Source organism: Phycisphaerales bacterium (assembly GCA_029268515.1).
Classification (GTDB): Bacteria; Planctomycetota; Phycisphaerae; order Phycisphaerales; family SM1A02; genus JAQWNP01.
In genome coordinates, this window is the sequence record JAQWNP010000008.1 from 1 (window position 1) to 105839 (window position 105839).

The 105839-nt window shown below is 49.6% G+C and carries 90 protein-coding genes and 3 tRNA genes; 34 read left to right on the forward strand and 59 right to left on the reverse strand.

The annotated features are described in order from the left end of the window. A partial coding sequence (locus P8J86_05955) for a hypothetical protein (protein ID MDG2054234.1) occupies window positions 1-493 on the forward strand: 493 nt, incomplete at its 5' end. A gap of 196 nt (window positions 494-689) precedes the next feature. Here P8J86_05955 and P8J86_05960 read toward each other — a convergent pair. After that, window positions 690-761 (reverse strand) — tRNA-Gly (locus tag P8J86_05960). 99 nt (window positions 762-860) lie between these two features. On the opposite strand from P8J86_05960, the gene P8J86_05965 reads away from it, so the two are divergent. After that, window positions 861-1991: a lipase family protein gene (locus P8J86_05965; GenBank protein MDG2054235.1), complete on the forward strand. Its 1131-nt coding sequence runs from the start codon at window positions 861-863 to the stop codon at window positions 1989-1991. Between the two features lie 39 nt (window positions 1992-2030). Here the strand turns inward: P8J86_05965 and P8J86_05970 are convergent, their stop codons facing one another. The 3 genes from P8J86_05970 to P8J86_05980 all read right to left on the reverse strand — a co-directional run bounded on the left by P8J86_05970 (window position 2031) and on the right by P8J86_05980 (window position 6335). Further along, the gene (locus P8J86_05970) at window positions 2031-3326 is read right to left on the reverse strand and encodes a hypothetical protein (protein MDG2054236.1); all 1296 of its coding nucleotides are present in this window, start codon (window positions 3324-3326) and stop codon (window positions 2031-2033) included. Continuing rightward, window positions 3278-5317, reverse strand: coding sequence for a discoidin domain-containing protein (locus P8J86_05975; GenBank protein ID MDG2054237.1), 2040 nt, complete (start codon window positions 5315-5317; stop codon window positions 3278-3280). Before P8J86_05975 ends, P8J86_05970 begins: the two co-directional genes overlap by 49 nt. Window positions 5318-5384: 67 nt before the next feature. After that, a complete protein-coding gene (locus P8J86_05980) occupies window positions 5385-6335 on the reverse strand; it encodes an acyl-CoA desaturase (GenBank protein MDG2054238.1) in 951 nt (316 codons plus the stop codon). A 241-nt stretch (window positions 6336-6576) separates the two neighbouring features. Between P8J86_05980 and P8J86_05985 the strand changes: the two genes are divergently transcribed. The 3 genes from P8J86_05985 (at window position 6577) to P8J86_05995 (ending at window position 9659) form a co-directional block, all read left to right on the forward strand. Continuing rightward, window positions 6577-7818, forward strand: a complete 1242-nt coding sequence (locus P8J86_05985) for a hypothetical protein (protein ID MDG2054239.1) — start codon at window positions 6577-6579, stop codon at window positions 7816-7818. 408 nt (window positions 7819-8226) lie between these two features. Continuing rightward, complete coding sequence (locus P8J86_05990) at window positions 8227-8682, forward strand: hypothetical protein (GenBank protein ID MDG2054240.1); 456 nt, start codon at window positions 8227-8229, stop codon at window positions 8680-8682. A gap of 104 nt (window positions 8683-8786) precedes the next feature. Next, a complete protein-coding gene (locus tag P8J86_05995; protein ID MDG2054241.1) occupies window positions 8787-9659 on the forward strand; it encodes an MBL fold metallo-hydrolase in 873 nt (290 codons plus the stop codon). A 45-nt stretch (window positions 9660-9704) separates the two neighbouring features. Here the strand turns inward: P8J86_05995 and P8J86_06000 are convergent, their stop codons facing one another. Both P8J86_06000 and P8J86_06005 read right to left on the reverse strand, forming a co-directional pair. Beyond that, complete coding sequence (locus P8J86_06000; GenBank protein ID MDG2054242.1) at window positions 9705-10613, reverse strand: DUF3137 domain-containing protein; 909 nt, start codon at window positions 10611-10613, stop codon at window positions 9705-9707. Window positions 10614-10746: 133 nt separating this feature from the next. Beyond that, window positions 10747-11370 carry a LemA family protein gene (locus tag P8J86_06005; GenBank protein MDG2054243.1) on the reverse strand — a complete coding sequence of 208 codons (624 nt, stop codon included), beginning with the start codon at window positions 11368-11370 and terminating at the stop codon, window positions 10747-10749. A gap of 150 nt (window positions 11371-11520) precedes the next feature. Here P8J86_06005 and P8J86_06010 point away from each other — a divergent pair, with 150 nt between their 5' ends. Then, complete coding sequence (locus P8J86_06010) at window positions 11521-12411, forward strand: DMT family transporter (protein MDG2054244.1); 891 nt, start codon at window positions 11521-11523, stop codon at window positions 12409-12411. A gap of 26 nt (window positions 12412-12437) precedes the next feature. Here the strand turns inward: P8J86_06010 and P8J86_06015 are convergent, their stop codons facing one another. Genes P8J86_06015 through P8J86_06025 form a run of 3 tightly spaced genes read right to left on the reverse strand, consistent with a single transcriptional unit; the run spans window position 12438 to window position 15859 of the window. Next, window positions 12438-13001, reverse strand: a complete 564-nt coding sequence (locus P8J86_06015; protein MDG2054245.1) for a CrcB family protein — start codon at window positions 12999-13001, stop codon at window positions 12438-12440. Next, the gene (locus P8J86_06020) at window positions 12998-13438 is read right to left on the reverse strand and encodes a CrcB family protein (GenBank protein ID MDG2054246.1); all 441 of its coding nucleotides are present in this window, start codon (window positions 13436-13438) and stop codon (window positions 12998-13000) included. The genes P8J86_06015 and P8J86_06020 overlap by 4 nt, the downstream gene beginning before the upstream one ends. Before the next feature lie 33 nt (window positions 13439-13471). Next, entirely contained in the window at window positions 13472-15859 is a 2388-nt protein-coding gene (locus P8J86_06025) for a CehA/McbA family metallohydrolase (protein MDG2054247.1), read from the reverse strand. 181 nt (window positions 15860-16040) lie between these two features. Here P8J86_06025 and P8J86_06030 point away from each other — a divergent pair, with 181 nt between their 5' ends. Beyond that, window positions 16041-17156: an ABC transporter ATP-binding protein gene (locus P8J86_06030; GenBank protein MDG2054248.1), complete on the forward strand. Its 1116-nt coding sequence runs from the start codon at window positions 16041-16043 to the stop codon at window positions 17154-17156. Window positions 17157-17417: 261 nt separating this feature from the next. Here the strand turns inward: P8J86_06030 and P8J86_06035 are convergent, their stop codons facing one another. Beyond that, window positions 17418-19643 (reverse strand): M12 family metallo-peptidase, encoded by a 2226-nt coding sequence (locus tag P8J86_06035; protein ID MDG2054249.1) that lies wholly within the window; start codon window positions 19641-19643, stop codon window positions 17418-17420. Window positions 19644-20332: 689 nt separating this feature from the next. Here P8J86_06035 and corA point away from each other — a divergent pair. The 3 genes from corA to asnB are packed head-to-tail and all read left to right on the forward strand — an operon-like array spanning window position 20333 to window position 24650. After that, the gene (corA, locus tag P8J86_06040; protein ID MDG2054250.1) at window positions 20333-21499 is read left to right on the forward strand and encodes a magnesium/cobalt transporter CorA; all 1167 of its coding nucleotides are present in this window, start codon (window positions 20333-20335) and stop codon (window positions 21497-21499) included. Next, entirely contained in the window at window positions 21496-22731 is a 1236-nt protein-coding gene (locus P8J86_06045) for a glycosyltransferase family 4 protein (GenBank protein ID MDG2054251.1), read from the forward strand. Before corA ends, P8J86_06045 begins: the two co-directional genes overlap by 4 nt. Next, window positions 22731-24650, forward strand: coding sequence for an asparagine synthase (glutamine-hydrolyzing) (gene asnB / locus P8J86_06050; protein MDG2054252.1), 1920 nt, complete (start codon window positions 22731-22733; stop codon window positions 24648-24650). The genes P8J86_06045 and asnB overlap by 1 nt, the downstream gene beginning before the upstream one ends. 4 nt (window positions 24651-24654) lie before the next feature. Here asnB and P8J86_06055 read toward each other — a convergent pair whose 3' ends face one another. Both P8J86_06055 and P8J86_06060 read right to left on the reverse strand, forming a co-directional pair. Then, the gene (locus P8J86_06055; protein ID MDG2054253.1) at window positions 24655-26013 is read right to left on the reverse strand and encodes an MFS transporter; all 1359 of its coding nucleotides are present in this window, start codon (window positions 26011-26013) and stop codon (window positions 24655-24657) included. A 71-nt stretch (window positions 26014-26084) separates the two neighbouring features. Beyond that, window positions 26085-27410 (reverse strand): MFS transporter, encoded by a 1326-nt coding sequence (locus tag P8J86_06060; GenBank protein ID MDG2054254.1) that lies wholly within the window; start codon window positions 27408-27410, stop codon window positions 26085-26087. A 132-nt stretch (window positions 27411-27542) separates the two neighbouring features. Here P8J86_06060 and P8J86_06065 point away from each other — a divergent pair, with 132 nt between their 5' ends. Continuing rightward, entirely contained in the window at window positions 27543-29339 is a 1797-nt protein-coding gene (locus P8J86_06065) for a serine hydrolase (GenBank protein ID MDG2054255.1), read from the forward strand. A gap of 37 nt (window positions 29340-29376) precedes the next feature. On the opposite strand, the gene P8J86_06070 is transcribed toward P8J86_06065, so the two are convergent. Beyond that, window positions 29377-30861, reverse strand: a complete 1485-nt coding sequence (locus P8J86_06070) for a hypothetical protein (protein MDG2054256.1) — start codon at window positions 30859-30861, stop codon at window positions 29377-29379. 332 nt (window positions 30862-31193) lie between these two features. Here P8J86_06070 and P8J86_06075 point away from each other — a divergent pair. Next, a tRNA-Arg gene (locus P8J86_06075) sits at window positions 31194-31267 on the forward strand. A gap of 317 nt (window positions 31268-31584) precedes the next feature. Beyond that, window positions 31585-33003: a hypothetical protein gene (locus tag P8J86_06080; GenBank protein MDG2054257.1), complete on the forward strand. Its 1419-nt coding sequence runs from the start codon at window positions 31585-31587 to the stop codon at window positions 33001-33003. Window positions 33004-33021: 18 nt separating this feature from the next. Here P8J86_06080 and P8J86_06085 read toward each other — a convergent pair whose 3' ends face one another. From P8J86_06085 to P8J86_06110, 6 genes are all read right to left on the reverse strand, one after another. Further along, the gene (locus P8J86_06085; protein MDG2054258.1) at window positions 33022-33213 is read right to left on the reverse strand and encodes a hypothetical protein; all 192 of its coding nucleotides are present in this window, start codon (window positions 33211-33213) and stop codon (window positions 33022-33024) included. A 25-nt stretch (window positions 33214-33238) separates the two neighbouring features. Further along, the gene (locus P8J86_06090; GenBank protein MDG2054259.1) at window positions 33239-34951 is read right to left on the reverse strand and encodes a DUF885 family protein; all 1713 of its coding nucleotides are present in this window, start codon (window positions 34949-34951) and stop codon (window positions 33239-33241) included. A gap of 160 nt (window positions 34952-35111) precedes the next feature. Then, on the reverse strand, window positions 35112-35678 hold the full coding sequence (locus tag P8J86_06095) for a DUF308 domain-containing protein (GenBank protein MDG2054260.1): 567 nt from the start codon (window positions 35676-35678) through the stop codon (window positions 35112-35114). 410 nt (window positions 35679-36088) lie between these two features. Further along, entirely contained in the window at window positions 36089-36229 is a 141-nt protein-coding gene (locus P8J86_06100) for a hypothetical protein (GenBank protein ID MDG2054261.1), read from the reverse strand. 167 nt (window positions 36230-36396) lie between these two features. Next, window positions 36397-37983 (reverse strand): hypothetical protein, encoded by a 1587-nt coding sequence (locus tag P8J86_06105; protein ID MDG2054262.1) that lies wholly within the window; start codon window positions 37981-37983, stop codon window positions 36397-36399. Between the two features lie 202 nt (window positions 37984-38185). Then, window positions 38186-40351, reverse strand: a complete 2166-nt coding sequence (locus tag P8J86_06110; GenBank protein ID MDG2054263.1) for an amino acid permease — start codon at window positions 40349-40351, stop codon at window positions 38186-38188. Between the two features lie 237 nt (window positions 40352-40588). Between P8J86_06110 and paaN the strand changes: the two genes are divergently transcribed. Further along, window positions 40589-42304, forward strand: coding sequence for a phenylacetic acid degradation protein PaaN (gene paaN / locus P8J86_06115; protein ID MDG2054264.1), 1716 nt, complete (start codon window positions 40589-40591; stop codon window positions 42302-42304). Continuing rightward, window positions 42291-42899 (forward strand): hypothetical protein, encoded by a 609-nt coding sequence (locus tag P8J86_06120; protein ID MDG2054265.1) that lies wholly within the window; start codon window positions 42291-42293, stop codon window positions 42897-42899. Before paaN ends, P8J86_06120 begins: the two co-directional genes overlap by 14 nt. A gap of 3 nt (window positions 42900-42902) precedes the next feature. Here P8J86_06120 and P8J86_06125 read toward each other — a convergent pair whose 3' ends face one another. The 14 genes from P8J86_06125 to P8J86_06190 all read right to left on the reverse strand — a co-directional run bounded on the left by P8J86_06125 (window position 42903) and on the right by P8J86_06190 (window position 55774). Beyond that, window positions 42903-44306: an NAD(P)/FAD-dependent oxidoreductase gene (locus P8J86_06125; protein MDG2054266.1), complete on the reverse strand. Its 1404-nt coding sequence runs from the start codon at window positions 44304-44306 to the stop codon at window positions 42903-42905. Between the two features lie 15 nt (window positions 44307-44321). Beyond that, window positions 44322-45668 (reverse strand): dihydrolipoamide acetyltransferase family protein, encoded by a 1347-nt coding sequence (locus P8J86_06130; GenBank protein MDG2054267.1) that lies wholly within the window; start codon window positions 45666-45668, stop codon window positions 44322-44324. Between the two features lie 32 nt (window positions 45669-45700). After that, window positions 45701-46693 (reverse strand): alpha-ketoacid dehydrogenase subunit beta, encoded by a 993-nt coding sequence (locus P8J86_06135; protein ID MDG2054268.1) that lies wholly within the window; start codon window positions 46691-46693, stop codon window positions 45701-45703. Beyond that, window positions 46690-47892: a pyruvate dehydrogenase (acetyl-transferring) E1 component subunit alpha gene (pdhA, locus tag P8J86_06140; protein MDG2054269.1), complete on the reverse strand. Its 1203-nt coding sequence runs from the start codon at window positions 47890-47892 to the stop codon at window positions 46690-46692. Before pdhA ends, P8J86_06135 begins: the two co-directional genes overlap by 4 nt. A 100-nt stretch (window positions 47893-47992) precedes the next feature. Continuing rightward, window positions 47993-48499, reverse strand: coding sequence for a phenylacetate-CoA oxygenase subunit PaaJ (gene paaJ, locus P8J86_06145; GenBank protein ID MDG2054270.1), 507 nt, complete (start codon window positions 48497-48499; stop codon window positions 47993-47995). Then, entirely contained in the window at window positions 48493-49269 is a 777-nt protein-coding gene (gene paaC / locus P8J86_06150; GenBank protein MDG2054271.1) for a phenylacetate-CoA oxygenase subunit PaaC, read from the reverse strand. The genes paaJ and paaC overlap by 7 nt, the downstream gene beginning before the upstream one ends. Before the next feature lie 13 nt (window positions 49270-49282). After that, the gene (locus P8J86_06155) at window positions 49283-49900 is read right to left on the reverse strand and encodes a hypothetical protein (protein ID MDG2054272.1); all 618 of its coding nucleotides are present in this window, start codon (window positions 49898-49900) and stop codon (window positions 49283-49285) included. A 10-nt stretch (window positions 49901-49910) separates the two neighbouring features. Further along, window positions 49911-50906 (reverse strand): 1,2-phenylacetyl-CoA epoxidase subunit A, encoded by a 996-nt coding sequence (gene paaA / locus P8J86_06160; GenBank protein MDG2054273.1) that lies wholly within the window; start codon window positions 50904-50906, stop codon window positions 49911-49913. An 82-nt stretch (window positions 50907-50988) separates the two neighbouring features. Continuing rightward, a complete protein-coding gene (locus P8J86_06165; protein ID MDG2054274.1) occupies window positions 50989-52191 on the reverse strand; it encodes an acetyl-CoA C-acyltransferase in 1203 nt (400 codons plus the stop codon). Window positions 52192-52223: 32 nt separating this feature from the next. Further along, window positions 52224-52415, reverse strand: coding sequence for a hypothetical protein (locus P8J86_06170; GenBank protein MDG2054275.1), 192 nt, complete (start codon window positions 52413-52415; stop codon window positions 52224-52226). Beyond that, window positions 52415-53674, reverse strand: a complete 1260-nt coding sequence (locus P8J86_06175) for a 3-hydroxyacyl-CoA dehydrogenase NAD-binding domain-containing protein (GenBank protein MDG2054276.1) — start codon at window positions 53672-53674, stop codon at window positions 52415-52417. Before P8J86_06175 ends, P8J86_06170 begins: the two co-directional genes overlap by 1 nt. A gap of 27 nt (window positions 53675-53701) precedes the next feature. Beyond that, window positions 53702-54511 (reverse strand): enoyl-CoA hydratase-related protein, encoded by an 810-nt coding sequence (locus tag P8J86_06180; GenBank protein ID MDG2054277.1) that lies wholly within the window; start codon window positions 54509-54511, stop codon window positions 53702-53704. Window positions 54512-54566: 55 nt separating this feature from the next. Further along, window positions 54567-55343, reverse strand: coding sequence for an enoyl-CoA hydratase-related protein (locus P8J86_06185; GenBank protein MDG2054278.1), 777 nt, complete (start codon window positions 55341-55343; stop codon window positions 54567-54569). Next, complete coding sequence (locus P8J86_06190) at window positions 55340-55774, reverse strand: hypothetical protein (GenBank protein MDG2054279.1); 435 nt, start codon at window positions 55772-55774, stop codon at window positions 55340-55342. Before P8J86_06190 ends, P8J86_06185 begins: the two co-directional genes overlap by 4 nt. Before the next feature lie 56 nt (window positions 55775-55830). Here P8J86_06190 and P8J86_06195 point away from each other — a divergent pair, with 56 nt between their 5' ends. Beyond that, the gene (locus P8J86_06195; protein MDG2054280.1) at window positions 55831-56724 is read left to right on the forward strand and encodes an alpha/beta hydrolase; all 894 of its coding nucleotides are present in this window, start codon (window positions 55831-55833) and stop codon (window positions 56722-56724) included. A gap of 1 nt (window position 56725) precedes the next feature. Here P8J86_06195 and P8J86_06200 read toward each other — a convergent pair whose 3' ends face one another. Both P8J86_06200 and P8J86_06205 read right to left on the reverse strand, forming a co-directional pair. After that, entirely contained in the window at window positions 56726-57472 is a 747-nt protein-coding gene (locus P8J86_06200) for a Sir2 family NAD-dependent protein deacetylase (protein MDG2054281.1), read from the reverse strand. Further along, window positions 57469-59673 carry a hypothetical protein gene (locus tag P8J86_06205; GenBank protein MDG2054282.1) on the reverse strand — a complete coding sequence of 735 codons (2205 nt, stop codon included), beginning with the start codon at window positions 59671-59673 and terminating at the stop codon, window positions 57469-57471. The genes P8J86_06200 and P8J86_06205 overlap by 4 nt, the downstream gene beginning before the upstream one ends. A 187-nt stretch (window positions 59674-59860) precedes the next feature. Between P8J86_06205 and P8J86_06210 the strand changes: the two genes are divergently transcribed. Continuing rightward, window positions 59861-61306, forward strand: coding sequence for a tetratricopeptide repeat protein (locus P8J86_06210; GenBank protein MDG2054283.1), 1446 nt, complete (start codon window positions 59861-59863; stop codon window positions 61304-61306). A gap of 55 nt (window positions 61307-61361) precedes the next feature. Here P8J86_06210 and rpsR read toward each other — a convergent pair whose 3' ends face one another. After that, complete coding sequence (rpsR, locus tag P8J86_06215; protein ID MDG2054284.1) at window positions 61362-61604, reverse strand: 30S ribosomal protein S18; 243 nt, start codon at window positions 61602-61604, stop codon at window positions 61362-61364. Between the two features lie 147 nt (window positions 61605-61751). Here rpsR and P8J86_06220 point away from each other — a divergent pair, with 147 nt between their 5' ends. The 3 genes from P8J86_06220 to P8J86_06230 all read left to right on the forward strand — a co-directional run bounded on the left by P8J86_06220 (window position 61752) and on the right by P8J86_06230 (window position 64643). Next, window positions 61752-62426 carry a gamma-glutamyl-gamma-aminobutyrate hydrolase family protein gene (locus tag P8J86_06220; GenBank protein MDG2054285.1) on the forward strand — a complete coding sequence of 225 codons (675 nt, stop codon included), beginning with the start codon at window positions 61752-61754 and terminating at the stop codon, window positions 62424-62426. 87 nt (window positions 62427-62513) lie between these two features. After that, window positions 62514-63704, forward strand: coding sequence for a glycine cleavage T C-terminal barrel domain-containing protein (locus P8J86_06225; protein MDG2054286.1), 1191 nt, complete (start codon window positions 62514-62516; stop codon window positions 63702-63704). 78 nt (window positions 63705-63782) lie between these two features. After that, complete coding sequence (locus tag P8J86_06230; GenBank protein MDG2054287.1) at window positions 63783-64643, forward strand: hydroxymethylglutaryl-CoA lyase; 861 nt, start codon at window positions 63783-63785, stop codon at window positions 64641-64643. A gap of 25 nt (window positions 64644-64668) precedes the next feature. On the opposite strand, the gene P8J86_06235 is transcribed toward P8J86_06230, so the two are convergent. From P8J86_06235 to P8J86_06255, 5 genes are all read right to left on the reverse strand, one after another. Then, window positions 64669-65562 carry a metallophosphoesterase family protein gene (locus P8J86_06235; GenBank protein ID MDG2054288.1) on the reverse strand — a complete coding sequence of 298 codons (894 nt, stop codon included), beginning with the start codon at window positions 65560-65562 and terminating at the stop codon, window positions 64669-64671. Window positions 65563-65564: 2 nt separating this feature from the next. Then, complete coding sequence (locus P8J86_06240; protein ID MDG2054289.1) at window positions 65565-66980, reverse strand: diguanylate cyclase; 1416 nt, start codon at window positions 66978-66980, stop codon at window positions 65565-65567. Next, window positions 66977-67438, reverse strand: a complete 462-nt coding sequence (locus P8J86_06245; protein MDG2054290.1) for a hypothetical protein — start codon at window positions 67436-67438, stop codon at window positions 66977-66979. Before P8J86_06245 ends, P8J86_06240 begins: the two co-directional genes overlap by 4 nt. A gap of 195 nt (window positions 67439-67633) precedes the next feature. Beyond that, a complete protein-coding gene (locus tag P8J86_06250; GenBank protein ID MDG2054291.1) occupies window positions 67634-68794 on the reverse strand; it encodes a UDP-N-acetylglucosamine--N-acetylmuramyl-(pentapeptide) pyrophosphoryl-undecaprenol N-acetylglucosamine transferase in 1161 nt (386 codons plus the stop codon). 7 nt (window positions 68795-68801) lie between these two features. After that, entirely contained in the window at window positions 68802-69977 is a 1176-nt protein-coding gene (locus P8J86_06255) for an FtsW/RodA/SpoVE family cell cycle protein (GenBank protein MDG2054292.1), read from the reverse strand. A gap of 69 nt (window positions 69978-70046) precedes the next feature. On the opposite strand from P8J86_06255, the gene P8J86_06260 reads away from it, so the two are divergent. The 3 genes from P8J86_06260 (at window position 70047) to P8J86_06270 (ending at window position 73611) form a co-directional block, all read left to right on the forward strand. Continuing rightward, the gene (locus P8J86_06260) at window positions 70047-71654 is read left to right on the forward strand and encodes a MiaB/RimO family radical SAM methylthiotransferase (protein ID MDG2054293.1); all 1608 of its coding nucleotides are present in this window, start codon (window positions 70047-70049) and stop codon (window positions 71652-71654) included. A 353-nt stretch (window positions 71655-72007) separates the two neighbouring features. After that, window positions 72008-72736, forward strand: a complete 729-nt coding sequence (locus P8J86_06265) for a hypothetical protein (GenBank protein MDG2054294.1) — start codon at window positions 72008-72010, stop codon at window positions 72734-72736. Between the two features lie 242 nt (window positions 72737-72978). Beyond that, complete coding sequence (locus tag P8J86_06270) at window positions 72979-73611, forward strand: hypothetical protein (GenBank protein ID MDG2054295.1); 633 nt, start codon at window positions 72979-72981, stop codon at window positions 73609-73611. Between the two features lie 30 nt (window positions 73612-73641). Here P8J86_06270 and rho read toward each other — a convergent pair whose 3' ends face one another. From rho to P8J86_06285, 3 genes are all read right to left on the reverse strand, one after another. Further along, window positions 73642-74772, reverse strand: a complete 1131-nt coding sequence (gene rho / locus P8J86_06275) for a transcription termination factor Rho (protein MDG2054296.1) — start codon at window positions 74770-74772, stop codon at window positions 73642-73644. 317 nt (window positions 74773-75089) lie between these two features. Then, window positions 75090-76076: a pseudouridine-5'-phosphate glycosidase gene (locus tag P8J86_06280; GenBank protein MDG2054297.1), complete on the reverse strand. Its 987-nt coding sequence runs from the start codon at window positions 76074-76076 to the stop codon at window positions 75090-75092. 3 nt (window positions 76077-76079) lie between these two features. Further along, window positions 76080-77504 (reverse strand): DEAD/DEAH box helicase, encoded by a 1425-nt coding sequence (locus P8J86_06285; GenBank protein MDG2054298.1) that lies wholly within the window; start codon window positions 77502-77504, stop codon window positions 76080-76082. Window positions 77505-77774: 270 nt separating this feature from the next. On the opposite strand from P8J86_06285, the gene alr reads away from it, so the two are divergent. The 3 genes from alr (at window position 77775) to P8J86_06300 (ending at window position 81906) form a co-directional block, all read left to right on the forward strand. Further along, a complete protein-coding gene (gene alr, locus P8J86_06290; GenBank protein ID MDG2054299.1) occupies window positions 77775-79061 on the forward strand; it encodes an alanine racemase in 1287 nt (428 codons plus the stop codon). 313 nt (window positions 79062-79374) lie between these two features. Beyond that, entirely contained in the window at window positions 79375-80229 is an 855-nt protein-coding gene (locus tag P8J86_06295) for a menaquinone biosynthesis protein (protein MDG2054300.1), read from the forward strand. A gap of 30 nt (window positions 80230-80259) precedes the next feature. Further along, window positions 80260-81906, forward strand: a complete 1647-nt coding sequence (locus P8J86_06300; GenBank protein ID MDG2054301.1) for a hypothetical protein — start codon at window positions 80260-80262, stop codon at window positions 81904-81906. Between the two features lie 45 nt (window positions 81907-81951). Here P8J86_06300 and rpsI read toward each other — a convergent pair whose 3' ends face one another. After that, the gene (rpsI, locus tag P8J86_06305; GenBank protein ID MDG2054302.1) at window positions 81952-82371 is read right to left on the reverse strand and encodes a 30S ribosomal protein S9; all 420 of its coding nucleotides are present in this window, start codon (window positions 82369-82371) and stop codon (window positions 81952-81954) included. A gap of 199 nt (window positions 82372-82570) precedes the next feature. Beyond that, complete coding sequence (gene rplM / locus P8J86_06310) at window positions 82571-83011, reverse strand: 50S ribosomal protein L13 (protein ID MDG2054303.1); 441 nt, start codon at window positions 83009-83011, stop codon at window positions 82571-82573. Window positions 83012-83198: 187 nt separating this feature from the next. Here rplM and P8J86_06315 point away from each other — a divergent pair, with 187 nt between their 5' ends. After that, window positions 83199-84767, forward strand: coding sequence for a CPBP family intramembrane metalloprotease (locus P8J86_06315; GenBank protein MDG2054304.1), 1569 nt, complete (start codon window positions 83199-83201; stop codon window positions 84765-84767). Between the two features lie 2 nt (window positions 84768-84769). On the opposite strand, the gene P8J86_06320 is transcribed toward P8J86_06315, so the two are convergent. After that, window positions 84770-85561, reverse strand: a complete 792-nt coding sequence (locus P8J86_06320) for a hypothetical protein (GenBank protein MDG2054305.1) — start codon at window positions 85559-85561, stop codon at window positions 84770-84772. 193 nt (window positions 85562-85754) lie between these two features. Between P8J86_06320 and P8J86_06325 the strand changes: the two genes are divergently transcribed. Next, a complete protein-coding gene (locus P8J86_06325) occupies window positions 85755-86855 on the forward strand; it encodes an Mrp/NBP35 family ATP-binding protein (GenBank protein MDG2054306.1) in 1101 nt (366 codons plus the stop codon). Window positions 86856-86879: 24 nt separating this feature from the next. Here the strand turns inward: P8J86_06325 and P8J86_06330 are convergent, their stop codons facing one another. The 3 genes from P8J86_06330 to P8J86_06340 all read right to left on the reverse strand — a co-directional run bounded on the left by P8J86_06330 (window position 86880) and on the right by P8J86_06340 (window position 91112). Beyond that, entirely contained in the window at window positions 86880-88211 is a 1332-nt protein-coding gene (locus tag P8J86_06330) for a hypothetical protein (protein MDG2054307.1), read from the reverse strand. Window positions 88212-88284: 73 nt separating this feature from the next. After that, window positions 88285-89805, reverse strand: a complete 1521-nt coding sequence (locus P8J86_06335) for a hypothetical protein (protein ID MDG2054308.1) — start codon at window positions 89803-89805, stop codon at window positions 88285-88287. A gap of 146 nt (window positions 89806-89951) precedes the next feature. After that, the gene (locus P8J86_06340) at window positions 89952-91112 is read right to left on the reverse strand and encodes a glycosyltransferase (GenBank protein ID MDG2054309.1); all 1161 of its coding nucleotides are present in this window, start codon (window positions 91110-91112) and stop codon (window positions 89952-89954) included. Between the two features lie 198 nt (window positions 91113-91310). Between P8J86_06340 and sat the strand changes: the two genes are divergently transcribed. Both sat and cysC read left to right on the forward strand, forming a co-directional pair. Continuing rightward, the gene (gene sat / locus P8J86_06345) at window positions 91311-92504 is read left to right on the forward strand and encodes a sulfate adenylyltransferase (protein ID MDG2054310.1); all 1194 of its coding nucleotides are present in this window, start codon (window positions 91311-91313) and stop codon (window positions 92502-92504) included. An 81-nt stretch (window positions 92505-92585) separates the two neighbouring features. Further along, window positions 92586-93197 (forward strand): adenylyl-sulfate kinase, encoded by a 612-nt coding sequence (gene cysC / locus P8J86_06350; GenBank protein ID MDG2054311.1) that lies wholly within the window; start codon window positions 92586-92588, stop codon window positions 93195-93197. A 65-nt stretch (window positions 93198-93262) separates the two neighbouring features. On the opposite strand, the gene P8J86_06355 is transcribed toward cysC, so the two are convergent. Together P8J86_06355 and P8J86_06360 are read right to left on the reverse strand one after the other, a co-directional pair. Further along, window positions 93263-94285, reverse strand: coding sequence for a type II secretion system protein (locus P8J86_06355; GenBank protein ID MDG2054312.1), 1023 nt, complete (start codon window positions 94283-94285; stop codon window positions 93263-93265). After that, window positions 94260-95348: a prepilin-type N-terminal cleavage/methylation domain-containing protein gene (locus P8J86_06360; protein MDG2054313.1), complete on the reverse strand. Its 1089-nt coding sequence runs from the start codon at window positions 95346-95348 to the stop codon at window positions 94260-94262. Before P8J86_06360 ends, P8J86_06355 begins: the two co-directional genes overlap by 26 nt. Before the next feature lie 394 nt (window positions 95349-95742). Here P8J86_06360 and P8J86_06365 point away from each other — a divergent pair, with 394 nt between their 5' ends. Further along, complete coding sequence (locus P8J86_06365) at window positions 95743-95988, forward strand: RNA-binding protein (GenBank protein ID MDG2054314.1); 246 nt, start codon at window positions 95743-95745, stop codon at window positions 95986-95988. 88 nt (window positions 95989-96076) lie between these two features. Here P8J86_06365 and P8J86_06370 read toward each other — a convergent pair whose 3' ends face one another. The 6 genes from P8J86_06370 to P8J86_06395 form a co-directional block, all read right to left on the reverse strand. Then, on the reverse strand, window positions 96077-97015 hold the full coding sequence (locus P8J86_06370; protein ID MDG2054315.1) for a DUF1080 domain-containing protein: 939 nt from the start codon (window positions 97013-97015) through the stop codon (window positions 96077-96079). 594 nt (window positions 97016-97609) lie between these two features. Continuing rightward, window positions 97610-98695, reverse strand: a complete 1086-nt coding sequence (locus tag P8J86_06375) for a PCRF domain-containing protein (GenBank protein ID MDG2054316.1) — start codon at window positions 98693-98695, stop codon at window positions 97610-97612. A gap of 105 nt (window positions 98696-98800) precedes the next feature. Then, on the reverse strand, window positions 98801-99055 hold the full coding sequence (gene rpmE / locus P8J86_06380) for a 50S ribosomal protein L31 (GenBank protein MDG2054317.1): 255 nt from the start codon (window positions 99053-99055) through the stop codon (window positions 98801-98803). A gap of 216 nt (window positions 99056-99271) precedes the next feature. Then, window positions 99272-99344, reverse strand: a tRNA-Asn gene (locus P8J86_06385). A gap of 136 nt (window positions 99345-99480) precedes the next feature. Continuing rightward, complete coding sequence (locus tag P8J86_06390) at window positions 99481-101706, reverse strand: CotH kinase family protein (protein MDG2054318.1); 2226 nt, start codon at window positions 101704-101706, stop codon at window positions 99481-99483. A gap of 124 nt (window positions 101707-101830) precedes the next feature. Beyond that, window positions 101831-102277 carry a DoxX family protein gene (locus tag P8J86_06395; protein ID MDG2054319.1) on the reverse strand — a complete coding sequence of 149 codons (447 nt, stop codon included), beginning with the start codon at window positions 102275-102277 and terminating at the stop codon, window positions 101831-101833. Between the two features lie 165 nt (window positions 102278-102442). On the opposite strand from P8J86_06395, the gene P8J86_06400 reads away from it, so the two are divergent. Genes P8J86_06400 through P8J86_06410 form a run of 3 tightly spaced genes read left to right on the forward strand, consistent with a single transcriptional unit; the run spans window position 102443 to window position 105425 of the window. Further along, window positions 102443-102988, forward strand: coding sequence for a hypothetical protein (locus tag P8J86_06400; GenBank protein ID MDG2054320.1), 546 nt, complete (start codon window positions 102443-102445; stop codon window positions 102986-102988). Continuing rightward, window positions 102976-103737 (forward strand): NRDE family protein, encoded by a 762-nt coding sequence (locus P8J86_06405; protein MDG2054321.1) that lies wholly within the window; start codon window positions 102976-102978, stop codon window positions 103735-103737. Before P8J86_06400 ends, P8J86_06405 begins: the two co-directional genes overlap by 13 nt. A 2-nt stretch (window positions 103738-103739) precedes the next feature. Next, the gene (locus P8J86_06410) at window positions 103740-105425 is read left to right on the forward strand and encodes a VTT domain-containing protein (protein ID MDG2054322.1); all 1686 of its coding nucleotides are present in this window, start codon (window positions 103740-103742) and stop codon (window positions 105423-105425) included. Window positions 105426-105482: 57 nt separating this feature from the next. On the opposite strand, the gene P8J86_06415 is transcribed toward P8J86_06410, so the two are convergent. Continuing rightward, window positions 105483-105839: sulfite exporter TauE/SafE family protein (locus P8J86_06415; protein MDG2054323.1), on the reverse strand; the 357-nt coding region annotated here is incomplete at its 5' end.

The window sequence follows — 105839 nt, forward strand, 5'->3', positions numbered from 1 at the left end:
AGAAGTGCCAGGAAAATCTGACTATGAACGTCTGCTTTCCGAAAAGAATCAACATGATGCTGAAGAGCAAGTAAGAATAGAAGCAGTGCGTCGAGAGCGTGAAGAAATACAGGCTCGTGTAAACCAGTATCAAGAAGAACGTAGAAAAGAAAGTGAGCAACAATCTAGCAGTAAAGAAACAAAAGCGCTGAAGTGGCACGAGGAAATAAACAAGTGGATAGTAAGTAATCTATCTTTATTAAATGCTTATGCCTTTTTCATTATCTGGATATTCGGAACGATATTGTTCACGGCAACATATGCTCAGATGGGGGCGGAACCGTTTGTCGCTTTTCTGATTGGGTTTGGTATTTGTGCCTTGCTTGGGTTCATTTACTGCGGTGTATTTGCAATCATCTTGTCTATTTGTAAAGATTTGTCGCGTATTGCTGATTCTGCAGAAAAGCGATTGTTGTTTGACGCGGAAGGCGAAACGACTTCAGAGCGTCCGTGAGGTTTGAGCCACCTCGTAAGAAACGAATTCAACGAATAACCCCTCTGCACATCGCAGGGGGGTTGTTCTTTAGTTGCATCAACAGCGCACGAACTATCAACCGCCAAAACTTCGGGTAGTAAAATCGGGTAGTAAAGTAGGTATGCGTGGTTTCGACGAAGCGCGCATCGTCGTAACTAGTTGACACACAAAGCAAAGCGAGTGAAGGGGATCGAACCCTCGACATTCAGCTTGGGAAGCTGACGCTCTACCGCTGAGCTACACCCGCTTTCGAATCACACGGTCTAGCTTAGTCTAGCATTTGTCCATCTGAGAGGTGCCAGAGACGGCCCATGACGCGGCGCGGTCAGCGGTTAGAATATCGAGCATGAATAATACAAACCTTGCCGTCCTTAAACTGTTCGTCATTGTCTGCCTGTTTGCTGGTTCAACGCATTTGCTTTTCGCTGAAGCGGTGTCTACCTCAGCGTTCGATTCGGCAGCGCCTCCACCAGCGACTGACCTGATGAATGATCTCGTCAATAACTATGATCCCTGCGCTGGTAGTCCGGCGCCGGCAGTCTGCCGTTGCGCACTGGAATTTCCACCAGTGACCTATGACACAAAAGTTGACTTTGTACTCAATACCAACAGTGAAGGTCAGTATGACCTTGCCACTGGTCGCACACTGATGAACTTGGTTCGAGCAGTTGCTGTCGCATCAGCACCAGCGGCGCCAGCAAAGGGTGAGCCAGTGATCAAGCTCTACGCCAACCCACCAGCAACACCAGATGCCATGGGAAAACTTCAGAAAGTGGTGAAGAGCAATCCCAACTTCAGAGACGCCAAGCTCGTCAAAACGATGATGCTGCCACGAGACTTTGGTAGCGCGCCTGACCGACTCTTTGGGGGGCTCTGGTGGCTCGACAAAGAACAAATGCTGGTGGTGATCTACCGTGGAACCCAGACGCCGTTTGAGTGGTACCTTGATCTTCAAGGCGGTTCGTATCGTAAGATTTCGGATTCCTTTAATGTGGCCAATGGGTTTGGTGCTGCGTATCAATTCTGCCAAGGTGATTTGCTAGAGGCAATTGAGACTTACAAGCCAAAGAACGTGTTCATCGGAGGGCACTCACTTGGAGGTGCAGTTGCGGGTATGACGGCGCTCGATCTGCATCAGCGTTCGAAAGCGGCAGGTCATCCATACCAAGTTCATGCGATCACTTTTGGCCAGCCCCGTACCTTTGAGCCCAAGGCCGCTGATCTCGCTAACGCTGCTATTAAGTCAGGTGAGCTTGAGTTATGGCGGGTGGTGAATATGCCTGATCCAGTACCTGCTGTGCCGCCTGCAGCAGTCGGTGCAAAAAGCGCTAAATTCAAGCACACCCGTTGGCTTGTGATGTATGACGATGATGTCTCAGCCGAATCTGGCCGTAGTGTGGCATGGAACCATCACTATTACTACGACGGCTATTTCAAACCAGATGCCATTGGAATGGCTCATTGGCCAGCAGATTGAGTCGAGCATTCTCAAACAAATAAGACAGGAACGACTTGATTAATCATCGCTGTGAGGTGTGATGGAAATTGAGCCATGTGATTTCGTTCCGCCATCACTCCGGCAGGTGATTTTTAACTCAGGCTGCTGAACGCCTTGTGGCAGATTAATCACATAGACGTTCTTGTCGTTTTTTGTACCAGTGAAACCTGAATGCTGATCACGACCAACAAGTTGGCCAGTCTGACCATCAACCAACTGAACATCATTAATGCGCAATCCGTGCTGCCCTTTGGTCCACGAGAAAGTAACGTCCCACAGACCAGCAGGCATGTGGTCAGGCATGTCTTCGATGGTCCAAGTACTTCCTTGTTTTGTGCAGTGTTTGGGTTGCCAGCCAAAGAGTAAAGAAGGTGGTGCATAAAACTGAAGGTACCAGCGTTTGCCCGCATTGCCGGCAATGCCATCAGGATCAAGTTGCCAAGCTTGCTTAAATGCGGCAGCTGCTTTGGTGTCCGATCCCTCTGTTTTTCGGTGGACGGCGCCGATTGCAACTTGGAGCCACGCTCTTTGTGAATCGTTGTAGACGTCATCAGCCAGCATGGTGTGCAGTCGATCTAAGGCTTGTTGCGAGCGTCCTTCTTTGGCATCTTTCGTTGCCTGCGCAATAAGGTGATGCCATTGAGGCATCTCAAGCCTGCGACGGCGCCCTGAATCATCTTGAGAATCAATTTCAGCAAGGCGTTCAATGAACTTATTTTGCCTATCTAAAGGCAAATCAAAAACAGCGTAGATTGCTGTTGCCTCGCTATCTGGATCATTCTCACGTCGCGCCTCTTCGATGCGCTGTTGTAATACTTGGTACTGCGTTGCAGCTTGGGCAAGCTCCAGCAGCGCTGACTGTGCTTGTTCAGGGCGGCGCGGTAGGGTTTCGCCCTGACGAGCGCCAAGCACTTCGCCGTTGGGCGAAAAGGCAATGATTGCTGGGTAGGTAACGAGCCCTTGTTTTTTCCAGCCCTTATGTAACGCATCGAAGTTCGTTTGCTGCTGCTCTGTCGGTGCTTGCAGGACATCAATGTCAGTAAGCACCAAGTCAGAATGACGGAGCATGTCATCTGTCGCTGGCGTGGACCACATGTCGGCATTCAATTTTCGCCCAAGGCCATTCCAGTCGCTCCCATGTACATAGACAATAAAGGGTACCTGGCGTTGGGCTGCAGTGTCTGATGCTGCTGCATAACCAGCGACTCGTTGAGGACCAATACCATCAGCGATAAAAGCGAGCGCCGTAATGAGAATGGTTGTGATCAACTGGTACGCTTCCCATAGATAAGGACCCGTGGAAAGTGCATGCACTTTCCATCTCTTTCGACTCGAATAAAGCGTCCGCGAGGCTTGGTGTCAGATAGATCAACGCGATACCAAAGATGGGCACCTTCAAGCGTCGCGACTTGTTCCCATTCAATACCGTCACGACTCACGAGAATCCGAGCGTCTTTGGCCCGATGTTGCTGACCTCTCCGCCCCTCAAGAATAATGCCCTCGATCTCGCCAAAGTGGGGCAGTTCAATTTCGAACCAAGGCTGGTCACCAACTTGAGTATGAAACTGACCGCCACGTTCTTCGAGTACACCCCAGTGTTGCTCGGGAGAATCCCAACGGTTGCCAGGTTCCCAAATGCGTAGAGCACCACCTTGGCTCAGCAGTCTTCCTTGGAACGGTTCGATACCTGACTCAGCAAGGCTTGTTCGAGGTTCGTGAAGCCGAGATGCAGCTCGACCAATGCGCTGAAAGGTCTCTAAGTCGTTAGCTTCAGCAGCAGCTGGAAGCATTGTTCGTGCTAACTGACGAAGTGCGGCATCTTGCCCATCACCAGCGCTGTTGGCCTCACCAAGAAGCACACGTTCAAACATGGCGTTGCCATCGGGATCGTCTTTGAGCTTGTTCATCGCCCAAGCAATATACGGAGCGCCTAGATCAGGTGAGTCGATGAGGTTTCGCAGCGTCATTATTAGAAACTGCTGTTGCTCACGCGGATCTCCAGCGTTTTTCAACATCCAGTCGAGCGCGGGCTCAATGTTCCATCGCACTGGTCCCCAGTCTTGTACGTTGCGGAGGTATCTTCCAAGGTATGCAATACGCTTGTTCGCTGGCATGCCTTTGAAGAGCTCTGGATAGATATATTGTTTCGATAAAGCCCAGACAGGCTCAGGATGGGCTGGTAGCAGCTGGTTGTGAAGCTTTGTCATGGTTCGTTCCCACCAGCGTCGATCCATTTGGTGGTCAAGGCCGAATTGTAGATAGTCGCGCCAGAGCCCCTCATCAAGATGATTTCGGTCGAGCGCTCGTAGATAAGCTACTTCGGCTTGCTGCGTAGAACCTTGTTGATCATGCCAATGGGCAAGACGTTTTTGATCACTGGCTTGTTGATGGTTAGTTGTACGTTCGAATGCACGCTGTACAAGCACATGGCTCGCCCAGTTTGGGCGCTGTAGTGATGAATGGAGGGAACGCTTCCAACTTAGTGAATAGGCAGGTGTCCATTGGCCTGGTGCCGTTTGCACGGCATAGGCGCAGTGCCCAGGCTCGCCCATCGTGAATGCTGGTATTCCATTGGCGATTGCCGCGGAGGCGCCAGTGTTTGAAAGAGCGCCACAGACTCCACCAACCTCGATGGCCATTTCTGGATCACATCGAAAGGATTCACGAAAAGGGTGATAGTAAAGCCAGCCTTGAACGGTGTCGTCAAAGCAATTGAACCCACGGTATGGCGCTTGCCAGCAGGCGCGCACATATTCAGAACGAGGCCAGCAAATTCGTTCTCTGAGAAATTCGAGTGCCTCGACTGCTGTGTAAGAGGGGTATTGGGCGCCACGTGCGAGAAAGCGCCGCTCCCACGTTGCGAGGTCTGGGTAACAGTTATTGAGAAGCCCGTCCTTAAAGTGATCTCTGAAGTAGTGATATCGATCGCGCATCCAAGAATCATCAAGTCGGTCCTTGCGTAACTCTAAAGCGCAAGCGGTTGCCATAGAACGATCGACCGACCGATTGGCAAGATCTGGATCTTCATTCCAAAGTTGAGCCAAGAATGTCAGTGTGCGTGGGCCATTCTCAATAGGGCCGCTATCGAGCAACTCTCGCATCCACGCTTCATGAGCATAAAGCGTCTTTAAAAAATCAGCTAACTCTGGTCGGTTGGCAGCTTGCTCAAAAATTGATGGTCCCGCATGCTCTTGAATCTGCCAGACAAGCAGTTCATCTGGGTTGGGCGTGATAGCAGAAACAGACGCAGCTATATTCAGATAGAAAACAGTGAACGTTACATTGATGAGCTGCGTGAGTTTCATAGTGACCCTTTGGCATAGTCACTGATTATTGTTTCCGCACCCTAGATGATGCGCACTGAGTCACTCTTCATGATTTCTTTTTTGCCTTGGCTTTTACAATTCGATCAGCAGCGGGTGTTTTGAGATTGCTAGCAAGTCCAATATAAGACATTGACTTGATCAAAAGCCAAGTTGCATCAAACTGCCACCAAGCAAGACCATGCCGCGCTGACGTAGGAAATGCATGATGGTTATTATGCCAACCTTCACCGAATGAGAAGATACCAACCAGTGGATTGTTTCGACTGTGATCATGACTTTCAAAAGGCTGCGTTCCCCAGATGTGGCACACTGAATTGACTGACCAGGTCAGGTGATGCTCTACAAAGACACGAACCAGTCCACCCCACAAAAATCCAGTCAAAGCGCCGAGCCAGGTGCCCGTAATCACACCACCTAGCACAGTGGGAATCAGCATGCTTAAGAAAGCCCACACTGGAAACAGTCTTGAAACCATGCGTAGATCCGGATCTGCCTTGAGATCAGGGATGTAGCGAGGTTGATCAGGTTGCTCAAGTCGGAAAAGCCAACCGAAGTGTGAGTAGATAAAGCGACCTATCGGTCCACCTTTGCCAACATGTGGTGAGTGAGGATCATGTTCTAGATCACTATATTGGTGGTGTTGTCGATGCACTGCACACCACCAGAAAAGATCGCCTTGCACAGCCATCGATCCTGTAATACCAAGCGTGATCTTGAGCCAGCGTGGACAGTCAAAGGACTTATGTGTGAAGTAGCGATGAAAGCCGATTGTGATTCCTAGGCCAGTCAAGATATACATTCCGACCAAGAGTGAAAGATCGAGTACACCGAAACCATTGCCCCAGGCAAGCCACATCACCGCAATCAGCGCAAGTGGCGGCAGAATGACAGAGATCAGGACAATCGTTCTCGCGCCGCGCCGTACAGGTGCATGGGGTTGAGGTTCGGGGGCAGTTTTAGTGGCTGAAATCTGGTCGGTTGAAACAGAACTGGACATCGAAATCGGGCTCCAAGAAAGCTGGTATGTACCAATCGCAGCCGTGGGTTTGACACGGGTCACTTTTCGCAGCTGCAAGTAGGTAAATGCTAGCCATATCCGAGCGGTAATGTGGATCTTCTTACAAGATCTGAGGCAGAACCTGCGTCTCAGCGCTATTGGCTTGGCAGAGAATCCGAGTGGTGCTTTGGTGGCCTTATACTGGGCACCTCTTGAAACCTGTTTCTTAGGAGGCCCCCAAATGCCCATTAAGCTATTTATCGCTCTGAGCCTTATATTTTCATTGCTAGATCAAGTTCACGCGGCGGCGGACGATGTTTCTGGGCCATCCAAGTCGATCCGATCACTTCTAGGGCAGCCTAAAGGGGCGAGTGAGCTAGGGATTCTTTCGATTCCTGCGGATGCAAACCGTTTTCAAAAATTTGGCTTCACTAAATACACACAGATCTTTGCGCCCAATGGAAAACCCATTCGAATCATCGCTCAAGCTGATGTGCCAGATATTGCAGTGGCTCGGGCCAGAAATTTGCTTCAGTTCTTTCTGACTGATGTGCCAGGATCAAAATACGGGGCTGACAAGTCGATGGTTGCAAATGCCATGGCTGAGAATGAAGCCATGTTGATGATGCCAACTGGTGCGCATCAGGAGGGCCAAGAGCCAGACATTCCAGCTCAAGGACTTTTTGAAAGTGAAACTCCAATTGATGGCTCTCACTGGTATTTGACCAATGACTGGGCGCATCGTGATGCTGGCTTTGAAGAGATATTCCATCTGGTCCATGACACTGGCATTGGTACATACATGCCCGGTGCACTACCGGACTATCAAAGCGAACTAGATATTGAAGCAAGAAAATCCATTCGTGATGGTCGCTGGGGTATTCCCATCGATCCGAGCGTAGCTGAATGGCTTCAGGAGTTAGAAGAAGAAGGCTCTTTAGCTCAAGAGTACATCGCCTCAGTTATTGACACCTACTATGGCCTATGGGCCGCATGGGATGAATCACCTGGAGGTATGTGGGGTATTTACACCGCAAAGACACGAGAAGAATTGGCTACCAAGGATCCGCGAGGACAAGCGCTTGTTGAAGCCTTTCTGCCACCAATGATGAATGGCTACGAGGCCCTTATTGATCCGTCGTTTGAGGGTGAATTTAAGTTGAGCTTTGATCCAGCTCACACATATACACATAAATCTCGTTATTACGTCGATGCGACGCTAACGGGCGCTCTCAATAGCAATCTCACTGGAAACAAAGAGAATAATGTGCTGCGTGGTAATCATGGCAATAACGCGCTACGTGGTGGTCAAGGGACCGACGTTGCAGTATTCCAAGGGGCGCAGAATGAATACACGCTGACGCTGAGTGGCGAGATCTTGATCGTGATTGATCAGGTCGAAAATCGTGATGGGAAAGACCGACTTCTAGAAATAGAAGTACTTCGATTCTCAGATGGTGATATCAGTTGCCCTGAACTCTAGTGGGCTCATTTGGCCCATGCGAGGCTGAGCTGGTAGCGATAAAGCCTGCTTTGTACTGGCGAGGTATCGCACAAACTACCTAGATTGCCAGGGCTGCATGACCAGTGTAACCAGACTCAGGCGATCGTTTCTTGTCGTATTGCTCGATTGGCACTTGATCAGAAGGCCGAACAACCGACTTGTTTGAGCAGAGACGTGGTTTGAATTTGATACTTCATAACCCAGCCGCGTTTACGAGGAGTTCAGTGACAGCTTGGGTGACTTTTTGGAACACTGCGCGCAGGTATTTCGGATCTGGAATGGCTCTGGATAACCGCATGAAGCCGCAGCTGGGAGCATGCTACTCGCACGCAGTGTTGTTCAACAAAGTCAATGGGGGCATAAAGACTGCCGCTTGGAGAATTAGGAATGAGATTAGCCAAATGGAATGGAAATAGAGACGCTCATCTTCGAGCACTGCTTGGATCTCTGATTGCAATGCTTTTGTTGGTTGGCGCTACAAATCGGACATACGCGCAGACCGTAGAGCCACTTGCGTTAAAGCAAGACTCACTACTCATCGAAGCTTGCAGAAATCCGGAAGTTGATCCACGCATGGTTCTCGGTCTGCTGGCCCAGGGTGCAACAGCTACAATTCCCGATGAGACCGGTAAGACAGCTCTTGATTATGCGCGTTCCAACCGACGTTTGCGCAGTAGCCCCGCATACAAAAAACTAAGCGCTCAGGCGGTTGATGACTCTGTAGATCGTGTGGTTAGCATTATCGATTTTGAGCCGACCAACAACAATTGGGATCTCATTTTTGCAGTCAGCCTGAGTGGTTTTGTGATAGTGGTCGCGCTTCTTTCTTCTTGGAAGCGATAGAGACATACAGCACTTAGTAAACCCGGTTAGACTCTGCTTATGTTCAGAAATCTGAGACTGTCATCTGTCATTTCTTTTTCATGGTTTATGGGGTTTATATTAATATGACTTCGGCCATACGTATGGCAGTGCTCGGACGTGCGCAAGATGGTGGCGTTCCACATATTGGTTGTCATCGAAGATGTTGTAAACAGGCACGACTCGAAAATCATGTCGAGCTTCCAGCATGCCTTGGCATATGGAATCGTGTGACCGGTGCTCGCGTCTTGATTGAGGCAACGCCAGCAATCACTACGCAGGTTGCATTGCTCAATGGAATTGCCAATGTGCCATCCGATCAGTCAAACATTGTAGACGCCATATGTGTTACTCATGCTCATCTCGGTCATTACACCGGTTTGATGTATTTGGGGCGCGAAGCAATTGGCAGCAGTCAACTACCGGTTTATGTGACTCAAACAATGGCACAATTTCTTGCAGACAATGAACCGTGGGCTCAACTGATCGCAGGATCATTTATAACACCGAGAATCATTGAGCCCGAAAAATCATTTAGTCCGATTGATCAAGTGAATATTGAGGCGATCGTGGTGCCGCATAGAGATGAGTCAAGTGATACCGTTGCGTTTAAAATCAGTGGCCCTGATCGAACTTGTCTATTTTGCCCCGACATAGATTCTTGGCCGGTCGATAGCCGACTTATGCATCTTCTGTTTGATGATGTTGACATTGCCTATGTTGATGGGACGTTCTTTGATGACAAAGAACTGCCCGGACGTAATCTTGATCTAATTCCTCATCCAAGAATGATTCAAACCATGGATCAATTGAAGCATATTGCAATTTCGAAACCCGGGATGATTCGATTTATTCACTTAAATCACACCAACCCAGCGCTCCATGACCCGGTGACTGTGCGTGAGATTGAAGCTCGTGGTTTTAGCGTTGCTTATCCAGGGGAGAATCAGCTACTTTAGTATGGTGCTCGCGAACGTTTTCGGTGCTTGGGAATTACCCATTCATCAGTGATCGTACGGTTCATTAAAGAGCGAGGGTGAGCGCTCGTGAAGAATAGGCCCGAAGTCGTAGGGGGCGAGCAGATCATCGGGTACGACCTCGGCAAATCTGGCTGCGTACTGGATCAGTTTGATCTCTGGCTCTAAGCTCGCATCAGTCTTAGGATTGAGAAGGATCACCAGACCACCCTTGAACTCGATCGAGTGGTCGGTGTTGCCTTGCATAATGTATGAAAGGGTCTTCTGGCTCAGCCGATCGTAGGCTTCCTTAGGATTGTCCGCCCTAACCGTCCATTTATTGTTGAAGTCACTTGATTCGAAGTTGACTCTTTTCATGGTCCCAGGAATGGACAATCTGTCGGCCATGTGATGGGGGTGAATGACCATATCAGGACAGTCCACGCCCGTATCGAAAAAGAGGAACACACCCTGGTGATCTGCGCCCCCTCCATGGGAAGTTCTGTGGATGCATGCGCCGCGCTCGTCGACGCGGCGGGTCATGAATTCGGACTTTCGTGCCTGGTGCCAGTAAATAAAGGAGTGCTTGAGGTCGTCAGCGCTGTTGAGGTACTTGTGTAGATTGGGTTTTCGATGCTTGTAGGACCAGCCTCGCTTTTTCGCCCAGTGCTGCTTCTTCCAGCGCTCTATGTGGCTCATGTAACCAGCTAGGTAGCCCCATAAGCCTCCGATTGGAATGCCTATGATGCTCCCAAGCACAGTCAACCATGGCCTGCTCGTGTCGAAGACCCAATTCCCCATGCAAGAGTTTAAGAGGAGAGCTCCAATCACAGCGCCGATCACTGCCCACGGGATCAACTCAGGGTGAAAACTCGCTCCCTTGTTAAAGGGCCAGTCTGGGACTGCCTCGGCCACCGCTTTGGCAACAGATTTTTTTCGGGTGTTGTCTTCCGTCATATCTCATCCAGCGTTACTTCACATATCAGCCTTACGTGAACGAGCGAGAGCACTCTCGCTTTAACTGTGCTCACACGGCGAAAACTTTGAATTGCTGAGACATGCCTTGGTTTCTAGTACGAACATGCTTCAACTAAGCACCCGATGCTCCGAAGTCAACGTTAACGGGCTTAGAGGCGCCTTCTTCTGCTTTGAAGAACTCAAATTCATTACCCTTGAATGAGCCCATCGATGCAATGATGCTGCTTGGGAACATCTGCACACCGTTTTGGAAGTCACGTGTATTGGCGTTGTAGAATCGACGCGAGCGTGCAATCCGGGTTTCAGTTTCCGAAAGCTCGCCCTGCAACTGCAAGAAGTTTTGGTTCGCTTTTAGATCAGGATAAGCTTCCATCTTGGCAATGAGATTAGTAGATGCTTTGCCAAGTGCATCTTCAACCTTGGCGCGTTCAGCAGGGCTCTTGCTTTTGTCAGCAACGGCTTCGTTGCGAAGTCGCGTCACTTCTTCTAGCGTACTTTTTTCATGTTCCGCATAACCCTTCACTGTTTGGATGAGGTTGGGAATTAAGTCATGCCTTCGCTGTAGTTCAGTGTCAATATCTGACCATGATTCTTTGCAAGACTGACGGAGGCGGACGAGCTTGTTGTACATAATGATTGCCCAAAGTATGAGCAACAAGATGATCCCGGCACAAATAATTGCGACGATGACTCCGCCAGAAAGAGCAAGCACTGATGGGATAGATGAAGCAAGCATTGGCGCTCTCTCCTGTAAAAGAATTGACGCTGTGGAGGAATAAGTCTACTTCTAAAGATAAAGCTCTGTTAAGATTCTGCAAGCCTCACTATGCCATGCGCTAGATAAAAGAAGTTCTTAACTCCCAAGCCTGAGGCCGCAGAGACGTAAATGACACATTCACGTGCAGTTATATATATGTCGGTCGGAGCTCTGTTTTTTGCCCTTACGGGGGAGTTTGTCCATGGCTTAAGTGACTCGATTTCATGGCAAACCGCTCTACTTGCTCGAGGTGGATTTGGCTTAATGGTGGCCTTGGTCATAGCGCATCGAGAACTAAGGAATTTCCCGCTTTGGCATCGTGGATCGTGGCTGCGTAGTATTGGCGGCACTTTTTATCTGGCACTTCTGTATTACACAATACAGCACATGCCACCAGCAGAAGCTCTAGCTATTACAAATACGCGGCCGCTCTGGATTGCAATCTTGTCATTTGTGTTTCTAAGGCTTGCACTGAAATGGCAATTTTGGCCGGCAGTTCTGTCAGCATTTATTGGATCACTGCTCTTATCTGGCTTAACACTTAGTTCACAGATGGGCTTAGTCTGGATCGCGTTTGTTGCAGCAGGATGTGGTTCGTTGGGCTACTTTGCTATTGACTACTGTAGAGATATTTCGGCGCCTGTTGTCGTTGTGCATATGTCTTTGGGCTTGTTTATTGGTGGACTCATTTTAGTTCTTTGGGGTGGTATTGGAGTCCAGCTTTCGAAGGTTCATACACTCACTGATATCAGTCTATTGATTGGTCTTGGTGTTGTGGGCACGTTTTATCACTACTTTGTAACCATAGCGATTCAAGCGTTAGGCTCAGTATCAGGTTCAGTCGTTGGTCTACTGACAGCGATCTTTGCCTATGGTTTAGACTTCTTGCTGTGGAACTATGGCTTTGATATCTATCATATGATTGGGATCATCATGATCCTTATTCCTGCGTTTTATATTGCGACTGGTCACTCACTGGTTCGGCCTCGCAAGTTAAGCGCACGCAAACACGCGGAATAAATAGGTCGTTAAGAGTTTTTAGATCTCTAAACTTCGCTATCAGTGGCCTGACTGCCAGAACTATGCTGGTTATTGAGGTGTTTCTTCATAATAAAGATGCGACCACTGTGAAGGCCTAGATAGACAGCTACAAATCCAAGAACGACAGATCCAAGTGCATTAATGATCATCGCGACCCACTGTCCTTGTTGTACAAGGAATAGCGAGTGTAGGCTAAACAGAGAGAAGGTCGTAAAGGCGCCCATGAAACCTGTAATGAAGAGCCCAGATAGTAAATCTAGATACAGGCTGCGGCGGAAGAGATCTACAGCAGGTTGAGTCGAGTCACCATCTGGCCACCATGGCAGTTGATTTAGGTCGCCGGCTAGTCTTGCTTGACATAGACGGCTTCCGCCATCACGGCATAGATGGGCTTCAAGATAGAAAAAGCAAAGGCCTATGAGATAGCAGCCAGTAATGTTAATAATCATTACTGAAATCCAACTGGGTAGTCCAATGTAGAGATGCATTAAGTTTACACCGAGATGTCGGGTGACTGCTCCGAAAGCGCCACCGACGGCAATACAGATGACAACAAGAAGTACTTTCATACTGGAAGTACCCCCTGGCCCAAAGCCCAGCCAGCGAACACCGCGAAGTAACAGGCGACGAGTGAGCCAACAATATTAAAAGCCATTTGAGCATACTTGCCGTGAGTCAAGAAATAATTATCAAGGCTAAAAGTACTAAACGTCGTGAACGCGCCACAATATCCCACGGCAAAGAGTGCTAACCCAGCTTCTGGACGTTGGTATTTCAGATCCACTGCCAAATGAGTTAGCTCAGCGGCCTTATCAATCTCCATTTGGTTGGTAAGCCATGCGACGGCAAAGCCGATCAAAAAGCTTCCAACCACATTGATTAGAAAAATGGCAGTCCATCCAGGTAGTTTCGTCCAATGGCTAAAGAACATTTGTATAAGCCACCGCAGGAGCGCACCAATAGCTCCGCCAGCCATAATACAAAGAAGAGATATAAAAAAGACCACTGATAATCTGCCTGATCTGTTTTAGATGGCCACCTATTGGTGGGGTTCCTTCGCTTGCCATTGTAATTCATCGCTGACAATGCGCAAATAGAATCCGTAGCTTCCTGAAATATTGGCGACTTTGACGAGTATTCGATTCCAGCCTTCGTTTAAGTTCATCGCTCCCACATGTGCAACAGGATTAGCACCATGTGTACCGGTGTCGGTAAGGAGAAGTTGGTTGTTTAGAAAGAGTTGTGACGAATCGTCGCTTCCAAATGTGTAGTAAACGGTCATCGGTCTTGGTGCCTCTACCCATGTTTCGGCATAAGAGATGGCATTTTGGAAAGCTGGGGTTGTTGGGTCAAATTCAAGAAGTGAAACATACCCGTTGTCATCAGCAGTCAACTTTGTCCATTTTACTTCACCTTGCTTAACGGTCATGGTTTCTGTTCGATCTACTGAAGTTTCAGGCGCATGCACTGTTTCTGCGATGGCACTCGCATCTTGGGATGGAAAGTAACCAGCAACAAGGAATTCATCGATAAAAGTTCCAGGCAGGGCATCAGCCAGCTCATAGCTGTACAGTTTTAGGGGATCAGCCCCATGCATATTCAGATAGGTGGCCGCGTCTGATGCTTGTTTGTTTGGTTCGATAGCAACTAATGCGCGAAGTGCGGCGAGCGCAACGTAGGGTGTTGTGGTTTGAGCTTCTAGTAGGGCGCGGATCTGCGGTACAGAAGCTTTGTCTAGGCTCGCTTCCGCTGCGCGAAGTGCTGTCAGTCGAACCATTCTTGTTGAAGATGAGAGTCCCTCTTCAATTAAGGCAGAAGTAATTCGAGAATCTGTTGATGCTGCATTAAGCATAGCAATCTGTAATGCGGGTGAGCTTCGATTGAACGCAAGAATTGCATCTTCGATATTCCCGTTGAGTTGTCCGACTGCCATATGGCCTTGCTCACTAATGGGCGTAAATTCGCCATCACCATTCGCATCAATACGGATTGGATTCGTGAGCGCAACAGGCATGACTGCTCGATCTTTGAATTCCAGAATTGGCTCGAGCGGTTGATCACCTTCAACAGTGATGAGAACCCACGCATCTCTAAGAACAGGCAGTTGTATGGAATGTTGGTAGGAGAGAGGTCCTTTCTGTTTGGGCACTGGAAGCACCCGTATCTGATCGCCATTCATGATGACCTTAACTCGATCAACACTGACCCAGCTTGCAGCACGAATGTCAAAAGAAAGATCGACAGTTCCGTCACTGTCTGTGACTTGACTACCCATTGGTTGGTCGTTGATCGTAAACGTTGCAAATGGGCCAGTTGTTGTGACAAGTTGCCCAGACTTGACAGCCTTCACAATCTGCGTTGGATCAATTGTGCTGGGGTCATCGGTATCAGATGGCATATAGTTGCGTGGATATCCAGCATACGGTGTGCGAACCGTATGACTATCAGAGTTTCCTACTGCAGATGCACGATGGCCCCGATTGAGCAAGTTGTACCAATCTTGCACGACCGAATGACGATTAGATTTTACTTCTACATCATCAACATCAATGTCATACAAGCCCCACGATACGTTTTCATTGAAAACTTCTATCGAGTCAAAGGCATCACTTGCACCAGCGCCGGAGAATTGCCCAGTGACTGGATCCAGAGCAACTTGGCCGAAGTAATCAATACTGCCCCAGCGCGGATGGTTGACTTGAACAACCGGAATCACTCCAAAGTCATTGGGCTGCTCTCTTATGAGTGCAAACAGCGCATCTGCATCGCGTAATTGATGATCGGGTATTTCTGAGTCAGCTTTAAGAGGAAAAGCGTTCATGTGTCCAATGGGTGTAGAAACCTCATTGCCTATGACTGCAGTCATATGTTGTTGGGCGCCCAACTCGTCAATAGTCGGTTGATAATCAGTGTGGTAGTTGTGATCGGTTGCAACGGCAAAGTCAACGCCTTCTCCAACAAAGCTAATAATCCGTTCCGGCATGTTCGAGTCGCCATGTCCAGAGTAAGTGAGCGTATGTAAATGAAAATCACCACTGATCCACCCAGTCGTATCAACTTCTTGCTGTAGTGTTGCGGTCCATGAATGAGTCTGATTCGGATCAAGGCGGAATGTGTCACTGTCGATTGAGAACTCAAGCCCTCGGGATGCATATACGGTGTATTGTCCTGGCGGCAGTGTGATGGCGCCCTGGCCGCTGAGTGTATAGACAACGTTGTCACGGATCGCCAGTTCTTTTGGTGCGGCCTGCTCGTTTGGCAGTAGTTTGGTTTCCTGTTTTTCTTCAGGTACAAATGTAAAGCGGCCAGGTATTAAATCGCCATCAGAATTCTCGATGCGATATTCAAAAATACCAAAATGATCAATATCACCAGCAGTTGGGTATGGCAGCCTCGTATCCTGAGCGGCAAGCGGGCAAGTTAGCATCAGCGGCATCATTATCGTGAACGTTTTCATCGTACTCATCCCATATACAGTAAAAGAAGTAGCCAGACTATCTTACTAGGGACAGGTGTATCTGTGGCTGCGGGTTGTATTCATGGGGTCTGGGTCATAGGCTGAAAGCCAATTGAGGTAAAACGACGCGGTCGATCTTCCGGTGGCAAGCATGGTAAGTCTAGAGCTTCGTAGAATCAGTAAGTCGTTTGGTAGCACGCCTGTACTACAAGATGTTGACTTGGCTCTTGCGCAAGGCGACATTTGTGTCATTGTAGGGCCATCGGGTTGTGGCAAGACAACCATGCTTCGCATTGTGGCTGGCCTTGAGCGTGCATTTGACGGCGAGATCATTCTTGATGGTCAAGTGGCTAACAAAAGTTGGCCATCGCAGCGAGATCTTTCAATGGTGTTTCAGGGTGACTCGTTGTTTAGCCATTTGACTGGCTTTCAAAATATGGCCTACCCGTTGCGTGGGTGTGGGATTAAGCGTGAAGAAATTCGAAGACGTATCGAGAAGATAGCGGCACTGCTCAATGTCACGAACATCTTGCAGAGGCGACCTCAGGAAATGTCTGGTGGAGAACGTCAGCGCATTGCGATCGGGCGATCGTTAGCGAGGGGTCCTGGATGCTTATTACTCGATGAGCCGATGGCAAGTCTTGATCCTCACCTGCGCGGTCAACTCCGTGATCTATTGCGCAAGATTCACGAGACAAATGGGGGATCAATGTTGTTGGCAAGTCATGATCAGGCAGATGCTATGCAATTGGGTCACAAGGTTGCTGTCATGAACAAAGGTAGGATCGAGCAGTTTGGAACGCCAATGGATATCTTCCGGTTGCCGATCAATAGATTCGTAGCATCGTTCTTCGGCCAGGCAGGAATGAATTTTTTGGGTGGCACCATTAAAACGACTGATCGTGGACCTCAGTTATTGCTTGAGAATAATCAGCAGTTTGCAATCAAAGGCGAAGTTCAAAAGGAACAGCGTGTAGAGCTTGGGCTCCGCCCAGAGTCACTGTTGCCTGCCGCGATAGCACCAAAGCAATGGGCACATATACATGCAGCGTTCGAAAGTTGCCGGTTTAATGGCGGGCAACTAGAAGTAACTTTGCGGGTTACTGAAAGCAACGTCTTGCGTGCGGCACTGCCAATTTCGATGTCAGAATATATGCCCACGATGCATGAGCAGGTGACCTTTGCCTTTGATGCAAAGCAGGCACTCATTTTCTCTGATAATGAAATTGGGGCTCGCCTTGATATTGGTATCGGGGAAGGAGCCTAGGCGTGACTGAAAGTTGCGTCATCATAGGTGCCAAAACGAAAATCATCTCCAAGCCGGTGGGCTTGAAGATGATGGAAGAGAAGAGAAAGAAAGGCTACTCAATGAACCGAAGGCACATTTGCAGCTGCATCACCTTTTTAATCGTCATACTGGGCTGAGGTTCTTGAGTTTCGATGTCAGTGGGCGTGACATTAAAAGCCCTTGCCAGGCCTATGTTGTTCTCGCATAAGGACTAGTGATTTGTCTCAATTAAGACGGCATTCACTGTCCGAAGTTAATGAGTAGAAGACTGAAGTCTTCAAGATCGACAGCTCCATTGAGATCGAAGTCAGCAATGCACTCAACGTCGCTGGTGCAGTTCCCCCAATGAATCAAAAGGAGAGTGAAGTCATTCGTGTCAACTTGACCATCATTGTTGGCGTCACCTGGTGCTGGCGCGATTGGGTGGAACCAGTGTGTTTCGTTAATGACTTGATCTGTGAGCCCACCGCCAGAGAATGACACAACTAAGCCAGCATTTCCATAGCGTTCAAAGAACTCTACTCGAATCGCGTGGCGACCAGCGTTTAGCGCGATTTGACCACTGGCAACCTGCATGGCATGCAACCCATCGTTATCGACAACCAATTGATCGCCAATATAGAGCGCTGAGCCGTCATCTGATTCAGTGAAGAATGTGTAAGTATCTGAAACAGGTACATCGACATAGCCAGTATACAAAGCGCCGACAACATCAATCATGCCTGATCCACCGAAGGCATCAGGAGTGCCTGCAAGATTGATTGTGGGAACAACTTCTTGAGCAAAGGAGTTGAGTGTATCGAAGTCAGGTAAGACTTCAATCTCACCAACTTGGTAGTAAGAAGCAAGAACGCCTTGTTCAATATAAATCGGATTCTCTGGCATTCGAGGAACCAGAATATTCACATTGACAGTTGCTGTATCAGTGCTTCCATCATCAGCCATTAACGTGTACTGAAAACTATCGTTAGAGACAGTGGATTCAAATAATGGCCAATAGCGAAGGTGTGTTTCATCATCGACCGCGAGAGCGGTGATACTAGCCCCAGATGATGAAGTGTTATCAAAGTCTAGAATACTAACATCTGCGCAGTTCGCCCCATTGTCATTCGCAAGAACGTCAATAGTAATAGCGTCTACTTGGTTTGTTTGTACATAGTCATCATTCGCAGCGGTCTCAGAACCACCAATCAAACAAGAGTTTGTATCGAGACCATCAAGATAGGCTGTCATAGTGTTTTGTACGGTCGGATGGAACCGAAGCTGCATATTGCTAATGCCACCAGGGCAGATGTGACAGTAGCTCATGATTGTGCCATCACTGGCAGTATCGCAGTCACCATTCGCACAATTATCGATCTGAGGTGTGTAGTCATGCGTATGAGCTGTGCCGAGGTTATGGCCAGTTTCATGCGCATAAACCACAATGTCCCAATTTTCATTGTGGTTGTTTTCTACTGGCAGCGGGAAATACCCTGCAAGGTTGCCTGAGAGGGCAAACCCATACGTGTCATTACAGACTGTCCCCAGCCATGCGACGCCTCCACCTAAGTTGCGCGGACTTAGGAAATGAGCCAGGTGTGGGTGCTCATCTTCCATCTGAGAGGTCCAATGTGATTGGAACTCGGTCAACTGTGAGCCGGCCTCGCTTGCTGTCCAGATATCATCATCTGGCCAAAGTCTGAGGAACTCAATCTGAAACTCAACGTTGACATCGCGAGAGAAGATAAATGTCTTGGCAGCGGTCATTGTCATGACATAAGCGGTTGCTGCGCTGGGATCATTTGAAAAGAGGTCAGTGAATTCTGCATCGGTTTCAATAGCAAGGTCAACGGTGCGGCAAGATGCACCAGATGAGCGTGGTGTTGCTTTTGTAGTTGCCCGTTTGTTTGCGATCGTGGGGCGACCCGGAACGTCCAGGACAGTGCACGAGAAAGAGGACAAATCCAGAAGTTCTGGATCAGTCTTCGTCAGGTTAAAAATAATGGGGTTTGCATTGGCTTCCTGGTAGGGGCCACTTGAAATCACATAGACTTCTTGATCGAGCGCTATCCAACCATGGCAACCATATGGTGAAAGCCCGAGAAAAACGGAACTATCTGCTGCTCCGACTACACTGCCACCGAACGTCTGGCAATCTGGTTGTGGTTGTGGTGTTTGGTACCAATGGCCGTTTTCGTCTTGCTGATTGGTCACAATTTGGACAGTGTTTGACAGCGGACGAATTGCTGTCAGCGCCAAGTCCAGATTTCTTGTGTCAGAGAGCGGAAAGCCACGGATCAATATGTTCTGGTTGCCTCGAAGCTGCTCATAAAAAGCAAGGTCTAGTTTGAGCTGAGTACCGATTTCAGGTTGATCGGCTTGGGTATCAATCTGTAGTGGTGATAAGGCAGCAGGGCTACGAGAAATTCCTGAGGGCGCAGGCTGCATCAGTAACAACAAGATGATGGTGTGAATGAGTGTCATTATTTGGAATGCCCCCCTAAGCTCTCAAGACTTTGTCTTTTGAGGATATCCTGTCATACGATTTGCTCAAGATGACAGTGAGAAAAATCTGGATTCAAGCTATTAAAACCGTTGTTATTGGCCATCGGCAACTCAAACGGGCCCCATCCACCGAAGCAGGGGGGCCCGTCAATAACGTCTCAAATATGTTGGGATTGCCTACGATCAGGCGGCGTTAGCAGCCATAAAGCCATCACAGCCACTTGCGGCACTTACTTTTAAGTGCAAATTTATATGCTGTGGGTGGCCACAGGAGTCGTGGTACTCCTCCGGTGCTTCCCCATTGATCCTAATCTGGGTCAGGCTACCTTCTGAGGAGTGCTCTTCGCCGAAGTGGGCACATAACCCGCATTGACCTTGGATGATCTTGACCATTTTTACAGTCTCCTAACAAGTCTGTTGGGGCTTAATGCCTTCCAGACGCCCAGTTCACGGTCCCCGGCAACGAAGCCAGCAAAACCCTATCGATGATTACATCTTCCACTATCATCGGTCCGATTCCAGTGAGAACCGGTCTCATGATCCAATTGCGATCCGCTCGCAGGAATGCTCTTGGTCAAAACCCGCTCAATAGCATTTAATGGGTTGAAATCACTCAGTGAGTCTGATTAGGCTGGCCGATCGAGGAATTGGAAATTAGGAGAATTTAGATGAAACTTAACTTGTTGACCCGCCCTCTGGGAAAAGCCACAAGCTTGCTTCGGCTGACGAGGCACAGTGCTTGGGATCACCCAGGTCGTGAGGGTGGGGTCGATATCGAACAGCTGGCATCCTTAGAAGTAGAGGATCCATCACCAGCGGTGATCACTTGTGTTGATTACGGGCCAACTGTTCTGGAAGAGCATGAAGTAAAAGATCTAGGGTCTTTTCTTGAAACAACCAGTCTTCCAGAGGGAGCAGCGGTTCGCTGGATTAACATTGCTGGACTCAAAGACATGAAGGCCATGGAGGCAGTGGCGCGATACTTCGACCTGCATCCACTCATCGTCGAGGATCTTTTGGATGTGACCCATCGACCAAAGTGTGAAGAAAATCTGGCATTTGGTGAAGATCGAAGTGGGGCTGATCTTCCTCAACTCTTCGTAACGATGCGGCTCATCCATCTGCTTGATAATCATGTGGGAGCTGAAACAATTAACCTGCTTATCTCGGAAACGACCGTGATTAGTTTTCAGCAATCCCACGATGATGCTTGGGAGCCAATTCGTAATCGTATAAGGAAAGCAGATTCACGAATACGTTTAGCTGATGCAAGTTTTTTGTTGTACGCGATGATGGACCTTGTTGTCGATAGTTACTACCCCACGATTGAACAAGTTGGCAACATGATGGAGAGTCTTGAAGAGGTCCTTATCGAGCAACAAAAGCCTCTCGTTAACGAAGAAGTTTATGCAGTTAAACGAGAACTCATTTTGCTGCGCCGCGAAGCATGGCCAATGCGAGAAATTGTCAATACGCTGACAAGAGATGGGAATACGTGCATTAGCGAGACAACCCAGCGCTATCTTCGTGATGTTTATGATCATGTCGTTCACATCATGGACATCATTGAGACTTACCGAGACTCAGCGGGAACTCTGGTTGACCTGCAAATGAATACAGTTAATGCCCGCATGAATGAAGTTATGAAAGTGTTGACGATTATCGCAACAATTTTTATTCCACTTTCATTTTTTACTGGCATCTATGGCATGAACTTCGACTACATTCCAGGGCTTCACAATCACGCTGGTTTCTGGGTGTTCTGGGGTGTTTGTATGCTTGCTGCCGGCGGCATGCTTGTATGGTTTGCTAGGAAGGGATGGCTATCTAAGTGAGTACTGGATCTGTATCAGCTACTTCAAAGAGGTTGGCTTATTTAGTCAATCACTATCCAATGGTGAGCCATACTTTTATTCGAAGTGAAATACTGGGACTCGAACATTTAGGATTCCATGTTCAGCGCCTGTCAATAAGACCATCGCCTTCAGATCTGGTTGATGCTTCCGACATTGAAGAAGAAACAAAAACGTCCACAATTCTCGGCAGTGGGGCAATTGGACGTTTGTTAGTTAGTCTTCTTCTGACCATGTTGGCACATCCTATTCAGTTAGCCCGCGGAAAAATGTTGGCTTGGCGTTTGTCTAGAAAGAGCGAAAAAAGCTTTTGGTATCACCTTATCTATCTATGTGAGGCGTGTTATGTGCGTCGCTGGAGTGCTAAGAAAAAAGTAAGTCATATTCATGTGCACTTTGGCACCAATGGCGCCACTGTTGCTTTGATATGTAAAAAAATTGGTGGCCCGTCTTTTAGTATGACTATCCATGGGCCCCGCGAATTTGATGAACCTGGCCAAATTTCTCTTGGTGAAAAAGTGGCAGAGGCTGCCTTTGTTATAGCAATTACATCGTTTTGCGCATCACAGATTATGCGATGGAGTGATCCTGTTGACTGGGATCGAATTCATATTGTTCACTGCACGGTCGAAGACAAGTTCTTTGAATCTGCTGCGGCGATTAGTGACGCGGCAAAAACACTTGTTTGTGTTGGTCGACTAAATTCACAAAAAGGCCATCACATTTTATTGGATGCATTCGCGGAGGCACGGGCTCAAGGCGTAGACTTAAATCTGATCTTGATTGGAGATGGCGAGTTGCGTGCGAGCGTAGAGTCGCGAATTCAAAATCTGGAAATAGAGGAATTTGTGACAATCACGGGGTGGAAGTCGGGTTCAGAAATACGTGATTACCTAATTGGCTCTCGTGGATTCGTGATGGCTAGCTTCGCCGAAGGATTGCCGGTTGTCATTATGGAAGCAATGGCATTGGGGCGCCCAGTCATCACCACAACAATTGCTGGAATTCCAGAGCTTGTTGAGCCAACTCAAAATGGGTGGTTGGTTCCTGCGGGGTCTCAAGAGGCCCTCACCAACGCAATTGTGGAGCTGTCCAAGATGGATATCGGTGAGCTCAATAAATGGGGTGAAAGAGCTCGAGTCTTAGCGCGTCGGAATCATCACGGAGCCACCGAAGCCAAGAAACTAGCAGCACTCTTTGAGGCCTATACCTGATGTGTGGGATTGCTGGTGCAATCGGTCTTTGTGGGCATGAAATTGAGTGCGCAGTCAAACGTATGAAAGAATCGCTGGTGCATCGCGGCCCAGACGATCAAGGATTATTTAAGAGTGAGATAAACACAGAAGGCCAGGGTGTGATCCTGGCTCACCAGCGATTGTCAATTCTTGATGTTTCAAGTGCGGCAGCGCAGCCAATGCATGACTTGCATACAGGTGATGTGCTTTCTTATAACGGCGAAGTCTATAACTTTGCGCAGCTTCGTGAATCTTTGGGTCGTGAGCCATCACGATGGCAATCAACAGGTGATACTGAAGTTGTTTTTAAAGCAATGCAGCAGTGGGAGGCCTCTGCACCATCTCATTTTAATGGCATGTTTGCATTCGCTTATTACGAGTCAAGTAAACAACACGTTTATTTAGTTCGTGATCGCCTCGGAATTAAGCCACTGTATTATGCGCACGTTGATGATGGTAAGACATTATTGTTTGCGTCAGAAGTCCGTGCACTGTTGGCCAGTAATTTGATTGCTCGTACTCTGGATCCAGTTTCACTTTCTACTTATCTATGGAATGGGTTCGTGGTTGGACCCAATACAATTGTGAAGGACATCAAGCTTCTTCCAGCAGGAAGCCTTGCCACAGTTCAAATAGATGATCCGAAGATTGTGCCGACTTCCTACTGGGAGCTCCCAGATCAAGGAGACCGAACTTCAAAGCCGAGTGATGTGCAAGACGCTCTCAATGAATCAGTCGAAAAAAGGATGTGTTCTGACGTTCCTTTGGGCGTCTTTCTGTCAGGCGGCGTTGATTCGAGTGCTGTCACAGCCATGGCAGTGAAAGCCAGCGAGGCACCAGTCAGTACATTCAACATTGCTTTCGAAGAAACTAATTGCGACGAATCGGCTTATGCTGAAGCTGTTGCTAAGTCACTAGGAACAGATCACAGTCGTATTGTCCTGACTGAAACAGTTTTTGCTCAGCAGCTTGAATCAGCAATGGCCAGTCTTGATCAGCCCACGTTTGATGGAATCAATACTTATTTTGTGAGTCGTGCTGTTCGTGAAGCTGGTCTCACTGTTGCACTGGCAGGGACTGGCGGAGATGAACTGTTTGGTGGATATACCAGTTTTGCTGAAGTGCCACGCGCAGCGGCGGTATCAAAGCGATTAGGTGTTTTGCCCGGTTCATTGAGTAAGAAGTTGGCTCGTTCATTGATGCGCATCAAGAGTGGTAAGCCAGGGGTTGTGCCACCACAGACACGGTGGGGTAAGCTCAGCGATGTGTTTGAGGGAGGTGGAGATCTTGTTGCAACATTTCAGATCTCATACGCGCTTTATACAATGGATTTTATTGCTCAACTTAGTCATCGGCAAACGGTCGTCGAATATGGCCTTAATGATCTAGAGCAGTGGCGAGAAAAGACCCGTAACAGCTCGAATCTTTTTTCCGTAAGTACATTAGAACTCGCCCAGTTCATTGGGCAGCGACTACTGAGAGATACTGATTCAACCAGTATGGCTGTGTCACTGGAAGTTCGCGTGCCACTGCTTGATCACAACGTGGTTGAGATGGTTGCTGGCCTTAATGATGAAACTCGTTTTTCCCCATTAGGCCGTAAGCAGATGCTACGCGATCTTGCACTGAGTGATCTAGACCCCAGTATATTTGAGCGTCCGAAATCTGGCTTTGTAATGCCGATTGATCAGTGGTGCCGTCGAAGCTTGTCCAACATGATGACTGAGGTGTTTGAAGATGAAGATCTTTGTCGCTCTGTTGGGCTGGAGCCAAGAGCAGTGAGGGCAATTTGGCGAGCTTTCTGTGAAGGATCGCCGGGTATCTATTGGTCACGCGTTTGGGCGATCTTTTCACTCATGTGGTGGTGTCGTTTACACCACGTTGAGCTGGCAAGCTAGATCATTAGAACCAACTATATTTATCGCGTTTACAAAGGCGCAATCGCAACTGTTGCGGCTGGTGTTGAGCAAGAGCCTCATAGTCATAGCGACGCAGAATCCATATGAGACAAAAGCATATTGCCAGCGCAAAAGCGGCTGCATAGAACCAGATGGCTGTGGAGTCAACAACATTACTTGAGCGTAGTGCGAATGCAAGAGTCAGTGGACCGAAGAGCCCTGCGAGTCCAAAGGCTGGCAGTGAAGCTCTTACAGCATGCGTGTAATTAATGGGCCCATACATACTGACGAGCATCACGGTCCACAAGCACTTCCCTGCACCGAACATAACACCAGTAATACACATCAATATGGTGAAGAGTAGTGGGCCTGCAAGAAGCTGTAGAACGATTGCAGCGCCAAGTAATGAAAGGCACTGCACGCTGCAAAAAACCAAATAAATTGGTTTCAACCTCAGCTTGTCAGCAATAGCACCAAATACAAATCGGGCGAGCCCATAGCTTGCTAAAAAGGCAACAGCGATGATTGAAGAACTTTCTTGTGTAACATGAAAGACTTCAACAGTCATGGCTTGCACAATAATCTTGAAGCCAAATCCAGGCATTAAGAAGAGCAAAAAGAACACGAAGAAAATCCAAAACGATGTTGTAGAGAGAATGCCTTTCATGCCCAAATCAGGGGTGGCTTTTTCTGGTGTGATTACCTTTGTTGATGCATCATCTGATTTCGGCTCTCTCATTAAGAAAATGCCAATCATTGCTGGTACCACAAATAAGGCAGAAAGCAGAAGTCCATAGATGACACCCGTTGTCTGAAAGACAATTGGTGCAAAGTAGGAATAAATAGCTGCCCAAATTCCAAACCATAAACCCATCACGCCTGTGATGAGTCCAACGCGATTGACCTGTTGGCCCCAACTCACCAAATAGAAAGCAACAAGACTATAGAAGTTACTCATACAAAGGCCCATCAGTAGACTAAAGCCCACAATCAGAAGCCAGTACCACTGTAGCCAACAAGCAAGTGCACCTATTGCAATACTCAATCCGATGGTGCTGATCAAAATAAACATCAGCAAGCGTACGTTCGGTATGAAGGTTTTTATCTTAGGAAGTAATAACGCGCCGCTGCCCAGGCCAAGAAAAAGTATCGCACCTATGATCGACCCCGACCATCCTTTGTTGGCTTCTCCAGGAGAAAAGATCTTGTTTAATGGCTCGATGAGCGCGTTGAAGCCATAGAGTGGAGCAATAAATGCGGTAAGAAGCATTGGACTTGTCGGTAAGACAACGTACCAAAATCGTTTCGTATTTTGAGCAGCGTTCTTGTCGTCTCGTATGTCTGGATCGCGAGTCAATGTCATGTGGATGCTAAATGTTTAAGAATGAATTCAGTGATAAAGGCAATCGCCTCACTCCATGATAAACAAGATCTTTAGAACCAACTGCGCTCGTCTGTTGTGCTAATCCAGAGCTTAATCTTTTGTCGCCGCTTATTTTTATAGGCCTCATAATCATGAACACGAAGAAGCCAAATGAGGCAGAAGCAAGCAAACAGGGCAATACCTGCCCCGAAGAACCAGATTGATGTGGAGTCAACGACGTCTTTCGAACGAAGTGCAAAGGCCAATGTAAGAGGCCCGAAGAAACCAGCGAGGCCATATGCAGGGAGCGCCGCTCGAATTGCATGTGTGTAATTAACGGGGCCATACATGTTGACAAGCAGCACGGTCCATAGACTCTTGCCGGCACCAAACATCGCGCCTGTGATACACATTAAAACCGCAATAACAAGTGGTCCATCGAAAATGTGTATCGCAATGCCGGAGCCAAGCAATGCCAAGCATTGTACGGCGCAAAATATAAGAAAGATAAGTTTGAGTTTGAGTTTGTCTGCGGTGATTCCAAATATAAGTCGAGAGATTCCATAGCTTCCAAGAAATGCAACAGCAATAATGGAAGCCACTGATTGTGTTGAATGGTAGACTTCCAAAATCATGGCTTGCACGATGATCTTAAAGCCAAAGCCTGGCGTCAGGAAGAGAAGGAAAAAAAGGAAAAAGAGCCAAAAGGAAGTCAGGCCGAGTATGCCTTTGATGCCCAGGTTTGGTGTTGAGGGTTGAGACGTAGTTGAACTGTTCGTGGCCTCGGGATATTTGAGCAGAATGATTCCAATGATGGTTGGCACAATAAATATGATCGTTAAGAGAAAGCTAACTGGTGTAGACGTAGCACTAAAGACAAGTGGTGCAAAGAAAGAGTAAAGAGCTGCCCAGATTCCAAAGCACAAGCCAACAACACCAGAAATCAGACCCACACGGCCGACATGTTGACCCCAACTTACAAAGTAGAAAGTAACGATGCTATAAAAGTTGCTAAGGAAGAATCCGACAAGCACTGAGAGTCCAACAATCATGAGCCAGAACCAGTCAAGCCAGCATGCGAGTGCAGCTAAAGCGAGTCCTACGTTCATGAAAATCGATGACACCAGTAGCAAGAATTTTGGATTGGGAATAATCTTCTTGAGCTGTGGGAGCAGAAGAGCGCCAAGGCCAATTCCTAAAAAGAGTATGGCACCAACAATAGATCCAGACCAACCTGTCATTTCCTCGCCAGGGGAAAAAATACGATTGATGGGTTGGATTAGTGCGTTGAAGCCGTACACTGGCGCCACATAAGCCGTAAGCAACAATGTTTGAATGGGCAACACAACTGTCCAAAAGTGAGTGGCATCTTTTGGCCGATCGTGACTCGTTGTCATTTATGCTCCCCCTTTGTAAGTGAAAAATTTACGACAGGTATCCTTATTGGTGTGTTAGATAAGGAAAAATGGGATACCGTAATAAAGTTGGATTGCTCTCGCATGAGGTTGATCAACAAGGAATAGAGAAGCATGTCAAAAATCAAACTCAACACAGTCATGCTTATTGCAAGCATGATATCGTCGTCGCCTGTAATTGGGAATACGCCATCTCTAGATGAACAATTAGAGTCAATTCGGGTGCAATATGGCTTGCCTGCTTTGGCGGGGGCAATCGTGACAAGCAATGGTGATTGCCAAGTGAGTGCAGTTGGTTTTCGTAAAAAGGGTTCCCCTATTGAGGTTACAGAAGACGACCAATGGCAACTTGGATCTTGTACGAAAGCAATGGCTGCCACTTTATGTGCGATACTCGTTGATGAAGGGACGCTTCGTTGGGATCTCACAATGAGTGAGGCATTTCCAGAGTTGCCAATGAATGACGTATATAGAGACGTAACTTTGTTGGATCTATTAACGCATCGTTCCGGTATGAAACGAGGATATCCAGATCTGTTAAGTGAAAGCGGTACGGTTCAGCAGCAACGGCGAAGGCTTGTGGCTAAGGCGCTCATGGAAGAGCCTGTTTGTGAGCCCAAAACAAAAAAGTTGTATTCGAATATTGGTTATGTCATTGCTGGCGCTATGACGGAAGAGGCAGCTGATCAAAGTTGGGAAACATTGATGCAGAAGCGTCTCTTTTGGCCGCTGGCAATGTCCACAACTGGATTCGGTGTGCCTGGTCGACATGGCGAGGTGAGTCAGCCTTGGGGACATCCCAACGGAAAGCCAGTGGAACCTGGTGCGAGCGCTGATAATCCACTGGCCACTGGGCCAGCAGGACGCGTTTTTTCTTCAATGCAAGATTGGGCCGCATTTGCAGCTTTACATTTGCGAGGGAGTGTCGGAGATACAGATCTTCTTCCTCAATCCAGCTTCTCGTTTATGCACCGCCCACCTGAAGGGCAAAACTACGCCTTAGGTTGGACGGTTGTGCAAAGAATTTGGGCCCAAGGCGCAGCACTGACACACGGAGGAAGTAATGGTCGGTGGCGCTGTGTTGCTTGGCTGGCGCCCAAAGCTGGATTTGGTGTTCTCGTCGCAACCAACGTCACTGGAGACCAGGTCAAGACCGCATTAGATGATGCTGCCAGCGCGCTCATCAAAGCACATCAGGAAGCAGCGTCCAAATCGACGGCATCGATCGAGACCTTTCGCGATAAAGAAAATACATGGGACTATGCGGTATTTAATGTTCGAGGTTGGAAGCTTCTCATTGAAGAAAACCTCATCAGCGACACTAAATTAGTTGCAGATATTCGAAAGACACTCAATGATCGTCTTAAGTATATTGAAGAAGTTATTCCTAAAAAACAACTCGCCTTTCTTAAGACCATTCCGATCTGGGTGAGTGATGAACCTGGCTATCCATTGCGACCAGGCGAAAATGGTGTGATCCCGTTTCATCGCAGTCCAGGGTGGTTACGAAATCACGGACTCAACCCGCATATGGCACCAGGTGTTCACTTTATTAATCCGCACGCAATTATGTATGAGCACAAAGTCTTTGAGTGGGCGCCAGAGACCATGCTTCATGAACTCGCCCATGCTTATCACAATATCGAACTAGGCCTAGATCAAAGTGATATTAAAGAAGCTTATAAAGCGGCTATGAATCGCGGACTTTATAAAAAGGTGCCATCGCGTCGCGACCCAAACAAGTTAGTCCAAGCTTATGCTGCGACAAATCAGGAAGAGTATTTTTCTGAAATGACGGAGGCATACTTTGGCGAAAACGATTGGTTTCCGCGTAATCGAACAGAACTACTTAAATATGATCCCAGGGGATATAGAGCAGTTGAGAAAGTCTGGGGCGTGACCAACAACTGAATTTTTCATCCGACGGGGCGGCATGCGGATACACCAATTACCGATGATCGATGAGTACGCTCGGCGCGCTATTGATGAGTATGGTTGGATTCTGAGATAACGATCGAGCAGGTTTTGCGTTAATCATTGTCCAGGCCGTCATGACACCGAGTAAACACGCCAAAATAAATGGGCCTATAAGACGGCCAATATATCTTCCATGATTATTCTGAATCGTTTCAGAAATTGGTCGTATGTCAGGGCCACCTAAACGGGTGCAAGCAGCCATGATGGGCAGCAGCATGAGTATAAAAGGTTCGTGATAGCGTTGCCATGCAAATGAGTTGGCGCTTTGAGCGACAATAAATGCAATCAACGTAACCAAGATGATCCATCGCTGTCGATGGGGCAGAGCTGCCCACCATAGGAACAGGCAGACGCTACCTGCTGCGGAGCCCAGTACCAATACAATACTGCGATCGTTTATTGTTGGGGTGCTGCGTACGGCGGACCAGAACCCGGAAGATCGCCCCGCTTCCGCGCTGAAGCTTGTTTCAGGAATAATGGCAAGCAAGGCGCCAAGAATAGCGGCTGCAATCAGAAACACAGGTGCGCGCTGTGCAACATGGCGTAATGCAGGTACGAGATAGGCAATGAAGAACAGCGAGAAGAAGCCGAGCTGGGCCAGAATAAAAGCTGGCGTGGCTGGATTGCCGGCTTGTTGATTCCCAACGCCTTCTTGAAAACTCGGTGGAACGAGGCCGCCCCATAAGAGGATGAGCCAGCCAAGCAATAGAAATGCAGGTAGAGTGACGACCCCGGAGATGATCAGTCGTATCAGTGCTGATCTCGGTTCAGCGAGATATAACTGTTCCGGTGATCGCCTGTGCATTGCAGCGGGGCCAAGCCAAGCGGCGGCCCATATGGGCGCCGCAACCCAGATATGAACTTGTCTTGTAAAAACCAGCGCGAGCAGAATCAAACCGCTGATCAGTAAGAGACGATAGTTCCAGCGCTGTGAGAGACTCAGCAAAATAATTGCTAAGACACCCCACCAGCCTGCATTGTCTGGCAAGAGATAGGCACCTGACACAAAGACATACATGGACACGACGAGTGGTAAACAGCAAAGAGTGGCCTGCAAGGTGCCAAGTCTTCTGCCAGCCCAGAAGGCAATGGTGATCAGAAGTCCAATCGTAAAAAGAGCACCAGTCAATCTTAAGAAAATACGATTCTCACTAATTGACATAGAAGCAAGGGATAGTCCTAGGTGATATCCCGGTGCGGTTGATGAAGCATAGTCTGTGAGATCAGGGGCAGGCCACTGTGTCTGAAAAGTACGAATGGTTGGCTCGTGATAGTTGTTGGCATCATGAGCCGCTCGGCCTCGAGTATCGTCAGACAAAATAAGCGGTAAAGCCGCAGCTAAGAAGACAAGTACCACAATTGCTGCAGCCCATCGGCCAGTCAACTGGGCGAGGTGAGAGCCAGTGGCGGTTTGACTCGCATCTTTGGCTTTGTTGTGCTTGGATAGGCCGTTCATACTCAATCTCTTTTTGATCCATCCTGCTTCTAAATATGGAGTCTCGTCGGGAATGCCATGCAGGAAGGCGGGGCTTTATAACATTACTCTCGTCGACCAGAAGATGGTCTCAAGATGATGATTCTCCGCGTCTGGACAGAAAAAGTAGAGCATGCTGCCAATTCGGATCAAACCCACACGGAAGTGTCAGCGATTTTGCTAAAAAAGCGATGGTTGATGATCCTGCTATGACTATATGCGCTCCGAAGATGTAGAGGCTGCAATAGCGAAGGCATAGAGCATTCCCAGTGGCTTTCTCACGCTAAACTATCTTCAGAAACAGAAGTACTCATGCACCCGTAGCTCAGCTGGATAGAGCACCGGTTTCCTAAACCGAAGGTCACAGGTTCGAATCCTGTCGGGTGCGTTGCCCCCCCTGTAGAAAAATAAGCAAATAATTGCCCCCATGCGTGCACAATAACGCGTTGTTCGATGTGAATGTGTTGTAGCAAAGGGCGTATAGCTGTACATGAGATATTGCTGCGCTTTTACTTAGTCAGTATGTCTAACAAGATTTCGCTTACTGCAATGATGCATTGAGTAGGCGACATAACTTGTAAGGAAAGGTAATTCGATAGTACAAGGGTTGATCTTTTTATAATCAAGTCATTCAGTCTGAATGGAAATGGAGCAAGCTCTGTATTGATAGTCATCAATACAAGCTATTTCACAAGGAGACTGGACATGCTCAATCGACTTATTTATCTGCTGCCACTCTGTATTCTTACGGCGCTCCAAGGAGACACATTGGAAGTATGCCACGAAGGCTGTGCCTACAAGAATATTCAGTTGGCGATTAATGCAGCCAACGATGGTGATCAGATCAATGTTGGTCCTGGCTATTTTAAGGGTGGTATCAATACACTCGGAAAAGCAATTACCATCTCTGGGACATCCTATTCAGATGGGGGCGCAACGTATATCGACGCAAACTATGAAGGCCCTGGTATCACCTGCAACAGTGGTGAAACATGGGACACACAGATGTACCGTCTTCGTGTGATCAATGGGGTTGGTTACAAAGGTGGGGGCGCTTTCATCAGCAATAGCAGTCCTTATATAGCGGCCTGCACATTTTCTCACTGTAAAGCTATGTATGGTGGCGGTATGTACATTGAAGGAGGCCATCCACTGATTGCGTCTTTTTTCAAATACAACAAAGCTGAACAGGCTGGTGGTGGCATTTATGCGCACGGTGGAGCTGAAATTGAGATGTTGTATACGAGCATACGCAATTGCAGTGCTGAGGTTGGCGGCGGTATGTTTTTGAGTGATACAAAGGTGAATCTCGAATATGCAGAAATCAAATTGAATAATGCATTGTATTCCGGCGGAGGCATTTACGCCTTTGAGAGTGACATCAATCTGAAAGAGAGTGATTTCTACAAAAACTTCGGATATCGAGGCGGCGGTATTTATGGATCTGAATGCACGCTGATCGAGACAGGTTCAAAGTTTTCTGATAATGGAGCGGAATATCTCGGCGGTGGGTTTTACTTTGAATATTCGACAATGACAATGGATGGAACCAGCTTTGTTCATAACAAAGCAACTCAAGGTGGTGGTCTGTTCGTATCACATGGCACGCTTCAAATGACGCATTGTGGAATGGTCTTGAACGGAGCGTACATTGGAGGAGGCGCGGTTATCAACGCTGATTTGGCAGAGTTGTCTGCTTGCGCATTTAGCCAGAACAAGTCACATGCAAATGGCGCGGGCCTCCTAAGCGCAGGTGAACAGGTCTTGATAGATGGTTGCATGTTCACCCAGAACAATGCACAAACCACCGCAGGCGCGATCTTTTATGGTGGCCCTTCATCTACTGAAGTAACAAATTCTATCTTTTGTGCGAACACGCCAAACAACTTCGATGGTCAAGAAGTTGCAACATTGTCATACGATGATGGAACGACATTTATGGAAAGCTGCCCGGAATGCCCAGGCGATGTAGATGGTGATGGTGACATTGATATGGATGATCTCATCGCATTATTGGAATCCATCGGGGCTACAGGTGCGCACCCAGCAGATGTGGATGGAAACGGTATTGTTGATTACGACGATCTGGTTGAGCTCGCAAAAAGTCTGGGGGGCAGCTGCTAAGTCTCAACGTTGAGAGTGCTAACTACCACAATCAAGGCAGCGCATTTCTGCAAAGATTGCGTCAGCCAGGTCAGTGCGATCACGAGCGAAGTTGATCAGACACCGAATGGCTTTGCCTTGATCTGGCAGTCCATACTTACTGATGACTTCTTCGAGGAACGCGATTTGATCGGCCGTCATTTCGAGTTCGCTGGATTGCTTCTCTGGCATTTCGGGAATCCTCGTTGATGTTGTCTTATGTAGATGAGGCGAGCAGACCATTGTGTTCAAAGACACGTCTTAGGAATGCCACGGGCATATTACCTGATTCCAAAAAGACCTTGTGGAAACATCGGTCTAAATCAGTGCCCTCAAGTGCACCTTTTTGGGCTGCTGCCACATCTCTTTTGAGCTCCCAAACCAGGTGGTTCCCTGTCAGGTAGCCAAGTGGTACGCCACGTTCGAGACTGTACCAGTTGAGCTCTGTCTGAACACGGTCCGGCGTAAAGCCAGTGACAGCCTGAAGTAAATTGCCTGCTGCTTCGAATGGATCGTCAGGTGAAATATCACAGGGAATACCGACATCGAGGTAGGTTCGATCGCCAGTCATAAAGAACAGATCAATTCCAACCCGTGCACCGATACGATTAATCTCACGTTTGGCAATAAATCGTGCTTCATCTGTTAAATCACCCATAAGCCCGATGTCGAGTAAATAGTCCTCAAGCATGGTGGTCCAGCCTTCACACTGGTCAGTTGCCTCCATGTGACGGCGGATCGTTGAGCGATGTGCAGCGGCAGTTGCAAGATGCAGATGGTGACCCGGTATGCCTTCATGGAGCATCATGCCAGGAATACTCAACTCAGTATGTTCATCAAGAAGTGATTCGGCCAATGTGAGATACACCAGGCTCGTGCGCGTGCCATCCCGGAAGGGTGCCGGCGGTTCCATTGCTCCAGCAGGTATTGTGGGCTCCATAAAGGATGGTGTTCGTAAGATACGCATTTCTTGGTCTGCGGGAATTGGGAACAAAGACTGTTCATCAATGAAACTAAGGATGCGCTCTTGCTCTGTGCGGTATCGACCAAGAATTGAATCCAGACCATCTTGCTCGATTTGAACACGAAAATGTCTGTTGAGTTGGTTTTGTAGCCCTGCAACGTCGGTCCCTAAAGCGAGGTCATAGCGTTCGACGAGGCGCTCATGGAGACCATCGATGATCATGGCATTTTGAGCTAGAAAGTGTGTTGCGAGCTCGTGAAGTTGTTCAAGACTTAGTTCAATTCCAGACAATGACACAAGCTCACGGGTTGGCTGGTCACCTAAATGAAAGTCTCTCTCTGTCGGCATTTCCTGAAGGCGCTGGCCGTATGCTTTCATTGCATCGGTTGCAAGTTCGGCGGTACTTTTGAGCGAGTCTCGATCAGCCCATTGAATATGCTCTGCCCAGTTGTTTACGGAATCAAACAGCAGCGGTAGACCATCTAATGTCTCGAGCTCGATGGTGCGCCATCGGTCGATTGGATGATCAAGTCGGTCAATCATCGCGTTCAGATAGTCAGGCACTTGCTTGAGTCGATCGGTGATGTCTTGGAGGCGATCACCATCTGGTCGTGGGTCATTGGCGAACATAAAGAAAATCGGATCACCGATTTCTTCACCAGCTTCGGGGAGTTGCTGATGTCTGGTTCGGTCATTAAAGACCCATGTGAGTTCGTGCACTTCACTTGCAAGCATTAATTGGGCGAGTTCAAGGTCGATGTTTTGGTCAAAGTCCAAGCCTGTTTGATCAATGTCCTTTATGTCTCTGAGTAGTTTGTTTGCTTCAGCAGCGCAAGCATGGGCCTCAGAGAGCGATGGATCTGGCAATTGTCCCAGATCTTGATCAAGACCAAGAAACACACGCCGATTGGGGTTACGTGTGAAGTGCTTATGAAATGAAGATTCGAACTGTTCAAAGGGAGACATAAAAAAGGCTTCCAGAAGGTTGGGCCGCACAGATCGTCAATAGGTACATGAAGTCAGGGGAATGAGATAGATTAGCCTCATCACGTTCATAGCGGCGTATTGGGCTGACGTATCTCAGTTTTTAGGCATTGAGGCGGGCTTACAAGCAGAAGTTTCTTGATTATCCCGGACGGCGGAGCAGCATTCCTGCCCAGCAAAAGATCAAACCGCGTAGAAACACGCCAATCCCAAACAAGATGGCAATGAGAAGGGTGGCATCTGCAGGAAAGCAGAGTATGAGCACGCCGATGATGGCTGCTAATAAGCCAGAGAGCACGGCAAACGGGGCATGTTCCTGGTCCATACTAAAACCAGAGATAGACTCCAAAACGCCAAGTACCAACAAGATGAGGCCAAAGATCCACATGAGGTTGATCACTCCAACCTCACCCATGATGACCAAGATAAGGCCGAGCGCAAAGATCGCGATTGGCGCGAGCCAAATGATGGGTGGATCACCAGCCTGTGTTGCGTAGTAGACACGCACGGCGCCGACAACGCCCCATATGATCAACATCCAACCGAATATCAAATCAAAGATTCTGATGCCGGCTTCGGGACTAAAGATTGAGATAAAGAAGATAGCCAGACCGAGTAGGGCCATCACGATGCCATCGATGACGAAGAGCCACCAATAGTCATGCATACGTGCTCGTAGTTCAGCAGCTGTGGGTACTTCTGTGTTCATTGCCTTGTCTCTCAAGCTAATTGTTGGCCCTGCGTCTCTTTTTAATATTCCACCATTCAAAAGGACCAATCGGTCTGTCACTGACTCAGGGAAGCCAATGCTTCTGGACCATGGAATATCATCAGCATAAAGAGAATACAGCCAGACTGCACTGTGTCTTTATTGATCAGATCTGACCTCATTGGACTGGGGCTGGATTTTTCCACGATGAAGTTGAGATGGGAGGTCGCATTGATCTCTTGAAAACGCGCTTTAGGAGCCTTTTGGCACATCTGTGATCAGCAAAGCTGTGAGGCCACCAAGATGCTTCGATTGAAAGCAACTTATGGAACCTAATTCAAATCTTTGTAGAGGCTTACGCGTGATAGCTGCGGTGATTTACGGCCCTACATATCTCAATAGTCTCTTCGCTATTCCATTTCCTGGTTGGCTTCGCTGGGAACCAAGCGTCCAGCTTCATCATTCTGTGCAGCGAGGCTTTTATTACATTCAAACCATGACAAAATGGAAAAGAACACGATGGTCGCGGCGAGTAATTTAATCCTGTTCAATTGTCTAGCCGCCTTCTTCTGGAAATGACTATTTGGCTACATCTGAAACTTTCAGATCTCTACTGAACAGGCATTGACGAGCGTCAGCTTCGTCAATGCCTGTGATGCCATTATGCCCCTGAAGCACCGTGCGGCAACGAGGTGCAATGATCTTGCTTCAACGCTGCTCAAGGAGTCGCTTGCGCTCGTTTGGAAGCAACTTCTTTATAAAGGGCTAGGTCTGCCTCTAGATTGGTAGAGATTGTCAAGCGGTATTGATTGGCCTTTGAAGTGATGCGGGTTGTCACAGGCGCAGGCGCTCCATTGCCAACGTTGAATGGTGATGCCCCGATGCGGTGTAACTGTTGTGCAAGCACACGTAGGTCCATGGTCATCGCCATGCGGGTGTGGCCCCAATCAGCTTTCATGGCTTTAGAAAATTCTACGGGAACTGGTCCAGCCTTCCCAGACTTAATCGTCTTAAGAGCGCTGCTTGATTTTGAATCACCACCCATCACAGCGGCCATGCCTATATACCCATGGCCAGATACACCAGTGATATTAAAAGTACCTGGGAAAAAGCTCGTGAGCTGCTGATAAAACGCTGCAAATGGGTTGTTATCTTCTTGAGCAGATGCATCAACTTCGAAGCTGGCATTGAGCGTTATGTCACTGTTCTCAGTCGTCATTTCATGTGAAGACATTTTGATGCCATAAAGCACTTCTTCAGACTTCCATTCTTTCATAGAGGCATCAAAGTACGCTTTGGGATCATCACTTGCGGTGACCATGAACATGCTCATCTGTTTATTTTTGCTGTTATCACCTTGGATATTGACAGATAAAGCGGAGCCATCCTTCATCGTTGCCATCACAGCCTTCGCATCCTCAAGGCTCTGAGTGGCTGCCTTAAGCTGCTTGTCGTTAATGCCAGCCATCGAGTCGAGTAGCCACGTCTGATCGAGATTAATGAGGCATTGCATAAGATCCAGATCCATGGCGGCATACATCATTTCACCGGCTGGAAGGTAGCTTGCCAGAGATGAAAGGGCATCTGAATTCGATGTCTTGGTTTTATCATCACTATCGAAGGTAACTTGCCAGATCATCTTGGTGTCTTTGAAATCAAGCTCAGTGGCGAAGTCAACCTGATTTATATCTTTTGTAATCTTGAGAAAATCAGCGGCGTCATTATCCGGAGTCTTTGCTATTGCCGCATCGAGCATTTTCATATTCAAACGGAAGGTGATGTCACCTGGCAGCATGTCTTTTACAATCGCAGGCGCTTTGGCTGACGCCTTCAACTCAGGCTGAGTTGTTAATGCGACGTATTCAGAGTTAGGGAGAAAAACCAACTGGGCTTTTTGACTGCTTGCTTCAGATCCAATTTTGACGTTGTCTTTTGTCGCGCCCTTGATGGCGAGGATCAATGTCATGTAAGGATCATTGGCGTTGGGATCTGCAGGTGCACCTATCGCCAGCATTATGGGTCGTGACATATCAATTGGTTGCTTCGTTTCAATCAATGGGGCAAGCTGGCCGTTGAGGTCGCCCTTGAGAATTGAGTTGGTCATGTCAGGCTCGATGGCATCGCCAATCTTAAGAAGCTGTTGGCGTAGTTGCTCAGGCGAATCGATAGCCAAAACAGCGAGAGCGTTACTTGGTACCAGCCGCCCAGCTTCATTAACCTGTGCATTAGAGCCCTTGTCACATCCGACAACGGTAAAAATAGCGATAAAAGAAACCGCAGCGCAAAGCGATTTGATCCTAGTCATTTGTATTGCCTCTTCTTCCGGAATTCCTGACTGGCTGCATCTGGAAGCTCCAGATCCCCACAGAACAGTCAAGACCAAAGTGTAAGGGGTGACGCTACGATCAGGTGCTGGGCCTGAACCTATTCTGAATATAATCCAAGTGATACTTGACCAGTCTTTAGGTCTTCGGGCTGCAAGATCTTGTGATCCAAATGGTTAGCGGTCACTGATCAGATGCCGAGTCCTCGCCTGTAACAAGCTCTTTTCGCAGCAAGCGAATGGCATCCGGCTCACCGATGGTTGTGATTCGGTCGTCTTCTTTCAGGACCGTACGGCCACGGGGCACAATCATTTCACCTTGGCGCTGGATCAGGGCCACCAAGCAGCCTTCGGGGAAGCCGATATCTCGAATCGCCTGCCCGATGATTTGGTGTGCAGCGGATCCTCGCTGCAGCTCAATGGTGAGGTACCGGTCATTTCGTAGTAAGACTTCCTTGATGGTGTGGCCGTTGGAAGCTTTGAGCCAACTCTCTTTGAAATCACTTTGTTCGACGCGTCCAGCGAGCTGGGCAAGTAAACGCAGATGTTGGCCTGGGTCATCATCTGGACTGACTAAGAAGAAGAGGGCTGTTACGCGGCGCGTTGTACTGTTTTCAGTTGCCACTGCACCCATTTCGATGTCAACACCGTCTCGCACCCGGACAATAAACATATGAGGGATATCAATATCCGCAAGTCTGATGTGAGGTAATGCGACCTCACCGGTGACAGGTGTTGCACCAATGCGTGTTCCTTCTAGAAAGCTCTGATTAAGTTGATTGGCATCTCTTTCTAAAAGAGTGGCAAACTTCTCTGAAACGAAACCCGTGATTTCTTCAAAGGAGGTTCCCTTTTTCGCATCCATTACTGAAGCCATCGCGACGACCTCATCAAAGGGGTCTTCGTCACGCAGTCCCTTCTCTTTTAGGATCTCACGAAGTTCAATATCAAGACCTTCGAATCGACGCCTTCCAAGTCGTTCGAAGACATGATAGATGGCACCATGTCGTCTTACACGTGGGGCTGCATACCAGCGATACCACAAGATGCCAATGACTACTAAACCTGCTGCAAACAAGGCGGGCATCCAACCCATCAAGATAATCAGCCAACATAAGGTAATGATGCCAACGATCTGCAACCACGGATAAAATGGTGCTTTCCAACCTGGGTCATAAGACTCGATTTGACTTTCGCGCATGATAATCACTGCTAAGCAGAGCATGGCAAACATGACCAACTGAAAGGCGCTGGCAAGTTTGGCGATCTTGAGCGGATCAAGGAAAAGCACGAAAATGACAATGGTTACCACACTCACTATGACAGCGAGTACGGGTGTGCCTCGGCGATCAAGCCGACCAAACGCTTTTGGTAGTAAGTGGTCACGACCCATCGCCATGGGGTAGCGTGACGAGCTCAGAATGCCAGCATTCGCCACGGACGCGAAAGCCATGATTGCGGCAATTGAAATCACAACAAGACCGGCAATGCCGGCAAAGTTGAGAGCAGCATTGGCAACAGGTGTTTTGAGTGGAAGGCCTTCATCGCCAGTGGCCATCTCATCAGTACCCAGTACGCCAACCATTACCACTAAACTCAATACATAGATCACCACGACTGTGCCAAGTGAAAGTAACAAACCTTTTGGGAGAGTTCGTTCTGGGTCTTTAACCTCTTCTGCAACACTGATGACTTTCGTCGCCCCAATAAAGCTAATAAAGACAATTCCAGTTGTTGCCAAGACGGTCTGCATCGCACCACCAAAGGTGTCATCTTGTGGATCTATCTTTAGAAACGGCTCAAAATTTTGGCTCTCTAAAGAGAAGAGCCCCCTGATAATGAAAAGAGTCATTATCAAAAGTACGCCAACAACCAGATAGACCTGCGCTTTTCCACTTGACTTTGCACCCACAAGATTGATCAAACCAAACAAGAGTGCAATGACGACCGCAATGAGTTTGTAAATCCAGCTGTGCGTGTCTGATCCAAAGACCAGGGCAATGTAGGCACCCATGCCAACCAGTGCAAAGGACGCTTTAAGCGTTAACGCTAACCATGTTCCTAAGCCGCCGATGGTGCCAGCAACGGGTCCGAGACTGCGATCTAGAAAGTAGTATGTTCCGCCTGACCGGGGCATCGCGGTTGCCAGCTCAATCTTGCAGAGCATGGGCGGGATAAACAACAAAGCGGCCACAATATAGGCCACAATAAGGGCCGGGCCCGCCATAGCGGCGGCGAAGCTGGGCAGCAAAAACAAGCCAGCACTCAGAGTGGTTCCTGTTGCTAATGCGTAGACCTGAAAGAGCGAAATTTCTTTCTTAAGTCGCTTTTGTCGTTGGGGAACAGCCATGGTTACTAAGAATTGTTCAATATCAATACGTGGGTGTCAATGTCGTACGTTACTGCTGCAGAGCAGTGTATCTTTATAAACCTGATTTATGCTTCATGATCATGACTTTCACCTCAAGATCGATAGCTATGCATGCCAGCAGTGCATAGCGTATTATGACCGCTCTGCGGTTGAAGAAACTCAGTGGGGCGGCCAGGAAAAGATGCCCCCTAGACCCAATATTCAAGGACTACCAAAGTGAGCAGGCCGTTTTTTGATAAACATGAACAGACATTGGCGGCAGCCCTTGAGGCTATCGCGAAGCGAGGGTTTTTTAGCGCCTATGCCGAAGTACCGAGTCGGAAGGTCTATGGCGAAACTGCCATGGAGGATGGGCAGTCGTCTTTTAAGGCCAGGCTAGGGAAGCCCTTTGCACTGTCCAGCCCTGCCGGCCACCCTGGATCAAACTGGATTGGACATGAAGTGTCTCCATATGGCATTGAGTTGGGAATCACCTATCCCAGCGCATCGCCGATAGAGGTTATTAACGCTGCGGAAGAGGCCAGTAAGCAATGGCGCCAAACAGAGATTGAAGAGCGTGTCGGTATTTGTATGGAGATCTTGGCCAGGCTGAACCAGCAGAGTTTTGAAATGGCCTTTGCTGCAATGCACACCACAGGGCAGGGCTTCATGATGGCATTTCAAGCGGCAGGCCCCCACGCACAGGATCGTGGGTTGGAAGCAGTCGCTCAAGCTTATATTGCCATGACCCAGGTTCCACCAGTAGCAGTATGGCGCAAGCAAGTAAGCAAAACTGATGTTGTTTCAATGGACAAACGTTATCGCGTTGTGCCCAAAGGAATTGGTTTGGTGATTGCTTGCAGCACCTTCCCCACATGGAATACCTATCCAGGACTCATGGCAAATCTGGCGACAGGCAACGTTTGCATTCTGAAGCCTCACCCAGATGTCATATTGCCAGTAGCGATGACTGTTCAAACATGTCGTGAGGTACTTAGTGAGGCGGGGTTTGATCCCAACGTTGTGATGCTTGCTGTTGATACAGCTGAAGAGCCAGTTACCAAATCATTGTCCTCTTCGCCCGAAGTAGACATTGTTGATTACACAGGCAATAGCGAATTCGGCCATTGGATCGAGACGCATGCAACTGGTGAGATCTTCACCGAGAAGGCTGGTGTAAACTCAATTATCATTGACTCGATTGATGATTTCAGAGGTATGACAAGCAACATTGCCTTTTCTCTTTGTCTTTACTCTGGTCAGATGTGTACAGCACCGCAGAATATCTTCATTCCCCAGAAGGGAATCGAGACCAATGATGGCCACAAGACCTATGAAGAGGTCGTGCAAGGTATTGTGAAGGCTATCAATGGCTTACTAAAAGATCCTGACCGAGCAGCAGAAGTGCTTGGTTGTGTGCAAAGCTGCGCGACTGCGGATCGCATTAAAATGCATGCATCGTCGGGGGAAACGGTGGTGCGGGCATCTGAGGATCTCATTAACCCCAAGTTCAAAGATGCCCGCGTACGTTCGCCGCTTATTCTTTCAGTCGATGTGAGTGATGATAAGCACTATAGCCACGAGTCTTTCGGACCAATCTGCTGGATGATTGGCACTCAATCGACACAAAATAGTGTTGAAGTTGCCTCGCATCTGGCACGAGTGGTTGGTTCTATTACCTGTAGCATTTATTCTCAAAGCGATGAAGTGCTGGCACAAGCAAGTGACACAATGGTTGAAGCTGGTGCATTGGTGTCTTGTAACCTGACTGGCCCCCTCTATGTCAATCAAACGGCTGCCTTCAGTGATCTGCATGTCTCTGGACTTAATCCATCTGGAAATGCCACACTCTGTGATGCTGGATTTGTGACACGACGTTTCCGCATCGGACAAAGTCGTATGCCAATGACTGAATTGGCTGATCAGAAAGAGCCGGCTCATGCCAGCGTTTGAGTTTGAGGGTATTCGCCCAGTTGTTGATCCCACGGCTTTCGTACACCCGAGCGCTGTTCTGATTGGTGATGTCATTATTGGTCCTGGTTGCTTGGTTGGACCATGTGCGGTACTGCGTGGTGATATTGGCCGACTGATTATGAAAGAGGGCAGTAATCTGCAAGACACATGTGTCGTGCACTGTTTTCCTGGCCGTGACACGGTTATTGAAGAAGAGGGACATGTTGGCCATGGGGCGGTGCTCCACGGATGTCAGATTGGTCGCAATGCGCTGGTGGGGATGAACGCGGTCATCATGGACGAAGCAACCATTGGCGAAAATAGCTTTGTGGCAGCCATGTCTTTTGTGAAAGCAGGGACAGTGGTCCCCCCGAACTCGGTTGTGGCAGGTATTCCCGCCAAAGTCATCAAGACATTGAGTGAAAAAGAAGTCGCTTGGAAGCGAGAGGGTACAGGGCATTATCAATATCTTGCTCAGCGGCATCTCGCGACAACCAAAGAGGTCGAACCATTGGCAGCGATGGAGGCAGATCGCAAACGTGTGCCTCCGCTAGGGTACGAGCCCAAGCACGAGCGTGATAGCAACGAAAAGTAGTTGTTATTGTGACGTTTGGCTATTGATCGCACCGACAGCATCTTGAGCGCAACTTGCAATCAGCTCACTTCGGGTTGGATGTGCATGTATGGTCGAAGCAAGATCTTCCATGGTAGCGCCTAGCTCTAGAGCCAGTGCAACTTGTTGAATCATTTCGGCAGCACCAACGCCGCTTATAAATCCACCTAATAACAATCCAGAGTCAGTGTCGTAAACAAGTTTGGTCACACCATCTGTCCGTCCTTGCGCAGCAGCTAAGCCACTAGCGCCCCAGATTTTTTTGGTGCTCGCGTTGGGAATGCCAGCATCATCTGCATCTGATTCAGACATTCCACATCCTGCCATTGGAGGGTTGGTATAGATTGTCCATGGGATGGCTGCTGGATCAAAGGCAACAGGCTGTTCGGCCATCGCATCGACAGCAATCCGTCCTTGGTGGGCAGCTTTTGATGCAAGCAGAGGCGTACCAGTCACGTCACCGGCAGCAAAGATACGAGGGTTCGAGGTGCGCTGCTGAGAATCGACGGTGATAAAGCCATCAGCATCTGTTGAGATACCTGCCGTATCCAGACCTAAGCTGCTGCTGCTGGGTCGTGGGGTTGTGCAATCCACAACGAGATCAAAAGTTTCTGTCTTCTCAGTACTATTTTCATTGAGTTGTACGGTTATCTTCCCCTCGCCTGCGTTGGATCGCAGCAGCTTTGCATGAGGCATAAAGCTTGCGCCAAGTGCGCGAAGTCTGCGTTGGGCTGGTCGCTGTAGATCACGATCAATGTCATGTTTGTCAGGCGATAAATCAGCGATTGTGACCAAGCCGCCTAGTTCAGCCAGAATGCTGCCAACTTCCAGGGCAACCATTTCTTGGCCGACAATAAGAACTCTTTGATCCTTTACGTTCGCTGTCCATGAAGCTGCTGGTGTTTGTACTTCATCGACGTTGTGATCTAAGGCGGGATGTTCTCCAGGTGTAGTGCCGGTTGCGATAATCGCTCGGCGGAACTTAAAACGCTGCGGGGGATCGCTGTTGACACCGAGGCTTCTTCCATCCTGGAATGTTGCAGTGCCTTGCACAACGGTGATGTTGAGAGAACTCGCTTGTTTATTAAGCGCGGTGCCCAGTGACGCAACAGTTTGGTCTAGCATTTCAAGAAGTTGCGTCTGAGGTATTGCTGGAACGCTTATTTCTTGCTCGTTGATGACGCCATCTCGAACCATTCGTAGTCGTGTTGCGATGAGTTTGGATGGAATGCACGCTTCATGGAGGCACCGACCTCCCAGATTCTCTCGTGGGTCAACCAGTGTCACCTTTTGGCCGGAAGCCGCTGCATGGAACGCAGCTTCGTATCCAGCTGGGCCAGCGCCAATGATGACTAGTTCAGCTTCTTGGGCGAACTCACCAACAACCATTAAAGGTGGCTCCAGTTATGAAGAGAGAACAAATTCAAGAGGGTTCTGCAATTGTGCTATGACAAATTGAAGGAAGGGAATTTCTTTCCCCCCGTCAATAATTCTGTGATCAATAGAGTGACTCAAAGGCATAATCAGTCGTGGTTTAATCTCACCATCAACAACCCATGGCATTAGTCGCATTCGCCCGGCAGCAAGCACTGCAACCTGTGGTGGAGTAATGATTGGTGTTGAGTAACGACTGCCACCAATAGCACCCGCATTAGAGATCGTGTAGGTGCCTCCTCGCGTATCATTGACAGCAAAGGAAGCACTTCTCGCGTTTGCCGAAATGACATCTAAGGCATCGGCAATGTGCAGAATTGATAGTTGATTCGTATTGTGAATCACTGGTGCCACAAGGCCTCGCTCGGTTTCAACACCAATGGCAACATTAATGTACTGCCGATAAACAATTTCACTTGTGTTCTCATCGACACTGGCATTAAAGATAGGGAAGCGTTCAAGTGCTCGAGTGACTGCCCGCACTAAGAAGCAGAGCATGGTGATCTTTCGCTCTGGATGGCTTGTATTTTTGTGAGCCTTTCGTAGCGATTCTAGATCAGTCACATCAGCGTCATCGGTGTCCGTGACATGTGGAATCGTTGCCCACGACTGACTCATAATTCGGGCAATGGTGTGTCTGGCCTGACTTAAAGGCTGACGGATGACCATTCCATATTGATCTTGATCCGGGCGACCACCGGGAATTTCTGACAGTGAGAGTGCTGGCGATGTCGGGAGATTTGCGGCATTGATCACTTGTGGAGGTGGTGATGGCGATCCAGCCACTGAAGAAGGTGGCACAGGTAGTGGCGATACACGTACTGGCGAGGATATCTCAGCTGCAGCAGGCGGCACCACGTCATTGGAGTCAAGATCGCAGAGGTGAATGCGTCCGCCAGGGCCAGATCCTTGTACGTTCGTGAGATCGATGCCTCTTTGACGTGCCATTCGGCGCACGGAGGGTGCGGCTACGATACGGCGTTGTTGCGACGTTTGCGGTGATGGTGTTATTGGCGTTTTGATTGGCGCTGCCGGTGCTGGCGCGGTCGTGCTTTGTGGAGCGACATCTGTTGCCTCAGAGCCATCTGAAAAGGAAAACATGACATCGCCGACATGTACGAGCTGTTGTTCACTCACATGAACACGCGCCACGGTTCCGGTATAAGGCGACGGTATCTCAACCCGCGCCTTGTCTGTTTCTACCTCTATGAGTGGTTCATCTTCGCGCACCGACTGACCTTCAGCAACCATGATGGACATAATCTGTCCTTCATGAACACCCTCACCAAGGTCAGGTAGTATAAAGTCGCGGGTCATGTTAGCGGCGTCCGTAAAAAGCAGTTCGCAGTCTATTGCCAGGTCATTGACTCCTGAACCTTCTCAATAATGGTGTCAGGATCAGGTAAGAAATGTTGCTCACATTGAAAATAAGGGAATGGGATATCGTAGCCAGAGATGCGTCCAATTGGCGCAAGTAGGTGACCGAAGGCATACTCGTTGATTCGAGCAATAATCTCAGCTCCGATTCCACAGGTCTTATGGCCCTCATGCACAACCACGCAACGACCAGTCTTCGTCACGGATTCGATGATGGTCTCGGTATCCATAGGCTTGATGGTCAGTAGATCAATCACTTCTACATTGATGCCGTGCAAGCTGGAAAGATCATCAGCAGCTTCAAGTACTGGGCGCATCATGGCGCCGTATCCGATGAGTGTGAGATCGCAGCCTTCGCGAATGATCTGGGCCTTGCCGATCTGCGCTACCTCTGGCTGATCCGGGACATCTTCACGGAAGGCGCGGTAGACGGCTTTGGGTTCATAGAAAATAACTGGATCAGGATCCTGAATTGCAGCGGCTAATAAGGCTCGGGCATTGCGTGGTCCAGAGGGAATAACGACTTTGAGCCCTGGGGTGTGAGCCCAATACGCTTCGCGTGATTCCGAGTGGTGCTCAACGGCTCGAATGCCACCACCATAAGGCGTGCGCATTACCATTCCGAGTGGCTGGCCATGACGGGTCCGATTTCTGTAGCGAGCCATGTTCTGTTCGATTTGATCAAACGCCTGCATCGTGAATCCAGAAAACTGAATCTCTGCCACTGGTTTTAGACCATAGATTGCCATGCCAACCGCAGTGCCAATAATGCCGCATTCAGCGAGTGGAGAATCCATCACGCGTTGCTGGCCATACTTCAACTGGAGACCCTTCGTCACACGGAAGACGCCACCATTGACGCCAATGTCCTGGCCCATCAGACAGACATCTGGATCACTTGAAAGAGCTTCGTCGAGCGCAAGATTGAGCGATTCGACCATTGTTCGTTGGGTCATCGCGCTCATAAGTTCAATCCCTTTCGGGCGAGCCGTGAGAGATAGTCTTTCTTCTGCTCAATCAGCTCAGGCGGCATGGTGTGATAGACAAAGTCAAAGATCTCTTCAGGGCGTGCCTTAGCGACTTCACGGAATCGCGCCCGGGCGTCGAGTACGCGTTGTTCGCATTCTTCATGAATACGTTTGCATTCATCCTCAGTAAGAATGGATTCACGGTTTAGAAATCGTTCAAAGCGAAGCAGGGGGCAGCGCTGATGCCATGGATCGACGTGTTTATCTTCTCGATACACCTTGGGGTCATCAGCAGTGGTGTGTAGGCTCATACGGTAGGTGACCGCTTCAATCAGAGATGGCCCCTGGCCGGCTCTTGCTCGTTGGGTTGCGGTTGTTGTCGCTGCAACCATGGCAAGGATGTCGTTGCCATCTACGCGAATACTCGGGATGCCAAAGCCAACCCCACGCACCGCGAGTGATTCTGTGGCAGCTTGTCGCTGAATTGGGGTTGAGATTGCCCAGCCATTGTTTTCACAAATGAAAACACAGGGTGCTTTGTATACGGCGGCAAAGTTAAAGGCTTCATTAACAGCCCCCTGCGAAATTGCTCCATCCCCAAAATTGACGGTGACGCAATTGGGTTGTTTTTTATGGGCCATGCCCATGGCAACGCCCACGGCGGGTAGGACGTGAGACCCAATCACGATTGAGAATGGAAGATCATTAACACCGTCTGGCGGCGGGAAGCCTTCATGATATCCGGCCCAGAGCAATAACAATTGTTCCATGGACCAACCGCGCCAGATTTGGGCGCCGAAGGATCGGTAGGATGGAGCAAACCAGTCATCGGCTGTAAGTGGGAAGACTTGACCAATCTGTGTTGCTTCTTGGCCAAGATTAGGCGCAAATGTACCCATCTCGCCCTGGCGTTGCATTGCGAGCATGCGCGCATCAAACTTACGAGTCAAGACCATGCCGACATAAAGTCGCCGGAGTTGATCACTGCTCAGCTTCGGTGCTTTGGTCATATCGGCTACACCCTCCTCGTTGAGGATCTGTAGCACATTGATGTCATCTAGTTGGACTGATTTTGTGTCCATCGTGGTCCCAATAGTGGGCTGGCAAGATCTCTGATTACCCATTTGGGCAGGTGGGATGACTGTCTCAATCACCACCGGATCGGCAGCCTGGATATTCGGTGTCTGACTGTTCATGGCAGGTTCTCAAAACGCGATAGCGATCTGGGAAAGCACCTATCTTACGATCATGTACGCACTCTTGCCACTGATTTATAGTCAGTCCCGTAACAGGGACCTAGAGGTCAATGCGCTTCATATGTTCGAAGGAATTCTGGCAGGCTTGACAGTAGTAGATCATTCGGCACCGAGTTGGGCCAAAGGGGCTATCGAGGCTGGTCTTGTTTGACTGGCAGAAGGGGCATTTAATCACAGATGTCGTCAACGGTACACGGTCTTTTTGAGGTGGACCGTGCTCTGGAACGGTCACGCCGTGATCTTTGAGTGAAACCCGCCCCGCTTTGGAGATTCGATCAGTTGTCCAGGCCGGCTCGAACACCCATTGCACTTGACACGATTTAACTTCAGGGATGTCAGCGATGCGCGTGGTGACATCTTTCGTGATCATATCCAACGCTGGACAACCCGAAAATGTTGGTAGTAATGTAATTGTTGCGCTGCAGTCATCGTCTAACTCTACAGTTTCAACCAATCCGAGATCAACAATACTACAAGGCAATTCAGGATCAAGGATCTCAGAAAGTGCAGCGTGGATTGAGCCCAGGATGTCTGTTGGAGTCACCATGCGGCGCCAGGATCTGTACTGCGGACTTCATTCATTTCCGTCCACTGTGCAAGGAAGTGGTCAGCGTGTCTTCCATTTCGGCCGCCGCGTGTTTCGTTTTCGGGCAACTTGATAGTTGCGGTAAGCTCTGTAGAACTTAGCACGGTGTTAATAGCAGCAGACCATTCATTGAACAGTTCTTCGCGTCCATCACCAATTGAAGTATTGATGTCTGAATTCATTTCTCGTTGTTCAAAGAGCATCCCGGCATGGGGCGTTAACAGATCCAATGCTGTTTGTATTCGATCCCTTGACTCTAAAGGACCCGATCCGAGTCGTTGCATCCAGTCGTTGAGATACACAATGTGGAGCGTCTCTTCCGCTCTTAGTCGCCGCGTTCGCTCGACAAGATCGCCATTCTCAAACTGGCCGAGTCGATCAAGTGCTGGCGCTGCATAGTGTGCAAAAAACCAACGTCTCACAAAGGCGGTGGCCCAATCAAATTCATCTGGCACAGTGACAAGATCACAACAGCGGTATCCGGCAGGCTCTCTTTCGTAGGCAATGACATCAGGATCGAGGTTGAAACGGGCGCCAAGATACTCATAAAGCACTAAAGCGTGGCTGAGGTCATCTTGCGCCATCGATGACGACGCAATATCTTCTTCAAGTATCGGGCCCAAGCCGGTCCAGTCACTCTGTATGTGTCCTAGCAATAACTTATCATCGGCCAGCTCTAGCACGAGTAGGGCCTCGAGGTCATTGTGCATCATGTCCATCGGATTCGTCACGTTTCATTGATTCCTAGAAATGACTCTGGATGTCATCTTTGACATACTCATTGATATCTTCTGTTTTACGTATGGCAGCCCATTTCATCCGCACTGACTTACTGTAGCCGCGGGCGAGTCGATAGGTCTGATCATGAGTTCGCCAAATCAATTGATTTGGAGCCGTAGACTTAATTTGATCGAATGGGACCACTCGCACTTGTACTACGTTTTTTCCGTGTCGTGCGATTGCTCTTTGCAGAGCGGTGTCGGCATCAGGTGCATTTAATAAACCCACTTCAACGTGAATATCACCTCGTTTGCGTTGAGTGAAGATGGCCCAAGCCGGATCTGTCGCGGTGTCGGGACCGTCGCAACCGAGTGCGTTATCGATTGCCTCTTCGGCACAATGTGTCTCCCGCAATGCATCGGCAGGGTGCACCCAAATATTGACGCAAACCTCATCTTGTCCATAGTGCTCACATGCATACTCGAGTGCAAGTTGAATGTCTGGTGCGTTGAGATAGCCAGCATATCTGTGTGCCACGCCTTCTTTTTTGCACGTGTAAACAATGTATGAGTTAAGGGCGCCGTCGATAGACGGGGCTAGCTCACTATCAAATGAAAAATCGCGTTGTCGGAGTTTTGACATCGTTTGCTCCTCAGGCCGCGGGGGGCAACGATGTAGAGCCTGCAGCAATAGCGCGGCGGACCCATGCACCCTGTTCATATGAGAATCGACGCAGTGCAAGCCTCTTCGCGTTACACGGCCCGTTGCCTCTAATGACACGGAAGAATTCATCCCAGTCAGGATCTGTAATACCCCAGTGTCCTGTTGCTTCGTCTTGAACACACTTTTCATCGATGCGCTTTGAGGTCACCATGCCTTGGGCGTCTTTCTCACATATGTGTATGACGAGACCGAGGTCCATGGCAGCGGGCGCGAATCGATCAACAAAGCGCTGGCGAAGTGAGTCATTTGTTTCGGTTTTCATTCGCCATTTCATTGGCGGCATATGTTCACATCCAGGCTTATCGTGGGGGCCAAAAAACATAATCGAAGGACCCCACCAGCGATCAAATGCTTGTTGTGTCATGGCTTTCTGTGATTTCGTGCCACTCATTAATGTGAGCACCATGTCTTCGCCACTTTTGAAGTGGAAAGCTTCCTCCATATTGATCCGGTGCATCGTACGTATGTAAGGACCGAAGGCACCATCTGCCAGAGTCTTCTGGTTCATAATGGCAGCGCCATCGATAAGCCACTGAATCATGGCAATATCTGCCCAAGTAGGAGCAGGGTAGTTAAAACAATTGTGATATTTTGTCTTGCCGGTACACAAATCACGCAGCATTTCATCTCGTGGTTTACCCAGGTCTTGGGAAACGCGATAGAGCATTTGTCCATGACCCACTTCATCTTGAACCTTCGCAGTTAAGGCAAGCTTGCGTCGTAGACTTGGAGCACGTGTGATCCACTCACCTTCTGGAAGAGCGCCAATGATCTCGCTATTGGCATGATGCTCGGCCATTCGAAGCATGCCGAATCGGTACGCCTCAGGCATCCAGTCACCTGGTTCAATAAGCAGCCCGTCGGCAATTTTCTTCTCAAACTCAGCGAGCTTGGCTTGGTCCTCCTGAGAGGGGTCAATGCTCATTACGGGATTTGATGCTCCAGACATTTGTGTCCTATCTAACGGGTGAGGCAAGTTGCAGTAACAAAAGCAGTCTTGAGATCGCCTAGGTGCGCTCAATAAGTGTCGCCAACCCCTGGCCAACACCTATACATAGTGTAGCCAACCCACAGGTTCCGCCGCTGCGACGGAGTTCGTGTACCAATGTGGTCACCAATCGAGCTCCAGTACAACCCAGGGGATGGCCGATGGCAATGCCGCCACCTTTGGGATTGATATTGGCTTCTTCGATACCTAATTCCCGAATGCAGGCGACTGACTGGGCAGCAAAGGCTTCATTGAGCTCGACGATATCGATATCAGAAAATGATCGGCCAGCACGTTTTAGGCATTTTTTTGTCGCAGCGACCGGGCCAATGCCCATGTATTTTGGTTCCACGCCGGCAGCAGCAGCAGCGCCCACAACGGCCAGAGATTCAAGGCCCAGTGACTTTGCGACGTCGGTACTTGCTAAGACTAATGCTGCAGCGCCGTCATTAATGCCTGAGCTATTCCCGGCAGTGACGGTTCCTTTGTCGTCACTGGAAAATACAGGGCGAAGCTTGGCAAGTTTTTCAAGTGTTGTGTCAGGCCGTGGATGCTCATCGCGACTGACCACTATGGCATCACCTTTGCGTTGTGGAATCTCAACAGAAATGATTTCTTCGTCAAAGAGCCCAAGTTCATCGGCAGCCGCCCACTTTTGTTGGCTCCATAGAGCGAAGCGATCTTGGGCTTCACGGTCGATGCCGTATTTTCGAGCCACATGCTCCGCAGTTTGTCCCATACTGTCTGAACCCCACAACTCATGCAGTTGTGGATTTGTAAAACGCCAGCCTATCGTGGTGTCTTGGAGTGTCTGTTGACGAGTGAACGCGTGCTCTGATTTACTGAGCACAAACGGAGCACGGCTCATACTTTCAACACCACCGACCACAACAATATCTGCCATACCCGCTTCAATGGTCCGCGCGCCAAGGTTCACCGCCTCCAGTCCCGAAGCGCAGAGTCGATTAACAGTGCATCCGGGTACAGAAACAGGAAGTCCAGCGAGTAACCCAGCCATGCGAGCGACATTTCGATTGTCTTCTCCGGCTTGGTTTGCTGCGCCGAAGTAAATGTCGTCAATCTTTGCAGGATCGATACCTGCACGGTCAACGGCAGCTTTAATGACCAGTGCGGCCATGTCATCGGGACGAATAGAACTGAGTGCACCGCCATATCTTCCAATCGGTGTACGTACTGCTGAGAGAATTGCAGCCTTTGGCATAGTCAATAGAGTCCTTTTCTGAGATGAGCGCGTTACTCGGGAGTTTTAGGTCCGCGGGCAAAGGCAATTGAAAAGAGTACTGCAGCAATAATCAGTAGTACCAATCCAATAATCAGAGTCACGCGTGGACTTTGTAGGAAGAAGCTTGTGAAAAAGAGGCTGAGCCCGAAAATACACACAAGCAGTCCTGGCATGAAATACTTGCCTTCAAGTTGCCGTGCCATTATTGAATACCTCCCGAGTGAGTGTTGATCATTGAGGCCAGGTTCGCTGGTGCTTGAAAACGACCGTCTTGAGTCTGCGCATTGAGCGTCTCAAGGAGATCAATGATACGGTCCGCGCCAACTTCAGCAGCCCACTCAAATGGGCCCTTGGGATAGTTTGTTCCCAGTCGAAGTGCGGTGTCAATATCATCAGTGGTCGCAACGTCCTGACTTGCCGCCCATGCAGCTTCGTTAATGATAGCCGCCACAATACGAGCAGCGATGTAGCAATGTTGTTGTGGCTCTATCGGACTAAAAGTAGATACTGCGGCTTGTAGTCGATCGGTCATCTCTAATTGTATGCCCGTTCGTTCGATGGCAGTTGTTGGGGGGTTGACTGTGTAGTCATAGCACCCCAGCTTCGTTTTGCGTCCAAGATTGCCTTTGGCGACAAGTCCTTCTTGAGCCTCGCTTGGCGCAAGTCGTGCAGGGCATTCAAGGCGCTCCCAGACAGATCTTGTCGTTGCAGTATTAACATCCTGTCCAATGAGATCAGTTAATTCAAAGGGGCCCATTTTGAAGTCGCAAATGTCGCGCATCACATGATCAATTGTGTCTATACCCGCATAACCATCTTCATAAATCCGCCATGCTTCCAAATAATAGGGGCGTGCGACTCGGTTGACGATAAACCCTGGTGTATCACTGGCACGAACAACGGTTTTTCCCCAGCTGTTGGCAATGGCCGCGGCTTGGTCAGCCACAGCGGCAGTGGTTTTTTGTCCACGAATAATTTCAACCAGCGGCATTAATGCGGCAGGATTGAAAAAATGCATTCCAACCACCCGTTCTGGACCTTTAATGGCATCGGCGATCTCCGAGACGGAGAGTGATGATGTATTGGTTGCAATAACTGCATCTGGTGCTAGTAATTCAGCAATTGGGCCAAGCGTGTCAGCTTTAACACTGAGATCTTCAACAATGGCTTCGATGACTAAATCACAATTGCCTAGATCCTTCACCTCAGCGGAGGCATTAAGTCGTGCCATTCCATCATCACAAGCAACCTGATTGATGCGGCCTTTCTCTACCAGTCGCTCAAGTCGTTTGGCAACAAGGGATTTTCCGGCAGTGGAAAGATCAAGTTCCCGGTCAATAAGACGGACATGCCAGCCAGCAAGTGTGGCAACTTGTGCGATACCTGTTCCCATTGTGCCAGCACCAAGGATGCCCACTGTTCCACAGGTTGTTGATGCAGCTGGCGTTGTTGCTGCGCACATCTTTAATATCCCTTACTGAATATGTGGCTATGAGCCATTAAATTTAGGAGTTCGTTTCTCTAGGAATGCTGTCACACCCTCAAAGTGATCACTGGTTTTTCCCGCAGTTTCTTGCGCAAAAGCTTCTGCCTCAAGCTGTGTGGGTAGGTCATTATCAAGAGCCTCATTGAGCAGTCGTTTGGTCAAGGCAATAGCCTGGGAAGGCATTGCCGCGAGGCGGGCGGCCATGGTTTGAGCCTCGGTTGCTAATGCGTCGCTTGGTACAAGCTTATTAATCAAGCCAATAGCCATCGCCTCTTCAGCAGTCACTTTACGGCCGGTGCAACAGAGTTCCATGGCACGACCGAGACCAATAAGCCGGGGCAATATAAATGTACTTGCTGAGTCTGGAATCAGCCCGACATTCACAAACACTTCAATGAAACTCGCCTTTTCGGAGGCAATTCGTAAATCACAAGCAAGGGCAAGGCTGCAGCCAGCGCCGGCGGCAACGCCATTAACCGCTGCGATGACCAGTTTTTTCATGGTCCGGATGCGCATCACGATGGGGTTGTAGCGTCGTCTTAGATCGTCACCCAACTCCGGTATATGTCCAGGGACGTACTTCTCTTTGAGCTCTGACAAATCTTGTCCGGAACTAAAGGCACGACCATCGCCAGTCAGAATGATGACCTGAACACTTTTGTCACGTTCAAGTGTCTTGAGCGCATCAATGAGCTCAGTTGTAAGTTCATCGCTAATTGCGTTAAGAGAATCAGGTCTATTAAGAGTAAGGGTTGCTACCCCGTCTTGGTGGGTGACCATAATCGTTTTGTATTCAGTTGCAGTCGCCGTCATAGGTGCATTCCAGAGATAGTAAAACTATTGATTTTAGTGTCATTATTTTTGATGTCTATTGGCCTTGGAAATGTGGCCGGCGTTTTTCCATAAAGGCCTTCATGCCTTCTTTTTGGTCAGCCGTTGAGAACAACATATAGAAAAGCTTGCGTTCATACTCAAGGCCTTCGCTTAATGAAGACTCAAATGACTTGAGTACAGATTCTTTGGCTAGTTGTAGCGCAAGCGGCGGTTTGGTTGCCATTGCGTGTGCGACCTTCATGGCTTCAGAGAAGAAGTGCTCTGGTGGGACCAAGCGACTGATTAATCCGTGAGTCAACGCCTCTTTGCCGGTGAGGAATCGACCGCTAAGAACGACATCCATTGACATCGCTTTTCCAACCGCACGCGTGAGCCTCTGTGTTCCACCGGCGCCTGGCATGACGCCAATATTAATTTCTGGTTGTCCGATGCGACTGCTTTCAGAAGCAACAATGACATCACACAGCATCATGAGCTCGCAGCCACCACCAAGAGCAAAGCCACTCACCGCCGCAACAATTGGTTTCTTGATGCGGCGGATTCGTTCCCAACGTGCAAATTGATCACGGCGGAACATCTCAAAGGTAGAGGCTTCTGCCATATCACCGATATCAGCACCAGCGGCAAAAGCCCGCTCATTTCCGGACAGCACGATGACATGAATTTCTGGATCTGCATCGAAAGCCTCAAGGGCCTCGATCAGTTGTTCCATAAGTTCTAAGTTAAGAGCATTCAAAACCTTGGGGCGGTTCAGGCGTGCAATGCCCACATGATCCTCTCGATCAGTCAGGATAAAAGATTCATCACTCATTCGTTCAAAGCCTCTGGGTTGTTGCTGCTCGAGCTGACTGCTCGATGTCTTTGGATCATTTTTTGAAGTGTCTCTTTCGGAAGGACACGTTGTTCTTGGAGGCCTCGCCCAACAAGGCGATCGCCATCAAACACTTCTACTTTGCAGATGACTCCTTTGGCAGTCACCTCGGTGGCTGTGGCAACGGCCCGAATGTTTTTTCCAACTGGTGTTGGTGCCACATGTTCGATCTCAAGTCTGCGGCCGATTCCCTCTTCATGAGGTTCAAGATGATCCACGAGGACCTTTCTAGCGGCGAGCTCCATGTGATGTGCCATAGACCAGGTGGAATAGACGTCATGGACGACGACCTCGTCAAAGGCCGGGCACATATCCCGTGTGACAGTGGCCTCAACGGCCGCGACGTTACCGACCTTTAGGCTGGGTTTCATGGACCATTTAGTCTACCCGCTGGCACGAGAGGGTGTCCTTCGGATATAGATAGGGCATGGTCTCAGGTCTAATTATCCTATTTCTCACAGCATTAGCGCTTATTTGGAGCTTTCTAGTAGTCATTCTGCTCTATGAGATGCAGCGTCCACCTCGGCATACTGCCGGCTGGGCCTTGGCAACCGCTCGACCGATGACGCCTGATCAGGTCGGCTGTGATTTCTCTAGCCCAGCCATTGTCGATGCGCAGGGGCAATCAGTACCGATCTGGATGATCGAAGGGCGTCCTCCAGCAGCTCGTGAGCCACTGACAGTTGTGTTTATTCACGGTTGGGGGCAATCCCGGCTCGACATGTTGCCACTGGTGCATACGTACTTGAATCAAGCTGATCGTCTGGTGCTTTTTGACCTTCCTGGTCATGGTGAGGCTTGTGGCACCTCAGCATTGGGCGCCAAAGAAGTCGACGGTTTATTGGATCTATTGGCGCAGTTAGACAATCATTCGTACTTGCTAGTTGGAAATTCGATGGGTTCAGTTATTGCCTTCGCTGCAGCTTCTCGTCCAGAACCAATTGCAAAGAGGGTCCGCGGTGTGATCGCTTATGGGGCCTACATTAAGTTCCATCAATCACTGGTTGGTCGACTTCGTTTAGCCGGTTATCCAAGTCGACCAATTTCAGACGTGGCGCTTTGGGTCATGAGTTTGCTACAAAAGAAGCCACTGTCTCTATCCGACCAGCAAATCAGTTTGCAGTGTCCCGTCATGTTAATCACTGGTGAGAGGGATCAGATTGCCTCTCCCGAAACCGCAAAGCGCATTGCAGATCAACTTCCCAGTGGCTCTCTTTGGATCGTGCCTGATGGATTACATTGCGATGCATGGGAATGCCAGCCAGAGCAGCACCAAGTTCAGATCGAGAATTTCCTCAAACAATTTGATCGACCATCTTGATTTATTGCACGTCGGAGCAATCTGTACTTGACAGCAGTTTCGGCACTAAATCACCGGCCGTTCCGATCAAGCCAATGTCATTTTTTGCTAAGCCATCGATTTTTTCCGTATTAATACAAATGATCTGGGCACCAGCACTCCGAGCGACTTCAATAAGGCCGGCGGCGGGGTAGACACATGCACTTGTTCCGATGACCAAGAGTAGTTCTGTGGTAAGGCAGGATTGCTCGGCACGCGCCCAGGCATCGCTCGGTAGCGACTCTCCAAACCAAACGACATCTGGACGTAGTGGTGCGTTACAGTTGGGGCACGGCTGTGGTTTTGGTGGTTTGGCCAAGTCAATATTCTCACGGTATCCACACCGCGCATGACAACGATCAGCAATGAGTGTTCCGTGTAGATGAATCGTATTGCGAGCGCCCGCACGTTCCAGAAGATCATCAACGTTTTGTGTGATATGAGCCATTGATTTTTGGGCTGCTAAAGAGGTATGGGCTGCATTAGGCTTTGCAGCGGCAAGATTTCGACGGCGCGATGAATACCAATCGAGTACGAGTTTTGGGTCTTCAGAAAAACCCTCTGGTGAGGCAAGCCGCATTGGATCATGTTTTGCCCAAATGCCACCCGTATGTTTATCGCGAAATGTAGAGAGGCCAGATTCGGCGCTCAATCCAGCTCCAGAAAATGAAACCGTTGAGTTGACAGATTGAACGATTGCAATTGCATCGTCCAGGACATTTCGTGTCAATGTGTTCCGCCTGACGTAGGCACGCCCTCGGCCATGCTCGATTCTGGACCCACGCCTGATGGTGTGGTGGGTGGTAGGTCACTGGTTATTCCAGATTGATTGTTGCTCATCGGTAACTCATTGGAGCCATCTTCCAGTAACTCCAACAACTGATCTGAGCCTCTGCTGATGCGATAAAGTTGTTGGTTGTCAAGCTGACTCTTGAATTGCTCAAGCATGTAGGCTTGCAATCGTTGTGCTGCTGGAGGATTAATATTGACAAGCATTTCAAACTCCAAGAGCCAGTCCTCCATCGACTCGGTGAATGTTCGTGCTCGATCAAAGTCGCCAACGATCAAAGCAGCCTGGAATGCAATCTTGGAGAGAGCAGGCGAAAACAAGACATCGTCAGCGCTATTGAGTAGTGTTGCTGCCTTTGCGTTATCGCCGTTAGCCAAAAGTAGGGGGAGAAGACGTAAAAGAACTTCTTCTTTTTGCTCAGCAGAAATCAAGTTGGTATTTGCATCGAGTGAATCAGCGAGTACATCAGCCCTGAGTTCATTGTCGGCATTTTCACTTCTTTGAAGTATGACATCAACATCAATGATTGAATCGACAGGCATTTGAGCAGCCATTCTTCGTATTGAGCTCGTGAAAAGACTTTGCTGGGATTCTGGTGGAGCAACACTAGACAAGGTAAGCACTGAATTGAGATCACCTTTTTTTGTCATCAGCGATTCAACAGCCAGCGGGTAGATGGCGCTGTCTTGCATTCGGTCGATGAGCGGTTGGTATTGCCCCCGAGCGAAGAGGCCTTGCCCGATGGCATATTTTTCGTCGATCGGAGCAGTATCAAGTCGAGCCTCATACTCATCAAGTTGTTCATCTTCAGCGACCAGCGCCTGTAACCGTTCGAGTGATGGCAGTGTGCTTTCTCTTGTTGCATGGGACAGCACATCCCGCAAAGACTCTGGGTCAAAATTACTAGGCGGATTTTTTGTCAGTATGGACCAAATTGCCTGGGCGGCAGGTTCGCGCAGTGGCTCATTTGCGAGCCATGGCAATGATGGAGCCAGCCCATTCGGTGATGGTTTGGCAGCAAAAAACATAAGGTATTGGCGAACGACGTTCTGTTCCGTCTCTGCGGCCAGCGCCACTGCAACACTCTCTTGCAATTCTGGAAATTCCAGCTCATCTGCGAGTTCGGCTGCGCGGGCACGCACCATTGAATCACCATCATTGAGTAAAAAGATCGTTGCCTGTTGCAGATCCATCGTGTCATCATCATCACGTAACAAGATTGCCATACGTTCAATGGCAAAGAGGCGCACGGCGGTGAGTGGATCCTTCATCAGAGATTCAAGTCGCAGCTGTCTCTCTTCAAGGGGGAGGCCAGGCCACAATTTTCGATAGGAGTCCATCATTCTTTCAGCCAGTTGGCTATTGACTTGCCGTTCTTGCTGAAGTTGTTGGTCCAGATCAGAGAGTTGGCGTGTCAGTGTTCGTACCATGTCGCGTAGCCATGATTCGGCAGGCTTGTCTTTGTTGAGCTGCCACCAACGCTGCCATGCACTTGGATCATCTGAGGGCGGTAGGCCGGTCAAGTCTGCAAGGCTGTTGCAAGTGGCTTCAACAATGATCTTTGGCTCATCTCCACTATTCTCGATGATAGACATCAGCTCTAAAGCGCCTTCACGACTTCGGAATGCGGCAAGTGCTCGTATTGCACCGAGTCGCGATTCTGGTGAACCGCTGTTGTTGCTTGCTTCTTTCGCAACCGCCGCGAGAGATGTCTCTGGATCAAACCTCAGTAAGGTTCGCGATAGTGCATCTTGTGTTGATTCCGGTGCATCACGAAGTGCACGAATAGTTGGTTCTAAGAGAGCTTGGGGTGGTGATAATGGTCTTTGGCTGATTGCTTCAGTTACCGCTAGGATGACTGATGCCTCACGGCTTTGGATCGCTTCTTCTAAGACTTGAGTTGCCTGTCCGACATTCATTGCAAGTAACTCGGTAGCTGCCGCCGTTCGAGTAGCTTGGTCAATATCCGCCGATGGGTTCAGTAGAATTGGCTCAAAAATCCGTAGCTGGTTCGCCTGTCTGGGTGACAAGGCTGGTAGGGGTACGGTTTCACGAATCACAGCTGGGTCATCGCCAACCAAATGCGCAGCGGTGGCTGAGGCAGACGATGTGGCTAATGAGAGAGCGATAACAAGGCTCATTATCATGTTCAGAGCACCCGATGACGCCTGGGGAGAAAAGATGCCAGTGAAGGCTATCCAGCGTGCAGTAGAAATTAGAATCATCCCTATCCCCGATCTGCCTCTATCGGCATTAGCGCCTACACTATAGGCACTTATTGAGAGACTCTCAGCTGCTAGGACCTATAAGTCATAGGATGTTTGATCAATGAGCGAGTGGTTAGATGCTGAAGGGCACGCGGATCGAGCATTTGAGATGTTCGATTGTGGTCGTTGGAGTGAGGCTGAAGCTGAACTCCGCAAGGCCTTGGCGCTGAATCCAGATCAGCCCGAATGGCACTTTAATCTGGGAATGACGCTTGAAGCCGCGGGACGCGAGAGGGATGCGTTGGCGAGTTATCAGCGCGCATCGGAGTTGATGCCTAATCAGCCCGAACCCCGTGTTGCCGCTGGAATCATCTTGTCTCAACTAAGTGACGACCGGGCTGCCATCACGTACTTCGATGAAGCACTCGCTTTGGATTCTTCGTGTGAGCCAGCTTACGCTCATAAGATCCATGCTCATGTTGCTTTGGGGGATCACGCCGAAGCCGAAACAACGTATTTCATTTCTCAACAGGCGTTGGCTGAAACAAGTGCTCGTTGTTGTGCCGCGATGGCTGAGAGCCTTCTTGAGCGTGGGGAATTTGGTCGTGCTGAGTGGTGCTTGAGAGAGGCGATTCGAGTCGATGCGTCACTGCCTCGTATTCGAACGATGCTGGCAACTGTATTTGCGATGACGGATCGGCGCCATCAGGCAATTCAGCTATTTCTTCGAGAGCTAAGAGAAGATCCAGGGAGCATTGACACACTACTTGACTACGCAAGTCTGCTTATTGAACTTGGTAGATTGCCAGAGGCCGGTGAGAAATTGCGCCGCGTTCTTGAGCTAGAACCAGCAAATATAGAAGCCCACTATCAACATGGTTTGATCTCAATGCAATTAGCTCGACTCGAGCAGGCACAGATTTCTTTTGAGCTCGTGAGTCGTCTTGACCCAGACTTCCCAGGCATTCGCCGAAATTTGGCTGAAGCACTTGTTGGTCGCGGGCGTCTTGCCGAAGCAAGGCGGTGTTTAAAGACCGAATACGACTTTCTTGCGCACACCACTGGAGATGATGGCAGGTTACTCATTGATGTAGCTTCAACCAAGTTGCTCACAGATTTTGGCCAATTGCTTCTAGATGCCGGGTTGTCACACCGTGCGTCGACCGTACTTCGGCATGCACTGATGAGCGACGATCGTGATGTTGAGATTCTACGCCGACTCTCTTTGGCAAGATTCCAAAGTGGGGATCGCGATGGAGGATGTGCGATGAGTCGCCGGCTTCTCCGATTTGACCCAGAGTTCATTCCTGCAATTCATAATCTGGCGCTTGCAGCATTACAGCAGGGGCGTGTACGTGAGGCCTATGGATGGATTGTGAGGGGACTCAAGATTGACCGCCAGGACGAAGGACTACGTCGTTTGCGCATCCGCGTCTGGGCAATGGCATTTCCAGAACTGATGCACCGTGTTTGGGTAAGCGGTGTTTGGAAGTTTGCTTGCCACCTCGCCAGAGAGCTTCGTGGTCAATTGAGTCGTCTGAAATCGTATAACGGCCGACCACGATAGGAAACGCAATGAAAGCGTCTTCTATCAAAGGCCATGTTTAAAAAATGATCTCTTGTTAGAGCGTGGCACTGGTATATGGAAGCAATGCCATGTAGCGAGCTCGGCGAATCGCACGAGCAATCATTCGCTGCTCCTTGGCGGTGACACCAAGTCGCTTACGAGAATAGATTTTTCCGTTGGGCGTCATCAGACGACGTAGATCATCTGTTGATTTATATTCGACATAGTACTTGCCACTACTGCCGGTTCGGAGATATCCGCCGCGACGAGAGCCTCGATGTCCTTCGTTGTATGTCATGTCTGGCTCCCTATATATTCTGCCCAATGTGGCCAGGGCAAGAGCGGCAGGATAACGGTTTTAGGCTGAGAATCAAGCCCAGCCGCAGATCTGATTGGAACGTGTAGTTGCCCAATTGAGGGTGACTAAGCCGATAGAGTAGGTGCTATGAACCCAATTGAACGGCCAATAATAGGTATTACACCTGATGTTTGTGACCAACGCTGGCGTGTGGCCCCAGCTTACGCGGCTCAGGTCGTGGCAGCAGGGGGGCTTCCATTGGTTCTACCGCCGTTGCCAGAAGTCGCTGAAATGTATCTGGATTTGGTTCAGGGGCTCATTCTGACCGGCGGTGATGATCCTAAGATGGAGCTTTTTGGGGCGGTGACTCACCCCAAGGCGACACCGATTGATCAGCAGCGACAAGCATTTGAGCTGGCATTACTTGATGGCTTGGAACGCCGACAAGAAGTACCACTACTGGGCATTTGTCTGGGGATGCAGCTCATGGCACTCCACGCTGGAGGCGATTTGGACCAGTTCCTACCCGAGAGTCTGCCAACAGCCCATGATCATATGAATGGCGCGATACATGAAGTGGATGGATCATTGGGACATGGGCCGGTTCATAGCCACCACAAACAGGCCGTTAGAGCAGCCGGTTCATTGGCCGTGATCGCTCAAGCGCCTGATGGCGTGATTGAGGCAGTTGCTTGCAATGAGAGGCCGTTTTACGTCGGCGTCCAATGGCATCCCGAGCGAACCGAAAATAGGGCATTAGGACCGGCGTTATTCGAATCTCTGATCCAGGCAGCCCACAGTAAACCGTCTATTGCAGGTTGACTTCTTTCTTTGAAGATCTTGCTGCCGTGTATATTGCTCCATAAGAGTGATTTATCTTTCTTGATCACTCAATGAGAGGAGCCTCTTGTGGATAGATCGACACCGCTTGCTGCAACACATCTTTCTTGGGTATCGGCTCAGATAGATCGTAGAGCCAAAGCAGACCTAGAACCGATTGAGCTGGAGTACCTTTCATGGGGGCCTCCACTCGAGTCAACAGGCACAGCATGTGACATGGTGGCCTCTTTTGGTGAGGGACCACTGGAATATGCAGCGATCCGAAGAGGATGTGCAGTGATTGATGCTTCAAGGCGCGGCACCTTAGAGCTGCGTGGTGATGATCGCTTGGACTTTCTTGATCGAATGGTGACCAACCTTGTCAAGGATCTTGTCCCGGGACAATCGCGTGATGCTTTCTTTTTGAATCGTAAGGGTCGAATCGAAGCTGATCTCGGTGTACTTGCACTCGAAGACCGCATATTGATCGATCTTGATATTCACATGGCGTCCACAGTCGCTGCAGCGCTTGATGCATTCATCATTGTAGATGACGTGACTTTGACGAATGTAAGCGAACAGTTTCACCACCTTCATCTTATTGGTCCCAAGTCAGCTGCTACGTTAGAAGCAGCTGGTGGGGATGGCGCCTCGGCATTAGAGCCAAATGGAATCTGCCAACTAAAAATTGCGGATTGCAATGTCATTGTCAGACGTCAAGATCTGACCGGCGAGGTTGGTTTCGAGCTGATCGTTGATCACGAGAATATCGTTGCTGTGTATGAGTCAATTTTTGCTACTGACCAAGACCCCCAGCCAGGCAAGCGGACAGTGCGGCCGGTTGGTTGGTATGCATTCAATACAGCCCGAGTTGAATCGGGCTTGCCGATTTTTAACATCGACTTTGGTGTCACGAATCTGCCGCACGAAACCGGATTACTAGAGAGCCGTGTGAGTTTTCAAAAGGGCTGTTACCCAGGCCAGGAAATTGTGGCTCGTATGCATAACCTAGGGAAGCCGAAGCAACAGATTGTTGCAATGCAGATCAACACTGACGAACTTCCATTGGCTGGGGCTGCTGTTCTCAAAGGTTGTGACCGTGACGATGAACAGATCGGAGTTGTGACATCCAGTGTCTTAAGCCCGCTGAATTCACTGGTTCCAATCGCATTGGCAATGGTACGCACCGCTACAATTGAAGCGGGGCCAGAAGTTGGCGTGGTTGCTGAGGGGGAGGTTGTCTCAGCGAGCCTTCAGCAGCAATTGACCTTTTTAGTGTGATCGTGATTATTGTGGCGTAGCGTCGTATTACTTTTATTTGGAACGCAATAGCACAATCTTGTTGGTGAATAGCACACTATGGCACTTCCTCAATCTATTCGAATAACAGAAGTTGGGCCACGTGATGGGCTGCAAAATGAGAAGGCCATTGTTGATGTCGATCAGAAGATAGCATTCATCGACATGTTGTCAGTGAGCGGCGTGCCCGAAATTGAAGTGACAAGCTTCGTGAATCCATCCTGGGTTCCGCAAATGGCAGATGCTTCAGAGGTTTGTAGCCGGATCAACCGTGCGCCTGGTGTTCTGTATTCTGCGCTTGTTCCCAATGAACGGGGCCTGCACGCAGCCTTGGAATCGCAGGTCGATAAGGTGGCAATCTTTACCGCGGCTAGTGAAGCGTTTTCTCAGCAAAATACAAATGCAACTATTGATGAGACTTTCCAACGTTTTCTTCCAGTTGTTAAACAGGCAAGAGAAGCAGGACTCCCGATTCGAGCCTACGTGAGTTGCGTTGTGAAGTGCCCTTACGAGGGTGCCATTAATCCGAAGTCGGTGCTACAGGTGGTCCAGCGCCTCATTGATTTGGGCGTAGACGAGATTGACTTGGGTGAAACTTTGGGCGTAGCTCACCCCGATGAAATTGAGCAATTGATAAACATCGTAGGTGAGTGTGTTAATCCAAATTGCCTCACACTTCATCTTCATGACACTGAAGGGCGAGCTCTTGCTTGTGTAGAGCGAGCGCTCACATTGGGCGTGTGGCAGTTTGACGCGGCTTGCGGTGGTTTGGGTGGTTGCCCCTTTGCGCCTGGCGCGGCAGGGAATCTAGCGACAGAGCAACTCGTCTCATTCGCTCAAGAACTTGGCTTGGAGACAAATATAGATGTTTCTGTGATTGCCAAAGCGGGCTTGTTTATTGCATCTTCGCTTGCACAGTGATGTCCATGGTCTCAACTATTGAAATCTAATGGTCACGATCAGCCGTATGATGGGCAGTCGAAAATTCATGCTGTAGCAAGCACTTTGAATCAAGATGATATCTATCTTTAGTGCGTCTAATAGCATGGACAGATAACGTTCGATCATTAATTCGCACGGCTTGGGCTTTGAATGGGAAGCCGAAACTACCTGTGTTTATGAGCATACGCCCACCGCGTTTTACAAGAGATGCTCTGTGTGTGTGTCCATAAACGAGCACCTTTGTCTGTGGTGCAAAGCTGTTAAGAAAACGATCTGAAAGTCCCGAATACTGGCACCAGTACCAAAGGACTCGGGCAGTGGTTATTGGATTCATTGCGAGATGTAACATGGTGACGCGTTCAATTTTATAACGGCGCTGTTCGATTAACTTCTGGCAGACAAGCAATGACTCTTGCATGCGTAGATTAAGTGTGGGCGCACGAGATCCGGTGACTTCACGCCGAATTTGATGTGTAAAACGTTCGAGAATGCGAGCGGAAGGGCACCATGGAGCAATTGCATCGTGAAAAGTATCACCGTGTGTGATCAGAAGTTGTTTCTCGAAGAGCTGGATGTACTTCTTATCAGTTAGAAATGGATCGTGATTGCCTGCAATAAACTCCAGAGTGACGCCTAATTGATCACATAGCTTTCTTAAGTCATCAAGCCTCTGCTGCGCATCATATTTATGAACCTTGTGGTGTAACTCAGCTGAATCACCGTTAATGATGAGGTGGCCGATGTTCTCTAGGAGCGGCTCCAGTCGATGTACGTCGCCCACAGATCGGCGTGGGTGCCCCAGATGAAGGTCGGAGAGAATCAGCCAGGGCGGTTTGCGGGCGTGAGATGTTGGATCCGGAGATGCTGATGCAGCATCACTGCAAACGGATGTAGTCATTGCTACGACTCATCATGTGATTGCGGGGGACCTAATGTAATCATGTTTTTGCCAGAGCGCTTGGAAATCAATGCGCGTTGGTCAGCATGATGCAAGAGTGTGTCGATATCACTGCCATCCCAGGGATACAGGGAGAGGCCGCCGGAGACGCTCAAATTGCCAGGTGCGTCTTGTCCCAACTTAGGGAATCGCATTTGGCAGATCTGATCTTGAAATCGGCGAGCAATTTGCTCAACGGATTCCAGATTGGCGGGCCCACTCTTTCGTGGTCCTTCTGGATCCGCAAAGATCACAGCGAACTCGTCGCCGCCAATTCGGCAAACATGATCTCCACGGCGAACAATGGCTCTAAGAAGTCGAACGGTCTCACAGAGAATCTCATCACCTGCATCATGTCCAAAGGCATCGTTGTAATGTTTGAAGTTGTCAATATCAAACAACATTAACGCAAATGGTCGTCGCATTTCATTTGAGTGATTCATGGTCTCTTGCATGACTCTGTAAAAGAACCGTCGGTTTCCAGCACCAGTTAAGTCATCTTCCATGGCCATCGAGTGGAGTTGCCGATGCGTATGATCAAGTGCCAGCCATCGAGCGAGCCAACCAGCCCAAGATTGCAGCTCAGCAGGATCCGCGTCGTCTGCCGACAACAGGCCAAAGCGCCTGCCCTCAATCTGGATTGGTGCCATTGGCCCTTCAAAATCACCTCGCACCGCGCGCACAGTGCAGTTGTGCCACTGAGTCTGTTGTCGAACAAGAGAAAGAGCAGCGCCCAATAGGTCGCCTTCCTCTTTCATGATTTGATCAACAAGATCGATGTCACCAAGTTGTTCTTCGGTACGAGGCTGTTGTTCAAGATCAGGTGACTGGTCTTCTCTCGGTGTTGCCGGTGCAGGATCGAAGGCTGCCAGAGACGGAGGTGGGACTGCTTGAGGAGATGGATAATCTGCGGCCGTTGGCGGTGTGATGCCTGGCTCAGGTGTCGGTGGCTCTAGATTTGGCGACACCATGATCTCAGGAACACTGGTTTTGCTCTCGAGGCTGTCAGTTGCCTCAATAAGTTGTTGTTCAGTCAGTGGCCCTGTGAGAAAACCATCGAATCGGTCGAGCACTTGTTGTGTGAGTTCATCGGCAACAGTTGGTTCAGTGACAAGCAGTACGCGAACCGATGGGTCAAGACGTCGAAATGCGGTGATCCGTTGTTGCGTCAGTTCTTCGGGATCACGTGGCGCTAATAGAACCGTATGTATCGGGGTGCGAACACGCCCTCCGGTCAATTGCCCTAAGGCATCAAAGAGGGTGTCAACTGCCACGACATCAGGGCGTGACTCTGGCACCAAGCGGTCTCGCTGTTGCTGTGGACCCACAAGCAACACCGAACCACGAATGCGACCGACGCGAGGACGCTGAAGAGTCATGATTCAGGTATCTCCGTGGTCAATAGCATCTGAATTTCTTCTGCGGTAATCTCGGGTGGCTCAATCGGCGCCTCGGCTCGAGAGATCGTCATGCTTGGTGTGGATGGTGTTTCTTCTTCGACGGTCACTGGAAGAAGTTCAAGGCGACCTTGCTGCCAGAGATGAATTGGTACATGTGGTGCATACATACCCATTGCATTGAGTAGCTTGTCATACTCACTCCAATGCTCAGGCTGCACAATCAGAAGTAGCGGTGGATCTGCCTTAGCGAGACCCCATGTGGCGCGGGCTGCGCCTGCCTGCAATGCCATACAGACACTGGCGAATGCAACAACAGGATCCTCAGTCAGCGTCAACTCACAGGTGGTGCGCTGTTGGACTTCGTCAATAGCGTCAGCTCGATCTCGATCTGGTTGACCGAGCACGACACAGCGAACGGATTCGTCGTGTTGGGACATCTGCCTCTCTGACCCCCGGTCCCCTAATCACCTTTGCCTACGAACCCGCCTCTGAAAGTGACAGAAACGCAACAAAGCAAATCAATGGTGGCACATCCATGCAGTGCGACTCTACGTGCTCCAAGCTCGTAGCATCTTTATTCTAGCTCAGGACCGCTGTGATTCCATGCCAATTCTGGTCAGTAGATGAATGGTCTATGGTGAATGAGGCGTATTAATGTCCAGTAACGCCCGTACAACCTGGGTAGCACCATCAGGAGAAGATAAATGAGCCAATACGCTGCTCATTTGGTCTCTGGCCTGAGCATCATCAATTAAGTGAGCTAACTGGGGCCCAAGGGAGCGGCAATTCGCTTCCGGATCAACTTTGTCCTCGGCAAGTAGGGCGCCGCCTGCATCGACAACTGGCTGAGCATTGTGCTTTTGGTGCTGATCCCGGTGGAAAGGATATGGAGCAAAGAGCGTCGGGACATGGTTGTAAACAGCCTCGCCAACACTATTCGCACCGGCGCGGCTCAATGCCACATCTGCAGCACCCCAAAAAGTGCCCATTTGATGAGCAAACGTCTCGATGTGAGCGGTGATTCCAGCATCTGCATAAACCGCTTCCAAGGGAGCGGGCATCTCGTCTTTGCCGGTCAGGTGAAGCACCTGCCAGTCTTTGAGCCTATTCGCATTGGAGCCAATCCAAAGCTGCATAAATTGGTTGAGTGATTGGGAACCCTGTGAGGCGCCAGTGACAAGAAGTACAGGTCGGCTTGGATCCAAACCCAACTGCTTACAGCATTCCTGGCGTGTACCAGGAGATTGGGCATCGCGGCGAACAGGGTAATCAGTGTTCTGGTGGGGCATTGCACTTGGATCAAGCAGTGGTGTTGCTGTCATCACCAGATCAGCTTGGCGTGCGATGAGCCGGTTTGCTTTACCGGGCACTGCATCAAGATTGAGTAACGCGAGTGGTATGCCTTCAGATCTTGCAGCTGCAGCAGGAGCGACAGATATAAACCCGCCTAGGCTGAGCATCCATATTGGTGCTGAATGATTTTGGCTATTGGGGTTGCGAAGTTTACGGATCATCCGTTGCACAGCCCGCTTGCTGTGGCGGTGGTTCAAAAGAAAATGCAGCGCACGGTCCGGCCGAGCTGCCGGTGGTGTTGCACGCAAGGGTGCGAACTTTGCCCCAATGTGGTTGAGCATGTTTGCATCCACAGGACGGTTCGAGCATAGAAAAATCGGTTCAATACCGGGCCATTGCTCAGCGATCGCTTCAGCGATGGCAATACCTGGCGCAATATGTCCACCGGATCCTCCGCCGGCGAGGAAAATAGTGCCCACGATATTTGGTGTAGTTGCCAATGCCGTTTCATGCACCCTGAGCCAGAGATTGTTCCTCTGGTTCAAAAGTACTGCTTTGAGACGAGATCGCTTTCGAGCGTGTGGTTTCACAACAGCGTTCAATAGCGACGATGAGGCCTAGACAGAAGGCTGTCAGGATCCAACCAGTACCTCCAGCAGAGAGCAGTGGAAGCGCAATACCCTTTGTGGGGACCATTCCTGTGACCACAAGCATATTCATGGATGCCTGTATTGCGATGCATAAAAGGATGCCTATTCCGAGCAACCGCAACATGAGATCACTGGTACGTTTGACAATGGCCAGTCCACACCCAAGGAGGAGTAGATAGAGTCCAATGACGGCCAAGCATCCGAGCAGGCCCAACTCCTCACAGATAATCGCAAATACAAAGTCGGTCGTGTCTTCAGGTAGATATCCAAACTTCTGGATTGAATGGCCAAGCCCACGTCCGGCGAGACCTCCGCCACCGACAGCAGCAACTGATTGAATGACGTGATAGCCGATGCCCTCAGGATCCTGATATGGATCGATAAAAGCGCGAAGTCTCTCTATTCGGTAGGGGCTTGCAATCAAAGCAGCAAAGAAACCAACGATCGCAATGGGACCGACTGCAAGGACATGCTTCCAGGGAGCCCCAGCAATCAAGAGCATCATAAGTGTTGTCACTGCAATCAGCACTGCGGTGCCAAGATCTTCTAACGCAATCAATCCACAAATCAACATCACCAGAATCATCGGTAGCAAGCTGCCCGTTGTGAATCGATGTAGGCTTTTTACATTCCGAGCAGCAAACCAGGCAATGAACATAATCACCGTCCACTTGGCGACCTCGCTTGGCTGAAATCCGATCGGACCAATCTCAATCCATCGACGAGCACCGTTGACGCTGCGGCCTAAGCCTGGAACGAATACCAGCAGAAGTAGGGCAAAGAGACAGGTCACGATCACAAGCATGGATCGATTGCCAATATGGGCTTGGATGCGTTTGAGTGGTAGAGCAGCTGCAATCAGCATCGCTGCAAATGCAGCAAGGGCCAGAATGGTGGTGCGGCCCAGAACGATCTGTTTAATGGTCAAAGGCGTTTCTTGCCCAACCGTAAGCCCCGCGCTGGTCACCATGACCACCCCGAAGACGAGAAGTGCCAAAACAGCGAGAATGAGTCCATTTCCAGCCCGGATCATGAGGGATGTATCGGCCCTGACTTGAGTAGATCTGGACTTTCTCTTCTGGCAAGGCTGGATGGAGCGACCTTGCTACGATTACAGGTCATGATTGGCGATTCTGAAACATTGGGACCTAGGCCGACTGTTTTTCTACAGACCTTCGGCTGCCAGATGAACGAACTCGATAGTGAGTTGGTTGAAAGCCATCTTCGCGCTCTGGGGTATCAGTTCGTCAGCGATCCAGAGCAAGCCGAAGTCGTGCTCTATAACACGTGCTCCGTTCGAGAGCAGGCAGAAAATAAGGCATCGAGCCGAATCGGAATTGTTGGCAAACAGAAGCTTCAAGGGCGCCAGGTTGTCCTTGGTGTGCTTGGTTGTATGGCTGAGCGTGAAGGTAGTGCCATGCTGAGTCGACTTCCACAGATTGACTTCTTATGCGGACCTGCTGAACTGGATAAGGTGCCCATGTTGATTGACAACGCAATGAAAGGCGTTGTTATCGAGGAAGCAGATCGGGTGATCTTGCAAGGCAACAATGCTCGGCGCAGCGCCACATTGCAGGCCGCGACCGACTCACTTGAGGTACTTGATCTCTCGCGAGCCTTCGACCCAATTCGTGCTGAGGCTGGCGGTCGTGCCGCCTATGTCCGGATCACTCGGGGTTGCAATAAGTTCTGTACTTATTGTGTGGTACCTCATACGCGAGGCGCGGAGGTCCACCGGCCACCAGCTGCCATTATTGATGAATGCAAAAAACTTGCTGATGCGGGCGTGATAGAAATCACGCTGCTGGGACAAACAGTTAATCACTATCGCTATGTGCACGGGGTCGCGCTGACTGTTTCTGGTGGGGAGGCACCACAGGTAGGGCCTGGTGCAAACGCATTTACAAAGGGTCACCAAAGCAACGGTACAGAGCGGGTTACTTCATTTGCAGATCTGCTGGCACGTATTCATGAAGAAATTCCGGCTATTAAGAGGCTGCGCTTTGTAACAAGCTATCCACGCGACTTCGGTGACGATGCTTTGGCGGTTATGGCTCAGTCGCCCCGAATCTGTCAGTACCTTCATGTGCCAGCTCAGTCTGGATCGAATGACGTGCTGAAGCGAATGAATAGGGGCTACACAGTTGAGCAGTATGAGGACTTCATCCAGAGGGCCCGACACTTTATGCCGGAGGTGAGTATCGCTGGGGATATCATCGTAGGTTTCCCTGGTGAGACTGAAGAAGATGTTGAGGCGACTCGCAGTCTGATTGAGCGAGTTGGCTTCAAGAACAACTTCATCTTTAAATACTCACCGCGTCCAGGTACGGTTGCGGCGAGTCGCTTCGAAGATGATATTCCGGACTCAACCAAGCGGCGAAGGCTCAATTCTTTACTCGATACTCAGGCAGAAGTGAGCCGAGATGTTCATGCTTCATGGGTTGGTAAAGGGGTCGACGTCTTTGTTGAGAAGATCTCTGAGCAAAGCCGTAAGCAGCAGGCGGCAGAGGGTCTTGGCACCCGTAAGATCACTTTAGGGTGGGAAAAGCCTCCAATCCAACTCAGCGGTCGTACTGGAGGCGATCTCATTACGGTCTTCGACCTGCCGACTGGTATGAACGCCGAGTCTCTCATTGGCAGAATCGTCAAACTAGAAATTGAGTCTTCAAGTCCACTTCTCTTAAAAGGGCGCCCTTTGACAGGGGTTTAGGTCGCTAATGTAGTGCTCATGCCCTTCTGAAAGAGGGGCTCTCAAATAGCCTTAAAGAGTCTTTTTGGAGCAAAATGCCTTTGAGAACCCTGAAATCGTGGTTTTCTATTATCGGGTTTGTAACAGTTTTATCGAATTAACTCTTATTTTAGAGCATCACTCATGCTTGACTGCCGTATCTGTTGGGGTATCTTCTAGGGGTACGGAGTTAGGGGTTGCTTTATCGCAACCTCTTGCAAGTTCCACGCTTGCCGACGGAGAAAGGGTATTTCCGACAGGAAGTGAGGAACCTGCTAGCAATGTGAGAGCAGGTCTCGCAAATAATCGTGAAGAGAAGAAAGGTTTATTTAGCTATGAAAAAAGTGACAGTCTTAACAGCCTGCGCCCTTTCAATTGGCATGGCAGTCGGAGTCGCATCAGCTGATGTGAACGTCGCTGGCGTTATGTCAGGTGGTTCGGCAGGCAATGACGCGAATGGTGTGAGCTGGCAATACCTCCAAGATGTAGACATCAATGGTACAAACCATAATGTCTTCCGACTCTACGCTGACCGAGCATGGATGAATGGCCAAAATGGTTTCGACAACGAAATCCTTGAAGTTAAAGGCACATCATCGGACCCATCATCCGCAATTTCAAACGGTTTGATTTTCAAAGATGCGTTTGCCTCAACCAATGGCCCATCGAGCGAATCGTTCAATGGCCTTGTCCCAGCACTTCGCTACACCAGTTACACAACTATTGGTGCTGAAACAGAGTCTGCTGACAATGTTTACCTCGGTAACCAAGGTTGGGCTTTAGATGGTTTCAATATGGACTCCGGTGGTACATTTGCTTCACTACCAAATGGAGCAGGTTTTGCAGACAATGACGCAGCAGCCATGGGTGCTGGTAGCACATTGTTGATGCAAATCACAACCACAGGTGACCAAGTTCAGTACAACCTGAACATCAACAGTCGCTCAGTAACTGGCGGTGGTGCTTCTTGGGTAGCATCAGGTACAGTCGCAATCCCAGCTCCAGGTGCACTTGCACTTCTCGGTATCGCTGGTCTTGCATCGCGTCGCCGTCGTCGCGCCTGATCGCTCAACTACATAAGCCTTTGCTTTGTAGTAAAAAGTGACTAAAACACCGCCGACCTTTGGGTCGGCGGTGTTCTTTTTGCAGCCACTTGGCATCTTCCAAGACTTTGATTGCAGGGCTCAGCGGGCTATTTTTGAGGATTTGGTGTTATTTTTAATCAACCATTCCAGAAACAGCACAATTGAGGACATACTTAACGCAGTAGGCCAAGAGATGCGCGGGGAGAAAGGTCGACCGTGTTATGAAATCTGCACGTCCACAGCATTTTCAATATTTGATTTTAGGTACCGTTCTTTACGGTGCCACTTGGACCAACGTGGCAGTTGGAGACCTCTTTCAGTTTGATCTCGTTTTAGAGACCGACATGCCTTTGACTGTCCTTGCCATTCCCGCATCGAACAGTGTGTTCACTTTGTCAGAAGTGGTGCAAGGTACGAGCCAATGGGATCCCGAAGAACCGTTCCCATCATTCTCCCTGGCAGATGCCGGCCCCATGAACTTGCAAAGCAGTGTTTTTATTGCTGATGACTTTCCCCCTTTTGAGGACGCCCTGGTGGCGACCGGAACAGACTTGATGCAGGGGTATAGTTATTGGTTCGGATGGGGGATGATGACCCTGAGTATTGAATATGGCTCAAATGCGTGGGGACCGGACTACACAGATTTAAGCCTTCAATGGACCTTGGAGGGTCCAACGTGGAATGAACAATCGATCACGGGTACGGGTGGTACCGGCTTTATCAGCGACAATATCAATGGAGGTCTGTACGACCTGACAATCTCAAGTTGGTCACTGACATTGATTCCTGCGCCCGCATCGTTATTGCCTTTGGTTTTGGCATTCGGAGCCAGGCGCACCCGCAGACGGGTGTGATCGAACGCCCATCCTGTATTGGATGTTTGCTCAGCCCTTGACCAGGTCAGCATTCTCAGGAAAGCGTTTGAGCGCTGCGAGCAGCTGTTCAATTTGTTGTTCAGGCTTCATGTTCAGAAGTCGGCGGCGAAGAGCTGTCACTGTCTTGAGCTCGTTTTCTGGTGCCAGCAGATGCTCCTTTCTGGTGCCAGAAGCAGCGAGATTAATCGCCGGATAGAGCCGCATCTCTGATATGGAACGATCGAGGATCAGCTCCATGTTGCCAGTGCCTTTGAACTCTTCAAAGATGATTTGGTCGGCACGGGAGCCGGTATCAATGAGGCAGGTGGCAATAATAGTGAGCGATCCGCCTTCTTCGGCATTCCGGGCTGCACCAAAAAGCTGTTTGGGTATCTCCATCGCTTTTGAGTCGAGCCCACCTGACATTGTCTTGCCGCCAGAGCCATACTGACGCGAGTTGTTGAAGGCCCGCCCCAGACGTGTAATTGAGTCCAATAGGACAACCACATCTTTGCCAGCCTCAAGAAGCCGCTTGGCTCGCTCGATGGTGAAAATGCCGAGTTCAAGATGTCTATTCACATCTTCATCATTACTGGAGGCCAGTACTTGAGCTGACACATTTCTCTTGAAATCTGTGACCTCTTCAGGTCGTTCATCGATCAGAAGGGCGATCACATGAACATCTGGATGGTTTTGCTTGATACCCGTGGCAATGTTCTGGAGAAGGATGGTCTTCCCAGCTTTTGGGGGTGCCACAATAAGCCCGCGTGTTCCCAGTCCAATCGGGCAGAACAAATCAATAAGACGGCAAGAGGCTGGGCAGTCGGCGTGCTCAAGATTGAGCCGGGGTTGAGGATCGATTGGCGTCAGCTCTTCAAAAGTCTTGCGTTTGACATATTCTTCTGGTGACAGCCCATCAATTTTTAGGATCTCCTCAACAATACGTCGTGGCCGTGTATTTCGCCGCCCTCGTCGACGTCGAGGTTTACGTGAGATGACGCGAGCCTCAATTTCCTGGGCTTGCCTGAGCATAGACTTACTGCCCAGATCAAGGGGCACAAATGGATCGCCCTGCGTGACGACGAGACCGTTTTCTAACGCTCGAAGACGACCTTCTACTTTGCCAGTCCACTCTAAGATGCCGGTAACTATGTCTGACACATGCCTCTCCGATGAGGACTCAATGCTTCCACTGTGCAATAGGTCAACCTACTTCTGAGGTTGATCCCGGCACACCGGGTTTAAAAACGCACATGGACCATTGGGCCCGGGATGTGAACTGGCCCGCAGGCCTGGGTTCACAGAATCTACCCATCTATGCTTGATTCATAATCCAGTACACCGGCGTTGGATGCCGCTGTTGGGTTTGCCCTGGCAATATGATCAAATGTATTGGGTTTAGGTCTCGGTTTCTACACCGCAAGTTAAAGTAGACCAGCCTGGGCTGGTGGTGTCAAGATTGAATCGCTATGTGCATTTCAGGCAGAAGCAATTCGGCCGGCCAGCTGGGCATTTGCAATGAGTACGCTGATGTTGGCTGTGAGGCTTCGCCCTTGGGTATTTCCATGCAGCTCTGCCAGCAGCGAAGGTGTTCGAGCGGGTCCAGCACCAGAATCAGTGGCAGCCTCAGCCTCCTGGCAGAGTGCCTCTAGGTCACTTGCTGCAAGCCGAGTCGCTTCTGGGGGATCATTGACGACCAGCATGCTTCCTGATCCCGGCACGACCTCACAGTGCAGTCGATAGACGTCCGCTATTTCGTTGACTTGATCCAATCGTTGAGAGACAAAAGCGGCATCAGTGCCGGCAGCGAGGAACCGAGGTAGACGATGTGTTTGATATCCAATAATCGGAACACAGAGCGTTTCGAGTAGTTCGCGAGTCGCCTCAACATCTAATATTGACTTCGGGCCGGCACAAACAACGCAGCCACGAAATTTTGATAATGCGGTCAAGTCTGCTGATACATCGAGTTGCTGTGCCCAGCCACGATGGACGCCGCCAATTCCGCCTGTGGCCATGACATCAATACAACAATCCAATTCTTTTGACGCCATTGCTAAGGCGGCTAGCGTTCCCGAAACAGTGGTGCCGGCAGTCCGCTTCTGTGCGATCGCTGGTGCGAGATCAGTCACCGCCACTTTTCCCGCATCATCATTCTCAGCCAATGCACGGAGTTGGTCATCATTGAGACCGACATGAACCACGCCATCAATGACCGCTGTGATTGCTGGTACGCAGCCACTCTCTACGACGACTTTTTTGATGAGGCCAAGCGTCTGTAAGTGCCCTGGTTCATCTTCGTGCCAAGGAAGCGCTACGCCATCAAGATCATGGGGTGGTTGTGGTAAATGGCAAGGAGTCTTCGGTAGGCCTTTGGTCAATACGGCTGTTTCTAAACCCACAATCCCGCAGCCGTCCTGCACCGCCTGTGTAATCTCAGGGGCAATATTAATCGCACTGCTCATGTCTTAGCGTCGTCCACGGCGTAATTTTCCACCCATTCTTCGTTTCGGCAGAGAGGATGGAACAATACCACCTGGGAACGCACTGACATCTTTTGCATCCTTGGAGGAAGGCAAAGCGGTTGACGCTCGATTGGACTGCTCCCGGGATTCCGCCCGCGCAGAATCCTGTGCTTCCTTTGCTTGACGAATACGATCAGGAATTGGCCCGGGCTTAAAGCCATCACAGCTTAAGGCTGGAATTTCAAGGTTGATTAGTTTCTCAATACTGGTCAGTAGATCACCTTGTTCTGGCGTAACAAAGGACCAGGCGCATCCCTCGCGGTCAATACGTGCTGTTCGACCAATTCGGTGTACATAAACCTCTGTATCTTCAGGCAGGTCGTAGTTGATGACATGGGTAATGCCTCCAACATCAAGCCCTCGAGCAGCAAGATCAGAAGCGATAAGCACTTTGAGCTCACCGGCACGTAACTTCGTCATGACCCGATTACGGTGCCCTTGATTGAGGTTCGCGTGGAGTGCATAAGACTCAATATTTTTTCGCTTGAGGTATTCCACTAAAGAATCGACTGTCTGTTTTGTACGACAGAAGACCAATGTCAGTGCAGGCTCTTCATGTCTCAGTAGGTAGAGAAGTAGTTGGTTTTTGTCCCATCGCTCAACAGAAATATACCTTTGTTGGACTTGCGCTACTGTGAGACTCTTGGCTTCTGTTAAGGCAAGCCGTATTGGGTTTTTTAGGTATTGACGAGAGAGGCGTTCAATTTCGTCAGAAATAGTGGCCGAGACGAGTATGGTCTGATGGCCTTGCCGCATGCCACCCAAGATGCGGCGAATATCTTCTCGAAAACCAATATCGAGCATTCGATCCACCTCATCCAGGACCGCCATCTTGATCCCGTCATAGGGGAGCATGCCACGGCTATTGAGATCCATGACCCGACCAGGCGTGCCAACCACAATCTGTGGCCCCTTACTCAGTTTCTCTTTTTGCACGTTGATTGGCTGGCCACCGTAGACCGCTATGACCTTGACATTTGTAAAACGCGAAAGTTCCTGGATTTCATGGGTGACTTGAATGGCCAGCTCACGGGTGGGAACCAATATGAGTCCAGAACAAGGGCCTTGATCCTGGAGCTGATGGATGGTCGGTAAACCAAAGGCGGCTGTCTTGCCAGTTCCAGTGCGTGATTGCCCCATGACATCCCGGCCACTGATTGCCGCTGGGACCAATTGTGATTGAATATGGGTTGGTTGTTCAAAACCCTGTTTGGCAATTGCCTTGAGAATGCCATCGCAAAGCCCCAGATCCTGAAAAGATTGAGCAGTATCAAACAGCTCTTGTGGAACTGCTTTTTTAGACTGTGTATCGGCTGGTTTGTTACTGGCTTCGATAGGGACTCTCCAGGGTTTGGTTGATGTGGTCATTTGGCTTACAGGCCTCATAACCCAGGTGATCGGGTAGATCGGTTCGGAATCTTATTACAGCAGGGCTATGGGTGGGGCGGACTCGCCCCTATACTGGCCACAGGGCAGGGCCCCTCTGATAACCAGGAATCGTCCTGATGATCTGGTCATGGTAAGCAGGGATCGTTGACGATACAACATATGTGCCCGGCATGGTTGCCTGGCTTAATGCGGCTCATCGCCGCTCCCACCTGACGATGGTCAGGATTGACAGTAGTAGCTGAGGCATGGATGCGCTCAACAAGTGTCATAGAGGTCAACGATACAGCTATTGAGCAGAACTTGGCCGTTGTACGTCAGCTTGTGGGGCCAGACTGCAGGCTCTGTCCAATCGTCAAGGCAGATGCCTATGGGCTTGGGGCGGTGCGGATTGCACGTCGCCTTGTTGCCCGGCAGGCGGATATATTTGCTGTTTATGCACCAGATGAAGCAGCTGAGCTGCTTCAGCATGGTATTGCTGCTGACATTCTGATTTTGATGCCAGTCACAGAAATTGGTCGCCGAGATGTTCTGTACCGAGGTTTGGTTTCCGGTCGTATACATCTCACAGTGCACGATGACATGCACCTCGGATTGTTAGCAGATATTGCAGATCGAAATGGATTGGATCTTTCACTCCATGTCAAGGTTGATTCTGGAATGCGCCGAGGTGGTGCGACGCCAGAAATGGCGGCTGAAATGATTCGACAAATTGATGCCAGTCGTCGCTTGCGGTTGGCTGGTGTCATGACACATTTTGCTGATCCAAGTGGCTGCACGACGAAGACAGACGCTCAGCTTGCGGTACTTGATGAGCTTATTGATCAAACCGCAGATGTTGGAAGTTCAACTTGTCTCGTACATGCAGCAAATTCTTTTGCCACATTTTCGAGTGCTCGCTATCACAAGACAATGGTCCGCATTGGTCTGGCATGGGCGGGCTATGTTGGCGCACGCGATCGCCCTGATCAGCAGCACCCTTTGGCGGCGAATCTAACACCAGCTGTTACTTGGACAAGTAAGATTGTCCAGATCAAGCGCCTTAGCAAAGGTGACATGGTTGGATACGGAGGCACGTGGACAGCGAAGCAAGATGGTTGGATGGGCGTCGTTCCAGTCGGCTACGCTGATGGTTATCCGCCATCGCTTAGTCATCGCGACGATAACTTTGGAGACGGAAGTTCTTACGGCGAAGTCGGTATTCTTAATCCGGATAGAGGCTCTTCACGTCGTCGGTTTGCGCCAGTGATTGGAGCCGTAAGTATGGATCAAATGTGTATCGATTTGACCCACCTTTTTCAGGGGCAGCGTCCGCAAGGACGAGGCTACGAGGCGTTACGCAGTGCTGCTGTTGAACTCATTTCTCCTGATGCGAAACAACCAAATCACGTTCCAACAATCGCATCGCGAGCTGGCATCACGCCTCACGAACTTCTGAGTCGACTTCATCAACGTATTCCTCGCGTTCACTTTTCGGCGGCGGCAAAGTTGCAGACTGAAAAAGAAGTTTGCTCGATGAAACAAGCCGTCGCAGGTTAAGAAACGACCTAAAAACCACAATAATGAGAGCTTGCGGCCGTCTTTCGGTTGAGCTGCCTTTTTTTCAATACTTTTTTTGAATCACTTATTTCGCTCATGTTGCCATTGCGCTATCCCGATACTTTCAGGAGCAGCAGCGATGCCTTTGGTTCGGGAAGCGCTGTAAATCACGAGGGACCGCCCACGGGCCGACCCACTTGGCAGTATTGCTTCTCGAACCAAGGGCATCCAATGGCCCATGTACCAATCACGATGAGGTAACACCTCCTTAACAGTGGCATGCGCACAAGGCTGCGCATAGTATGGGTTGATTATGTCGCCCAATCTAAAAAATAAGCAATGTGGGGTTGACCCAATTCGTATCGGTGTTGTCGAGTTTCTTAACGCGGCACCACTCATCGATGGTCTTTGTAATCTTGAGTCGTTTCAGATTGTATCTGCGGTGCCCAGTTCATTGATCGATCTCTTAGAGACTCATGAAGTGGAGATTGCGATGTGTTCTTCGATCGACTATCAGCGATCGGGTAAAGATTTGGTGATGTTGCCCTGCGGTATTGTTGGTAGTACTGGCCGTACGATGACCGTGCGACTTTTTTCGGCCTGTGATATTAATCAGATTCAAACAGTGGCTTGTGATACACACAGCCATACCTCTGTCGTACTCATGCAGATTCTCATGAAGCGATTGCATGGGATTGATGTGCAGGTTAAGCCGCTGGATGTAAAAAGTGTTGATGGGCAATGGTGGTCAGATTCTGCAGCTCAGTGTGATGCGATCATGCTCATTGGTGATAAAGTTGTTCAGGATGCGCCGCCAAGTGAAAAATTTCCCTTTGAGTTAGACCTTGGACATGCATGGCATGAATTGACTGGGGTGCCGTTTTGTTTCGCTATTTGGTTAGCACATGCTGATATAGAGGTATCGCGACTACGACTTGCAGCAGCAGTTCTGGATCGCCAGCGAAGACGCAACTTTCACCATCTTGAGCAGGTGCTCGTGCCGAGATGTCAAGAAAAACACTGGTCGGTGGAATCGGCTCTTGAATATACGACCGAGATGTTGGATTACACATTTACAGATGAACATAGAAAAGGTTTGAATCTGTTTTATGATGAGGCGTATTCTTTGGGTTTGATTAATCATCGCCGACCACTTATTGAGCTATAAAAGGCATTCAGTCGCCGGCGGGGAGTTGACATGCCGCGCATTGCCCGGTTCACAATTAGTGCTATTGATGCTTTGGTCCGTGACCTCGCCTATACACCAGCATCCCGGCGCCTTGCGCAGATAGAGGCTGCTGAAGCGTTTGTTAGAGAAGTTGATGTCAACCAGATTTACCCCCACGATTTCGTGGTTTGGCGGCTTACGGGGTACCGTCCTGATAGTGATACGGCGCCTGCAATGCACTTGGGCGCAGCGCTTATTACTGATCTGGTCAATTTTATACAAGCAGTCAGTTTCGACATCGACATCGCTCTTGATCATGCAAGCCGTCATGCGCTTACGATCGATCAAGCTGCAGCCAGGATGGGTGTGACTGATCGTACGCTTCGTCGCTATCGAAAGTACGGATTGGTTTGTCACTATATCTGCTTTGAGCATGGTAAAAGACTGGGCATTTTCGAAGATGCGCTTGTTGATTTTTGTGCAGATCGCGAGGAAGGGACGAGGCTCTCGCTGGCGTCTTCTTTTAGTCGCGTGTCAGTTGAAGAAATGCAGGCAATCATCGCGCATGCTCGCACGCTGCTTGGGAGCGAAGGGCTTGTGGTGAGTGAAGTGGTTGCATCGTTGGCTCAAAAATATAATCGTTCCCGTGAGACGATTCGTGCAATGCTACAAAAAACCATCACTGAAAGTGGCCAGCCACTGTTAGAGCAACGCAATCGTTTGAGTGAAAAAATACGCCGACATATCTATCAGTCTTGGTTGCGTGGTACCAGAATTACAGATATTGCGGTGCGTTACCGTCGAAGCGCTCCAGCAATCCATCGCCTCATCAATAGTATGAGAAGAACGGCGTTGGTTCGTTTAGATCTCCAATGGGTCGAGCTGCCTACATTTGACCGTGATGATGCAGAGCAGACCATTCTTCAGGCTCATTTGGTGCGTTGTGATCTTGACGATGTGTTTCACAGTGAAGATGCGTTAGAAATTTTAGATCAAGCTCGTTCTGGGGAAGATCCTACCGATGATCAGGCAATGGCAATGATTGCAGCAATCAACTGGATTAAGAAAAGTGTGTGTGAGGCACTTGATCTTCTGCCTGCCGCAGCTTCCTCGGAGGTACTTGATGAGTTGGAGACAATGTTACTTTGGGTTTCGCTATTGGAACGTCGGTTGACCTGTCTCGCTTTACCCACAGCAATTCGTGGTATTGAGCAGTTTTTAGGTCAGCCAGTTGTTGCTCAATCTGGATCCAGGCTTATCGCATCAATTGAGTTGGCGACACAAGTGATTGTGAATCTCATACATACGATTGACCCGAGTCGTGACCAACGCCTTCACAGAATCGTTGCTCAAGATATTGATCGAAGTCTTGCGCGTGGTGAGCTTAAGGCAGTCTCAGGACGAGCTGCAGTTCGTCACAAACCAGGCACATTGATTATCCCGGGTCTCTTAAGAGGCCTGACACCAGCAAGCCGTTTAGTAGAACCCGATCAGTTCATTCTTAATCAATTAGACATACTGGAACCAAATGACTTTGATCTCATTCAAAGTCGGTGGGGGCTTGGTGGTTTGCCCCCTCAAACCATCGTGATGCTGGCTCGCAGTCGAGGGCTACCATCGCAGCACTTAACCAGACATCTCCAGTCTCTAATCCAAAGATTGTGGGCGCAGGCATAGTTGGCTCTGTTTGAGCTGCTCCTAAAATCTTGTGAAACAGATCGCTTAACGCTTTGAGAACTGGAATCGACGACGAGCACCAGGTTGACCAGGCTTTTTACGTTCCACACGACGTGGGTCACGCGTCAGGAAGCCATTGTCACGGAGGATTGGCTCTAAACGTTCGTCATATCGACGTAGTGCACGGCCAAGACCTAGAACGATCGCACCTGCTTGTCCGGTACAGCCGCCACCAAAGACGTTGACGTGGATATCGACAGAGCCTTTTGTTCCGGTTTTCACCAGTGGATTCAGAAGATCGTTCTGATCACGTTCGCCGTTGAAGTAAGCGTCGTACTTCCGATTGTTAATGATGAATTCACCCTTGCCAGGGCGTAGTCGCACACGTGCTACCGCAGCTTTACGACGACCAGTACCCCACCACCAGTGTTGCCCGGTAGGGAGGGTGTTTGCTGATGTCTTCACAGCAGGCTTTGTTTTTTCAGGTGCAGCGCTAGAAGGCTCTTCAGCTGCTGGTGCGGAGGTCGCCTCTACTGGGGCGTCACTCGGAGTTGATTCAATGTTTTCGTTGGTTTCTGTCATGTCGTTCGTAGACTCGGAAGGAGTCCCTTTCTGGAACGTATGGGATAAAAAACAGAGGCACCCGGACAGTCCGGGAAATGAGTTACTTAGAAGATGCCGTTTCCAGTGCAGAGATGTTTCCATGCGGATGCTCAGTACCTGCATAGACTTTCATCTTTTTATACATCTGACGTCCCAGGCGAGTCTTTGGCAACATGCGTTTAACCGCCTGCTCAATAACACGCTCAGGGTGTTTTTCTAAAACACGGCTGATCGGTATGACCTTAAGTCCGCCGGGATAACCGCTATAGCGCGTGTATGTCTTTTGTGTTCGTTTTCGGCCTGTCAGCGCCACCTTCTCTGCATTGATCACGACGACGAAATCACCGCAGTCCACATGAGGTGTCCATTCTGGGCGATGTTTCCCCATCAGAACAGTAGCGATTCGTGTTGCGAGCCGACCCAGCACCTGATCGTCGGCATCAACAAGATGCCACTGACGGTCGATGTCTCCGGGCTTAGCAAAAGTAGTTTGACGAGGCATGTCATAAGCTCCTGGGGGCAGGCCCGCTCCCGAGGCAAGAAAGCAGAAATCACAACGAATCGAGAGGCCCAACACCCCTTCAATTCACTATGGGTAGCACTGGAGAATAGCGGGGGCAAGATGCGTGTCAAGGCTGCCTTGGGCAGGATATTGGTGCAAATAGGCTGGGCCCGTCTATGATCCTTACATGGAAGACCGGCAGAAGCGTGTAGATTGGCACCAGCAGGACCCCAACAGCCCCCCATGGAAGCCCCTGGGGCCGGATAAGGGGGGCTCACGGCCGCTCCTGGCCTGGCTAGGCGTGCTGATCGCATGGATCATTATTGTAGGGGTGCTGGTACTTAAGGGCAGTTCAGAGTTTTCGCCTGAGCAGGCGACTGCCCAAGAGGCAGAGGCCGTCGAGTCGGCACCGGTTTCTCCCGATCTGGTACTGGATATCAGGAGCCGGGTGGTTACAGAATTGCAGGGGCGCTACTTAGTTGGTGCTGCTGATCTGGTTCCCGGTTTTAAGCCACAGGCACTTGAACAAGCATCTATTGGTCTTAGGCGAGGTTCACTTGGTGAGCGACTTGGCTATGTGACTGTGATAGGAGCGGTCGCCTCAGCCAAAGAGGCAGAGGATGCACTGTCGGCTCTCAAAGAAGAAATGCATAGAGATGGCTATGTACCAACGCCGGAAGAAGCAGATGTCATCAAGATACTCAACCAGGTGTATGGTTCAACAGCTACAGCAATAACACAACAGCAACAGGAAGTGCTTGTCGAACAAATTGGTTGGTTTGGTTCGTTGGCATTAGCAACAGCACCGACGGCTTTGGTTTCAGCTGAACAGCGTGACAAAACGTTTAATAGAGCGAATCGCACAATCTACATTGCTACCGGTGCGGGGATGCTAGCGATGGGCGGTGGAGTATTAGGTGTCATTGGTCTTGTGCTAATCATCATTTTTCTTTGTAAGGGCCAAATACGAACGGGGATGTCGATTGAGGTTCGTCGCACTGCTATTGAAGGAATCTCAGTCGAGACATTTTCTCTGTGGCTGGTTTTCTTCTTTTTTCTTCAGTGGATTGCAGGTGAGATTGGTAAGGCTGTAGAGGCATCAGTCGTGGGCGCACTCTTGCTGGCCGCCGCTGCATTTGCCGTAAGTCTCATTGTGTTGATTGGTTGGCCGCTCTTGCGAGGCATCGGTTGGTCAACAATGTGTCACCAAAGTGGATTCAGAGTGGGGCGTTCATTTTGGACCGAGGTCATGTGGGGCATTGCTGGGTACGTGATGGCATTACCATTGTTGGTTGTTGGTCTGGTACTCACCATTATCCTGATGTCCCTGTCACAGTTGAGTTCGATGGGTACGAGTGATGGCAGTTCGTTTCAGACTGTTGAAGAGCCACTACATCCCATTAACCTGCTCATGATTGGTGCTGATGTATGGACGTATCTCAGTATTCTTCTGGTGGGTTCAGTTTGTGCACCAATTGTCGAAGAGTTCGCTTTTCGCGGCATGTTCTATCGCCATCTTCGAGGTAGTACGAGGCGATGGAACATCTTGCTGAGCATTGCGGTGAGTGCATTGGTAAGTGCTTTTGTCTTCGCAGCCATTCATCCACAGGGATGGGTCACGATTCCGCTACTCATGGCATTGGCTGTGGCATTCGCACTGTTGCGAGAGTGGCGAGGCTCCCTGATAGCGCCGATTATTGCCCATGGACTCAGCAACTTTATCGTCATTACCTTCGGAATCTTGCTGCTGAATTGATGCTAATTTGCTGTGCGGCGATCGCGGCGATCGCGGCGATTCGAAGAACCTGAAGGTTGAGATTCATCTCCATCTTGCTGTGCCTGATGCGCACGCAGGAATCTGATGGCACGTCGTGCACGTTCGTCGAGATCGCTTTCTCTGGATCCCGGCCGGTTTTGACTGTTCATGTTTTGCATGTTCTCAGACATGCCTTCGGACATATTTTGATTCGAAGGAGATTGATCAGAGCGTTGTCTTTTCTGTCTTTGTTGCGTTGCTATTGCCTCAGCAATTTTCTCTCGAAAAATATCTCGTTGAGCATCACTAAGCAGGGCCATTGCTTGTTCCTGATAAGCCTCTGCCTTGGGCGCGTCTTTGCGAGCTTGTTGCAGCGCTTGAAAAATCGCTGGCCTCTCTGGATCGCTCTCATCCATTGCCCGTACTTCATCTGATAGCTTCCGGATCTTCGCACCGTTTTCCGCTTGGAAAACGCGCATCTTAGATTGATAGGCGTTCATCATTTCGCCCAGTTCTTTTCTCTGCGTAGCCGTGAGATCAAGATCTAGCATCTGACCCATCCAGATTCGCAAATTAATAGAAGTACGTTGACTGCGATTTCGTTTGGTATTCGACATCTCCCGCCCATCTGTTCTCGTATCTTCTTCAACTTGAGGGCCACTAAGGAGACTGTCGTTCGTGGACTCACTTGGTTGAGATTCAGGTGCGGTCGCCTGGCCAAATGTAGAAGTAGAGATGAGTAATGTCGTACTCAGGCAAATGGCCAGAGATAATTTTTCGAGTTGGAAATTCATGGCAATCCTCCCAAGCAAGTTAAGAGCAAGGTCCTCTCCTGGATATTGTGTGATTCTACTCAATAGGGGACATGATTCTCTACACAAGACCCAAACGGCTGTTTGGCTTATCATGATCTTTCTGGCACGCTACAAGTGCCTTGTGAGGTAAAATTAGGTTTTCCAAGACCAGAAGGGCAATAGTGATAGATCAATGTCATTGACACAAAAAGATATTCAAGAGGCACTTAAGACCGTTGATGATCCTGAAATCAAAAAGGATCTTGTGACATTGGGAATGGTAAAAAAGGTCCAGGTTGATGGTTCACAGATCAACTTAACGATTCAGCTCACCACACCAGCATGTCCAATGAAAGATAAAATTAAATCTGATATTGAACAAGCGATCGCTAAAGCTGCAAAAAAATCGGGCGAGCCAACTCCAACGGTGGTCATTGAATTTACAGCCGAAGTTGCGAAGGCGAATCAGCAAGCGGGTGATGGTGGAGATCCGCTTCCCAACGTAAAGCATGTGATTGCGGTGGGCGCAGGGAAGGGTGGGGTCGGGAAGTCGACTGTGTCGAGCCTCTTTGCCATTTCACTGGCGCGCAGTGGCGCAAAGGTTGGACTTCTAGATGGTGATATTTATGGTCCGTCGATGCCAACCATGTTGGGACTTGATGGTCTTCCGCCTGCTGCTGAAGGGCAGCAGCTCATTCCGTTTGATGTTCATGGAATTAAAGCAATCACCATTGGCAAGTTAGTTCCGCCAGACAAGGCTCTTATTTGGCGTGGGCCGATGGCCCATGGTGCTTTTAGACAGTTGGCATTGCAGACTGATTGGGGCGAATTGGACTACCTCATCATCGATCTGCCTCCTGGTACTGGCGATGTCCCTCTGACCTTGGCTCAACTTATTCCGCTGACCGGTGCAGTCGTGGTCTGCACACCTCAGAAAGTAGCTCAGGATGATGCAAGGCGTGCGGTACGCATGTTCCAGCAACTTGGAGTCACCGTCTTGGGCATGGTTGAGAATATGAGTTACTTCGTTGGTGACGACGGAAAGGAATATGACCTCTTCGGGCGCGGTGGCACAGAGTCGCTGGCGGCTTCACTTAATATTCCGTTGCTCGGCACATTGCCAATTCATAGCAAATTACGCGAGAATTGTGATTCTGGAACACCATTGGCAAATTGGGATGACAGTCCCACGATGGGGCAACAAGTTGACGATATGGCGCAGGATTTAGCCGGCCGCATATCGGTCATGACTCATACCGGTGCATTACAGCAACCAACAATCTCCGTGACCTAGTTTATTTTGCGCAGCCAGGTTTCTTTACGAAATTTCTGAAGCCGGTTCTGCTCGAGACATCCAACCAATTGCCGTAAAGAATCGAACGCTCATCCAACTTGCTAGCCATGCACCAGCCATTGAGGTCGTCGCATTAAACAGGAAGAGGCCTGTTTCACCTCGAGCGAGCCCAAGTATTTGTGAGAGACCCGCGCCCATTGTGACAACCACAATGGGATTGAGTGCGTTGGTACGCGTGAGTTCGTCGCACCAACGGAAGATTAATCCAATTGCGATCCCATAAAACCAAACAGCGATCCATGGATTGTCATGGGCAATATGGCCAATGATGCCAGGCCCCAAGCTGTAATTTGCCCCAACCTTCTGAAACTGGCCTTGCTCGACCATGATGCGCCCAACCGAGTTTGGCTTGTCTTCCCAATAGATGCGAGGTATCGGTTGCGTTACGTAGTAGGTGAGCGTGTGTAAGTGATAGTAGGGGTAGTTCTCTGGATAGTTTTCGATCAGCCAAAGCGAGTTGCCGCCAGCGAGCTGTCCCGAGAGTAGGTCCATGACAGAATACTTGAGGTCATCAATACTCACTTGGCTCATGGCAGTGAGTGTTTGGGTGATGGTGCGTTCTCTTTCATTTCCAGCCCGCGCAGCAGTAAATGCGGTGGAGAACAACATGATCGGAAAACCGATGAGTGCCACGCGCATCAGCAAGCGTTGTAAGCCGAGGTGCCGCCACGCTGACCAATAGGCCGCAAAACCAAAGGCGAGAAAAATGGTCAGTAATTCTCGGCGGCCAAAGCTCTCTAGGAGCAGGATCAACAGCGTCAGGCACACGACAGCGAAACCAGAAATGGCCACCGGTACATTGAATGGTCGTGGTGCCCAGGCCCAGCCAACCAGTCCGCAAGCAGCAGCAAACACACCGACGGCAAGTTGTGCAGTCAGCACGCCAACGACTGGAATCTGTCCAATGACGAGTCGAAGAAAAACACCAAAGGCACAGAAAGCCAGTGCCAGAAGAATCAGCACAAGCGGCGAGATATTGATGTTCTGAATCTGCTTTTGGCCGAGGCGTTTTGCCACCCAACCGATTTTGTATGAGAGAAAGAAACACACTAAGAAAAACGTTGAGAGGAAAGCGAAGACCACTCCGGAATAAACCGGGTATTGAATATAAAGTTGGTCGTACTCTTCAAAGAGAAGGCTTGTTGAAGCGCTACTCAGTTGAAATATGATGTAACCAGCAAGAAAGATATTTCGCAGTGAGGCGAGTTCGACAGTGCCCCGCGCAGCCTGTGCCAATATGATCCAGATGATCACAATCGAGCAGAGCACAAGGTATATCGCGATTAGGCTAACCATCAGGTTCTTATCAACAAGTGTTTCGTAGCAAGGATGCCTGCTCCCACAGGCTGGATGCGGAATGATATGCCGCTCAGGGGCTGCTATCGGTCCCTTGGGCCGGTGGAGTTGAGGCTGGCCGTGGTTGTTTTGTTTGGGGTTCTTTCAACCACGATTCAGCCGCGCGAAGTGTCTGGACGGGCCGGGCTGCTTCTACAAAAATAACTGGTATGTAGCCAAGCTGAGCAATTCGAGCGATCTCCTGCCTCATTAATGAGAGTGGTAGCTCCGTTTCAGCATTCGCATTGAGACGATTAAAGAGCATCCCCGCCCATATTTCATGACCGGGCAAGAGCAAGTCTGCCAGCGCATGAGATTGCGTGATTTGTCGCCGACGATGCTCTGGGAGCGAATTAGCGGCGTATGTATTAATCCAAGTTGGTGCAAGGGTATGCATCATGTCGACCGAGCAGCCTTCTGTTACAAAAGTCACTGACTTCTGTCTTTGCTGCATACGCAAAAGCCAATCGTAAGACTCCCAGGCGGGCATATGCCTATGACTAAATGCATCGAGCCCCATAATGGTGGCGCCCGCACTTGCGGCGCGGTCAAGTTCATCAAACGCCGCTTGTACTTGAATAGGGGCGTTGAGATCGAGTGATGTGACGTCTGGTGCATTCCAATCTGCCTGGTACTCCAGACTATGACCCCACCACAGCCCCCAGCCTTCATTCGGGGGGACCTGGATGCTGGCCAGCTGAGCAACAGCGTCATTCATCGCTTTGGAATTGACATCGTCGTCAACCCATCTCGAGGTGATCTGAAAAGGGAAGTTGTAATTTGTCGCCGCATTGGCCCCGGTTGGAGCCCAGAGTACGACTCGTGTCCAGGATCGTAGAAGTCGTTCAACGCTTCGGGCAAGTGGACCATAGCCAACGAGATCAGGTCGATGTTCGCGCGGCACTATAAATCCAGAGGGATTGTCAGTAGTGATTCGGCTGGTGAGCGCAAGATGTTCACCTCGAACGGGACGAGCATCTCTTTTGTAGCGAACGCCGCCGTAGGTACTCTGGAAGTAGTCTTGGTATGGCGCCAGAGTCTCAATATAAGCCGCACGGTCATTTGTGGTTCGTACAGAAATGGCATAGGTACGTTTGCTGCCAGGCGCCATGGTGCCCGGATAAATCATTTCGGGGGTGCCTCTCGGGCGATCGCTGTTGTTAAAAGAAAAACGAAACAACCACTCATTCTTCTGATCAGTTGTTTCAATAGAACACGCAACATCATGCTTGTACTCCAGTATTGGAAATAAAAGCGCACATCCGATTGTGTCACGTTCATTTGAGGCAACTATGACGGGGCTATAGAGCCATCTTGGGTATACAGATGATGCTGCAATAGTGTTTTGAACCCATTTTGATTTTTGCTCACCGCCATCAATTGTAAAATCCATCCAATCAAGCTCTGGTCCAGTTGTAAATGGACCAATATCGATTGATGGTATTGGTTGGTTCTCTTTCGTTTGATTCTGCAAGGTCCATTCAACATCAAAGCCGCCTTTGACGAGCTTGAATTCCTTTGAAATAGTCAGCTTTGAGTTGAGAGACGGATCCATATGCGCTTTTGGTGAGCCTCCACCTTGTTGTGAGTGGGCAGCCGTCGTAATGAGAAAAAAAACAACCCAACCCAAACGAAACCAACGCCTTTGTTCCGGTTGTCTTGATCGCCCTTGAAGAGGGGAGGTTTTAATGGGGTGCATCATCATTGGGGGGTGAGTTGATTCTCATACATAGCGACATACTGTGAGAGAATGGAGTCACTCGCAAAGGTATCAAACACCCATTTTCTGCCTGTTTGTCCCATTGAAACGGCTCGATCCCGATCTTCAAGGAGTTCTTTCAATTTGGCGGCAAAAGCCTCTGGTGTGCGATCAACGATCAAAGCGCCACCGGAGCCTTCTAGCTCTGGCCAAGTGTCAACACCACGGGTGGTCATGATTGGTGTTTCACAGGCAAGTGATTCAGGGAAGATGAAACCAAAGTTCTCTTGGTTGGTAGGCAGGGCCATCACATCAGCTGCTTGATAGAGTGAGAGTTTCTGATCTCCAGACACGTGGCCGGTAAAGGTGGTGCAAGCGCTGAGGCCAGCATCACTGACCTGCTTCATCAACTGATTGGTGTATTCAGCATCACCAGTTCCTGCAAGGACCAGCCGAAAGATAACACCGCGGTCATTCAGCTGCTTTGATGCAGCAATGAGCGTTTCGGCGCCCTTCTTCGGATGCAATCTGCTTAGGAACAAAATGGTTGGAATGTGACTATCCAATTCGGGCCATTTTTGCTGAGCCAATGCAGGCCCAGGGAGTTCACGATAGGGGGCTAGATCAAAGACCAGTGGAATGACAATGCCGCGACCGTTTGGATACCACCGACTGGCTTGTTCATGCTCTTTGCTCGCAGTGGCGTGCACATAGGTGGCTTGTTCTAAGAACCGCCGGCCTCGCAGCATCAGGTAGATTCGTTTCTTTAGATGGCGCTGGCTCATACTCCAGTCATCGAGCATGCCATGAATGGAGATGATGTTTGGTATCCCGGCCTGTCGCGCTACTGCAGCGAAATACGTGTTGGTAGGGTCCCAGGGTGTATGCAAGTGAATTGCATCAGCATTCTTCATTGCATCGTGCCAGGTCGCCTTGGCTGAAGCATCGAGACGGCCAAATGGGCCGGAGATTCCATTGATTTGAGTGACTTTCGGTAGTGCAGAACTACCACTTTTCCATTGGGAGGGTATGTCAGTTGGATCCTGGGTGACGACCTCCACCTGATGCCCACCAGCGGCCATCAGGGCAGCAAGGTCTAATACTGCTCGAACGACGCCACCATCTTCGAGGCGAAATCGTGAAAAATAGTGGACGACTTTCATGCAGTCAGATCCGGAAGTGGTTGGGTTATCGCTTAGATCACTACGCGAGGCAATCTGTCTATACTATGCAAGATAGCTGCAAATGAGCTGTTTTGCGGGGTTTTTTAGGAAGTCTTGCCTCCCACTCTGGTAGTCGCTACGATCGTCTTTTCGTTATGCGCAAGCGATCTTGCCCCATCCGCTTAGGGAGTCCGTCTCATGTCCAAGACCTCGTTAATCGATCCTCACGGAGGATCGCTGGTAAATCGTATTATCTCTGGCGATCAAGCTACCAAGTTGCAAAGTGAAGCTGCTTCGCTTCCAGCAATCACACTCAGCGATAAACAGGCCTGTGATCTTGAGATGATTGCAATTGGCGCCTTTAGCCCGCTTGAGGGATTTGTTGGGAAAGATGACTTCGAGTCTATCTGCAAGAACATGCGGACTGCCGACGGAGTGGCATGGCCAATTCCGATTACGCTGGCAGTTGATGATGCAACAAAGGCCTCGATAGAGCCTGGTAGCCGCGTGGCTCTCTATCACCGCGATAGCACGTTGCTCGCAGTGATGGATGTGAATGAGGTTTATAGCCACGATAAGAAACTGGAGATTCCAAACGTCTTTGGTACTGAGGATGAGGCACATCCTGGCGTGGCAGCCGTGATGGCTGAAGGTGACTGGCTGTTGGGTGGACCCATCCATGTCCTCACCGTGACCCCAGAGCATGAGCCAGGTGAACAATTCACCGCACATCGACTTGCACCAAGTGCAACACGAAAAGAATTCTCGGATCGCGGCTGGTCTACGATTGCTGCTTTCCAGACACGCAATCCAATCCATCGGGCTCATGAGTATCTCTGTAAGTGCTCACAAGAAATTTGTGATGGTCTCCTGATCCATCCGCTTGTGGGTGAAACCAAACCTGGAGATATTCCAGCAGATGTCAGGATGGAATGTTACGAGACCATTATCGACAAGTATTTCGTAGATGAACGTACCTTGCTGTCCGTGATGCCGGCAGCGATGCGTTATGCGGGCCCCCGTGAAGCAGTGCTCCATGCACTTGTTCGACAGAACTATGGTGTCTCGCACTTTATTGTTGGTCGAGATCACGCTGGTGTGGGTGACTATTACGGCACGTACGATGCACAGAATATCTTCGATACTTTCGCAGACGGTGAGATTAAGGTCATTCCACTCAAATTTGAGCACGCGGCCTATAGCAAGAAGGCCCAAGGCATGGTCTCCGCTAAGACCTTCCCCAAAATTGAGGGTGATCAGATCTTCCTTTCAGGAACCAAGGTTCGCGAAATGCTGGACCGCGCGGAGCGGCCACCAAAGGAATTCTCACGCGAAGAAGTTGCAGATGTCTTGATTAAATGGGCAACATCAGAGGTTCCAGCAGGGGCCTAATTGAGTAGAGATGAAATACGTTGTTGGGTTGGGTTTTAAAAACCGGCGTCACAACACTAACTTGGAGATGATTGAACGAAAATGGCTGATCAAGTAGCAACGAACATTACTTGGCATGAAGGTGAGATCACCGCTGAGAAACGGCACGAGAACATGGGGCAGCAGGGCGCTACGCTTTGGCTCACCGGTCTATCCGGTAGTGGAAAGAGCACAGTTGCAGTTGCTCTTGAGCAAATGCTTATCGCAAGAGGCAAACATGCTTATCGATTAGATGGCGATAATGTTCGGCATGGCCTGAACAAGAACCTCGGTTTTTCTGCCGAAGATCGAACTGAGAATATTCGTCGTATTGGTGAAGTGACTAAGCTCTTCGCCGAATCAGGCATGATCTCAATTACAAGCTTTATAAGTCCTTATAAAGCAGATCGCGATTTAGCTCGTACCGCTCATGAAGAAGCTGGTATTCCTTACTTTGAAGTCTACGTCGAGTGCCCACTAGAAGAGGCAGAACGACGTGATCCAAAGGGGCTTTATAAGAAAGCCCGGGCTGGCGAGATCAAGGGCTTCACAGGGATCGATGATCCATACGAAGAACCAGATGCAGCAGAGCTTGTGATTCGCACAGATCAGCAGACCATTGAAGAAAGTGCTGCCACTTTGCTGAGCTTGCTAGAAACCAAGGGCATCATCTAGGTCGCAGTATTGGCTTATTGAAATTGTTGATACACGGGCTCGCCTTCATGGCGGGCCCGTTTTTTTTAGCGTCTTGGTTTAGACGGTCCAAATGGCATCCATGACCAGGGGTCGTGCGCGATTGTTCCAACGAGTTCAACAGAGGTCGCACCATCGAGATGGACGAGAGGAAGGCCTTGTTTTTTGCCGCGTGAAACTGGGATGCCTGCAGTGCCAAGATTGCCAGAACCGGAATCGACTATCTGGCCATTCTCATCGAACCACCACTGATCGAATTCCCAGGGGTTCGCAGGCGCATCATCACCATCGACGGTGGAGCGTTCAAAATCACCTGCCCCTGGTGGGCGAAGCTCCATATAACCCCATTTGGTACCGGGGACAGCTCCCAGATTCGCATCAGGATCATGCGACGAAGCGAAGAGAATCATGCGGGACGGTTGCACGACTTCGCTCAATCTTGTTGCGGCCAGGCGTTCAGATGCATACCGACTTCCCCAGGGATGGTAGCGTTTCGCAAGACCACCATGACGCGAGTCACCGCCAAGTGCTATTGAGTTGAGGCCAAAGCTTGGTCGTAGGCCTACACCGATTTCGCTTGCGGAGGCAGAGCCTGATCCATAGACGTTGTTGGCGACTTCTGCGTCCATAAGGTCCAGGACAGCACTGTCACGGTAGTCCGCCATAAAGGTCTTGTATCCGCCACCCATATAGGGAGCGAGTCTCCAGACATAGCTCGCTGCATCTTCTGGATTAATCTGACGCCCATCGACCTTAGCCTCAAGTTCGATTGGCATATCTGCAGCATTCGCGTAATCACTCGGTGCTGAGTAGCCGGGCATCAATTCGCCATTGTTATCCGAACTCGATTGCGTATAACCACTGGCCATCTGCCGAAGGGCATCAGTCGATCGAGCTTGTGTGGCTGTCTCTGATGCGCCAGAAATTGCCACGATGGTAATCGATGCAAGAATAGCAATGATGCCCAAGACAACGAGGGTCTCGATAATCGTAAATGCTCTAGGAGTCTTTTTGTACTTTAAATACATACAAGTCGATCCTTGTTTAGCCACCGCAGTAAACAACATCATCGAATTTATCCAGGACACCTGTCCCCGCGCCAATGAAGTCTTCAACGGAATAGTCGTTTCCACCGATTGGTGTTTCAATACTTCCTGGACCATCAGTGGCAGCAAAGTAAATGCCATCAGGTCCGGCAGAGATCAAAACGATGCTGCCTCGAGCGATAGAGTCCCAGTTCGTAACAGGCTTCAACTCGTTTTCATTTTTGATGGGGTTGCCAATGGCTGGCTGGCGAAGAATTTGAGCCAGTGCTGCATGACGCGCCTCATCATTACTAGCCAAGGCATCATCGTTGCTCAGAATGCTACCGCCATTCCAATTCGCAAAGTTTTGATCGTTGCTATCAATATTCCCTGATAGAAGGTAGGGCAGCGCTGTCTCAAGGTAGAACTGCGGCCTGGCGGTCAAATCGCTATTGGTGAGATCGCCACGTGTACGTGTCTGTCGGAAATAGAGAATGGGGCGGCCCCAGCCGTCGACGAGATCGGGCAAAAGCACTTCACTGCCTCCAAAGCCCGGGGAATACTGTTCAGAACCATTCATTTCAATGTCTAACATTTCACGTTCACTTGGTGAAAAGTAGGGTGAGAATTTACGACCTTTAATCGTTGGGCCTTCTCCAATTCGTTGAAGATTGAACTTCATTTTGTAATTGCCATCATCACTGTTGTCATCGAAACTGACCTCATTCCAACCATCATCATCTAAGTACGCTCCGTATGCATCTCCTCCAATCTCATCTTCAACGACATAGCCACCCATCAAGTGAAGGAGTGCATTTTCAGTGCCACTGATTTTGGGGCTGCCTGCAAGAATCGCCTCAGGCACGACGCCGGGTAGGAAGCCGTGATCTTGGCGGAATTTCTCACATGATTGTGCAAAGCTATCCATGACAGCAGTGGTTTGCGCTGCATAGGCTCTATTGCGTGCACTTGAGAGGGCAACCAAGAGAATGCCTAGCAAAATCACAATGATTGAAATCACCACCAGTATCTCAATCAGCGTGAAGCCTGAACGAGAGAACGGCTTTTGAAATCTATGCATTTGTTTCAAACGGGATGAAGCGTACATGTGCGGCGTCTCCAAAAGAAATCCATGACCTGTGTTCACGCGAACACCCTCGGCCACAGGACCGCACCGGCCCGTCACGCTCATCCGCTTCATCTGAAGGATAGCACCCTGAGCAGGCGAGGCGAGTACTTCTTTGGCATTGAAGGTGTCTTTTGCCAGTTTGGTCGCATCCTAGTGCTTTTTTGGGGCATTGAGTTGGGTTTTCAAAGCTCATACTGAGTGAGTGAGCAGGGTCGTTGGCCGAGCTCCGAGCTTTCCTGGTAGGATCCAAGTGCTGATTCAAGATGCGTTCATAAGAGCCCTTGAGTTGTGCTACCTATGGACGGGCCCGCTGCAGATCTACCCCGACAAGATCGCTGACGGCTCTCTCCTTGTCGGGTTGAGGATGTATGTGGTGAAACTGTACATTGGCAATTTGGCCTTCTCAACGACGCAGGCTGACCTAGAGCAAGCCTTCGCCCAGTTTGGCGAGGTAAGTGATGCAACAATTATCAACGATCGTGAAACCGGGCGATCACGCGGTTTTGGATTCGTTGATATACCTGATGACGCATCTGCGAGAGAGGCCATCAGCAAGATGGATGGCACAGATATCGGGGGCCGCGAAATTAAGGTCAATGAAGCGAAGCCTCGGCGTTGATCGTCAGCTCTTGAAGCTTCTTCTTAATCGTTGATTGCAGTCTGAAATATCAGACACTTTTAACGGGCGCGCTCACAAGCGATGTCACTCACTCTGGTGTGGACGTTGGAGGCGTCTGGTTTGCATCTTCGGTAGGGGATGACCAGGGTGTGCCATCCGGATTGAGCCGCATCAATTCAATATCGCGAAATGCAACCGGGTGGCTTTCTGCTTGGAGTGAGATATATCCAGAGCCAAGCCTGTCTTGCCCCTGAGCTTTGTCGATCATCTGCTTGGCATCTGGATCATTGGCATCGAGTATTGGGTTTTGATACTCATGTACGAGGGTGCCATTGATGTAATGGCGTATTCGCTGGCTGCCGAGTACTTCAACTTCCATATTGACCCATTGATCACCGTGATAAGTCTCTGCCTTCGAATCAATGATATGGGCTTTGGTGAGCTGATTGTCGACTTCAATATGCGTTCCAGGTGTGCAGACATTTCCTGTTGCTCGCTCATTTGTTCCATCACCGCCTAAGAACTGAAACTCGATGCAGACAGGAAATGGTTGATCCTGGCGCATGGTTTTTGGATCTTGGCAGTGAAGCATGACCCCGCTGTTGCGCCACGCCCATCCCGGTCCACCTGGGACTTGCTCGCCGGTAAAGCGGTACTTAAGTCGCAGGCGATAGTTTTCAAAGGGTTGTTGGTAGAACAAGTGCCCAAAGCGATCGTCAAATCGCTTGTAATCATCATAGCGCATCTTGATGGCACGATTTTCAACATGGGCCGTATGTAGAGGATTTTCTCCCAGTTCGTGTCCATTGACCTTCATGGTCCAACCATCAAGGTTCTCACCATTAAACAAAGGGATCCACTGGCCAGAGTTACCACTCTGGCTTGGTGTGGCCTGTAATGTTTCATCGATTCCGGCTTGCCCAAGATGGCTCTGGGATTGCTCGATCTCTTGTTGGCCATGAGCCAGAGGCATCATGGCAAGGAGCGTAAAAGAAAGCAGGACAACTGACATGTGGAAAGTGTTCATCGCAAAGCTCCTTTGATTCGGAATATTACCGGGCTTTGGGTATCGACGAACATCAGCATGGAAAATCAACAGGCATCGCAAAAGTGAAACCGCCCGGAATGGGGGTACCGGGCAGTTCCACAAGGAGAGAAAGAGAGTCTTGGGGAGAGAGAAGAGGGTTCTGATAATCTAAGAAACAGGTCCTTTTGAATCAGACGGGTATTCCTAAAAATCTTCCTCCCGTCTAATAAGAGATACGTCGTAATTTGGTGGTCGGTGCGTTTGTAGTGTGATCTTATTGGTCTTTTTTTGAAAAACCCCCGCTCTGGTCGTACCAGAGCGGGGGTTTTGTCTGAAAAGTGGTCCATGTAAAGGAAACGTATGACCTGGACAAGGACCTCCAGAAGAGAGAAGGCGAGGACCTACGAAACGATCGTAGGTTGAAGCGAGGGAATCGTGTCTTCTATTAAGAGTTATGCGCTTCTCTCTGCTCTCACGGGAAAATAAGCCGGATTCTTAGAAAACTTTTTTAGAGAAGGGGGGGGCAACCATTTTTTATGCGAAAAACATGGTTTATGCCCGAAATCAACCCAAGACAAAAACAGCCCAAGCTGTCTAGAGGTTCTCAAGTTTCTCTGCCGTGTCGTATTCAATCAGGGCATCGGCGACTGACTGAAAACCTCCGCCTAAGAGTTCCTGAAGATTGAACGAACGTCCCAAGCGATGATCGACGGCCATATTGTCTTTGTAGCGATAGGTCCTGATTTTTTCCGCACGGTTACCGCGGCCAATCATGGCGCGCCGTTCGGCAGAACGCTGCGCTGTTTGCTCAGCAACTTGGCGTTCATAAATACGAGCTCGCAGCAATTGCCATGCAAGTTGCCGGTTTTGTGATTGGCTCTTGGTGTCTTGCATCCGGACTTCGACACCGCTGGGCTCATGAATGAGGTGCACCGCAGTGGCAACTTTATTGACATTTTGCCCGCCAGGCCCCTGACTGGTGGTGATCATCTCCTTGACGTCCTTGGGGTCAAGATCCACCTCAACCTCTTCTGGTTCCGCAAGCACCGCTACAGTTGCTGTGGAGGTATGAACCCGCCCTTGGGTTTCGGTGGCCGGCACACGTTTGACTTGATGTGTGCCACCTTCAAAACCAAGCATGGTCCAAACACCTTCGCCCTCAATTTGCAGCACGATGCACTTGAAGCCACCATGATCACCAGGGGAAAGCTCAATGTCCTTGACAGTCCACTTTCGATCGGTGGCATAGCGGCGATACATTTCCAAAAGATCACCCGCCCAGAGGGCCGCTTCATCGCCACCAACACCTGCACGCACTTCAAGAATCACGGAACCGATTGCATCATCATCTGCATTAACGAGTCGGCATTGAATCGAGGCCACAATCTCCTCAGCTTTTTGATGCAGATCCGGCAGCTCGGCACGGGCAAATTGAGTGAGCTCTTCGTCAGTACCATCTAAGACCGTTTGTTCGAATTCATCAATTTCAGAACGGAGATCAAGGTACTTACGATATTCAGTCACCAGTGGATCAAGCGCGGCGCGCTTGATGTTTCGAGAACGTACCTCGCGATGGTCGGCCAGCACTTCAGGATCTTCAAGTTCTTTGGTGAGTTGTTCATGCTGGATTGACAGCGCGTCTAGCTTGGTCGTTATTTTGGAATGCAGGTCGTAGCTCATGGTTTATGTTCGATGAGGATGACTGCCAGCGTTTTTATTGCGCAAGCGCACAGAAATGAAGGCACCATGAAAGGGTGCCAGAGGGTGAGCATAAGTTCAATATAGCTATCGCGCCTTAGAAGATGATTTGCCTTTGTTGGCTTCTTTCTTCTTGAAGTAGTCGCCTTGGAACTTCTTCTGGAACTTCTCAACACGGCCAGCAGTATCAACAAAGCTAGATTTGCCCGTGTAAAAAGGATGCGAGCCAGACCAGATCTCAACATTGAGCTCAGGCACTGTTGCGCCAACAGTCATCACTTGTTCACCACGATAGAACACTTTGCATTCGTGGTGGTACTCAGGGTGTATGTCCTTCTTCATGGTGGACGCTCCAAGATCTACTGATGGCATCAATTCGGGTCGCTGAGCCCCTTCGAAGGGCAGGACGGAGTAGCTTAGAAAACTGGCCACAAGATGCAAGCCCAAAGTGCCTTCATCATGGTTGAAATGCCTCTTAGGGCATTAAGCCAGTCGATCGTGTTGGTTTATCGGTATTCAAAGAAAAGGCCCATCGACTGATGGGCTCAGATGATTTAGCTCCCCCGCCTGGACTCGAACCAGGAACCTAACGGTTAACAGCCGTTCGCTCTACCAATTGAGCTACAGGGGAATGGGTTGATCGGCTGGGAAGGATACCCCGTCCTAGGGCAGGGGGTCAATGTCCAAACCAAAAACACGGCTCTATCTTCTTGGACCTAGATCGGGCCGGACCGGCCTGGGACCCATTTGGCCTGCGGAGTCCTGCTTTATTGGCCTGTGGTCCGGAGCTGTTGGATAATGCCCGGCCAGGCCTGACCGATCGCTTCTGGATCGACTTTGATACTCAGCAGGTAGGCGATGTACTCCACGACACCCCGCATCTGCTCATTCCAGCCACTTGCCATTGTCTCCAGTGCTGTTTGGCCACTGTTGTTTCGAATGTTGCGATCGGCACCTTTGGCTAAGAGCAATGTGACGGTATTGGCATGTCCGAAAAAGGCTGCTGCATGCAGCGGTGTGCCGCCATCGGCATTTCGGCGGTTGATATCTGCGTTCGCCTCCAAGAGCAATGTGACAGCATCGTCTTGGCCCATCACAGCTGCCCAAGCCAGTGGAGAGATACCTTTTTCGTCGAGTCGATTGACATCAGCGCCTGCGTCGATGTCTTTTTTAAGTGCAGCAATATCACCATCTTTGGCAGCACTCGACAATAGGGGCCGAGCGGGCTTGGGTAGGAGTATTGAGTACTTACCACCATGTTCAGCGAGTAAGAGTGCAACCTTGGGGCGGCTGGCTTTCACTTGCTCCATATCAGTTGAGAGACCAAGCCATCCTGACCAGAACTCTGCAATATCTTGCATTTCATCGTTCCATGGCGCGGCTGTAATGTCTGTGGGCGTGTAGCCATCATTGTTGATGATGTTGGGGTCAGCGCCTGAAGTCAGTAATAATTCCACGGCGTCATACTCACCAAAGAATGCAGCACCATGCAGTGGTACACCGCCATCATTTGAAGTGGCATTGACCTCGGCGCCGTGCTCGATCAAATAACGCATCGCATCGATTTGTCCAGCAATTGCGGCGAGGCCAAGGGCACTGCCGCCGCCCTCATCGCGTGCGTTTACATCAGTCCCTTGATCGAGGTGTGTTTTGATTGCATCGACGTCACCCAATTTGGCTGCAGCAAACAAGCTTTCATCGGGGGATTGCTTTCCGCCAATAATCGGGGGTGGTTCTGGTAGTTGAGCCCAGAGAGGCATATCGATGCCCGTGATCTCTGGCTCAATCATGGCTCGGCGGTTGCGAACGAATTCGCGTATGCGATCGGGATCGAATGATGACTTCTGGGCTGCAGAAAGATGTGCTCGGGACATTGCCTCGACACGATCAATGTCCGCAAGAATTGTTTCTTCGTGCCAGACATCCGTAAGCAGCTGTTGCATCGTTTGAGCGTAGCGCTCTCGGGCAGACGGTATCTGATAGAGACGGTAGGCGAGACGGCCAACAGTTCGCACTGAACGGGGCGAGGCGGGGTCCTCACCTAATTTGCTATAGGTTTCAAACATGGCGTCGGCACCCCATGGAATGAAGTGCAGTTTATGAGTCTCAGGATTGTGATACACAAAGAAGTTGTTGCGGTTGCCAGCGTATCCATCCCAAAAACTCAGCAATCCTTCCATGGCCCAGAATTTGTAAAACGCATCTTGATCAACAACCTTCCAGATCGCTTCTTCTGCTTCTGCATCATCTTCAATTTCAAGGGCATTAATCAAAGCCTGTAGTTGTGCTAAGCCAGTTTTCTTTGGGCCAAACTTACGTTCAAAGCCGCCTGCCCAATCTTCATAGAAGTCGACGACTGTTCCTTCATAAAGTGTTCCATTTGGATTCCCAAAGGAGTTCGCAAGAAAAGGCTTTCGTAGTGACTCAATGTGGCTATAGACACCAAGGTTCTCCCCATTGACACTGACTTTCGCAAGACTGGCGCGCGGTGCTGGGGTGCCAGCGGTTTTGAAAAGGTCGTAGCCAATAAACTGGCTCATCAATGTTGTGTCTTGCTTATTGTTATTGAGGGTAAGGCTACTGAGCCCTTCAATAGTTGTGCCCTTTGCATTTTTGTCGAGTTTGACTTTAAGAGACGGGCGGCGCCGATCGAGTGAACCCAAGAACCCCTTTTTTCGGAGGCCAACGTTTTGATAGAGCACCCCATCAATGGTGATATCCGCAGGGACATAGCTGAAGGGCGATTCAATAGTTTCGAACTGGCGATCGGGCCCTAAGGCCGTAGCGAGTGAGCGTGACTGCTTTCGAATTTCATTCCAGTCATCTTTATCGAGCGTAATGTCAATTTGTAAAACTCGATCGCGTGGAAACACTTGATCGAGTGTTTGCGTCGTATCAGTGTCCTGGCCAGCAGTGATGGAACCAAGGCAGAGAGCAGCGGTAGTACAGATCAATAGTGTTTGAAGTGCGATGTGATGTGAGATATTGCTCATGCCAATCAGTATCTATAGTTCTACGGTATTTATCGACCATGTTAAGGCGCGATGCAAGTAGCAATGCGCCCAGATCATTGTACAAAGACACAATCAAGCCATCATTTTGGTTGAGAATACAAAGTCATTTCTTCGAGAAAAGGCGCTTGGCCATTCTCATAAGTTGATTCTTGTGTAGGATGAGTAACACCACTGCACAGAGGAAACCGATGCACGCTTCTACGAAGAGACTGTATTGAGGTACCAAGTCTTTGGACCCTGGCGGCAAGTTATCTTTGATTCCCTCAAGGCTCACGCCGAGTACGGTAAGGTGACAGATGATCGCACCACCCAAGAGACCGAGCGTAAGCAGCGCACCGAGCGGAACGGTCCAAGGTAAAATTAACAAGATCACAGCGATCAACTCACAGGAGCCGGTGAAATAACGACCCCAAGGCTCCGCGTCGAGTGTGGTGAAGATTGCTACAGGCTCAGGCGCACCAGTGAACTTAAAGTACAGTGTCATGCCCATTAAGAAAGCGGCTACGAGTCGGAAAATCCAGGACGTTGTTAGAAAGGATGCTCTCTTCATAAAGGGTAAGGTAACAGGCAAGGCTCTCTTTAGTCTAGCCGTTTGATGAGGCAGTTAAAGACATATTCAGACAATCACATTTATTGGTGGAAAAACGACAAAAGGACGTTCGGTAAGCACCGGTTGTGCATTATTGATATCGTGCTTATCGAAGTGGGAGTCTCAATGACCATAAAAAAAGCTAAAAAAGGAAGAGTCGAACCGAGTGCGGCACTCTGTGGGGCTCTTCAGGATGTACTCGATCTGTTGGTCATCATGGACTCAACTCAGTATCAAGAAAATAAAATGCACGGGTTTCCCAGTTCAATAGGTGCCCATACGCGCCACTGCATTGATCATGTGGATGCATTGTTGCTGGGTTTAGATGAAGGGCAAGTGCGCTATGACCGCCGTGAACGTGGAACTCAAATAGAGCAGGAACGTGATTTCGCGATCCGTACGATTGAGGATCGCCAAGCGCAGATTGTCGAAATGCCAGCCGACATGTTTCAATGTGATGTTGAAGTAGCGGCACTTGTGACTTCTGATAGCGAAGAGCAAATATTTAGCTCATCAGGTGAACGTGAAACCCTCTACGTGTTCCACCACACCGTACATCACCTTGCTCTAATGGTCGCGCAAGCTGCGCAGATGCACATCAAAGTGGATAAGACCATTGGACGGGCACCAGCTACGATAGCTGCAGACATTGATCACAAATGTGCACGCTGACGATTGTTCCAGAATGTCTGGAGACCAGTTCCGATTCTGCTTATCGTCTTGCTTTCAATCGCGACGAACAACATACACGCCCAATCGCACAGCTGCCGAAGGTGGAGGTGCATGGCAACAAGAAAGTAATTCTTCCCCGCGAGCCTGATGGGGGTGGAACTTGGATCGCTGTTTCAGATGCAGGCCTTGCTTTTGCACTATTGAACGTGAATCCGCCCAATAGATCAGGAACGGTAAGTGGTGGACTGAGTCGGGGCGTGATCATTCCGGCCTTACTCTCAGCTGATTCGATTGAATCAGTTGCTGGCATGCTTCCAACAGCAACACAGGAGGTCAGGCGCCCATTCCGTCTGGTTGTCACGGATGGGCGAATGTGTATTGAGGCCGTTCAGGGCTTTGGAAGAATGAGTTGCCAGATGCATGATCTGATTGAGCCCATCATGAGATCGTCTTCAGGTCTTGGAGATGATGTTGTTGAAGGACCACGTCGATCGCTCTTTGAGTCGATGTTCGTGGATTCTGATCTATCACCAATATCTATACAGGATCAGTTCCATGCGTCTCGCATACTGAATCATGATGAGCAGTCGGTTGACATGTGGCGTGAGGATGCTCGAACCGTTAGTACAGCAGTGATCACCGTGACCGCAGTTGAGATAAGGATGGTCTACACACCTGGCGCGCCTCGTGAAAAGGCGCCCGGTGTACCGTACGCACTCATGCGCTCCCAGCTTCCAGGTGCCGCATAACCATGTTTGTTTTGTTTCTAGTGTTGCTTACCAGTGTTCCGGTAACGGAAGTCGGACTTCCCGGTGGTATCGGAATCGATGAATCGACGAGTGCTTGGCTGCAGATCTTTATAATTATCATCGCGACCTTCATTCTCGAGGATCCCACCTGTGTTGCAGTAGGATTGTTGGTTCGATCTGGAGTGGTTGAACCAGTGCTTGGGATTGGTTCGGCAATGGTTGGGATCTTCCTTGGGGATCTTGGACTTTATGCGATCGGCCATTTCGGTGGATCCGCGATCAGATCAAGAAGTTGGTTCCAGCGCAGGTTCTCTTCAAATCGACTGCAACGCATGCAAAGCTGGTTCAATGCACATGGTTGGACAGCAATTGTTGCGAGTAGGTTCATGCCGGGAACGCGCGTTCCGCTCTACATTGCAATTGGACTATCGCGTGGAAGCGTTCTTCGTTTTATGACATGGACGGCTATTGCCGTTGTTATTTGGGTACCGTTGCTGGTTATTGGTACGGCACTTCTTGGCGGCACCATTCTTGGACCAATTGAAGCGATTCTTGGGAAAGGTATCTGGGCTTGGATTGTGGTCGCAGTGGTATTGCTGGTGCTATTGCATGTGATTTCACTCACACTGACGAGCGCGGGTCGTCTTCGGCTAAGGACTTTCTTTTGCCGCTGTACACGCTGGGAATTCTGGCCACCATTTTTGTTTTATGCGCCCATTCTTCCGTGGTGCATCTATCAATATCTTCGTATGGGTCGATTGAGAACCGCAACATCTGTGAATCCATGTTGGCCTGATGGGGGAACCATTGGTGAGAGTAAGCAACACATACTAGATCTATTCCCTCGTGCAATGGTCGAGCCCTCATTTAGTTGTGAGCCGGATCAACATGCAGATAAAATTCTTTCGCGAATTGAAGAAGAAAAATGGTCTTGGCCCGTGATCCTAAAGCCTAATGAGGGGCAGCGTGGCGAGGGAGTCAAGCTCGTAAAAGACGCTGGCCGCATGCGCATGTTGCTCGATCAGGCGACGATTCCACTCATTGTGCAACGGTACCATCCCGGGCCTTTGGAGGCAGGCCTCTTTTGGTGGCGGCGACCAGATTCGAAAACCGGCAAACTCTTCACAATCTGCGACAAGGTATTCCCAGTAGTCATCGGAAATGGCCACTCAACGCTGCGTAGTCTCATCATTGACAATAAGCGATTTCGATTACAGCACCGTGTCTTCTTTAGGCGATTTGAAGATCGGCTCGATGAGGTGCTTCCTGAGGGCGAGAAGCTTCAGCTTACGCATGCTGGAAACCACGTACAGGGTTGTATGTTTCGTGACGGAGAACATCTTAGGACACCTGAATTGGAACGTTGGATCGACGAAGGGTGTTCACAGGTTCCGGGTTACTTCTACGGAAGGATTGATGTGCGTTACACAAATGTTGAAGACTTTAAACGAGGTGAAGGGATTTCCATTATTGAAGCGAATGGACTTTCAAGTGAGTCTACGAACATGTATGACCCCACCTTTTCGATTACGGAAGCTTGGAGCATCATGCGTAAGCATTGGGTTGTTGCCATGGAGATCGGGAAAATTAATCGCTCACGTGGTGTGCCTGGCATCAATGAGTGGACCTACATTAAAAACTGGTTTCACTGGCGCCGGACTGGTCGCAGTAACGAGCTGGCTGACTGAGTCAGCAGTCAGGCTATTCTGAAATTGACTCTGTTTGCACAAGTGCGTGCCAATAATTTATAACGCAAATGCGAGGGCAAACATCTTAAGAGCGGCAATGATGAGAACAATACTAAGTAGTATTTTGATGCCGCGTCCGGGTAGCTGTCGTGCTCCAAAATATGAGCCAAGTAAACCTCCGAGCACTGCACCAACGATATAGATCGGTAGTGCTTTGGGCAATATTGGTGATTCAGCAATGACGCCACCAAGACCAGCAAGTGAGTTGACTAACACAAAAACAATCGAAATGGCCGCAGTTCGTTTTGGGCCTGCCCACCCACAGATAATCAAGAGTGGCGAGAGAAAGATGCCACCTCCAGTGCCCGTCAATCCCGCCATCAACCCCAGTATGCCACCAGTTGTTAAGGCGAC

Coding starts and splice junctions, on each gene's coding strand:
- P8J86_06355 (MDG2054312.1), bottom strand. CDS start 94,285: ATGATGTTGTTTACTGCGGTGGCTAAACAAGGATCGACTTGTATGTAT.
- P8J86_06000 (MDG2054242.1), bottom strand. CDS start 10,613: ATGACGGAAGACAACACCCGAAAAAAATCTGTTGCCAAAGCGGTGGCC.
- P8J86_06320 (MDG2054305.1), bottom strand. CDS start 85,561: ATGAATTTCCAACTCGAAAAATTATCTCTGGCCATTTGCCTGAGTACG.
- P8J86_06410 (MDG2054322.1), top strand. CDS start 103,740: ATGTTTGTTTTGTTTCTAGTGTTGCTTACCAGTGTTCCGGTAACGGAA.
- P8J86_06025 (MDG2054247.1), bottom strand. CDS start 15,859: ATGCTAACTTGCCCGCTTGCCGCTCAGGATACGAGGCTGCCATACCCA.
- P8J86_06175 (MDG2054276.1), bottom strand. CDS start 53,674: ATGTGCGCAGCAACAACGCCAGCTGCATCAACAACCTGTGGAACAGTG.
- asnB (MDG2054252.1), top strand. CDS start 22,731: ATGTGTGGGATTGCTGGTGCAATCGGTCTTTGTGGGCATGAAATTGAG.
- P8J86_06070 (MDG2054256.1), bottom strand. CDS start 30,861: ATGAACGGCCTATCCAAGCACAACAAAGCCAAAGATGCGAGTCAAACC.
- P8J86_06325 (MDG2054306.1), top strand. CDS start 85,755: ATGTCATTGACACAAAAAGATATTCAAGAGGCACTTAAGACCGTTGAT.
- corA (MDG2054250.1), top strand. CDS start 20,333: ATGAAACTTAACTTGTTGACCCGCCCTCTGGGAAAAGCCACAAGCTTG.
- P8J86_06270 (MDG2054295.1), top strand. CDS start 72,979: ATGAAATCTGCACGTCCACAGCATTTTCAATATTTGATTTTAGGTACC.
- cysC (MDG2054311.1), top strand. CDS start 92,586: ATGGCTGATCAAGTAGCAACGAACATTACTTGGCATGAAGGTGAGATC.
- P8J86_06210 (MDG2054283.1), top strand. CDS start 59,861: ATGAGCGAGTGGTTAGATGCTGAAGGGCACGCGGATCGAGCATTTGAG.
- P8J86_06190 (MDG2054279.1), bottom strand. CDS start 55,774: ATGAAACCCAGCCTAAAGGTCGGTAACGTCGCGGCCGTTGAGGCCACT.
- P8J86_06130 (MDG2054267.1), bottom strand. CDS start 45,668: ATGACCCGCGACTTTATACTACCTGACCTTGGTGAGGGTGTTCATGAA.
- P8J86_06315 (MDG2054304.1), top strand. CDS start 83,199: ATGGAAGACCGGCAGAAGCGTGTAGATTGGCACCAGCAGGACCCCAAC.
- P8J86_06185 (MDG2054278.1), bottom strand. CDS start 55,343: ATGAGTGATGAATCTTTTATCCTGACTGATCGAGAGGATCATGTGGGC.
- P8J86_05965 (MDG2054235.1), top strand. CDS start 861: ATGAATAATACAAACCTTGCCGTCCTTAAACTGTTCGTCATTGTCTGC.
- P8J86_06295 (MDG2054300.1), top strand. CDS start 79,375: ATGTCGCCCAATCTAAAAAATAAGCAATGTGGGGTTGACCCAATTCGT.
- P8J86_06105 (MDG2054262.1), bottom strand. CDS start 37,983: ATGACTAGGATCAAATCGCTTTGCGCTGCGGTTTCTTTTATCGCTATT.
- P8J86_05985 (MDG2054239.1), top strand. CDS start 6,577: ATGCCCATTAAGCTATTTATCGCTCTGAGCCTTATATTTTCATTGCTA.
- P8J86_06065 (MDG2054255.1), top strand. CDS start 27,543: ATGTCAAAAATCAAACTCAACACAGTCATGCTTATTGCAAGCATGATA.
- P8J86_06285 (MDG2054298.1), bottom strand. CDS start 77,504: ATGACCACATCAACCAAACCCTGGAGAGTCCCTATCGAAGCCAGTAAC.
- P8J86_06060 (MDG2054254.1), bottom strand. CDS start 27,410: ATGACAACGAGTCACGATCGGCCAAAAGATGCCACTCACTTTTGGACA.
- P8J86_06125 (MDG2054266.1), bottom strand. CDS start 44,306: ATGGTTGTTGGTGAGTTCGCCCAAGAAGCTGAACTAGTCATCATTGGC.
- P8J86_06085 (MDG2054258.1), bottom strand. CDS start 33,213: ATGCCAGAGAAGCAATCCAGCGAACTCGAAATGACGGCCGATCAAATC.
- P8J86_06235 (MDG2054288.1), bottom strand. CDS start 65,562: ATGACTACATCCGTTTGCAGTGATGCTGCATCAGCATCTCCGGATCCA.
- P8J86_06155 (MDG2054272.1), bottom strand. CDS start 49,900: ATGTCAAAACTCCGACAACGCGATTTTTCATTTGATAGTGAGCTAGCC.
- P8J86_06010 (MDG2054244.1), top strand. CDS start 11,521: ATGACACATTCACGTGCAGTTATATATATGTCGGTCGGAGCTCTGTTT.
- pdhA (MDG2054269.1), bottom strand. CDS start 47,892: ATGAACAGTCAGACACCGAATATCCAGGCTGCCGATCCGGTGGTGATT.
- sat (MDG2054310.1), top strand. CDS start 91,311: ATGTCCAAGACCTCGTTAATCGATCCTCACGGAGGATCGCTGGTAAAT.
- P8J86_06400 (MDG2054320.1), top strand. CDS start 102,443: ATGACCATAAAAAAAGCTAAAAAAGGAAGAGTCGAACCGAGTGCGGCA.
- P8J86_05980 (MDG2054238.1), bottom strand. CDS start 6,335: ATGTCCAGTTCTGTTTCAACCGACCAGATTTCAGCCACTAAAACTGCC.
- P8J86_06390 (MDG2054318.1), bottom strand. CDS start 101,706: ATGAGCAATATCTCACATCACATCGCACTTCAAACACTATTGATCTGT.
- paaA (MDG2054273.1), bottom strand. CDS start 50,906: ATGAGCATTGACCCCTCTCAGGAGGACCAAGCCAAGCTCGCTGAGTTT.
- P8J86_06230 (MDG2054287.1), top strand. CDS start 63,783: ATGGCACTTCCTCAATCTATTCGAATAACAGAAGTTGGGCCACGTGAT.
- paaJ (MDG2054270.1), bottom strand. CDS start 48,499: ATGGTGACTCCAACAGACATCCTGGGCTCAATCCACGCTGCACTTTCT.
- P8J86_06300 (MDG2054301.1), top strand. CDS start 80,260: ATGCCGCGCATTGCCCGGTTCACAATTAGTGCTATTGATGCTTTGGTC.
- P8J86_06165 (MDG2054274.1), bottom strand. CDS start 52,191: ATGCCAAAGGCTGCAATTCTCTCAGCAGTACGTACACCGATTGGAAGA.
- P8J86_06265 (MDG2054294.1), top strand. CDS start 72,008: ATGAAAAAAGTGACAGTCTTAACAGCCTGCGCCCTTTCAATTGGCATG.
- rplM (MDG2054303.1), bottom strand. CDS start 83,011: ATGCCTCGTCAAACTACTTTTGCTAAGCCCGGAGACATCGACCGTCAG.
- rpsR (MDG2054284.1), bottom strand. CDS start 61,604: ATGACATACAACGAAGGACATCGAGGCTCTCGTCGCGGCGGATATCTC.
- P8J86_06255 (MDG2054292.1), bottom strand. CDS start 69,977: ATGATCCGGGCTGGAAATGGACTCATTCTCGCTGTTTTGGCACTTCTC.
- P8J86_06360 (MDG2054313.1), bottom strand. CDS start 95,348: ATGTACGCTTCATCCCGTTTGAAACAAATGCATAGATTTCAAAAGCCG.
- P8J86_05995 (MDG2054241.1), top strand. CDS start 8,787: ATGACTTCGGCCATACGTATGGCAGTGCTCGGACGTGCGCAAGATGGT.
- P8J86_06080 (MDG2054257.1), top strand. CDS start 31,585: ATGCTCAATCGACTTATTTATCTGCTGCCACTCTGTATTCTTACGGCG.
- P8J86_06055 (MDG2054253.1), bottom strand. CDS start 26,013: ATGACATTGACTCGCGATCCAGACATACGAGACGACAAGAACGCTGCT.
- P8J86_06245 (MDG2054290.1), bottom strand. CDS start 67,438: ATGTCCCAACACGACGAATCCGTTCGCTGTGTCGTGCTCGGTCAACCA.
- P8J86_06220 (MDG2054285.1), top strand. CDS start 61,752: ATGAACCCAATTGAACGGCCAATAATAGGTATTACACCTGATGTTTGT.
- P8J86_06090 (MDG2054259.1), bottom strand. CDS start 34,951: ATGTCTCCCTTTGAACAGTTCGAATCTTCATTTCATAAGCACTTCACA.
- P8J86_06120 (MDG2054265.1), top strand. CDS start 42,291: ATGCCAGCGTTTGAGTTTGAGGGTATTCGCCCAGTTGTTGATCCCACG.
- P8J86_05975 (MDG2054237.1), bottom strand. CDS start 5,317: ATGAAACTCACGCAGCTCATCAATGTAACGTTCACTGTTTTCTATCTG.
- P8J86_06240 (MDG2054289.1), bottom strand. CDS start 66,980: ATGACTCTTCAGCGTCCTCGCGTCGGTCGCATTCGTGGTTCGGTGTTG.
- P8J86_06405 (MDG2054321.1), top strand. CDS start 102,976: ATGTGCACGCTGACGATTGTTCCAGAATGTCTGGAGACCAGTTCCGAT.
- P8J86_06180 (MDG2054277.1), bottom strand. CDS start 54,511: ATGACGGCGACTGCAACTGAATACAAAACGATTATGGTCACCCACCAA.
- P8J86_06330 (MDG2054307.1), bottom strand. CDS start 88,211: ATGGTTAGCCTAATCGCGATATACCTTGTGCTCTGCTCGATTGTGATC.
- P8J86_06195 (MDG2054280.1), top strand. CDS start 55,831: ATGGTCTCAGGTCTAATTATCCTATTTCTCACAGCATTAGCGCTTATT.
- P8J86_06110 (MDG2054263.1), bottom strand. CDS start 40,351: ATGGCTGTTCCCCAACGACAAAAGCGACTTAAGAAAGAAATTTCGCTC.
- P8J86_05990 (MDG2054240.1), top strand. CDS start 8,227: ATGAGATTAGCCAAATGGAATGGAAATAGAGACGCTCATCTTCGAGCA.
- P8J86_06280 (MDG2054297.1), bottom strand. CDS start 76,076: ATGAGCAGTGCGATTAATATTGCCCCTGAGATTACACAGGCGGTGCAG.
- rpmE (MDG2054317.1), bottom strand. CDS start 99,055: ATGAAGAAGGACATACACCCTGAGTACCACCACGAATGCAAAGTGTTC.
- P8J86_06340 (MDG2054309.1), bottom strand. CDS start 91,112: ATGAAAGTCGTCCACTATTTTTCACGATTTCGCCTCGAAGATGGTGGC.
- P8J86_06170 (MDG2054275.1), bottom strand. CDS start 52,415: ATGGCACGGCAACTTGAAGGCAAGTATTTCATGCCAGGACTGCTTGTG.
- P8J86_06395 (MDG2054319.1), bottom strand. CDS start 102,277: ATGAAGAGAGCATCCTTTCTAACAACGTCCTGGATTTTCCGACTCGTA.
- P8J86_06205 (MDG2054282.1), bottom strand. CDS start 59,673: ATGAGCCTTGTTATCGCTCTCTCATTAGCCACATCGTCTGCCTCAGCC.
- P8J86_06015 (MDG2054245.1), bottom strand. CDS start 13,001: ATGAAAGTACTTCTTGTTGTCATCTGTATTGCCGTCGGTGGCGCTTTC.
- P8J86_06035 (MDG2054249.1), bottom strand. CDS start 19,643: ATGACACTCATTCACACCATCATCTTGTTGTTACTGATGCAGCCTGCG.
- P8J86_06005 (MDG2054243.1), bottom strand. CDS start 11,370: ATGCTTGCTTCATCTATCCCATCAGTGCTTGCTCTTTCTGGCGGAGTC.
- P8J86_06375 (MDG2054316.1), bottom strand. CDS start 98,695: ATGAGCTACGACCTGCATTCCAAAATAACGACCAAGCTAGACGCGCTG.
- P8J86_06370 (MDG2054315.1), bottom strand. CDS start 97,015: ATGAACACTTTCCACATGTCAGTTGTCCTGCTTTCTTTTACGCTCCTT.
- P8J86_06335 (MDG2054308.1), bottom strand. CDS start 89,805: ATGGATCCGTCTCTCAACTCAAAGCTGACTATTTCAAAGGAATTCAAG.
- P8J86_06135 (MDG2054268.1), bottom strand. CDS start 46,693: ATGAGCGCGATGACCCAACGAACAATGGTCGAATCGCTCAATCTTGCG.
- P8J86_06095 (MDG2054260.1), bottom strand. CDS start 35,678: ATGAACACAGAAGTACCCACAGCTGCTGAACTACGAGCACGTATGCAT.
- alr (MDG2054299.1), top strand. CDS start 77,775: ATGCGCTCAACAAGTGTCATAGAGGTCAACGATACAGCTATTGAGCAG.
- P8J86_06030 (MDG2054248.1), top strand. CDS start 16,041: ATGGTAAGTCTAGAGCTTCGTAGAATCAGTAAGTCGTTTGGTAGCACG.